Origin of the sequence: Rhodococcus sp. M8, assembly GCF_015654185.1 — a bacterium.
GTDB lineage: Bacteria > Actinomycetota > Actinomycetes > Mycobacteriales > Mycobacteriaceae > Rhodococcus > Rhodococcus aetherivorans.
The window spans coordinates 806,307-921,649 of sequence record NZ_CP064065.1 but is presented as its reverse complement, the minus strand read 5'-3'; the positions used below and the strand labels follow the sequence as shown (position 1 = coordinate 921,649).

The window sequence follows — 115,343 nt, the reverse complement described above, 5'->3', positions numbered from 1 at the left end:
TCATCGGTCACGACGATCTCTCCTGCCCGGGGCGGTCGGAACGGTCGGCGCCGGGATCCTCGACGCAGGCGGCGCCGAGGGACGGTCGTTCGCCGCCGCATTCGGGTGGTACGGCTTCGTGCGGGCCGGTGCGTGACCGCCCGGGTGAACTCTCGAAGCTTGTGCCGGAAGGAAAGCTGGACTCGACCACCGCGCAGCGGGAGTGCCCTGTACCGACGCGGTGCGTATCGACATCGGAAACGATGCCCATGGACCCAGTCTATGCTCGCGCTCGCCCGCAGGTGCGCATCGGCGTCGACGTACTGCGGAGCGGTTACCAGCCCGCCGATCCGGGGATTCCCTTGAACGGGCCGACGACCGAGCTGGTGATCCAGCCGCCGTAGAACCCGCCGGGTTGCGGGACGACCTCCTCGCCGTCGACGGTGCACCGGTCGACCTGGGCGGCCATCACCGCGACGGCCCCGGCGATCGCGCGGAAGGCGGGGGTGGGATCACGGTAGGTCCATGCCGCTTTCGGCGCGACCCGCGGGTCGGTCACCAGGTCGTAGTAGCCCGCCCGGCCCTTCCACTCGCACCACGACGAGCCCGGCGTCTCCCGAAGCACCCCTTCGGCGAAGGCGTCGGCGGGAAGGTAGTAGGTCGGCGGATGGCTGGTCTCCAGTACCCGCCAGGCGCGCGTGCTCGACGCGATGGTCCGGCCGCCCAGTTCCACGGTGATCGAGCCGGTGAAGGTCTCCACGCGGGGCGGGCGCGGGTAGTCCCACACCGACTCCTGCCCGGCGGTAGGTTCGACGGGTCTCGGACGGGTTGTCACGGCGACCTCCTCGTGGTCACCTCCCCAGGGTACGGGCACGACCGCGGGGTCGGGGCTGTCGGGACCGAGGGTGCCGGGTAACCGAGTTGCGGCCCCTGCGTCCGTGGGCGACGAGTCAGGACCGCAGCAATGCACGGCTCGTCGGTTCCGAGTCGTCGAGGCCGTCCACTACGCTACCGGCCGATCCCTCCTCGGCCGTGCCGGTGCCCTCCACTCCCGACGGTGTCGGTGGAGCGCTCAGAAAAGGCGCCGCATGATCTTCAGCGCAGCTTGGGTGTAGGGCGGGTAGTTCATCGCCGGATCCTGGCGGAACGGCTTGACGAGCACCGCCTTGCGGTGACTGAGCGCCTCGAAACCGTAGCGCCCGTGGTACGCCCCCATTCCGCTGGCGCCCACGCCACCGAACGGCAGTTGTGGGGCGAGGACGTGCATGCCGACGTGGTTGACCACCACGCCACCCGCGCTGATTCGCTGCGTGATCTTCTTCTGGGTGTTCAGTGATTTGGAGAACACGTACGCTGCAAGGGGTTTGGGGCGGGCACCGATGAAGTCGAGGGCTGCGTCGACCGAGTCGACGGTGAGGATCGGCAGGATGGGCCCGAAGATCTCGTCCGTCATGACCGGGTCGTCGGGTGCCGGATCGACGATCGCGGTCGGTTCGACGGTGAGAGTGTCACGATCGCACCTGCCGCCGGTGACGATGCGTCCGGTTGTGGACTCCAGATGCGCCTCGAGCCGATCGAAGTGACGGTGGTTGACCACCCGCATCCCCGGCTGCGGTTCCTCGCTGCGGAACAGGGCGATCGTGTTGACGATCTTGTCGACGAGCCCGTCGCGGACGGACCGCTCGACCAGTACGTAGTCGGGCGCGATGCAGCTCTGTCCGGAGTTGAGGAGTTTGATCCAGGCGATGCGCCGCGCGGTGACCTCGAGATCGGCGTCCTCGGCGACGATGACCGGAGACTTGCCACCGAGTTCGAGGATCACCGGCGTGAGCTGCGGGGCGGCGGCGGCCATGATCTTGCGGCCCACCTCGGTGCCGCCGGTGTACAGGGCGAGATCGAATCCCTGCGCGAGCAGGCTCTGGGTGAGCTCGGCATCGCCTTCGGTGACCACGACGGCCTCCGGGTCGAGGTACTGCGGAATCAGCCGGGCGAGCAGCGCGGACGTGGCGGGGGCCAGCTCCGACGGTTTGATCACGGCACAGTTTCCGGCGGCCACTGCCGCGACGAGCGGACCGAGCGTCAGATACACCGGGTAGTTCCACGGTGCGATGATCAGGACCACTCCCATCGGCTCGTACTGCACCCAGCCGAGTGCGGGAAACTGGTTGATCGACAAGGACTTCGGTCGAGGAAGCATCCATCACCGGACCCGCTTGCGGGCGTAGGCGGCTTCGGCCCGAGTGGAAGCGACGTCGCCGAGCCAGGCTTCGACCGCGTTTCGGCCCAGGTCCTCCTGCAGGGCGGCCGCAATCTCGGCTTCGCGCTCGTCGGCGAGTTTCTCGATGCCGCGGAGCTGGCGGATGCGCTATCCGGCATCGCGCGTGCGTCCGGTCGCGTAGGCCTTCCGCAGTCGGGTCAGGAGTTCGGTCGATGTGTCGGTGGATGTGACGGTCATGTGGTCCTCCAGGCGGAAGTCGAGGGTGGATGTGCGGTCGGCCTGTCGCGGCGGAACGGCGAATGGGCGGACGGCGGCACGGGGGCCGGGGCGGGGTCGTCGACGACAGAGCCTCGGGCGCGGGTCGTGGGGATGCGCCGGCGCAAGCGGCACCCGGACGGTGGCCCGAGCCCGCGGCGGCGGGTGGCACCGAATCGGGCGGTGCCGCGCCGACGCGGTGCCCCGACATCCGGAGCGATGCCCATCGCCACAGTCTAGGACCCGCTGGTGCCTGCGGATACGTGTCGGCCGATTACGTGTTCAGTGCACGGCAGGAGCCCGACGGGCAACTCGATCGGAAGGCCTCGGAGGTCGCCGAGCGCTCCGGACGGTATGCGTCCGAGGCGTGCCCACAGTCGTCTCGCACGACGCACCGGTCACGATCGCACGAGCAGATCGCTGTGTCCGGGTGGGGGCGGCGGATACCATCGAGTTCTCGGCGCTGGCACGACGGCTCTCGGATTGGAGCTCGATTATGGCCGATGACGCGAAGCTCCTCGACTATCTGAAACGGGTGACCGCAGAGCTCTATCAGGCCCGGGAGAAGCTCCGCGAGGTCGAGGGGGTGAGTCGCGAACCGATCGCCGTCGTCGGGATGGGGTGCCGGTTCCCCGGCGGCGTCCGCTCCCCTCAGGATCTGTGGCGCCTGGTGGAATCCGGTTCGGAGACCGTCTCCGGGTTCCCCACGGACCGGGGTTGGGAAGCGGCGGATCTCTACGATCCGACGGGCCGGCAGGCCGGCAGGACGTACACGGTGCAAGGTAGCTTTCTCGACGATGCAGCGGGTTTCGACCCGGAGGTCTTCGGAATCTCACCTCGCGAAGCACTGGCGATGGACCCGCAGCAGCGACTCCTGCTCGAGACGAGCTGGGAGACCTTCGAGCACGCCGGCATCGATCCGCGGTCCGTGCACGGCAGGCAGATCGGCGTCTTCACCGGTCTGTCCGGAATCGACTACTCGGCACGGGCGGGCGGCGCCCCGCCCGAGGAACTCGCGGGCTACTTCATCACCGGCACCGCGATGAGTGTCGCCTCCGGCCGTGTCGCATACAGCTTCGGACTGAACGGACCCGCGATCACCGTCGACACGGCATGCTCGTCGTCCCTGGTGTCCGTCCACCTCGCCATGCAGGCACTGCGCAACGGCGAGTGCGAACTCGCCCTGGCCGGCGGGGCGACCGTCATGTCGACGCCCGCGGTGTTCGTCGAGTTCAGCCGGCAGCGTGGACTGGCCCACGACGGGCGCTGTAAGGCGTTCTCCGCCGCGGCCGACGGTACGGCGTGGGGCGAAGGCGCCGCGATCCTCGCGCTGGAACGCCTGTCCGACGCCGAGCGCAACGACCGCCGGATCCTCGCCGTCGTCCGCGGCAGCGCGGTGAACCAGGACGGCGCCAGCAACGGCCTGACCGCCCCGAGCAAGCAGGCCCAGGAACGGGTGATCCGGCAGGCCCTGACCGACGCCGGACTCGGCCCGGCCGACGTCGACGCGGTCGAAGCCCACGGCACCGGCACCACGCTGGGCGATCCCATCGAGGCGTCCGCCCTGCTGGCCGGCTATGGCCGCGATCGGCCCCCCGACCGGCCGTTGTGGCTCGGCTCGGTGAAGTCGAACCTCGGGCACACCCAGGCAGCCGCCGGAGTGGCCGGAGTGATCAAGATGATCATGGCGATGCGGCACGGTGTGCTGCCGAGAACGCTGCACATCGACCGCCCCACCCCCCACGTCGAATGGTCCGCCGGATCGGTGTCCCTGCTCACCGAGAACCGGGAATGGCCGGCGACCGACCGGCCCCGCCGGGCGGCGGTCTCCTCGTTCGGCATCAGCGGCACGAACGCCCACGTCGTGCTGGAGCGGCCGACCCCACCGCCGGACGCTGCGCCCACCGACGGGATCGACGGATCGGACGACGTCGTGGCCTGGTTCGTGTCGGGCCACACCGAACCGGCGCTGCGCGCGCAGGCCCACAGGCTGCGGGACTACGTCGCCGACCACCCCGAGCTGACACCCGCCCAGGTGGCCGGCCCGCTGCTGACCTCCCGCGCGACCTTCGACCACCGTGCCGCCGTGCTCGGTACCGACCGGACGGCCCTGCTGTCCGGTCTCGACGCGCTCGGCCGAGGCGCCCCCGACCCCGGTGTGATCACCGGCGTGGCGGTCGAGGCGGGCGACCGGCCGGTGTTCGTCTTTCCCGGGCAGGGCGCGCAGTGGGTGGGCATGGCCACCGAACTGCTGGAGTCCTCCCCGGTGTTCGCCGACAGCCTGCGCGAGTGCGCCGACGCCCTGGCCCCGCACACCGGGTTCGCGCTGCTCGACGTGCTCCGCGACCGCGATCCGGCGGCCCTGGACCGGGCCGACGTCGTGCAACCCGCGCTGTTCGCGGTGATGGTCGGTCTTGCGCGGCTGTGGCACGCACACGGCGTCGAACCGGCGGCCGTGGTCGGGCACTCGCAGGGCGAGATCGCCGCCGCCCACGTCGCCGGCGCGCTGACCCTGCCCGACGCGGCGCTCGTCGTCGCGGCCCGCAGCCGGGTGATCACGGAATCGGCCCGGCGCGGCGGTGGCATGGCGTCGGTGGGTCTGCCGGCGGACGCGGTGCGGCAGCAGATCGAACCCTGGGCCGGGACCGTCGAGGTGGCGGCGATCAACGGTCCGGCCGCCACGGTCGTGTCCGGCCCCGGCGACGCCCTCGAGGTACTGGTCGCGCGGTGGCAGGCCGACGGTGTCCAGGCCCGGCGCATCACCGTCGACTACGCCTCCCACTGCGCGGACGTCTCGGTGCTGCGCAGGCCCATTCTCGACGCTCTCGCCCCGATCACCCCGCAGCGTTCGCGGATCCCGTTCTACTCGACGGTGAGCGGGGACATGATGGACGGCACCGCACTCGACGCCGACTACTGGTACCGGAACCTGCGCCGGCCGGTGCGCTTCGAGGACGCGACGAGATCTCTGGCCCGCGACGGGTATCGGCTGTTCGTCGAGTCGGGGAGCCATCCGGTCCTGACCGTGCCGCTGCAGGAGACCCTGGACGCGGCCGGCATCGCGGGTCGCGCCCTCGGCACCCTCCGGCGCGACCGGGCAGGCCTGCGCCAGTTCACCACCGCCCTCGCCGAGGCACACGTGTCCGGGGCGCACATCGAGTGGGACCGGGTCGGGTGGGCTCGCCGCGCCGGTCACCGGCCGTGGGTGGACCTGCCCACGTATGCCTTCCAGCATCGCCGCTACTGGCTCGACGGGGGCGCGCCGCAACGTGATGCCGCCGCAGCCGGCATGGATGCCGGGGACCACCCGATGCTCGCCGCCTCGGTCGAACTCGGCGACGGTCGCGGCGCGGTGTTCACGGGCGTGCTGTCGCCGCACCGACTGCCGTGGCTGAACGAGCACGCCGTGGACGGCACCGTGGTGCTGCCCGGCACGGCGTTCGTCGAACTCGCCTTGCACGCCGGGCATCGCGCCGGCTGCAGCCGCCTCGCGGAACTCACCCTCGAGACGCCCGCGACGGTTCCCACCGGTGGGGAGCTCGCGGTGCAGGTCGCCGTCCTCACCGCCGACGACGCCGGGCACCGCACGGTGTCGGTGCACTCCCGCCCGGCGGACGCCCCGGCGCGGACACCGTGGACCCGGCACGCCGTCGGCACACTCACGGGCGCGGTGCACACCGCGCAGGTTCCGATCCGGCAGTGGCCCCCGGCCGATGCGACGCCGATCGACGTGAGCGGTCTGTACGACGCGCTCGACGAGACCGGATACGGGTACGGGACGGTCTTCCGGGGCCTGCGCGCGGCGTGGCGCCGCGGTGACGACCTGTACGGAGAGGTGCGCCTGGCGGGAGAGGACCCCGCCGCGGCGGTCGCCGGGTACGGGATCCATCCGGCGGTGTTCGACGCGGCGCTGCACCTGATCGCGCTCGCCGCCGCCGCGGCCGGCGCCCGCGACCTGCGACTGCCGTTCGCATGGGACGACGTGCAACTGCACGCCGTGGGTGCCACCGCCCTGCGCGTACACATCGCCCCGACCGGACCCGAACGGTACCGGGTGGCCGCGTACGACACCGCCGGCAAGCCCGTGCTGACCGCGCGCTCGCTGGCGCTGCGGCCGTTCGCAGGTCCGCGGGCGCCGGCCACCGCGACCGGCACCGGCCTCTACCGCGTGGAATGGATCCCGGTCGAGGCCGGCGCGGCCCCGACGGCGGATCTCGCCACGCTCGGGGAGGCACTCACCGGCGGCGATCCCGCCGGCCGCACCCTGCTGCTGGCCGGGGAACCGGACGGCGAATCCGACGTGCCGACGCGCGCGCACGCCGCCGCGGAGGCGGCGTTGCGGGCGGTACAGGCCTGGCTCGCCGACGAGCGCCTCGCCGAGACCCGACTGCTGGTGACGACGCGCCGCGCCGTGGCGGTCACCGACGACGAACCGATCGACGTCGGCGCCGCGCCCGTGTGGGGGCTGATCGGTGCGGTGCAGAACGAACACCCGGACCGGATCACCCTGGTGGACCTGGACCGGCCGCCCGGTGACCTGCCCGATCCCACCGTGCTGTCCGCGGCCCTGGCCTGCGACGAACCACAACTGGCGGTCCGCGCCGGGACACTCCTCGCGCCCGTGCTCGCGGCGGTGCCGACCGCCACCGACGCAGCCGCGGATCCGGTGCCGTTCGGCCCCGACGGCACCGTCGTCGTCACCGGCGGCACCGGAACCATCGGCCGGCTCGTCGCCCGTCACCTCGTGCGGCGGTACGGGGTGCGCCGGCTCGTGCTGACCGGCCGACACGCGGTCCGCGCCGAGCGGGCGACGGACCTGCGCGCCGAGTTCGCCGAGGCGGGCGCCGAGATCCGCGCCGTGACCTGCGACGTGGCCGATCGAGCCGCGGTGGCGGCCCTGCTCGCCGCCGTCCCCGACCTGTCGGGTGTCGTCCACGCCGCCGGGGTGCTCGACGACGCCACCGCCGCCACCTTGACTCCGGACCAGTTGCACGCCGTCCTGCGCCCCAAGGTGGACGGTGCGTGGCATCTGCACGAGCTCACCCGCGATCGCGGTCTCGCGGCGTTCGTGCTGTTCTCCTCCGCGGCGGGTGTTCTCGGCGGCGCCGGCCAGGCGAACTACGCGGCGGCCAACGTCTTCCTCGACGCGCTCGCGCAGCACCGCCGCGCCGAGGGACTGCCGGGACTGTCCCTGGCCTGGGGACTGTGGGACCGCCCCAGCGGGATGACCTCCCATCTGAATGCGGCCGATCTGGATCGGCTCCAGCGCACCGGCATAGACACCCTCACCCCGGAAGCGGGGCTGGCCCTGTTCGATGCGGCGCTCGCCGCGAACCGTCCGTTGACGGTGCCGATACGGCTCTCGGCACCCGCCCGCCGCTCCGACGGCGAGGCCCTCCCCCCGATCCTGCGCCGAGTGCTCGGCACGTCCCGTCGGCGCGCCGCGGCCGCCCCGTCGGCCCCCGGCCTCGCCGACGAACTGCGGGCGCTCGACCCCGCCGGGCGGCACGCCCGGGTCCTCGAAATCGTCACCACGCACGTCGCGGCGGTACTCGGCCACGACGGGAAGGAGGCCATCGATCCGGAACGGGCCTTCAAGCAACTCGGCTTCGACTCGCTCACCGCGGTGCAGCTACGCAACCAGTTGACGACGGCCACCGGGGTGCGGCTGGCCGCGACGGTGGTGTTCGACCACCCCACCGCGGACGCGCTCGCCCGCGAGATCGCGGCACGGCTGCTCGGCCCCGAGGACACCCCGCAACCGACCCGCACGGCGCGCCGGCGCCACGACGACGACCCGATCGCGATCGTGGGGATGGCCTGCCGATACCCCGGCCAGGTCTCCTGCCCGGACGAGCTGTGGCGCCTCGTCCGCGACGGCCGCGACGCGGTGGGCGCGTACCCCGACAACCGCGGCTGGAACCTCGACGAGGTGTACCACCCGGATCCCGAGCGCAGCGGCACGACCTACATGCGGGCCGGCGGATTCCTCTACGACGCCGACCGGTTCGACGCCGCGTTCTTCGGGATCAGCCCCCGCGAGGCCGTCGCGATGGATCCGCAGCACCGACTGCTGCTCGAAAGCGCCTGGGAAGCACTGGAATACGCGGGAATCCCGCCGAACTCGCCCGGGCTCACCGACACCGGCGTGTACGTCGGAATGATGGGCGGCGACTACGGATTCCACCTCATGACCCGGCGGAGCACCGACGCCGAAGGCTATCTCATGACGGGCACCAGCAACAGCGTGGCCTCCGGGCGGATCGCCTACTCGCTCGGCTTCACCGGTCCCGCGGTCACCGTCGACACGGCGTGTTCGTCGTCCTTGGTGGCGCTGCACCTGGCGGCGCGGGCCCTGCGCGACGGCGAATGCACCCTCGCGCTGGCCGGTGGGGCGACGGTGATGGCGACCCCCGGCGTGCTGATCGAATTCAGCCGCCAGCGCGGACTCGCCCCGGACGGGCGGTGCAAACCGTTCTCCGATCGAGCGGACGGCACCGGGCTCAGCGAGGGCGCGGGCATGGTCGTGCTCGAGCGGCTGAGCGACGCCCAGCGCCACGGTCACCGGGTGCTGGCACTGATCCGCGGCTCCGCGGTCAATCAGGACGGCGCTTCGAATGGCCTGACCGCCCCGAACGGTCCGTCGCAGGAACGGGTGATCCGGCAGGCGCTGGCCGACGCTGCCCTCGACCCCGCCGACATCGACGCGGTGGAGGCCCACGGCACCGGCACGACACTCGGCGACCCGATCGAAGCCCAGGCGTTGCTGGCCACCTACGGTCAGCAACGCGACGGCCGGCCGCTGTGGCTGGGGTCGGTCAAGTCGAACATCGGCCACTCCCAGGCGGCGGCCGGGGTGGCCGGCGTGATCAAGATGGTGATGGCGATGCGACACGGTGTGCTGCCGCCGAGCCTGCACAGCGACGCCCCGACCCGGCACGTCGACTGGACCTCCGGCGAGGTCGCGCTGCTCGCCGACGCGGTGGCATGGCCGCAGACCGGGCGCCCCCGCCGCGCCGGCGTCTCCTCGTTCGGCATCAGCGGCACCAACGCCCACATGATCCTCGAGCAGCCGCCCGACGTCGCCGCACCGGCGGCCCCGCCGCGGTCGGCGTCGCCCCTGGTGTGGGTGCTCTCCGCCAAGACCGACGAGGCGCTGCGCGCGCAGGCCGCCCGGCTGACGGACGTCCTCGACAGGGACGCCCTCGACACGGGGGCCCCGCCGGATCCGGCCGATCTCGCCTACTCGCTGGCCACCACCCGGTCCGGCTTCACGCACCGCGCCGCCGTGACCGGCGAGACGCTCGCCGACCTACGCGACGGCCTGGCCCGCCTCGCCGAGGGACGCGCAGGCGGCAACGCCGTCGCCGGGACGAGCGCCCGCGGGAGGACGGCATTCATGTTCACCGGCCAGGGCGCGCAGCGGATCGGAATGGGCCGCGGCCTCTACGACACCTACCCGGTGTTCGCCCGGGCCCTGGACGAGACCTGCGCCGCCCTCGACGAGCACGTCGACACCCCGATACGGCAGGTGATCTGGGGCGACGCGGACGAAGCCGCCGCGAGACTCGACCGCACCGAGTACACCCAGCCGGCCCTGTTCGCCGTCGAGGTCGCCCTCTACCGACTACTGCGGGAATGGGGCCTCACCCCCGACTACCTGATCGGACATTCGATCGGAGAACTCACCGCGGCCCACGTCGCGGGCGTGTTCAGCCTGCCCGACGCCGCCGCCCTGGTGGCCGCGCGCGGACGGCTGATGCAGGCCACCGCCCCCGGGGCGATGATCGCCGTCCGGGCCCGCCCGGAGGACGTCCGGTCGCGGATCGACGGCCGAGTCGACCTTGCCGCGGTGAACGGCGCCGAATCCGTGGTGCTCGCGGGAGCTGCAGCCGACGTGCACGCCGTCGCTGCCGAACTGTCCACCGCGGGAATCGCGGTCACCACGCTGCAGGTCGAACGCGCGTTCCATTCGGCGCTGATGGACCCCGTCCTCGACGAGTTCACCACCGTCGTGTCGCGGCCGGCGGCGCAGCCGCCGACGATCCCCGTCGTCTCCACTCTCACCGGGCGCGTCGCCACGGCCGAGGAACTGACGTCGCCGCAGTACTGGCGCCGGCACATCCGCCGAGCCGTGCGCTTCCACGACGGCATGCGCACCCTCGCCGAACTCGGCGTCTCCCGCTGCGTCGAGATCGGACCCGGCGCGGCCCTGGCCGCTCACGCCGCCGAGGTCGTCCCGCACCCGATCGCCACGTTGCCCGGGCGCGGGGACGACGCACGGGGCTTCGTCGAGGCGGTCGCCGCTGCGTCCGTGCAGGGCCTGGCGATCGACTGGGATCGGGTACTGCCCGGCCGCCGCCGGGTGGACCTGCCCACGTACGCCTTCCGGCGTCGCTCCTTCTGGCCGTCGGCGCCCGCACGCACCAGCGGTGATCCGACGGAGTTGGGGTTGAGCCCGGCGGACCATCCGCTGCTCGGCGCGGCCGTGACCCTCGACGACGACACCACCGTGTTCACCGGAGCGCTGTCCCGGCACCGGGATTCGTCGCTCGCGGCGCCGCAGCCCGGCGATCCGCCGACCGACGCTCCGCAGACCCTGGTACCGGCCGTCCTGGTCGAGCTGACCCTGCACGCCGCCCACCACGTCGGGTGCGACCGCATCGCCGCTCTCACGCTGCACCACGCGCTGGGCCTGCCGGCCGAGGGGTCGCTGCCGATCCGGGTGCTCGTGTCACCGGCCGGTGAGGACGGCGCGCGCACCGTTACCGTCTCGTCGAACATGGGACCGGCCGACGGCCCCTGGGTGCGGAACGCGTCGGCGACCGTCGACGACGTGCTCGCCGCGCAGCCGGACCGGCTCCCGGGCGACATCATGACCGAGGTGCGCCTCGACGACGGCGTCGACCCGAGCGGCTTCGGGATCCATCCGCAACTGCTGCAGGCGGCGCTCGACCCCGTCTTCGGGCCGGACGACTGGCCGCTGACCTGGTCGGGAACCCGGCTGCACCGCACCGGTGCGCAGGCGGTGTCGGTGCGGTGCGCGACGGGCGAGGACGGGCGGTACCGCGTCGACGCCACCGATGCCGACGGCGCGCCGGTGCTGACCGTCGAGGCGCTGCACGTGGTGCCCCGGACGGGCGACGGGGCCGGCGCGGGCCCGTCCGGCGCGCGGCGACTGCACCGCCTGGCATGGACCCGAATCGACGACCTCCCGTCCGAGCCGCCGCCCGGCCCGATGGTGGTACTCGGCGCCGCGGATCTGGAATCGACCTTGTCGCGCTGTCCCGACGCGGCGGCGCTGCGCACCGCGAGGGCAGCCACGCCCGACGACGGGCGGCCCTGGACGGTGCTGGTGGGGTGCGGCACCGACGGCGACCCGGGCCCGGAGGCGACCCACCACCTGTGCGCCCGGACGCTGCGACTGCTGCAGGACTGGCTCGACGACGCCGAGTTCGCCGACAGTGTGCTGGTGGTCGTCACCCGCAACGCGACGGCCACCGGCGAGGAGGGCGAAGGGGTCGACATCGACCTCGCGGCCGCCGCCGTGTGGGGTCTGGTGGGCTCCGCGCAGAACGAGAACCCCGGGCGGTTCGTGCTGCTCGACCTCGACCGGGAGACGGACGTCGACACGGCGATCACGTCGGCCCTGGCCAGCAGGGAACCGCAGGTCGCGGTCCGGGGCCGGGCCGTGCTCGTGCCCCGCCTGCGGCGCATACCGGCCGTGCAGCGATCCGGTCCGCTGTTCGACCCCCGCGGCACCGTGCTCGTCACCGGCGGCACCGGCACCGTGGGAGGATCGGTGGCGCGCCATCTCGTCAGCACGCACGGGGCGCGGCATCTGGTGCTGACCAGCCGACGCGGACCCGACGCCGACGGAAGCGACCGGCTACGCCGCGAACTGCGCGATGCGGGCGCCGAGGTGCGCATCGTCGCCTGCGACACCGCCGACGCGGCGGCACTGGCCGGTCTGCTGGCCCGGATCCCCGCCGAGCACCCCCTGACCGCGGTGATCCACGCGGCCGGAGTCCTCGACGACGCCACCCTCACCTCGCTCACCCCCGACCGGCTCGACGCGGTGCTGCGGCCGAAAGTCGACGCGGCCTGGCACCTGCACCGGCTGACCGCCGGGGTCCACGCCTTCGTGCTGTTCTCGTCGCTCGCCGGTGTGCTCGGCGCGCCCGGGCAGGGGAACTACGCGGCGGCGAACCGGTTCCTCGACGCCCTCGCCCAGCATCGGCGAGCCCACGGCCGGCCCGCGGTCTCGATCGCGTGGGGCATGTGGGCACCGCCGAGCGCCATGACCGGCAGGCTCGGCGCGGTGGATCTCGCCCGGGCCCGCCGTAGCGGCCTGGTTCCGATGAGCGAGGCCGACGGCCTGGACCTGTTCGACAGCGCCCTGGCGTCCGACCTCTCCGCCGTGGTGGGGGCTCGGTTCGAGCACCCCGGTGCGGCCGCGACGTCCGTTCCCGCTCCGCTGCGGGGACTGGTGCGGCAAGCGCGGCCGCGCGCGGCCGGCTCGGGGTCGGCGTTGTCCGGACCGAACGGATCAGGGCCGTTGGAGTGGGCGCAGCGGCTCACGGACCGGTCGGTGCCCGAACAGCGGCACCTCGTGCTGGAGCTGGTGCGAGCCGGAGCTGCCGCAGTCCTCGGCCACGACGCGTCGGACTCGGTCGATCCCGACCAGGCGTTCAAGGAACTCGGCTTCGACTCGCTCGCGGCGGTGGCCTTGCGCAACCATCTCGGTGCCGCGACCGGTCTGCGGTTACCGCCGACGGTGGTGTTCGATCACCCAAGTCCCCGGGCCGTCGCCGAGTTCCTGCGCGCGGAGCTGGTCCCGGACCCGGTGTCGGTGGCCGTCGCCGGGATCGACCGCCTGCAGGCGGTCGTCGCCGACCTCGGCGCCGACGACGAGGCACGCGCGGCGGTCGCGCAGCGGCTCGAAGCCCTGCTCGCCGACCTCGCGGGAGCCGAGCGGGGCCGCGCCGACACGGTGGACAGGATTCACGCCGCGACCGGTGACGAGATCCTCGACATCATCGACCGGGGTCTGTGAGCCGACGAGCAATCTCCCGGTGACCGCCGGGAAGCGGTCTGCGCAGTGGACACCGGCCCCGGCCATCGAGCTGCCGCCGTCGCAGCTGCGCGAACGCGCCGCGTGAGAACGGCGGCCTCCCGCAGCCACCCGGTCACCAGCCGCGCTCGCGCCACTCCGCGAGGTGCGGGCGCTCGGCGCCGAGGGTGGTGTCCTTGCCGTGGCCGGGGTAGATCACCGTGTCGTCACCGAAGCGGCCGAAGAGCTTGGTGTCGACGTCGTCGTACAGCGAGGTGAACTTCTCGGCGTCCGCGGTCTTGCCCAGGCCGCCGGGGAAGAGGGAGTCACCGGTGAAGATGTGGTGCCGTCCGGTGCCGGCCTCGGTGAGGACCAGCGCGATCGAGCCGGGGGTGTGCCCGGACAGGTGGATCACCTCGAGACCGAGCTCGCCGACGGCGACGGTGTCGCCTTCCATGAGCAACCGATCGGGCGTGACCGGGAGCTGCTCGGCGTCGAGCGGGTGCGCCGCCGTGGGAACCCCGGTCGACGCCGCGACCGCCTCGAGGCCCTGCCAGTGGTCCCAGTGCTGGTGGGTCGTGACGATCAGCTCGAGTTTCGGGGCGTGCTCGGCGAGGAACCGGGTCAGCAACTCCGGCTCGTTCGCTGCATCGAGGAACACAGATCTGCCGGTGGCGGAATCCGTGACCAGGTACGTGTTGTTGTCCATGGGTCCGACGGACATCTTGACGATGGTCGCGCCGGGCACGGTGCGGCGCTGCGCGGGACCGCCGGGGGTGACCTCGCCGGTGTAGTCGTCGTCGATGACCAAGGGCTGCTGCGACATGTGAGGCACGTTACCGCCGAGGCCCGTCGCCCGCGTGCGCGGCGGTCGGGAACCGGAACGTGTCGGTGGGCGCGCCTACCATGGTCCAGGGCCGAGTTGCGCGACGTGACGTCGGTGAATCGAGATGCGACCGGATCCGACCGTCCAGGGGATCCGACGAGGAGGGACGTGGCGTGGCGGATCGCCTGATCGTGCGTGGCGCGCGGGAGCACAACCTGCGGGGGATCGACCTGGACCTGCCGCGTGACAGCCTGATCGTCTTCACCGGCCTGTCCGGGTCGGGCAAGTCGAGCCTGGCGTTCGACACGATCTTCGCCGAGGGGCAGCGCCGTTACGTCGAGTCGCTGTCCGCCTACGCGCGCCAGTTCCTCGGCCAGATGGACAAACCCGACGTCGACTTCATCGAGGGCCTGTCGCCGGCGGTGTCCATCGACCAGAAGTCCACCAACCGGAACCCGCGCTCGACGGTGGGCACCATCACCGAGGTCTACGACTATCTGCGCCTGCTCTACGCCCGCGCAGGCACGGCGCACTGCCCGCAGTGCGGGGAGCAGATCGCCCGGCAGACGCCGCAGCAGATCGTCGACCAGGTCCTCGACATGGAGCAGGGCACCCGGTTCCAGGTGCTCGCCCCGGTCGTGCGCACCCGCAAGGGGGAATTCGTCGACCTGTTCGAGCAGCTGACCGTGCAGGGGTACGCCCGCGTGCGGGTCGACGGAGTGGTCTATCCCCTCACCGATCCGCCGAAGCTGAAGAAGCAGGAGAAACACGACATCGAGGTGGTCGTCGACCGCCTCGCGGTCAAGGCGAGCGCCAAGCAGCGGCTCACCGATTCGATCGAGACCGCGCTGCGCCTGGCGGAGGGCATCGTCGTCCTCGACTTCGTGGACCGGGACGAGAACGCCGCCGACCGCGAGCGTCGCTTCTCCGAGACGCTCGCCTGCCCGAACGGGCACCCCCTGTCCATCGACGAACTCGAACCCCGGTCCTTCTCGTTCAACTCCCCGTACGGCGCCTGCCCCGAATGCACCGGCCTCGGCATCCGCAAGGAGGTCGACCCGGAGCTCGTCGTGCCGGACCCGGAACTCAGCCTCGAGGACGGTGCGATCGCGCCCTGGTCGATGGGGCAGACCTCCGAGTACTTCACCCGGCTGCTGTCCGGGCTCGCCGACATCATGGGCTTCGAGATGTCCACCCCGTGGAACAAGCTGCCGGCCAAGGCCCGCAAGGCCATCCTCGAGGGCAGCCCGGAACAGGTCCACGTCCGCTACAAGAACCGGTACGGCCGGACACGGTCGTATTACGCCGAGTTCGAGGGCGTGATGCCGTTCCTGCACCGCCGGCTCGAACAGACCGAGTCCGAGCAGATGAAGGAACGCTACGACGGGTACATGCGGGAGATCCCGTGCCCCACGTGCGAGGGCGCGCGGCTGCGTCCGGAGATCCTCGCGGTGACGATCGCCGCGGGCGAGCACGGGCACAAGTCCATCGCCGAGGTCTCCGACCTGTCCATCGCCGAGTGCGCCGAGTTCCTGAACGCCCTGACCCTCGGGGCGCGGGAGGAGGCCATCGCAGGGCAGGTGCTCAAGGAGATCCAGGCGCGTCTCGGGTTCCTGCTCGACGTGGGACTCGAATACCTCACCCTGTCCCGCGCGGCCGGCACCCTGTCCGGCGGGGAGGCACAGCGCATCCGCCTCGCCACCCAGATCGGCTCGGGCCTGGTCGGTGTCCTGTACGTCCTGGACGAGCCGTCCATCGGCCTGCACCAGCGCGACAACCGCCGGCTCATCGAAACCCTCACGCGGCTGCGTGATCTCGGCAACACCCTGATCGTCGTCGAGCACGACGAGGACACCATCCGCGCGTCGGACTGGGTCGTCGACATCGGGCCGTACGCCGGCGAGCACGGCGGTCGCGTCGTGCACACCGGCCCCTACAAGGAACTGCTCGAGTGCACCGAGTCGCTCACCGGCGCGTACCTGTCCGGACGTCAGCGGATCGAGGTGCCGGAGCAGCGCCGGCCGGTGGACCGCAAGCGTCAGGTCACCGTCGTCGGCGCCCGCGAGAACAACCTGCGCGGCATCGACGTGGCCTTCCCGCTCGGCGTGCTCACCTCCATCACCGGTGTCTCCGGATCCGGCAAGTCGACCCTGGTCAACGACATTCTCGCGACGGTCATGGCCAACAAGCTCAACGGCGCGCGGCAGGTGCCCGGCCGGCACACCCGCGTCAACGGGCTCGACCAGCTCGACAAGCTCGTGCAGGTGGACCAGTCGCCGATCGGCCGTACCCCGCGGTCGAATCCGGCCACCTACACGGGCGTGTTCGACAAGATCCGCACCCTGTTCGCCGCGACCACCGAGGCGAAGGTGCGCGGCTATCAGCCGGGCCGGTTCTCGTTCAACGTCAAGGGCGGCCGATGCGAGGCCTGCTCGGGTGACGGCACGCTCAAGATCGAGATGAACTTCCTGCCCGACGTGTACGTGCCGTGCGAGGTGTGCCACGGGGCCCGCTACAACCGCGAGACCCTCGAGGTGCACTACAAGGGCAAGACCATCGCCGAGGTGCTGGACATGCCCATCGAGGAGGCCGCCGAGTTCTTCGAGCCGGTCACCTCGATCCACCGCTACCTGCGCACCCTTGTCGACGTCGGCCTCGGATACGTGCGCCTGGGCCAGCCAGCCCCGACCCTCTCGGGGGGCGAGGCGCAGCGCGTCAAGCTCGCCGCGGAGCTGCAGAAGCGGTCGACGGGCCGCACCGTGTACGTGCTGGACGAGCCGACCACCGGTCTGCACTTCGAGGACATCCGCAAGCTGCTCGGCGTGATCAACGGGCTCGTCGACAAGGGCAACACGGTGATCGTGATCGAACACAACCTCGACGTGATCAAGACGGCGGACTGGATCATCGACATGGGCCCCGAAGGGGGCTCCGGCGGCGGCACCGTCGTCGCGCAGGGCACGCCCGAGGACGTCGCGGCGGTCGAGGGCAGCTACACCGGCACGTTCCTGCGCGAGGCGCTCGCCGAGTCCGTCGCCCAGGAGCCCGCGCCCGCCCGCAAGCCGGCGCGCAAGCGCGCGCCGCGGAAGGTGGCGGCCGCGAGCTGACCTCGGCGCCGACGCGCCGCGGACCGCGAGGGGGATGGGGTGGCACGGACGTTCTCCGGTGGTCGTGTCCGCGGGATCGTCGCCGCGCTCGTGACGGCGATGCTGCTCACGGCCGGGGTTGCGGCGGCCCGGCCCGCAGGCAGCGAGGCGGACCCGCCGGGCACCGTCGTCCGGGTCGATCCGTTGCCGCGGCAGTGGTGGCTGCCGGATGCGTCCGCCGCGTCGGTGCTCACCTACCGCACCACCGGACCGCGCGGGGTGCCGGCCCTGAGCACCGGCGCGGTCTTCGTGCCGTCGGGCGCCGCGCCCACCGGCGGCTGGCCGGTGGTGTCGTGGGGACACGGCGCGGTCGGAATCGCGGACCGGTGCGCCCCCACCGTCGACGGCCGCATCGACAACGGATACCTGGCGCACTGGCTCGCCCAGGGATACGCGGTCGTCGCCACCGACTACCCCGGTCTCGGCACCCCCGGCCTCCACGCCTACCTCGACGGGCCGTCGGAGGCCCACGCCCTGATCGACATGGTGCGCGCCGCGCGGGCAGTGGAACCGTCCCTCGGGTCGCGCTGGGTCGCACTCGGCCAGTCGCAGGGCGGTCAAGCCGCGATGGTCGCGGCCTCCCTCGCGACCCGGTACGCACCCGAGCTCGACTACCGCGGCGCCGTCGCGCTGGGCGTGCCGTCGAACATCGAGCACCTCGTGCCGTTCGGTGACCCGCGCCTTCCGCCGCTGCCGCTGACCGGCACCACCGTGTTCATCGCCTACCTGCTGGCCGGGATGCGCGCGACCCGCCCCGACGTCGACGTCGACCGCTTCCTCAGCCCGCGGGGCCGCGAGGTCCTCGCCCGGCTCGAGGACCTGTGCTACCAGGAGGCGGCGGCCGAGGTCGGGGATCTGTCGATCGGCGACCTGCTGGCGCGACGCACCGACGATCCGGCCCTGGTCCGGGCCGCCCGCGACATGCTCGAGATCCCCACCCGCGGCTACGACCGTCCACTGTTCCTCGGCCAGGGCCTGACGGACACCGTCACCCCGGCGCCGTTCACGTTCAAGCTCGTCGCCGACCTGACCGCGGCCGGGGAGCGGTTCGTGTTCCGGTCGTATCCCGTCGGCCACCTGGAGACGATGCGGGCGTCCCTGGACGACGTCACAGCGTTCGTTGAGGACCTGTTCGCCGCGGGCCGGTAGCGAGCGACCGCGTCAGCGGCGCCCCGCCGTATCGATCGTCGCCGTATCGATCGCCGCCGCGAGATCGGCGGGACGGGACCACATCGGCCAGTGACCGGTCGGCAGGTCGACGTACTCCACGTCGGTCAACCGGCCGAGCTCGGACGCCACCGGATGCCCCGACTGCGCCATCCGCGGGATCGCCCCGGACGGGAAGCTGCTGCACACGACGGTGGTCGGCACCCTCAGGCGGGCGTCGTCGTGCAGGGCGAGCGGAGTCCGCGCCGGACCGGCCGGATGCGGCACCGCCCGCTCCCGGAACCGCTGCAGCGCAGCGTCGTCGAGCCCGTGCAGGCTGTTGCCGTCGGCTTCGAGCTCCGCCCACGGCGGTAGCGGGATCTCCGCCACGGCGGCATCGAGATCCGGTCGCAGTGCAGCGGCATCCGGCAGCGGACCGGAGTCGACGTACACCAGGCGGGCCACGTCCGTCGGGACCCGGTCCGACGCCGCGTACGCGACCGGGCCGGCGCCGCTGTGCGCGACGACGATCGCACCGCCCGCCACCGCATCCACGACGGCACCGACGTGGTCGTCGAGGGTGATGCCGGAGCGGTCGGTCCGGACGGACCCGAGCCCGGGCAGAGTCAGGGCGTCGACCCTGTGCCCCCGCGCCCGCAGGTCCTCGGCGACGGCCTCCCATGCCCATGCGCCGAGCCAGAATCCGGGAACGAGGATCACGTGTGCGCCCACGACACCCATCCTCGGGGATGCAGGCGACGGTGCGGGTCACCGACACGGTCGTTGCCGGAACGACATTGTTCAACCGGGCGCAAACCTCGCGAAACTCCGCGCCCCTACGGTGGGCGCATGACCGGTGCGCACGGCGACCTCGCGGCCCTCGCCGCCGCGCTCGACGAGCTGCGGGACGGGCTCGTCGCCGCCGCGGACGCCGACGAGCGCTGGGCCCAGGCCCACCCCGCTCACCGGCCCGGCGCGGAGAACCTGGCGCACTACGTCGCCCTGCGGCGCCGGGACATCCGCGACCTGCAGTCCGACCTCGCCGCGTGGGGGCTCTCGTCCCTGGGGCGCGCCGAGGCCCACGTGCTGGCCTCCGTCGACGCGGTGCGCCGGGCCGTGGGCAGCCTCGCCGACCTGCCCGAGATCGATGCCCGGCCCTGTCCGGTCGATTTCGTCACCGGCGAGCGCCTGCTCGAACGCCACGCCACCGCACTGCTCGGTCCCGTCCACGGCGGCCGCCGGACCCGCATCATGGTGACGCTGCCGAGCGAGGCGGCCACCGACGCCGAACTCGTCGACCGGATCGTCGGCGCCGGCGCCGAACTCGTCCGGATCAACTGCGCGCACGACGGCCCGGACGCGTGGGCCGCCATGATCGACCACGTGCGCCGCGCCGAACGGGCCCACGGCCGGCACGTCGCCGTCACCATGGACCTCGCCGGCCCGAAGCTGCGCACGGGCCCCGTCGCGCCCGGTCCCGCGGTCGTGCACGCCAAACCCGAACGGGACGCGCTCGGCCGCACCGTCGCACCCGTCCAGGTGCGGCTCACCCGCCCGGGCTCTGCGGCCGCCGCGGGCGAGGTCGTCGTCCCCGTCACCGACGAGTTGTGGCTGGCCCGGCGCCGACCCGGCGACCGCATCGCCTTCCGCGACACCCGCGGCTCCAAGCGCATGCTGGTCGTCACCGGCACCGCCGCCGGTGACGTGCGCACCGAGCTGACCGACACCGCCTACCTCGTGCCCGGCACCCGGCTGACCGCGCACGGCGACGCCACCGCCGTCGCGGCCCTCCCGCCGCGCGAACGGCGGCTCACCCTGCACGTCGGCGACGAGCTGATCCTGGATCCGGACCTCACGCCCGCCGACCCCGACGCCCGCCCGCCCCGCATCGGCTGCACCCTGCCCCGGGTGTTCGAGGACACCCGGATCGGGCACCGGATCTTCTTCGACGACGGCCGGATCGGGGGGATCGTCGAGGAGGCCGCTCCGGGGCGGCTGCGGATCCGCATCACCGACGCGGATCTGCGCGGCTCCCGGCTGGGGACGGCCAAGGGCATCAACCTGCCCGACACCGAGCTGCGGCTGCCGGCGCTCACCGACGAGGACCTGGACCGGTTGCCGTTCGTGGTCGCGCACGCGGACGCGGTCAGCCTGTCCTTCGTGCGCAGTGCCGCCGACGTCGCGCGCCTGCAGGACCGGCTCGCCGAACTCGGCGGCGCGCGGCTCGGGGTGATCCTCAAGGTGGAGACGGTGGCGGGGTTCGAGAACCTGCCGTCCATCCTGTTCGCGGCCCTGCACTCGCCGCGGGTCGGCGTGATGATCGCGCGCGGCGACCTCGCCGTCGAGGCCGGTTACGGCCGGCTGGCCGAGGTGCAGGAGGAGATCCTGTGGGTGTGCGAGGCGGCGCACGTCCCGGTGATCTGGGCGACGCAGGTCCTCGACACCCTCGCCCGGACCGGCCGGCCGTCGCGCGCGGAGATCACCGACGCCGCGGCGTCGGGCCGGGCCGAGTGCGTGATGCTCAACAAGGGCCCGTACGTCGACCACGCGGTGCGCTTCCTCGACGACGTGCTGGGCCGGATGGCCGACCACCAACGCAAGAAGGACTCGCTGCTGCGGCGCCTGCGGGCCTGGGAGGAGCCGGGCGTGCCGCTGCGCTGAGACCGGGGTGGCCGAGGCCGGGTCAGAAGACCGGGCCGGTGTACTTCTCGCCCGGGCCCTTGCCCGGCTCGTCCGGGTAGGCCGACGCCTCCCGGAAGGCCCGCTGCAGCGCCTGCAGCCCCTCGCGCAGCGGCCCGGCGTGCGGGCCGAGGTACTCCACGGACGCGGTGACCAGCCCGGCGAGGGCGGTGATCACCCGGCGCGCCTCGTCCAGGTCGCGGTGGGTGCCGGCCTCGGGATCCTCGTCGGCCAGGCCGAGCTTCTCGGCGGCGGAACTCATGAGCATCACGGCGGCGCGGCTGATCACCTCGACGGCCGGGATCTCGCCCAGGTGCCGGACGTCACCGGCCACGGTCGGATCGGGGGTGTCGGTCATGGGTCCACGATCCCACCCGCGCCTCGCTGCCGCTGGGGCGGGTCGGGCCGCGGCCGGCGATTCGATCGACGGCCCGAAGTTTGCTAGGCTGTGAGTCACGACCGTCCGCGTGCTCTGCGCGTGGGCAGCAAAGTGGAGTCCGACTCCCACCTCTGCGCGGCACATGACCTGGTCATGACCTTCGCTCAGTGGTCCGGTCCGCCGCCCACCGGGGTATCCGGGGAGCGTGCGCCCCGAGTGATCGGGGGACGAGAGCGCACGGCCTTCGCGTCGTGGGGTCCGTCGGGCCGGTCGGTATTCGGACCCCGCCCGGTGCGCAAGCACCGTCGGCGGGGTTTTTCGTCGGAAGTCGGCCCCATGTGCTGCGGCGCGGTCACCCGGACCGCACCGCTCTACCTAGGAGGCCCCATCAGCGCTGAGACCCGCATCAACGAACGCATCCGAGTTCCCGAGGTCCGACTCGTCGGACCGGGTGGGGAACAGGTCGGAATCGTGCGTGTTGAAGATGCACTCCGCCTGGCATTCGAAGCCGATCTCGATCTGGTCGAGGTGGCCCCTGACGCCCGTCCGCCGGTCTGCAAGATCATGGACTACGGCAAGTTCAAGTACGAGGCTGCCCAGAAGGCGCGCGAGTCGCGCAAGAACCAGCAGCTGACCGTGATCAAGGAGCAGAAGCTCCGGCCGAAGATCGACGACCACGACTACGAGACCAAGAAGCGCAACGTGGTGCGCTTCCTCGAGGCGGGGTCGAAGGTCAAGGTAACGATCATGTTCCGCGGCCGCGAGCAGTCCCGCCCCGAGCTCGGGTTCCGGCTGCTGCAGCGCCTCGGCGCCGACGTCGCCGATCTCGGCTTCATCGAGACCGCCCCCAAGCAGGACGGTCGGAACATGACCATGGTCCTGGCCCCGCACAAGGGCGCCAAGACCCGCGCCAAGGCGCAGGAGACCGCCCAGGCCTCCGTCGCCAGGCCGGCTCCTGCCGCGGACAAGCCCGCGGCAGGCGACGGCACCGCGTAGCTCCGCCGGTCGACCGGGCTCACCGCCCGGCCGGCCGCTGCGCGCAAGCCGGACGAACACGAGTAAATCCCCGACGAACTGAGGACTCCATGCCCAAGTCGAAGACCCACAGCGGCACCGCGAAGCGATTCAAGGTGTCCGGCAGCGGAAAGATCCTGCGCCAGAAGGCCGGCCGCCGCCACCTGCTCGAGCACAAGTCCTCCCGGGTGACGCGTCGCCTCGACGGCAAGGCCGCCGTCTCCGACGTCGACGCCCCGCGCGTCAAGCGCATGCTCGGCATCTGAGCTTCTTTCCCCGACCGACCCCCGGGGGCGATCGACTGCCCCCCGAGATTGACAGGACATATCAGTGGCACGCGTGAAGAGGGCCGTCAACGCCCAGAAGAAGCGCCGTTCGATCCTCGAGGCTTCCAAGGGCTACCGCGGGCAGCGCTCGCGTCTGTACCGCAAGGCCAAGGAACAGCAGCTCCACTCGCTGACCTACGCCTACCGCGACCGTCGCGCGCGCAAGGGTGACTTCCGCAAGCTGTGGATCAGCCGCATCAACGCCGCTGCCCGCGCCAACGACATCACCTACAACCGCTTCATCCAGGGCCTGAAGGCCGCGGGTGTCGAGGTGGACCGCAAGATCCTCGCCGAGCTCGCCGTCTCCGACGCCGAGGCGTTCGCCGGCCTGGTCGCCGTGGCCAAGGCCGCGTTGCCCGCCGACGTCAACGCGCCGGCCGACGCCGCCTGAGCGCAGCGCGAACGCCGAGACGACGCTGAACGACCGACCAGCACAGGAACGACCCGTGGACCCGCTCACCGAGCGCACCCCACGGGTCGTTTCTGCTGTCAAACTCCTGCGCACCTCCGACCGCCGCAAGGCCGGCCGTTTCCTCGCCGAGGGCGAGAACTCCGTCGGCGAGGCCCTCACGACCGCCGTCGTGCACGAGGTGTTCGTCACCGAGGCCGCCGCCGCCCGCTACCCCGATCTGCTCGACGCCGCCCGGCGCCGACACGTGCGGGTCTCCACCGTCACCGAGCGCGCGGCCGCCCGGCTATCGGACACCGTCACCCCGCCCGGCATCGTCGCCGTGTGCGATCTGCTCGACGTGCCGCTCGCCCGGGCCCTGACCCCGCCGCCGCGGCTGCTCGCCGTGCCCGTCGAGATCGCCGAGCCCGGCAACGCCGGCACCGTCATCCGCGTGGCCGACGCGGTCGGCGCCGACGCGGTGGTCCTCGCCGGCGACAGCGTCGACCCGCATAACGGCAAGTGCGTCCGCGCCTCCGCGGGCAGCGTGTTCCACCTCCCGCTCGCCCGTGAACGCGACACCGGCACCGTCCTCGACGCGCTCGCCGCCGCCGGACTCCAGGTGCTCGCCACCGCCGCCGACGGCGAGGTCGATCTCGACGAGGCCGACGAGCTGCTCGCCGCCCCCACGGCGTGGCTGTTCGGCAACGAGGCCCACGGCCTCGACCCGGCGGTCGCGGCGCGGGCCGACCACCGGGTGCGCATCCCCATCCGCGGCCGCGCCGAATCGTTGAACCTTGCCACCGCCGCGTCGATCTGCCTGTACGCAAGCGCCCGCGTGCAGCATCGCGCCGACAGGGCCGTGCCCTAGCGCGGCCCGGCCATCGCCTAGGATTTGGGTGCTGCGCTGGCGCGATCCGTTCGACGCCGAACGTGGCACCACACCCACCGTTCGCCCGAAGAAGGAGTTGCACCGGTCGTGGCCAAGAATGAGGGCGGCACCCCGCCGGCAGTCGATCCGAGCGCCCTGAGCGAGGAGTCGCTCGCCGCGTCCACGCAGGCCGCGCTGGCCGCGTTCGCCGCCGCCCCCGACCTCGACGCGCTCGCGCAGGCCAAGATCGACCACCTCGGCGACAAGGCCCCCGTCTCCCTCGCCAAGCGCGCCCTGGGCGGCCTGCCCGGCAACCAGCGCGCCGACGCCGGCAAGCGGGTCAACGCGGCCCGCGGCGCGGTCACCGCGGCTTTCGATGAACGCCGCACCGAGCTCCTCGCCGAGCGCGACGCCGCGGTCCTCGTCGCCGAGGCCATCGACGTCACCCTGCCCGCCAACCGCCGGCCCGCCGGCGCGCGGCACCCGATCACGATCATCTCCGACCAGATCGCCGACGTGTTCGTCGGCATGGGCTGGGAGGTGGCCGAGGGCCCCGAGGTCGAAACCGAGCACTTCAACTTCGACGCGCTGAACTTCCTGCCGGACCACCCCGCCCGCACGATGCAGGACACCTTCCACATCGCGCCGGAGGGCTCACGGCAGGTGCTGCGCACCCACACCTCGCCGGTGCAGGTGCGCACCATGCTGCACCGCGACATCCCGATCTACGTGGTGTGCCCCGGCCGCACCTTCCGCACCGACGAGCTCGACGCCACCCACACCCCGGTGTTCTCGCAGATCGAAGGCCTGGCCGTGGACAAGGGTCTGACCATGGCCCACCTGCGCGGCACCCTGGACGCGTTCGCCCGTGCCCTGTTCGGACCCGAGACCCGAACCCGGATGCGCCCGAACTACTTCCCGTTCACCGAGCCGTCCGCCGAGGTGGACGTGTGGTTCCCGAACAAGAAGGGCGGTGCCGGCTGGGTCGAATGGGGCGGCTGCGGCATGGTCAACCCCAACGTGCTGCGCGCGAGCGGCATCGACCCCGACGAGTACACCGGCTTCGCGTTCGGGATGGGCCTCGAGCGCACCCTGCAGTTCCGCAACGGCATCTCCGACATGCGCGACATCGTCGAGGGCGACGTCCGATTCACCATGCCCTTCGGCGTGCAGGGCTGACGCCGCCCGACCCGAGACCCGACCACCGAACCGACCGAAAGAGCTGAGCACAAGTGCGAGTAGCGCAGTCCTGGCTGACCGAGATCCTGCAGCGGGCCACCCCCGAGTGGAACGTCACCGCCGAGGAACTCGATGCGGGATTCGTCCGGGTCGGACTCGAGGTGGAGGAGGTCGACACCCTCGCGCGTCTCGACGGCCCCCTCGTCGTCGGCCGCGTCCTCGAGATCACCGAGCTCACGGAGTTCAAGAAGCCCATCCGCTTCTGCCAGGTCGAGGTGGGCGAAGACGCCCCGCGCGGCATCGTGTGCGGCGCCCGCAACTTCACCGAGGGCGACCTCGTGGTCGTCGCGCTGCCCGGCGCGGTGCTGCCCGGCGGCTTCGCCATCGCCTCCCGCAAGACCTACGGCAGGGTCTCCGACGGGATGATCTGCTCCGTCGCCGAGCTCGGCATCGGCAAGGACCACTCCGGCATCCTCGTCCTAGAGGAGGGCACCGCCGAACCGGGTACCGACGCCAACGACCTGCTCGGCCTCGGCGACACCGTCATCGAGCTGAACATCACCCCCGACCGCGGCTACTGCTTCTCGCTGCGGGGCCTGACCCGCGAACTCGCGTGCGGCTTCGACCTCGAGTTCGCCGACCCCGCGCACGTCGTGCCCAATCCGGCCGACGGCGGCCAGGCCTACCCGATCCGGCTCGAGCCGGAGACCGACGCCACCCGCTTCGCCGCCCGCAAGGTCACCGGCATCGACCCCAAGGCCGTGTCCCCGTGGTGGCTGCAGCGGCGGCTGCTGCTGTCCGGCATCCGCCCGATCTCCCCGGCCGTCGACGTGACCAACTATGTGCTGCTCGAACTCGGCCAGCCGCTGCACGCCTTCGACGCCGCCACCCTCCAGGGTGAGCTCGTCGTGCGGCGCGCGAGGGCGGGGGAGAAGCTGACCACCCTCGACGGCATCGAACGCGACCTCGACCCCGAGGACGTCGTCATCACCGACGACTCCGGGGTGATCTCCCTGGCCGGGATCATGGGCGGCGTCGCCACCGAGGTGAGCGGCACCACCACCGACGTCCTCCTCGAGGCCGCCACCTGGGATCCGCTGGCCGTGTTCCGGAGCGCGCGGCGCCACAAGCTGGTCAGCGAGGCGGGCAAGCGGTTCGAGCGCAACGTCGACCCCGAAGTGGCGCTGCCGGCGCTGGACCGGGCCGCGTCGCTGCTCGTGGAGATCGCCGGTGGCCGCGTCGAGCCGGTCCTGACCGACATCTCGGTCCCCGTCGAGCCGGTCTCGATCCGCATGGACATCGACCTGCCCGACCGCATGGCCGGGGTCGCCTACCCGACCGGCACCGCCGCCCGCCGGCTCACCCAGATCGGATGTGGCGTCGAGGTCGGCGTCGGCCCGGACGGGCACGGCCAGCTGGTGGTCACGCCGCCCACGTGGCGACCCGACCTGCGCCAGCCGGCCGACCTGGTGGAGGAGGTGCTGCGGCTCGAGGGACTCGAGCAGATCCCGTCCGTGCTCCCCGCCGCCCCCGCCGGCCGCGGACTGACCCCGAGCCAGAAGCGCCGCCGCGCCGTGGGCCGCGCCCTGGCCGCCGACGGCCACGTCGAGGTCCTCGCCCCCGTCTTCCTGCCGGCGCACGTGTTCGACACGTGGGGTCTCGACGCCGACGACCCGCGCCGCACCACCACCAAGGTTCTCAACCCGCTCGAGGCCGACCGCCCCGAGCTGGCGACGACGCTGCTGCCCGGCCTGCTCGAGGTGCTCGCCCGCAACGTCTCCCGTGGCCAGCGCGACCTGTCGCTCTATGCGATCGCGCAGGTCGTCCTGCCCGGACCCGGCACCCGGCCCGTGCCGCCGCTGCCGGTGGACCGGCGTCCCACCGACGAGCAGATCGCGCTGCTCGAAGGATCGCTGCCCGCGCAGCCCGTCCATGTCGGGGCGGTGCTGTGCGGCCTGCGGGAGCCCGCCGGGCCGTGGGGCCCGGGCCGGCCCGCGGACGCGACCGACGCGTTCGCCGCGGCGGAGACCGTCGCGGCCGCCGCCGGTGTGCGGCTGCAGCGCCGCGCGGCGCAGTACCTGCCCTGGCATCCGGGCCGCTGCGCCGAGCTGCTCGTCGACGGTGTCGTCGTCGGCCATGCCGGCGAGCTGCACCCGGCGGTGCTCGAGCGCGGCGGCCTGCCCGCCCGCACGTGCGCGTTCGAACTGGACCTCGACGCGCTGCCGATCATGGAGTCGCTGCCGGCGCCCAAGGTCTCCCCGTTCCCCGCCGTCCTGCAGGACGTCGCCGTCGTCGTGGCCAAGGAGGTCCCGGCCGCCGACGTCGAGGAAGCGCTGCGCGCGGGTGGCGGCGAGCTGCTCGAGGACATTCGCCTGTTCGACGTGTTCGAGGGGGCGCAGGTCGGGGAGGGCCGCAAGTCGCTCGCCTTCGCGCTGCGGTTCCGGGCGGCAGACCGCACGCTCACGGAGGACGAGGCCAGCGCCGCCCGCGCCGCCGCCGTCGCGTCGGCGTCCGCCGCCGTCGGTGCCGAACTGCGGCACTGACCCGGGCCTGCGGACGTAGCCTGGGAGCATGACCACGGATCCGTCGTCCCCCGACCCCGACGCTCCGGACACGCCCGTGCCCGACGTCACCCCGGCCGAGCCCGGTTCTCCGTCGGTCCCGGACGTGACACCGGCGGAACCGGGCTCGCCTTCGGTGCCGGACGTCCCGCCGTCCCCGGTCGGGCCGGACGTGACACCTGCCGAGGGGGCGGCCGCCGGTTACACCTCGGCCGGAGTGCCCACGTTCGACTCGGTGCGTGAGAAGATCGAACGCCGCGCAGGCACGGCGATCGGTGCGGAGGAACTTGCCCGCGAGAGCGCGGCGGGGCGCACGCTCGAGGAACAGTTCGACGAGCGCCGACGGGCCGCCGCCGACAAGCTGACCGAGATCCGCCGTTCGCTGGCCGAGGGGTGAGCCGGTCCGGTCCGACCCACCCGTATGAATGAAGTTGCATGATGATGCATAATCAATCGTATGGGTAACTCACCGGAATTCACGGCGACCGCACAGTCACCGATTCGGGTCGCCGTCGCGGGGGCCAGCGGGTACGCGGGCGGCGAAATCCTGCGCCTGCTTCTCGGTCATCCCGCCTATCAGGACGGCCGGCTCGTCGTCGGCGCGCTCACCGCCGGCGGCAACGCCGGCGCGACGCTCCGCGAGTTCCATCCCCACCTGCTTCCGCTGGCCGACCGCATCCTCGGCGCCACCGATCTCGACACCCTGGCCGGCCACGACGTCGTGTTCCTCGGCCTGCCCCACGGCCACTCCGCCGTCATCGCCGAGCAACTGCCCGACACCACCGTCGTCATCGACTGCGGCGCCGACTTCCGTCTGTCCGAGTCGGCCGACTGGGAACGCTGGTACGGCGGCGACCACGCAGGAACCTGGCCCTACGGCATGCCCGAGCTGCCCGGCAAGCGTGAGCACCTGATCGGCGCCACCCGCATCGCGGTCCCTGGGTGCTATCCCACGTCGGCCACCCTCGCCCTGGCCCCCGCCGTCGCGGCCGGCATCGTCGAGCCGAGGGTCCAGGTCGTCGCCGTGTCCGGCACCTCCGGCGCCGGCAAGTCCCCCAGGGTCGACCTCCTCGGCTCCGAGGTGATGGGCTCGGTGCGGGCCTACGGCGTCGGCGGAGCGCACCGGCACACGCCGGAGATCAAGCAGAACCTCGCCGCCCTGACCGATGCCGCCGTGACCGTCTCCTTCACCCCCGTGCTGGCGCCGATGCCCCGCGGCATCCTCGCGACCTGCACAGCCCCCACCACGGCCACCGCCGACGAGGCCCGGGCCGTGTACGAGAAGGCCTACGCCGACGAGCCGTTCGTCCAGGTGCTGCCCGAAGGGGTGCTGCCCACCACCGGTGCGGTGCTCGGCTCCAACGCCGTGCAGCTCGCCGTCACCGTCGACCCCGACGCCGGCGTCCTCGTCGCCATCGCCGCGCTCGACAACCTGACCAAAGGCACCGCCGGCGCGGCGGTGCAGTCCATGAACCTGGCACTCGGCCTGCCCGAGACCGCCGGCCTGTCCACCGTGGGAGTCGCCCCGTGAGCATCGACAGACACTCCACCGACGAGCACGTCTACGCCGACGCCGTCGACATCGCCGGCGGACGCCTGATCCGCACCCAGGGCGTCACGTCGCCCGCCGGGTTCCGCGCCGCGGGCATCCCCGCCGGCATCAAGGCCTCCGGCAACCCGGACCTCGCGCTGGTCTTCAACGAGGGTCCGGAGCTGACCGCCGCCGGCGTGTTCACCACCAACAAGATCAAGGCCGCACCCGTGCTGTGGTCGCAGCAGGTCCTCACCTCCGGCGCCCTGCGCGCGGTGATCCTGAACAGCGGCGGCGCCAACGCCTGCACCGGCCCCGGCGGGTTCCAGGACACCCACGCCACCGCGGAGAAGGTCGCCGAAACCCTCAGCAACTGGGGCACCGAGACCGGTGCGGGCGAGATCGCCGTGTGCTCTACCGGGCTCATCGGCGACCGGCTGCCCATGGGCAAGGTCCTCGCCGGGGTGGAGGAGATCGTCCACGAACTCGCCGGCGGCATCTCCGGCGGCACCGACGCCGCCTACGCCATCATGACCACCGACACGGTGCCCAAGCAGGCGGCCCTGCACCACGCCGACAAGTGGAACGTCGGCGGCATGGCCAAGGGCGCCGGCATGCTCGCCCCCGCTCTGGCCACCATGCTGTGCGTCGTCACCACCGACGCCGTCGCCACCGCCGAGCAGCTCGACCGCGCCCTGCGCGCCGCCACCCGGCTGACATTCGACCGCCTCGACGTCGACGGGTCCACCTCCACCAACGACACCGTGCTGCTGCTCGCGTCCGGTGCCAGCGGCATCGCCCCCACCCAGGAACAGCTCGACGCCGCCGTCCTCGCGGTGTGCGACGACCTCGCCGGGCAGATGATGGCCGACGCCGAGGGCGTCACCAAGCGGGTCACCGTCACCGTCCGCGGCGCCGCAAGCGAACAGGACGCCCTCGTCGGCGCGCGCACCGTCGCGCGCGACAACCTCGTCAAGACCGCCCTGTTCGGTTCCGACCCCAACTGGGGTCGCGTCCTCGCCGCGATCGGCATCGCCCCGATCGACCTCGACCCGAACCGCATCTCCGTCACGTTCAACGGCTCCCCGGTGTGCATCGACGGTGTCGGCGCCCCCGGCGCCCGCGAGGTCGACCTCTCCGGCCCCGACATCGCCCTCGACATCGACCTCGGCGTCGGCGACGCCGAGGTGACCATCCGCACCACCGACCTCTCCCACGGCTACGTCGAAGAGAACTCGGCCTACTCGTCATGACCGGAACCGATATGGCCACCGATCCCATCGCGCAGCTCACCGCCCACCAGAAGGCGTACGTCCTCGCCGAGGCCCTGCCGTGGCTGCAGAAGTTCCGCGGCAAGATCGTCGTGGTCAAGTACGGCGGCAACGCCATGATCGACGACGACCTCAAGCGCGCCTTCGCCGCCGACATGGCGTTCCTGCGCACCGTCGGCGTCCATCCCGTCGTCGTCCACGGCGGCGGACCGCAGATCAACGCCATGCTGAAGCGACTGGGCATGGCAGGTGAGTTCCGCGGTGGTTTCCGCGTCACCACCCCCGAGGTGATGGACGTCGTCCGCATGGTGCTGTTCGGCCAGGTCGGCCGCGAACTCGTCGGCCTGATCAACGCCCACGGCCCGTACGCCGTCGGCATCTCCGGCGAGGACGCCCACCTCTTCACAGCCACCCGCCGCACGGTCGTCGTCGACGGCGAGGACACCGACATCGGTCTCGTCGGCGACGTCACTACCGTGGACCCCGCCGCCGTCCACGACCTCATCGCGGCCGGCCGCATCCCCGTCGTCTCCACCATTGCCCCCGATGCCGACGGCGTGGTCCACAACATCAACGCCGACACCGCCGCCGCCGCCCTCGCCGAGGCCCTCGGCGCGGAGAAGCTCGTGGTCCTCACCGACGTCGAGGGCCTCTACACCGATTGGCCCGACCGCAGTTCCCTCGCCACCAGCATCGAAGCCGACGCCCTGGCCGATCTGCTGCCGTCCCTCGACGCCGGCATGGTCCCGAAGATGGAGGCCTGCCTGCGGGCCGTCCGCGGCGGCGTGCCCACCGCCCACGTCATCGACGGACGCCAGCCGCACTCGGTGCTGCTCGAACTCCTCACCGAGGAAGGCATCGGCACGATGGTCACTCCCACCCACCCCCGGACGACCGCACCCACCCAGGAAGGCACCTCATGACCGGCACCTCCGAACTCCAGCAGCGCTGGGCCGGGTCGCTGATGAACAACTACGGCGTCCCCAAGGTCGCCCTCGTCGCCGGCGACGGTGCCGTCGTCACCGACGCCGACGGCAAGCAGTACCTCGACCTGCTCGGCGGCATCGCCGTCAACGCCCTCGGTCACCGCCATCCCGCCATCCGCGAGGCCGTCACCGCGCAACTCGACACGCTCGGCCACGTGTCCAATCTCTACGCCAGCGGACCCGTCGTCGAACTCGCCGAGCGTCTCCTCGCGCACTTCGGGCACCCCGGCCGGGCGTTCTTCTGCAACTCCGGCACCGAAGCCAACGAGGCTGCGTTCAAGCTCGCCCGGCTCACCGGACGCCCCAAGATCATCGCCGCCGAGAAGGCCTTCCACGGCCGCACCATGGGCGCCCTGGCACTCACGGGCCAGCCCGACAAGCGCGCCCCGTTCGAACCCATGCCCCCCGGCGTCGAATTCGTCCCCTACGGCGACGCGGACGCCCTCGACGCCGCCGTCGACGAGAACACCGCCGCCGTGTTCCTCGAACCGATCATGGGGGAGTCCGGCGTCGTCGTGCCCCCCGAGGGCTACCTGGCCCACGCCCGCCGCATCACCGCCGAACGCGGGGCGCTGCTCGTCCTCGACGAGGTGCAGACCGGCATCGCCCGCACCGGCACGTTCTTCGCCCACCAGGCCGTCGGCATCGTGCCCGACGTGATGACCCTCGCCAAGGGGCTCGGCGGTGGCCTGCCCATCGGCGCCGTCGTCGCCACCGGACCGGCCGCCGACTTCTTCCAGCCCGGCAAGCACGGCACCACCTTCGGCGGCAACCCGGTGTGCGCCGCCGCCGCGCTCGCCGTCCTGCGCACCATCGACGAACAGCACCTGCTCGCCCACGTCGACGCCGTCGGCAAATCCATCGCCACCGGCATCGAAGCGCTCGGGCACCCCCTCGTCGACCACGTCCGAGGCGCCGGCCTGCTGCTCGGCATCGTCCTCACCGACACCAAGGCACCCGCCGTCGAAGCGGCCGCCCGGGACGCCGGCTATCTCGTCAACGCCGCCGCCCCCGACGTCATCCGCCTCGCGCCGCCGCTGATCCTCACCCAGGAACAGGCCGACGGGTTCGTCGCGACGCTGCCCTGCGTGCTCGACGCCGCCCAGCAGGAAGGAAACTAGACCCATGGTGAAGCACTTCCTCAAGGACGACGACCTCACGCCCGCGCAGCAGAGCGAGGTCCTCGACCTCGCCGCGGCCCTGAAGAAGGCCCCGTTCTCGGCCCGTCCCCTCGAGGGCCCGCGCGGCGTCGGAGTCATCTTCGAGAAGAACTCGACCCGCACCCGCTTCTCCTTCGAGATGGGTATCGCCCAGCTCGGCGGCCACGCCGTCGTCGTCGACGGCCGCACCACCCAGCTCGGACGCGAGGAAACCCTGCAGGACACCGGCCGCGTCCTGTCCCGCTACGTCGACGCCGTCGTCTGGCGCACCTTCGGCCAGGACCGGCTCCAGGCGATGGCCGAAGGCGCCACCGTGCCCCTCGTCAACGCCCTCTCCGACGAGTACCACCCCTGCCAGGTCCTCGCGGACCTGCTCACCCTCCGCGAGCACAAGGGTGAGCTGCACGGGCTGAAGCTGACCTACCTCGGCGACGGTGCCAACAACATGGCGCACTCGCTGCTGCTCGGCGGTGTCACCGCCGGCATCGACGTCACGATCGCCGCCCCCGCCGGTTTCGTCCCGAACCCCGCCGTCGTGGACGCGGCCCGCGCCCGCGCCGCCGAAACCGGCGCGCGGATCACCCTCACCGAGGACCCGCGCGCCGCCGTCGCCGGCGCCGACGCCCTCGTCACCGACACCTGGACCTCCATGGGCCAGGAGAACGACGGACTCGACCGCGTCGGTCCCTTCCGCCCGTACCAGGTCAACGCCGAGCTGCTCGCGCTCGCCGACCCGAACGCCGTCGTGCTGCACTGCCTGCCCGCCCACCGCGGCGACGAGGTCACCGACGAGGTCCTGGACGGACCGCAGTCGGTGGTGTGGGACGAGGCCGAGAACCGCCTCCACGCACAGAAGGCGCTGCTCGTGTGGCTGCTCGAGCAGCGCGAACGGTAACCGTGAGCAGCGTGGCCGAACCGTCGAGCGGCGCCGGACCGGCCGGCGCCGCCGCGGCCCCGACCCGCGCGGCCCGGCAGGCCCGGATCACCGCGCTCGTCGCCACCCACGCGATCCGCAGCCAGCCGGAACTCGCCGCGCTGCTGGCCGCCGAAGGCATCGAGGTGTCCAACGCCACCCTCTCCCGCGACCTCGAGGAGCTCGGAGCGGTCAAGCTCCGCGGGGCCGACGGCGGGCCCGGCGTGTACGTCGTCCCCGAGGACGGGAGCCCCGTCCGCGGCGTGTCCGGAGGCACCGACCGGCTCTCCCGCCTCCTCGGCGAACTGCTGGTCTCCACCGACTCGAGCGGCAACATCGCCGTGCTCCGCACCCCACCCGGAGCAGCGCACTATCTGGCCAGCGCACTCGATCGGGCATCATTACCCGAAGTGGTCGGCACCATCGCCGGCGACGACACCATCGCGGTGATCGCGCGCGAGCCCCTCACCGGAGCCGACCTCGCCGCGAAGATCGAATCCCTGGCCTGATCCGATCGCGCACCGAGCACCGATAGACGCAAGTTCAATCAAGAAGGAGCACAAACACAATGGCCGATCGCGTCGTACTCGCCTACTCGGGCGGGCTGGACACCTCCGTCGCCATCAGCTGGATCGGCAAGGAGACCGGCAAGGAGGTCGTCGCCGTCGCCATCGATCTCGGCCAAGGCGGCGAGGACATGGAGGTCGTGCGCCAGCGCGCCCTCGACTGCGGCGCGGTCGAATCCGTCGTCGTCGACGCCAAGGACGAGTTCGCGGAGGAGTACTGCCTGCCGACCGTCCAGGCCAACGCCCTCTACATGGACCGCTACCCGCTGGTCTCCGCGATCAGCCGCCCCCTGATCGTCAAGCACATCGTCAAGGCTGCCCGCGATCACGGCGGCACGGTCGTCTCGCACGGTTGCACCGGCAAGGGCAACGACCAGGTCCGCTTCGAGGTCGGCTTCGGCGCCCTCGCCCCCGACCTCGAGGTCATCGCCCCCGTCCGCGACTACGCCTGGACCCGCGAGAAGGCCATCGCCTTCGCCGGCGAGCACAACCTGCCGATCAACGTCACCAAGAAGTCCCCGTTCTCGATCGACCAGAACGTGTGGGGCCGTGCCGTCGAGACCGGCTTCCTCGAGGACCTGTGGAACGCCCCCACCAAGGACGTCTACGACTACACCGAGGACCCCAGCCTCAACTGGCAGGCCCCCGACGAGCTGATCATCACCTTCGAGAAGGGCGTGCCCACCGCGATCGACGGCCGGCCGGTCACCGTGCTCGAGGCCATCCAGGAACTGAACCGCCGCGCCGGCGCCCAAGGCGTCGGCCGCCTCGACATGGTCGAGGACCGCCTCGTCGGCATCAAGAGCCGCGAGATCTACGAGGCCCCCGGCGCTCTCACCCTCATCCACGCCCACCAGGAGCTCGAGCACGTCACCCTCGAACGCGAGCTCGGCCGGTACAAGCGCCGCGTGGAGGAGCGCTGGAGCGAGCTGGTCTACGACGGTCTCTGGTACTCGCCGCTGAAGTACGCGCTCGACGCGTTCGTCCAGAACACCCAGGAGCACGTCTCCGGCGACATCCGGCTCGTCCTGCACGGCGGCCACATCGCCGTCAACGGCCGCCGCAGCGCCGAATCGCTGTACGACTTCAACCTCGCTACCTACGACGAGGGCGACAGCTTCGACCAGTCCAACGCCAAGGGCTTCGTCCAGATCCACGGCCTGTCCTCCAAGGTCGCCGCCAAGCGGGACCTGGGCCTGTAGTCATGACCGCCCACGACGCCGAAGGCATCCGGAGTCACGATGCCGAAGGCATCCAGAGTCACGATGCCGAAGGCATCCAGAGTCACGGCACCAACGAGGGCGCCCTGTGGGGCGGCCGGTTCGCATCCGGACCGGCCGCCGCCATGGCGGCACTGAGCAAGTCCACCCACTTCGACTGGGCGCTCGCCCCCTACGACGTCCGGGCCTCCAAGGCGCACGCGCGCGTGCTGCACAAGGCCGGCCTGCTCAGCGAGGCCGACCTCGCCACCATGCTCGACGGCCTCGACCGGCTCGGCGCCGACGTCGCCTCCGGCGCGTTCGCCCCGGCCGAGTCCGACGAGGACGTCCACGGCGCCCTCGAACGTGGGCTCATCGAGCGGGTCGGTCCCGACGTCGGCGGCCGGCTGCGAGCCGGCCGCTCCCGCAACGATCAGGTCGCCACCCTGTTCCGGATGTGGCTGCGCGACGCGGCGCGACGTATCGCCGACGGTGTCCTCGCCGTCGTCGACGCCCTCGCCGACCAGGCCGCCGCGCATCCCGCCGCGGTGATGCCGGGCAAGACCCACCTGCAGGCAGCACAGCCGGTACTGCTCGCGCACCACCTGCTCGCGCACGCCCACCCGCTGCTGCGCGACGTGCAGCGGCTGCGGGACTTCGACGCGCGTGCGGCGGTGTCCCCGTACGGCTCGGGAGCGCTCGCCGGCTCCTCCCTCGGCCTCGACCCCGACGCGATCGCGGCAGAACTGAACTTCGACTCCGCCGCCGAGAACTCGATCGACGCCACCTCCGCGCGCGACTTCGCCGCCGAGGCCGCGTTCGTGTTCGCCATGATCGCGGTCGACCTCTCCCGCATGGCGGAGGAGGTCATCCTCTGGAGCACCCCGGAGTTCGGCTACATCACCCTCGCCGACGAGTGGTCCACCGGATCGTCGATCATGCCGCAGAAGAAGAACCCGGACGTCTCGGAACTGACCCGGGGCAAGGCAGGTCGCCTCATCGGCAACCTCACGGGCCTGCTCGCCACCCTCAAGGCCCAACCGCTGGCGTACAACCGGGACCTGCAGGAGGACAAGGAGCCGGTGTTCGACTCGGTCCTGCAGCTCGAGCTGCTGCTGCCGGCGATCACCGGTCTCGTGTCCACCCTGACCTTCCACACCGATCGTATGGCCCAGTTGGCACCCGCCGGATTCACCCTCGCCACCGACATCGCCGAGTGGATGGTGCGCCAGGGTGTCCCGTTCCGCGTCGCACACGAGGCGGCCGGGGCGTGCGTGCGCGCGGCGGAGGCGCGCGGCGTCGGCCTCGAGGAACTCACCGACGACGAGCTGACGGCGGTCGACCCCGCGCTGACGCCGCAGGTCCGCGAGGTGCTCACCGTGGAGGGCTCCATCGCTTCCCGCAACGCCCGCGGCGGCACCGCGGGCGCCCGGGTAGGTGAACAGCTCGACGGAGTTCGTGCCGCCGCTCGCGCGCTGCGGGACTGGGTGCGCAGCTGACCGGCCCGCTCGGTGAACAGGGCCATCGCCTCGACGTAATGTGGCAGGCTGTCATTCCTGACAGGGTGGACACACGCAGAACTCGGCGGATGGGAAGAGGTTCGTGGCACTGGGCGGTGGATCGGTGATGGGGCCCCTGCGGCGCGTGGTGGCGACCGCGCAGAACGGCCTCGAGGTGGTCCGTCACGGCGGTCTGGAAACGGGGGCGACACCGTCGCCGTTCCAGATCGTCGAGCGGACCGGCATGTACAGGCTGCGGCACTACTACCCGGAATCCGACGCCGCCGAGAATGCTGCTCCGGTGGTGCTGGTCCCCCCGATGATGATGTCGGCGGACGTCTACGACGTCACCCGCGATACCGGAGCCGTCGGCATCCTGCACTCGATGGGTCTCGACCCCTGGGTGGTCGACTTCGGCTCCCCGGACCGGGAAGAAGGCGGGTGGGACCGCACCCTCACCGACCACATCATCGCCCTCGACGAGATCATCGATCACGTGCACGAATACACCGGCCGGGACATCCACCTGGCCGGGTACTCGCAGGGCGGCATGTTCTGCTATCAGGCCGCGGCCTACCGCCGCAGTCGGCACGTCGCCAGCCTGATCACCTTCGGCAGCCCCGTGGACACCCTGGCCGCCCTGCCGTTCGGGATTCCCGAGGGCGTCGCCGTCCGGGCCGCCGACTTCCTCGCCGACCACGTCTTCAACCGGCTCGCCATCACCGGGTGGATGGCCAAGACCGGCTTCCAGTTCCTCGACCCCGTCAAGACCGTGCGTTCGCGCATCGAGTTCCTCATGCAGCTGCACGACCGGGAAGCCCTCCTGCCGCGCGAACCTCAGCGCCGCTTCCTCGACACGGAGGGGTGGGTGGCCTGGTCCGGTCCTGCAGTGGCCGAGTTGCTTCGCCAGTTCATCGTGCACAACCGCATGGTCAGCGGCGGCTTCGTCATCAACGACCGGGCCGTGAGCCTGGCCGAGATCACTTGCCCCATCCTCGCGTTCGTCGGCGAGGTGGACGACATCGGGCAGCCCCTCGCGGTGCGCGGCATACGCAAGGCCGCCCCCCGGGCTCAGGTGTTCGAATACTCCTTGCGCGCAGGCCATTTCGGGCTCGTCGTGGGCGGCACCGCGGCGCGGCAGACCTGGCCCGCCGTCGGCGAATGGGTGCAGTGGCGGGAAGGGCACGGCGACCGGCCGGTCGGCGTCGGCCGGATGGCGATCCCCGAGCTCCACGCAGAAGGAGAGACCGGGGTGTCCGTCGCGGCCCGCCTCACCCACACCGTCGCCACCATCGCCGAGGTCGGTGTGGAGGTCGGCAAGGGCATCGCCGACCTGGCCTCCGAAACGGTGCGCGGGGCCCGGGAGCTGTCGGGGGAGGCGGCCCGGGCCCTTCCGCGCCTGGCCCGGCTCGGACAGATTCAGCCACGAACCCGCATCTCGCTCGCCGGCGTCCTGACGGAGCAGTGCCGCAAGGGGCCGCACCGCGAGTGCTTCATCTACGAGGACCGCGTCTACACCTTCGCCGACGTCAATCGGCGGATCGACAACGTGGTGCGCGGGCTGGTGCACTCCGGTGTCCGCCCCGCCGCCCACATCGGTGTCCTCATGGACACCCGTCCCAGTGCGATGGCCGCGGTCACGGCCGTCTCCCGCATCGGCGCGGTGTCGGTCCTGCTCCCGCCCGGCCCCGACCTCGACGAGGCCATCCGGTTGGGCGCCGTCCAGAAGATCATCACCGATCCCGAGAACCTCCAGCAGGCGATCGCCACCGGCATCCCGGCCCTGGTCCTCGGTGGTGGCAGCATCCGCGAACTGGACATCCCGGCCGGCGCCGACGTCGTCGATCTCGAACACCTCGACATCACCACGGTCGAACTCCCCGGCTGGTATGCGCCCGACCCCGGCGTCGCGCGCGAACTCGCCTTCCTCCTGTTCACCGGGAGCGGCGACACCCTGGAGATGCGTCAGATCTCCAACCACCGATGGGCGCTCTCGGCCTTCGGCACCGCCACCGCCGCCGCACTGGGGCGTGGTGACACGGTGTATTGCCTTGCCCCGCTTCATCATTCGTCCGGCCTCCTGGTCAGCTTCGGTGGCGCGCTCGCCGGCGGCTGCCGCATAGCCCTGTCCCACGGCCTGGACCCCGCCCGCTTCAGCGAGGAAGTGCACCGCTACGGCGTCACCGTCGTCACCTACACCTGGGCGATGATGCGGGACGTCCTCGACAGCCCGGCACTGCACATCGACGAGATCCACCCCGTCCGCCTCTTCATCGGCTCGGGCATGACGCCCGGCCTGTGGCGGCGGACCCTCGAACGCTTCGCTCCTGCCCAGGTGCTCGAGTTCTATGCCTCCACCGACGGCGAGATCGTCCTGGCCAACGTCTCGGGTGCCAAGATCGGATGCAAGGGACGGCCGCTGCCCGGCAGCGCCGAGGCACGCCTGGCGGCGTGGGGCCCGACCACCGGGCGGCTGGTGGAGGACGCGCGGGGCTTCGTCCGCGAGAGCGCCGACGGCGAGGTCGGCCTCCTGCTCGGCCGGCCCAGCGCGTCGACGGAAGCGCTGCCCGGCGTCATGCGGGGAGTGTTCGAACTCGGCGACGTGTGGGTGCCCACCGAGAACCTCTTCCGACGAGACCAGGACGGTGACTACTGGCTGCTCGACAGCAAGCACAGTGTCATCCGCACCCCGCACGGACCGGTGTACGGCCAGCCGGTGGTGGATGCCCTCGGCGGTATCCCGCGGGTCGATCTCTGCGTCGTATACGGCGTGCGCACCGGAGACACCGAAGTCGCCGTGGCCGCGTGCACCCTGCGCGAGAACCGCGCGCCGAGCGCCGCCGAGATCACGGCGGCACTCGACGCGGTTCCCGCTCCGGAACGGCCCGACCTGGTCCATGTCGTGCCGCACATCGCACTCGGGCCCACGTATCGGCCGATGTCCGGTGACCTGCCGGCGCGGGGCCTGCCGAAGCCGACCGTGCGGTCGTGGTTCGCCGACCCGGCGACCGGAACCTACAAGCGGTTCACCAAAGCGGTCGCGGCGAGATTCACCGGCGTCGGCACAGGTCCGGCACCGGGCGCACGGTAGCCTGGGGCCGTCCGAGTCCCGCACCACCGTCGAGAGGACCACCGTGGCTGTCGATCCCACGCTGCTGAGCATCCTGGCCTGCCCGCAGGACAAGGGGCCGCTGCTCCTCGTGGACGATTCGGTTCTCTACAACCCGCGGTTGCGCCGCGCGTATCCGATCGAGAACGGCATCCCCGTCCTCCTCGTCGACGAGGCCCGAGCGGTGACCGAGGCCGAACACGAGGACTTCGTCGCGCGCGGCGTGGCTGGCTGGACCGAGGACCGGGTGGCGGACTGAGCGTGGCGTTCGAGCGGCTCACCGGGGTCGACCCGCTGACTGCGGCGCACACGATCCTCGGCGCCACGCTGTGCGCGGGCGAGGTGGTCCTGCGGATCACGGAGGTCGAGGCCTACGGCGGGCCCAAGGAGGGTCCCTGGCCCGATCCGGCGGCGCACTCCTACCGGGGACGTACGCCGCGGAATGCGGTGATGTTCGGCCCTGCCGGCCATCTCTACATCTACCGCAGCTATGGGCTGCACCACTGCGCGAACATCTCCGTGGGGCCCGACGGAGTGGCCGCGGCGGTACTGCTGCGAGGTGCCGAAGTAGTCGCGGGGGAGGAGATCGTCCGTTCCCGGCGAACGGCCGGGACTCCCGCACCGAACCTTGCCCGCGGACCCGGCAACCTCGCGGCCGCCTTGGGATTGACGCTGGCGGACAACGGGATCGATGTGCTCGACGATGGCGCAACCGCGAAACTCACTCTGGGTGACGTCGACCGGGTCGCGTCGGGCCCACGCGTGGGCATCAGTGTCGCGGCCGAACGACCGTGGCGGCTGTGGATCCCCGGCGCCGTGGGGGTGTCGGCGTACCGGCGCAGCCCGCGCGCGCCGGCCGCTCCCCGTCGGATGGGATGATCGAGCGGTGACTGAGCACATCCTCGACGAACTGACCTGGCGTGGACTGATCGCCCAATCGACCGACCTCGACACACTCCGCCGCGATCTCGCCGCGGGCCCGGTCACGCTCTATGCCGGATTCGATCCCACCGGGCCGAGTCTGCATGCCGGTCACCTCGTGCCGTTGCTGGCCCTGAAGCGTTTCCAGCGAGCGGGCCACCGGCCCATCGTGCTGGCGGGCGGCGCTACCGGCATGATCGGAGATCCGCGGGAGGTAGGGGAGCGGACCATGAACTCGGCGGACACGGTCGCCGAATGGGCCGAACGCATCCGCGGTCAGCTCGAGCGGTTCGTGGACTTCGACGATTCGCCGACCAGCGCGATCGTCGTGAACAACGCCGACTGGACCTCCTCGCTCAGCGTCGTCGACTTCCTCCGCGATATCGGCAAGCACTTCTCCGTCAACGTCATGCTCGCTCGCGACACGGTGAAGCGCCGGCTCGAGGGCGACGGCATCTCGTACACCGAGTTCAGCTACATGCTGCTGCAGGCCAACGACTACGTGCAGTTGCGTCGCGAGCACGGGTGCACGCTGCAGGTGGGGGGGTCGGACCAGTGGGGCAACATCATCGCGGGCGTCGAGCTCAACCGACGGACCGACGGTGCCGCCGTGCACGCGCTCACCGTCCCGCTCGTCACCTCGGCCGACGGCAAGAAGTTCGGGAAATCCACCGGCGGCGGAAGCCTCTGGCTCGACCCGGAGATGACCACGCCGTACGCCTGGTACCAGTACTTCGTCAACGCCGCCGACGCCGACGTCGTGAAGTACCTGCGGTGGTTCACGTTCCTGGATCAGGACGAACTCGCCGAACTCGAGACGGCGACGGCCGAGCGGCCGCAGGCGCGCGAGGCGCAGCGCCGCCTTGCGGCCGAAATGACGACCCTCGTTCACGGCGAGGCCAACACCCGGGCGGTCGAACTTGCGAGCCGGGCGCTGTTCGGTCGTGGAGAGTTGGCGGACCTGGACGAAGCGACCCTCTCGGCCGCGCTGGCAGAGGCCTCCGTCGCGGAAGTGCACGACGGGCAGCCCGGCACGATCGTGGACCTGCTCGTCGCGACCGGCCTGTGCGAGAGCAAGGGCGCTGCCCGACGCACGATCAAGGAGGGGGGTGCCTCCGTGAACAACCAACGGATCTCATCCGAGGAGTGGACCCCGTCGAGCGCGGATCTGCTGCACGACCGCTGGCTTGTCCTGCGGCGAGGCAAGCGCAACTTTGCCGGCGTGCGAGTCGAACGCGGCTGAGCGCACTGCCGCCACCGCCGACGGGCCGCTGACCTGCGGATTTGACGGCCCGTTAGCGGTGGCGTAACTTTGTCGTCGTTCGAGCGACACGGACGCCGACCCGGACCGAGAGGTACGGAAAGCGGTTGCGCCCTGATCGGTCGAGCAGCCAACACGAAGATCGCAGACATTGTTTGCGTCCGCGAGTTCAGAGTGTTAGGCTAGAACGGTTGCCCCGGAGCAAGGCGCGAAGGCGCGGAGCGATGGTGTGTGCGTGTTCTTTGAGAACTCAACAGTGTGCCGATGAATGTCAGTGCCAAATATTTTGTTTGGTGCGACCGCCTCTCTTTTCGGGGGGTGGTTGTTGCTGGCTGCCGCATTCTTCCGTCTGTGGTGGTCAGTGTTTTTTGCTGGTTTGAGTTTTTTGCTGGTGATTTGGCTCGATGTCTATGACTGATCGGCCCTTCGGGGTTTGATTGTGAGTCTTCAACGGAGAGTTTGATCCTGGCTCAGGACGAACGCTGGCGGCGTGCTTAACACATGCAAGTCGAACGATGAAGCCCAGCTTGCTGGGTGGATTAGTGGCGAACGGGTGAGTAACACGTGGGTGATCTGCCCTGCACTTCGGGATAAGCCTGGGAAACTGGGTCTAATACCGGATAGGACCGGCGGCCGCATGGCTGTCGGTGGAAAGGTTTTCCGGTGCAGGATGGGCCCGCGGCCTATCAGCTTGTTGGTGGGGTAACGGCCCACCAAGGCGACGACGGGTAGCCGGCCTGAGAGGGCGACCGGCCACACTGGGACTGAGACACGGCCCAGACTCCTACGGGAGGCAGCAGTGGGGAATATTGCACAATGGGCGCAAGCCTGATGCAGCGACGCCGCGTGAGGGATGACGGCCTTCGGGTTGTAAACCTCTTTCAGTACCGACGAAGCGCGAGTGACGGTAGGTACAGAAGAAGCACCGGCCAACTACGTGCCAGCAGCCGCGGTAATACGTAGGGTGCGAGCGTTGTCCGGAATTACTGGGCGTAAAGAGCTCGTAGGCGGTTTGTCGCGTCGTCTGTGAAAACCCGCAGCTCAACTGCGGGCTTGCAGGCGATACGGGCAGACTTGAGTACTGCAGGGAGACTGGAATTCCTGGTGTAGCGGTGAAATGCGCAGATATCAGGAGGAACACCGGTGGCGAAGGCGGGTCTCTGGGCAGTAACTGACGCTGAGGAGCGAAAGCGTGGGTAGCGAACAGGATTAGATACCCTGGTAGTCCACGCCGTAAACGGTGGGCGCTAGGTGTGGGTTTCCTTCCACGGGATCCGTGCCGTAGCTAACGCATTAAGCGCCCCGCCTGGGGAGTACGGCCGCAAGGCTAAAACTCAAAGGAATTGACGGGGGCCCGCACAAGCGGCGGAGCATGTGGATTAATTCGATGCAACGCGAAGAACCTTACCTGGGTTTGACATACACCGGACCGCCCCAGAGATGGGGTTTCCCTTGTGGTCGGTGTACAGGTGGTGCATGGCTGTCGTCAGCTCGTGTCGTGAGATGTTGGGTTAAGTCCCGCAACGAGCGCAACCCTTGTCCTGTGTTGCCAGCAATTCGGTTGGGGACTCGCAGGAGACTGCCGGGGTCAACTCGGAGGAAGGTGGGGACGACGTCAAGTCATCATGCCCCTTATGTCCAGGGCTTCACACATGCTACAATGGCCGGTACAGAGGGCTGCGATACCGCGAGGTGGAGCGAATCCCTTAAAGCCGGTCTCAGTTCGGATCGGGGTCTGCAACTCGACCCCGTGAAGTCGGAGTCGCTAGTAATCGCAGATCAGCAACGCTGCGGTGAATACGTTCCCGGGCCTTGTACACACCGCCCGTCACGTCATGAAAGTCGGTAACACCCGAAGCCGGTGGCCTAACCCCTCGTGGGAGGGAGCCGTCGAAGGTGGGATCGGCGATTGGGACGAAGTCGTAACAAGGTAGCCGTACCGGAAGGTGCGGCTGGATCACCTCCTTTCTAAGGAGCAACTCCTTGCTCGGACCAGCACACAGGTGCCGGGGGAGCGAGGCAGAGCCATTTCGGATTCACACGTAATCCGGTGGTGCTCATGGGTGGAACGCTGACAGCTACTTCTCGTCCGGGTCCCGTTTCTGTGCGGGATCCGAGGAGTTATATCGGTGCACTGTTGGGTCCTGAGAGAACACGCGAGTGTTTTGTCAGCGACGATGATCGGGAACGAAGGGGTTGTTTCTTCTTCCGGTACCGGTTGTTGTGTGTTGTTTGAGAACTGCACAGTGGACGCGAGCATCTTTGTTGTAAGTGTTTATGAGCGTACGGTGGATGCCTTGGCACCAGGAGCCGATGAAGGACGTGGGAGGCTGCGATATGCCTCGGGGAGCTGTCAACCGAGCTGTGATCCGAGGATTTCCGAATGGGGAAACCCAGCACGAGTGATGTCGTGTTACCCGCGCCTGAATATATAGGGCGTGTGGAGGGAACGTGGGGAAGTGAAACATCTCAGTACCCACAGGAAGAGAAAACAACATGTGATTCCGTGAGTAGTGGCGAGCGAAAACGGAAGAGGCTAAACCGCGGGTGTGTGAGAGCTGGCAGGCGTTGCACTCGTGGGGTCGTGGGGCCCTTCTTCCCATCACTGTCATGGTGGGCGAGAGTAAGAAACCGGTGTGTTAGTCGAAATGGTCTGGAACGGCCTGTCGTAGAGGGTGAGAATCCCGTAGACGAAAACATGCCGGCTCTCGTGGAGGGTACCCGAGTAGCAGCGGGCCCGTGAAATCTGCTGTGAATCCGTCGGGACCACCCGATAAGCCTGAATACTCCCTGGTGACCGATAGCGGACTAGTACCGTGAGGGAAAGGTGAAAAGTACCCCGGGAGGGGAGTGAAATAGTACCTGAAACCGTGCGCTTACAATCCGTCGGAGCCTTCGAGCAGTTTGGTCTGCTGGGGGTGACGGCGTGCCTTTTGAAGAATGAGCCTGCGAGTTAGTGGCATGTCGCGAGGTTAACCCGTGTGGGGTAGTCGTAGCGAAAGCGAGTCCGAACAGGGCGTTTGTAGTGGCATGTTCTAGACCCGAAGCGGAGTGATCTACCCATGGCCAGGGTGAAGCGACGGTAAGACGTCGTGGAGGCCCGAACCCACTTAGGTTGAAAACTGAGGGGATGAGCTGTGGGTAGGGGTGAAAGGCCAATCAAACTCCGTGATAGCTGGTTCTCCCCGAAATGCATTTAGGTGCAGCGTCGCGTGTTTCTCACCGGAGGTAGAGCTACTGGATGGTCTAGGGGGCCCACAAGCTTACCGAAATCAGCCAAACTCCGAATGCCGGTGAGTGAGAGCGCGGCAGTGAGACTGCGGGGGATAAGCTTCGTAGTCGAGAGGGAAACAGCCCAGATCGCCGGCTAAGGCCCCTAAGCGTGTACTAAGTGGAAAAGGATGTGGGATCGCTGAGACAACCAGGAGGTTGGCTTAGAAGCAGCCACCCTTGAAAGAGTGCGTAATAGCTCACTGGTCAAGTGGTTCTGCGCCGACAATGTAGCGGGGCTCAAGTACACCGCCGAAGCCGCGGCACTCGCACAACACCCCGGAGGGTCCACGGATCGTCCGGCAGTGGTGTGGGTGGGTAGGGGAGCGTCGTGCAGCCGGGGAAGCGCCGGAGTGATCCAGGTGTGGAGGCTGCGCGAGTGAGAATGCAGGCATGAGTAGCGAAAGACGAGTGAGAAACTCGTCCGCCGAATGACCAAGGGTTCCTGGGCCAGGTTAATCCGCCCAGGGTGAGTCGGGACCTAAGGCGAGGCCGACAGGCGTAGTCGATGGACAACGGGTTGATATTCCCGTACCCGTGTGAACGCGCCCCTGGTGAATCATCGGTACTAACCGTCCAAAGGGTGATCGAGTTCCTTCGGGAGCCGAGAGCCTGCTGCACGGGACCTTCGGTGGTAGTAGCCAAGCGATGGGGTGACGCAGGAAGGTAGTGGGGCCGGTCAGTGGTTGTACCGGTGTAAGCCCGTAGGGCGTGACACAGGCAAATCCGTGTCGCACACAGCCTGAGAGGTGATGCGTAGCCGAATGAGGCGAATTCCATGATCCTATGCTGCCGAGAAAAGCCTCTAGCGAGCTTTCACACGGCCCGTACCCCAAACCGACACAGGTGGTCAGGTAGAGAATACCGAGGCGATCGAGAGAACTGTGGTTAAGGAACTCGGCAAAATGCCCCCGTAACTTCGGGAGAAGGGGACCAGTCCCGGTGACCGGACTTGCTCCGTGAGCCGGGGGTGGTCGCAGAGACCAGAGAGAAGCGACTGTTTACTAAAAACACAGGTCCGTGCGAAGTCGTAAGACGAGGTATACGGACTGACGCCTGCCCGGTGCTGGAAGGTTAAGAGGACCGGTCAGCGGAGTTCACTCCGCGAAGCTGAGAATTTAAGCCCCAGTAAACGGCGGTGGTAACTATAACCATCCTAAGGTAGCGAAATTCCTTGTCGGGTAAGTTCCGACCTGCACGAATGGCGTAACGACTTCTCTGCTGTCTCAACCACAGACTCGGCGAAATTGCACTACGAGTAAAGATGCTCGTTACGCGCGGCAGGACGAAAAGACCCCGGGACCTTCACTACAGCTTGGTATTGGTGTTCGGTTCGGTTTGTGTAGGATAGGTGGGAGACTGGGAAGCCCGCACGCCAGTGTGGGTGGAGTCGTTGTTGAAATACCACTCTGATCGTATTGGACCTCTAACCTCGGACCCTGATCGGGTTCAGGGACAGTGCCTGGTGGGTAGTTTAACTGGGGCGGTTGCCTCCCAAAATGTAACGGAGGCGCCCAAAGGTTCCCTCAGCCTGGTTGGCAATCAGGTGTCGAGTGCAAGTGCACAAGGGAGCTTGACTGTGAGACCGACAGGTCGAGCAGGGACGAAAGTCGGGACTAGTGATCCGGCACCGGCATGTGGAAGCGGTGTCGCTCAACGGATAAAAGGTACCCCGGGGATAACAGGCTGATCTTCCCCAAGAGTCCATATCGACGGGATGGTTTGGCACCTCGATGTCGGCTCGTCGCATCCTGGGGCTGGAGTAGGTCCCAAGGGTTGGGCTGTTCGCCCATTAAAGCGGCACGCGAGCTGGGTTTAGAACGTCGTGAGACAGTTCGGTCTCTATCCGCCGCGCGCGTTAGAAACTTGAGGAAGGCTGTCCCTAGTACGAGAGGACCGGGACGGACGAACCTCTGGTGTGCCAGTTGTCCCGCCAGGGGCACGGCTGGTTGGCTACGTTCGGAAGGGATAACCGCTGAAAGCATCTAAGCGGGAAGCCTGTTCCAAGATGAGGTTTCTCACCCCCTCGAGGGGGTAAGGCCCCCGGCAGACCACCGGGTTGATAGGCCGGAACTGGAAGTGCGGTAACGCATGCAGGTGACCGGTACTAATAGGCCGAGGACTTACCACAAAGAAGCTACGCGTCCACTGTGCGGTATCTGAAACAACACACTCGATTCACCATGTTCTTCGGGGAATCGAGTGGGCGCAGCCCCCGTGAAAGAGGGCAGCGTTCACTCCATTCACTCCGAAGGAGTGTGGACAGTTTCACAGAGTTACGGCGGCCATAGCGGAGGGGAAACGCCCGGTCCCATTCCGAACCCGGAAGCTAAGCCCTCCAGCGCCGATGGTACTGCACCCGACAGGGTGTGGGAGAGTAGGACACCGCCGAACACCCGTTTACGAGAGGGGACCCACCAGTTGGGTCCCCTCTCGTGGTTTTTCTGGTTTTTCATGAAAGGATTTTTCTGTGTCCGACAACGATGGTGAGCGTCGATCCTTCCGGAGTGGAGGGTCCACTCCCAGGTCGGGACGCGGAGACAGCGGCGAGCGCCGCCAGGGTGGCGACCGGGGCCCGGCCCGCGGCGAGGATCGCCGGCAGGGAGTCGCCGGCCGACCGGATCGTCGCGGCGAGGACCGCACTTTCCGCGGGGAACGGCGAAGCGAGCCGGCGAAGGGCTCCGCGGACGACTCCCGCGGGAGTAGCCGCTCGGAGCGACCCCACAGCGATCGCCCGTCGGGGGACCGGCGAGATCGGCCCTACGGTGAGCGGCGCGACGACCGTTCCCGCGACGACCGTTCCCGCAGCGAGCGCCCGCATCGAGGCACAAACGACGACCGTCGGGACGATCGGCGCACCGGTGACCGGCGCGACGATCGGGGCCGTGACGATCGGCGCACGGGCACGTCCCGTGCCGGCCACGGACCCGAACGGCGAGACGGGGGCGCTCCGCGTCGCCGTGGCGGCGAGGGTGGATTCGGCCCGAGCCGTGGCCGCGAGGGTGCTCCGGCTCCGCGTCGCGAAGCCCGGCCGGACGAGCCGGACCTGCCCGAGGACGTCGAAGCGTCGGACCTCGATCCGACGATCCGCCGGGACCTGCTGAGTCTCGACAAGTCGAACGCCAACGCAGTGGCCCGGCACCTGGTCATGGCCGGCCGCCTGATCGACGACGATCCCCGTCTGGCGCTGGCGCACGCTCGCGCTGCGCGGCAGCGCGCCGGCCGTATCGCCGTGGTTCGTGAGGCAGCGGGCATCACGGCCTACCACGCCGGCGAATGGGCGGAGGCGCTGTCCGAGTTGCGGGCCGCCCGACGAATGGCCGGGGGACCGGGATTGCTGGCGGTCATGGCGGACTGCGAGCGCGGTCTCGGCCGGCCGGAGCGCGCGATCGAGCTGGGCCGCAGCGACGAGGCTCGGGCGCTGACCGGCGACGAGGCCACCGAGCTGCGCATCGTCGTGGCGGGCGCCCGGATGGATCTGGGACAGTTCGACCAGGCGGTGGTCACCCTGCAGACCCCGGACCTGGATGCCTCGCGCACCGGCCCGTCCGCCGCGCGCCTGTTCTATGCGTACGCGGATGCACTCGTGGCCGCGGGACGTACCGAGGACGGATTGAAGTGGTTCCTCAACGCCGCCGCGGCGGATCTCGAGGGGGACACCGACGCCGAGGAACGCGTCGCCGAGCTCACCGGAGAGGATCAGTGACCGGTACATCCGGCGGCGCGTCGTTGCGGGCGCTCTACGACGTACTCCTGCTCGATCTGGACGGCACCGTCTACCGCGGCGCCGAGGCGGTGCCCGGGGCCCGCGAGGCATTGTCGGAGGGTGCCGAGCGGCTGTTCTATGTCACCAACAACGCGAGCCGTCGCCCGGCGGAGGTCGCCAAACACCTGCGCGAACTCGGTTTCGCGGCCGACGAGTCGAACGTGGTCACCAGTTCCCAGTCCGCGGCCCGGCTGTTGGCCGAGCGGGTCCCGGTCGGCGCCCCGGTGCTGGTTGTGGGTACCGAGGCCCTCGTCGACGAGGTCGCCGCGGTCGGTCTGACTCCGGTGCGTTCCGCGGACGCCGAGCCTGTGGCGGTCGTGCAGGGACACTCCCCGGAGACCGGGTGGGCGATCCTCGCCGAGGCGACGCTCGCACTGCGCTCCGGCGCCCTGTGGGTGGCGACGAACGTCGATTCGACGTTGCCCACCGAGCGGGGCCTGGTGCTCGGGAACGGTTCCATGGTCGCGGCCCTGAGGTCGGCGACGGGCTGTGAGCCGCTGGTGGCGGGCAAACCGGCCGCGCCGCTGCTCGAGGACGCCGTCGTGCGCAGCGGCGCCTCGCGTCCGCTCGTGGTCGGCGACCGGCTCGACACCGACATCGCCGGTGCGAACGCCGTGGGCGCCGATTCGTTGCTGGTGCTGACCGGCGTCAGCACGGTCGCGGACCTGCTCCGGGCGCCGCAGGATCAGCGCCCCACCTATGTGGCAGACTCGCTCGCCGGTCTCGACGCCGAGGCGGCCGCGCTGCGGGTGGGACCGCGCGAGCCGGGAGCGGTGTCGTTCGACGGACGGGATGTGCACCTGGCTTCGGAGTTCGCGGCGGACCCGATGGCCGCGCTGCGGGCCGTGCTCGACGTCGCCTGGGCCAACCCCGGTTTCGGTCGGGTCGTGGCGGCGGACGACCTGCTGGCACGGTGGGGAATATCCCGCTGAGCCGGGTCTGCGTGGTGTGCCGGTTCGTCACCGGCATGCACTAGCGTGGTCGACGATGAGCACGTCGATTCCACGCCCAGGCGACCACCTTCCACGCCCCCATCCGGGCGTGGATCCCGCGTCGATCCATATCGAGGTCGAGGGTCTGCTCACGCGCGCCCGCGACGTCACCGCCGACGGTGAGCCCGATCCGTCCGAGATCATCCCGCGGCAGGCGCAGCTGCTCGAACAGGCGCACGACCTGCTGGTCCAGGCGCTCGCGACCGTGGACAAGATCTGACGTGGCCCGGCGAGCGCGAGTCGACGCGGAGCTGGTGCGCCGGGGCCTCGCCCGGTCCCGCGAGCACGCCGGTGAACTGATCACGGCTGGGCGGGTCCTCGTCAACGGCACCGTCGCGACGAAACCCGCGACCCAGGTCGATCCGGGGGCGCCCCTGCTGGTCACGGAGGTCGCCGAGGAGGTGGCGTGGGCCTCGCGAGGGGCCCACAAGCTGCTCGGCGCCCTCGAGACGTTCACCCCCCAGGGATTGCGGGTCACCGGACGGCGGTGCCTCGACGCCGGGGCTTCCACCGGCGGCTTCACGGACGTCCTGTTGCACGAGGGCGCCCGCGAGGTCGTCGCCGTCGACGTGGGCTACGGCCAGTTGGTGTGGCGGCTGCAGTCCGACGAGCGCGTCCACGTGATCGATCGAACAAACGTGCGTAACATCGGTGCGGACGCGATCGGAGGGCCGGTCGAGTTGGTGGTGGCGGATCTGTCGTTCATCTCGCTGAAGCTGGTGCTCCCGGCGTTCGTGCGGTGCGTGACTCCGGGCGCGGATCTGCTGCCGATGGTCAAACCGCAGTTCGAGGTCGGGAAGGAGCGGGTCGGCAGTGGCGGCGTCGTCCGGGATGCGGCTCTGCGCACCGAGGCGGTCCTCGGTGTCGCCCGGGAGGCCCAGGCTCTGGGGCTGCGTACGCTCGGGGCGGTGGCCAGTCCGCTGCCCGGCCCGTCCGGCAACGTCGAGTACTTCCTGTGGCTGCGCGCCGGGGAACCCGGCCCGGTCGAACTGGGCGCGGACGTGGTCGAACTCGTCGAACGAGCCGTGCAGGAAGGACCCCAGTGACCGCAGATAGTGCAGCGACCGGCCCGGAGCGGGCGACCCGCGAGGTCCTGCTCGTGTCCCACTCGGGGCGGGTCGAGATCGCCGCGACCGCGCAGCGCATGGCGAAGATCTTCGGCGAGGCCGGCATCGGGCTGCGGGTGCTCGACGACGAGGTCGCCAGCACCGGTCTGGGTCCGCTCGCCGGCCCGGACGGACGGGTCCGCATCGTCGAACCCGGACCGGACGCCGCCCGGGGCTGCGAGATGGTGATCGTGCTCGGCGGGGACGGCAGCTTCCTGCGCGCCGCCGAACTGGCCCAGCGCGCCGGGGTGCCCGTGCTCGGAATCAACCTGGGCCGCATCGGTTTCCTCGCCGAGGCCGAGGCCGAACATCTCGAGGAGGCACTGGCGCAGGTGGTGCGCCGCGAGTACCGGGTCGAGGAGCGGATGACGCTGGACGTCGCGATCCGGGTCGACGACGTGATCGTCGACCGGGGGTGGGCGCTGAACGAGGCCAGCCTCGAGAACAAGTCCCGTCTGGGCGTGCTCGAGGTGGTGCTCGAGGTCGACGGCCGGCCGGTGTCGGCGTTCGGGTGCGACGGCGTGCTGATCGCCACCCCGACGGGATCGACCGCGTACGCGTTCTCCGCCGGCGGCCCGATCGTGTGGCCGGAACTCGAGGCGTTGCTGGTGATCCCCAGCAACGCGCACGCCCTGTTCGCCCGGCCCATGGTGACCAGCCCGGAGTCGTTGATCGCCGTGGAGACCCTCGCCGGCAGCCACGACGGGCTGGTGTTCTGCGACGGCCGCCGCACCCTGGACCTGCCCGCCGGAGGCCGACTCGAGGTGGTGCGCGGCAAGCACCCGGTGCGGTGGGTGCGGCTGGACTCGGCGCCGTTCGCCGACCGCATGGTGCGCAAGTTCGATCTTCCGGTGAAGGGCTGGCGGGGAAGGAGACTGTGAGGTGCTTGCCGAGATCCGGATCGACAATCTGGGGGTCATCTCCGAGGCCGGCGCCCAGTTCCACGGCGGGCTGACCGTCCTGACCGGCGAAACCGGAGCCGGCAAGACCATGGTCGTGACCAGCCTGCACCTGCTGTCGGGGGCGCGCGCCGACCCCACCCGCGTCCGTGTCGGCGCCTCCCGCGCCGTCGTGGAGGGTCGCTTCTGCATCGATGCCGACGCCGGGTCGAGCGCGGCGGGCGGCGTGCCCAGCCACGTCGAGCGGGAAGTGGCACGCCTGCTCGAGACGACCGGCGCCCAGCGCGACGACGACGGCAGCATCATCGCGGTCCGCACCGTCGGCAGCGACGGCCGCTCCCGCGCCCACCTCGGCGGGCGCAGCGTCCCGGTGGGGGTGCTGTCGGAGTTCACCGATCCGCTGCTGACCGTGCACGGCCAGAACGACCAGTTGCGGCTGCTGCGGCCCGACCAGCAGCGCGCCGCCCTCGACCGGTTCGCCGGCAAGGCGATCGCGCCGCTGCTGGCGGCGTACCAGGAGCACCGCCAGCGGTGGCTGACCGCGCGGGCCGAGCTGAGCGAACGCACCGAGCGGTCCCGGGAGCTCGCGCAGGAGGCGGACCGCCTGCGGTTCGCGCTCGACGAGATCGACGCCGTCGACCCCCAGCCGAGGGAGGACACCCGGATCGTGGCCGAGGTGCGCCGGCTCGGCGACCTCGATTCGTTGCGGGACTCCGCGCAGGGCGCGCAGGCCGCGCTCACCGGCGGGGACGGCGACGACGTGGCCGCGGCGGCTCTGGATCTGCTGGGGGAGTCGCGGGCGCGGCTCGAGGCGGCCGAGGACCCGGCCCTGCGCGAGCTCGGTCCCCGGCTCGACGAGGCCATCGCGGTGGTCACCGACGTCGCCGGCGAGCTGTCCGGATACCTGTCGGACCTGCCGTCGGACCCGGGGGCCCTCGAGACGCTGCTGAACCGCCAGGCGGAGCTGAAATCGCTCACCCGCAAGTACGCCGCGGACATCGACGGTGTGCTCGAGTGGGCTCGCGAGGCCCGCGACCGGCTGTCGAGGATCGACGTGTCCGCCGATGCGGTCGCCGACCTCGCCGCGCGCGCCGATCGCGAGGCGGCCGCCGCCGCCGAGGCCGCGACCGCCCTCTCCGCCGCCCGCAGGAAGGCCGCCGACAAGCTCGCGAAGGCGGTCAGCAAGGAGTTGTCCGGCCTGGCGATGGGCCGGGCGAGTCTGGACGTGCAGGTGCGGGACCGGGAGGCGGGGCCGCAGGACACCGCACCGCTGAAGGTCGGCGGGCGGGTGCTGCACGCCGGCACCTCGGGCGTCGACGACGTCGAGTTCCGGCTCGCCGCGCACAGCGGGGCCCGGTCCCTGCCCATCGCGCGCAGCGCCTCCGGCGGTGAGCTCTCCCGCGTCATGCTCGCGCTCGAGGTGGTGCTGGCCGGGTCCGAACGCGGCGCCACGATGGTGTTCGACGAGGTCGACGCGGGGGTGGGCGGTCGGGCTGCGGTCGAGATCGGCCGGCGCCTGGCCCGCCTGTCGCGCACCCATCAGGTCATCGTGGTCACCCACCTGCCGCAGGTCGCCGCGTTCGCCGACACCCACCTCGTCGTCGACAAAGTCGACGATGCCGGGGGCGTCGTCAGCAGCGGGGTGCGCGCGCTCACCGATACCGAGCGGGTCGCGGAGCTCGCCCGCATGCTCGCCGGCCTCGGCGACACCGAGACGGGCCGGGCCCACGCCGAGGAACTGCTCGCCACCGCGCACGCCGAACGACGAGGCTGATCCCGCCCGGCGCGCCTCCGTTGCCCGGCCCCGGCCCGGGTTCATCATCGATGCCATGAAGATGCCGGCGCTGCTGTCACGCAATAACGAAACGTTGCCCGGAGTGAGCGGCATTGCCCGGGTCGACAAGAACCAGGCCAGGCTCCTGCGCCGGGTCGGTCCCGGCGACATCGTCGTTCTCGACGCCGTCGACATGGACCGCGTCACCGCCGACGCGCTCGTCGAGGCCGGGGTCACCGCCGTGGTCAACGCCTCGACGTCGATCACCGGCCGCTACCCGAACCTCGGCCCGGAGGTGCTCGTCGCCAACGGCATCGCCCTGATCGACAACACCGGTCCCGAGGTGTTCAAGAAGGTCAAGGACGGCGCCAAGGTCCGCCTGCACGAGGGCGGTGTCTACTCCGGGGAACGGTTGCTGATCCAGGGCGAGGAGCAGACCGAAACCGAGATCTCCGACCGCATGATCGAGGCGAAGACCGGCCTGGTCGACCACCTCGAGGCGTTCTCGGGCAACACCATCGAGTTCATCCGTTCGGAGAGCCCGCTGCTCATCGACGGGGTCGGAGTGCCCGACGTCGACGTGGACCTGCGCGACCGGCACGTGGTGGTGGTCGCGGACGGGCCGGACCACGAGCAGGACCTGAAGAACCTCAAGCCGTTCATCAAGGAGTACTCGCCGATCCTCGTGGGCGTCGGCACCGGCGCCGACACCCTCGTCCGGGCCGGATACCGGCCGGATCTGATCGTCGGCGACCCGGACGAGATCGGCACCGAGACCCTCAAGTCCGGCGCCGAGGTGGTGCTGCCCGCCGATCACGACGGCCACGCCCCCGGTCTCGAACGCATCCAGGACCTGGGCATCGGCGCGATGACGTTCCCCGCCACCGGCGCCCCCGCCGACCTGGCGCTGCTGCTGGCCGACCATCACGGCGCCGCCCTCATCGTCACCGTCGGCAGCACCGTCTCGCTCGACGAGTTCTTCGACCAGGGCCGCCGTGACAGCAACCCGTCGGCGTTCATGACCCGGCTCAAGGTGGGGCCGAAACTGGTCGACGCCAAGGCCGTCGCCACCCTCTACCGCAGCCGCGTCTCCGGCGGGGTGATCGCCCTGCTGGTGTTCGCTGCGCTGATCGCCGTGATCGTCGCGTTGATCGTGTCCAACCTCGGCGGCGACGTCGTGGACTGGGCCGTGCAGAGCTGGGACAGTCTCGTGGTGTGGGTGCAGGGGCTGACCGCGTGATCTCGTTGCGTCACCACGCAATCTCGATCGCAGCGGTCTTCCTCGCCCTCGCCGTGGGCATCGTCCTCGGCTCCGGGCTGCTGTCGGACAGCGTCGTCGCCGGGCTCCGCGACGACCGGTCCGAACTGCGGGGCCGGCTGCAGGACGCCGAGGACCGCACCAACGTGCTCACCGAGCAGCTCAACGCGGCCGACGGTTTCGACGCCGCGGTGTCCGGGCGTGTGGTGCGCGACGCGCTCGCCGGCCGCACGGTGCTCATGATCGCCACTCCCGACACCGACCCGGCGGACCTGGACGCGGTGATCCGCACGGTCGAGGCGGCGGGCGCCGCCGTGACCGGCCGGATCTCGCTGACCGAGCCCTTCGTCGACGCCGCCGGCGCCGACCAGCTGCGCACCACCGTCACCAACGTCGTCCCCGCCGGGGTGCAGTTGCAGACCGGCGCCGTGGATCAGGGCAGCCTGGCCGGGGACCTGCTCGGAGCCGTGCTGCTCGTCGAGCCGGCGAGCGGGCAGCCGCGCAGCACCCCCCAGGAACGTGACCTCGCGCTCTCCACGCTGCGGGGCGGCGGCTTCGTCGCGTACGACGACGGGACCGTCGAACCCGCCCAGACCGCCATCGTCGTCACCGGCGACGGGGGAGCCGGCGCCGAGGGCGGCGGCAACCGCGGTGCGCTGCTGGCCCGCTTCGCCGCCGCATTCGACTCCCGCGGTGCCGGCACGGTCCTGGCCGGGCGGCCCGGCGCCGCCGTCGGCAACGGGGCCGTCGCGGTGGTGCGGGCCGACGCGGCGCTGTCGGCCGGTCTGTCCACCGTCGACACCGTCGACCGCGAATCCGGCCGCATCACCACGGTGCTGGCGCTGCAGGAACAGCTCGCCGGGGTGTCGGGCCGGTACGGAACCGGCCCCAACGCCGGCGCCGTCACCGTCGGAACCGCCGCCCGCTGACGGGCGCGGCGCGGCGAACGGTGTGATCCCCGTCCGATCCGGGCGAGTCGTGCACGCGGGACCCACGACAGGTGTTACCGTGAAGTTCCGTGGGTCGTGCAGGCCCCAGCAGTTCCGTCATCAGTCCGAAGTCCTGCACCAGACGTCACGGGAGCTTCTTTGCCACAGTCACGCCACTCGCGTACCGCCACCAAGCACATCTTCGTCAGCGGGGGCGTCGCCTCCTCACTGGGCAAGGGGCTGACGGCATCGAGCCTGGGCGCTCTTCTCACCGCGCGCGGCATGCGCGTGACCATGCAGAAGCTCGACCCCTACCTGAACGTCGACCCCGGCACCATGAACCCCTTCCAGCACGGCGAGGTCTTCGTCACCGAGGACGGCGCCGAAACCGACCTGGACGTGGGCCACTACGAACGCTTCCTCGACCGCGATCTCAACGCCGCCGCCAACGTCACCACCGGCCAGATCTACTCCACGGTCATCGCCAAGGAGCGGCGCGGCGAATACCTCGGCGACACCGTCCAGGTGATCCCGCACATCACCGATGAGATCAAGAACCGGATCATGGCGATGGCCGGCCCCGACAAGGACGGCAACGTTCCCGACGTGATCATCACCGAGATCGGTGGCACCGTCGGCGACATCGAGTCCCAGCCGTTCCTCGAGGCGGCCCGTCAGGTCCGTCACGACGTCGGCCGCGGCAACGTCTTCTTCCTGCACGTCTCCCTCGTGCCCTATCTGGCCCCGTCGGGTGAGCTGAAAACCAAGCCCACCCAGCACTCGGTGGCGGCGCTGCGCAACATCGGCATCCAGCCCGACGCGCTGGTGCTGCGCTGCGATCGGGAGGTCCCCGCCGCCCTCAAGGCGAAGATCGCGCTGATGTGCGACGTGGACGTCGACGGCTGCATCTCCTGCCCCGACGCCCCGTCGATCTACGACATCCCCAAGGTCCTGCACCGCGAAGGACTCGACGCCTACGTCGTCCGCCAGCTCGGCCTGCCGTTCCGCGACGTGGACTGGACCGTGTGGGGCGACCTGCTCGACCGGGTGCACCAGCCGCGTGAGACCGTGCGGGTCGCGCTCGTCGGCAAGTACGTCGACCTGCCCGACGCCTACCTGTCGGTCACCGAGGCGTTGCGCGCCGGTGGTTTCGCGCACCGCGCCAAGGTCGACATCCGCTGGGTGCCCTCCGACGACTGCGAGACCGAGGCCGGCGCCCAGGCCGCGCTCGGCGACGTGGACGCGGTCCTGATCCCCGGAGGCTTCGGCATCCGCGGCATCGAGGGCAAACTCGGCGCGATCCGCTACGCCCGCACCCGCAAGATCCCGCTGCTCGGCCTGTGCCTGGGCCTGCAGTGCGTGGTCATCGAGGCGGCCCGCTCGGTGGGCATCACCGACGCGAACTCCGCCGAGTTCGATCCCGACACCACCCATCCGGTGATCTCCACGATGGCCGATCAGGAGCAGGCCGTCGCCGGCGAGGCCGATCTCGGCGGCACGATGCGGCTCGGCGCCTACCCGGCCGTACTCGCCAAGGGCTCGGTCGTCGCCCGCGCCTACGGCGGCGAGCAGGTCTCCGAGCGGCACCGCCACCGCTACGAGGTCAACAACGCCTACCGCGACCGGATCGCCAAGTCGGGCCTGAGGTTCTCGGGCACTTCCCCGGACGGGCATCTCGTCGAGTTCGTCGAGTACCCCGCCGACCTGCACCCGTTCTTCGTGGCCACCCAGGCGCATCCCGAGCTCAAGAGCCGCCCCACCCGCCCGCACCCGCTGTTCTCCGCGTTCATCGCAGCCGCGCTGCGGTACAAGGCCGCCGAGCGCCTGCCCGTGGACGTGCACGGCGACGACGCGGACGAGGTCGAGGTGGGCGGCGGCGACGCGGTGGTCCCCGCGTCCGAGAACGCCACCGCCGGCGGCAAGTAGCCGACCGTGACGCAGCGACACGAGTTCCGGACGCTGTCCACGCGCCGGATCTACACCGGCGCGATCGTGTCGCTGCGTGTGGACCGGGTCGCCATGCCCGACGGGCACGAGGCCGAGCGGGAGGTGGTCGAGCACCACGGCGCCGTCGCGATCGCCGCGGTCGACGAGCAGGACCGGCTGATCCTGATCCATCAGTACCGCCACCCGCTCGGCCACCGCCTCTGGGAGCTGCCCGCCGGGTTGCTCGACGCGCCCGGCGAGGACCCGCTCGACGCGGCCCGCCGGGAACTCGCCGAGGAGACCGGCCTGGCCGCCGCCCGCTGGGACCTGCTCGTCGACCTCGCCCTCTCGCCGGGATTCACCGACGAGGCCGTGCGCGTGTACGCGGCCCGGGGCCTGTCCGAGGCCGACCGGCCCGACCCCGAACACGAGGAGGCGGACCTCGAGATCCGCCGCGTCCCCGTCGACGAGGCCGTCGCCATGGTGCTCGGCGGCCGGATCGTCAACGCCACCGCCGTGTCGGGGATCCTCGCCCTCGCCGCCACCCGCCGCGACGCGGGCGCCCTGCGCCCCGCCGAGGCCGAGTGGCCCGACCGGCCCCGCGCCCTGCTGCGCACCAAGCGCGACGGGAACTGACGCGGTGCTCGCCCGCCAGCTCGACGCCTACCTCGACCACCTCACCGTCGAGCGCGGCGCCGCGCCCAACACCCTGGCGTCCTACCGGCGCGACCTCACCCGCTACCTCGACCACCTCACCGACCGCGGCATCGACGACCTCGCCGACGTCCGCGAAGAGCACGTCGGCGACTTCGTCACCGCGCTGCGCCGAGGCGACCCCGACCGCGGCAGGCCCGCCCTCGCGGCCAGCTCCGCCGCCCGCGCCCTCGTCGCCGTGCGCGGACTGCACCGCTTCGCCACCACCGAAGGCCGCACCCCCGTCGACGTCGCCCGCGCCGTCAAACCCCCCGCCGCGGGCCGGCGCCTGCCCAAGGCCCTGTCCGTCGCCGACGTGCTGGCCATCCTCGGCTCCGCGGGCACCAGCGCCGACGGGCCGCGCGACCTGCGCGACCGGGCGCTGCTCGAACTGCTGTACTCCACCGGGGCACGCATCTCCGAGGCCGTCGGCCTCGACGTCGACGACCTCGACACCACCAACCGGTCGGTGCTCCTGCGCGGCAAGGGCGGCAAGCAACGCGTCGTGCCGGTCGGCCGGCCCGCCCTGGCCGCCGTCGACGCCTATCTCGTGCGGGGCCGGCCCGCGCTGGCCACCGGCCGCACCCCCGCACTGTTCCTCAACGCCCGCGGCGGCCGCCTGTCCCGGCAGAGCGCCTGGCAGGTGCTGCAGACCGCCGCCACCCGCGCCGGGGTCACCGCCGCCGTCTCCCCGCACACCCTGCGCCACTCCTTCGCCACCCACCTCCTCGACGGCGGCGCCGACGTGCGCGTGGTGCAGGAACTGCTCGGCCATGCCTCGGTGACCACCACACAGATCTACACGCAGGTCACAGCCGGTGCACTGCGCGAGGTGTGGGCCGGGGCCCACCCCCGCGCCCGATAGCGCCCGCGACGGCAGGGCGTGTCCACGGCGCCATCGCACCACCCGAAGCGGTAGCGTTGATCCGACAGCCGAGCGAGCAGGACAGGGGGAGCAGGGGATAGTGGGGACACCACAACCGCCCGCAGCGGACACAGCGCCGGCAGCACAGCACGCCCTGCTCCACGGCCGCCCCGGCGCCGACGCGGCACACGCCGGCCCGGAGCACACCCACACCGCGGAACCCGAGGCCGAGCTCGGCCCCACCGGCCGGCCCCGCCGGCACGTCCCGGAGCCGCAGCCGCTGCCCAGCCATGGGCCCGCGAAGATCATCGCGATGTGCAACCAGAAGGGCGGGGTCGGCAAGACCACCTCGACCATCAACCTCGGTGCCTCGCTCGCCGAATACGGCCGCCGCGTCCTGCTCGTCGACCTCGACCCGCAGGGCGCCCTGTCCGCCGGTCTCGGTGTCGCCCACCACGACCTCGACCTGACCGTGCACAACCTCCTCGTCGAACGCGGCGTCTCCGTCGACGACGTACTGCTGCACACCCGCGTCGAAGGCCTGGACCTGCTGCCCAGCAACATCGACCTGTCCGCCGCCGAGATCCAGCTCGTCTCCGAGGTCGGCCGCGAACAAGCCCTCGGCCGCGCCCTGTACCCCGTCCTCGACCGCTACGACTACATCCTCGTCGACTGCCAGCCGTCCCTCGGCCTGCTCACCGTCAACGCCCTTGCCTGCGCCGACGCGGTGATCATCCCGATGGAATGCGAGTACTTCAGCCTCCGCGGACTGGCCCTGCTCAACGACACCGTCGACAAGGTGCGCGACCGGCTCAACCCCAAGCTCAGCCTCGCCGGGATCCTCGTGACCATGTTCGACTCGCGCACCCTGCACGCCCGCGAGGTGATGTCCCGGGTCGTCGAGGTCTTCGGCGACCTCGTCTACGACAGCGTCATCGCCCGCACCGTCCGGTTCCCCGAGACCAGCGTCGCCGGAGAACCCATCACCACCTGGGCGCCGAAGTCCGCCGGCGCCGAGTCCTACCGGGCCCTGGCCCGCGAAGTGATCCACCGCTCCGGCCGATAGCCCGTGACCGTCGACACCCCCGGCCCGGCCGCGCCCGACCCGGCCCGCCCCGCCCCGCCCCCCGCGGGCTTCCAGGTACGGCTGCGCAACTTCGAGGGCCCCTTCGACCTGCTGCTCACCCTGATCTCCCAGCACCGCCTCGACGTCACCGAGGTCGCCCTGCACGAGGTCACCGACGAGTTCATCGCCTACACCCGCGCCCTCGGCCCCGAGATGGGACTCGACCAGACCACCGAGTTCCTCGTCGTCGCCGCGACCCTGCTCGACCTCAAGGCCGCCCGCCTCCTGCCCTCCGGCGACGTCGACGACCCCGAGGACCTCGCCCTGCTCGAGGCCCGCGACCTGCTCTTCGCCCGCCTGCTGCAATACCGCGCCTTCAAACAGATCGCCGACCTGTTCGCCGAGTTCGAAGCCGCCGCCCTGCGCCGCTACCCACGCGCGGTCTCGCTCGAACCGCAGTACGAGAACCTGGTGCCCGAGGTCGTCCTCGGCGTCGACGCGGCCCGGTTCGCCGAGATCGCCGCCGCCGCCTTCCGGCCCAAGCCGCCACCCCGCGTCGGCCTCGACCACCTCCACACCCCCCGGGTCTCCGTCCCCGAGCAGGCCGCCCGCCTGCTCACCCTGCTGCGCGCCCACGGCGCCGGCACCTGGGCCACCTTCGGCCAACTCGTCGCCGAATGCGACAACAGCCTGCAGATCGTCGCCCGGTTCCTCGCGCTGCTCGAGCTCTACCGCGAACGAGCCGTCACCTTCGACCAACCCGAGCCGCTCGGGCCGCTCCAGGTGGCCTGGACCGGCGAGAACGACGACGCCGTCACCACATTCGAGGAGGACTACGGGTGAGCAGCGACACGCCGGACCCCGACCCACGCGGACTCGACGCCGAACTGCTCGAGATGACCGACGACGAACTCGCCGCCGCCCTCGAGGCGCTGCTCCTCGTCGTCGACACCCCCGCCCCCAACGCCCAGCTCGCCGACGCGATCGGCGTCACCGCCACCCGCGTCGAGACCACCCTGCACCGCATGGCGGCCGACCTCGACGCGCGCGGCTCGGGCATCGACCTGCGCTACGCCGGCGACGGCTGGCGCTTCTACACCCGCCGTGACTACGCCCCGTACGTCGAACGGCTCCTGCAGGGCGGCGCCCGCACAAAGCTCACCCGTGCCGCCCTCGAAACCCTCGCCGTCGTCGCCTATCGCCAGCCCGTCACCCGCGCCCGCGTCAGCGCCGTCCGTGGCGTCAACGTCGACGGCGTCATGCGCACCCTTCTGGCCCGCGACCTGATCGCCGAGGACGGCACCGACCCCGAGACCGGCGGCACCCGCTACGTCACCACCGAACTGTTCCTCGAACGCCTCGGCCTGGCCTCCCTGCAGGACCTGCCGCCCCTCGCGCCGCTGCTCCCGGACGTCGATGTGATCGACGACATCAGCGAAAGTCTCGAGGCCGACCCACGATTTGCGAGAATGGGAAGGAACCCGCGCACCGAGTCCACCTCGCCCGCGCCGTTCGATCCCGATTGAGACAGGAAAAAAGTGCACAAGCCCGCTCGCCGTGATGGCACACCGGACCGCAGAAAGACCACCTCCCGCGCGGGGAACCCCCCGCGCGAACGACGGGGCGAACCCGCCGCCCGCGCGGCCACGCCCAAGAAGGCACACCGCAAGGGCGACACCCCGCTCAACAAGCGCGGCCGTCCCGCCGCCCCCAAGCCCCAGGCCCAGCGCCCGGCGGCCCTCCCCAAGATCAGCAACGCCAAACCCGCCCGGCACCAGCACGCCGCCGAGCGCCCCCAACTGCCCGCCGGCGAAGGCATGCGCCTGCAGAAGGTCCTCGCCCAGGCCGGAGTGGCGTCCCGCCGCGCCGCCGAGGAACTCATCGCCGCCGGCCGCGTCGAGGTCGACGGCTCCATCGTCACCGAACAGGGCCTGCGCGTGGACCCCGAGAACGCCGTCGTCCGCGTCGACGGCGTGCGCGTCGTCGTCAACAAGGACCTCGTCCACCTCGTGCTCAACAAGCCGCGCGGCTGGCAGTCCACCATGTCCGACGACCTCGGCCGCCCCTGCGTCGGCGACATCGTCTCCGAACGCGTCGCCGCCGGACAACGCCTCTTCCACGTCGGCCGGCTCGACGCCGACACCGAAGGGCTGCTGCTGCTCACCAACGACGGCGAGCTCGCGCACCGGCTCATGCACCCCTCCTACGAGGTGACCAAGACCTACCTCGCCACCGTCAAGGGCGTCCTCCCGCGCGGTATCGGCAAGCAGCTGCGCGCCGGCGTCGAACTCGACGACGGCCCCGCCAAGGTCGATTCCTTCGCGCTCCTGCAGGTAAACGAGGGCCAGTCCCTCGTCCGCCTCGAACTGCACGAGGGCCGCAAGCACATCGTGCGCCGCCTGCTCGACGCCGTCGGCCACCCCGTGATCCGCCTGGTCCGCACCGACATCGGACCCGTCGCGCTCGGCGACCAGCGACCTGGCACCCTGCGGGTGCTCGGCCGCAAGGAAGTCGGCGGCCTCTACCAGGCGGTGGGCCTGTGAGCTCCCTGATCGTCGCCATGGACGGCCCGTCGGGCACTGGCAAGTCCACCGTCTCCAAGCGGCTCGCCCGCCGTCTCGGCGCCGCCTATCTCGATACCGGCGCCATGTACCGGGTCGCGACCCTGCACGCCCTGCGAGCGGGGGCGGACCTGACCGATCCCGCCGCCATCGCCGCCGCCACCGCGTCCCTGCCCTGGTCGATCGGCACCGACCCGGAAGTCGAGGACATCCGGCTCGCCGGGGAGGACGTCCGCGAGATCATCCGCGGCGGCGAGGTCACCGGCGCCGTCTCCGCCGTTTCCGCCGTCCCCGCGGTGCGTCGGGCCCTCGTCGCAGCGCAGCAGCGCATCGGCCGCGACGCCGGGCACATCGTCGTCGAGGGGCGCGACATCGGCACCGTCGTGTTCCCCGACGCGGATGTGAAGATCTACCTCACCGCCTCCGCCGAGGCCAGGGCACAGCGGCGCAACCGGCAGAACATCACCGAAGGCCGCGGCGACGACTACGAGGCGGTGCTCGCCGCGGTGCAGCGCCGCGACCACCTCGACTCCACCCGCGCGGTCTCCCCGCTGCGCGCGGCGGACGACGCGGTCGTCGTCGACACGAGCGACATGGACATCGACGAAGTGATCGCCGCGCTCGCCGCCGTGGTCGCCGAGCAGACGGGAGCGACCCTGTGAGCGAGGATGTGACGGAATTCGCCGGCGACGGCACCTGGTCGGAGGAAGCTGACTGGGACCTCGAGCTCGTCGGGGACGACGAACTCGAGGAGTTCGTGCCCGTGCCGACCGTCGCCGTGGTCGGACGACCCAACGTCGGCAAGTCGACCCTGGTCAACCGCATCATCGGCCGCCGCGAAGCGGTCGTCGAGGACGTGCCGGGCGTGACCCGCGACCGCGTCTCGTACGAGGCCAACTGGAACGGCCGCCGATTCATGGTGCAGGACACCGGCGGCTGGGAGCCCGACGCGAAGGGCCTGCAACAGTCCGTCGCGCGGCAGGCGGAGATTGCGATGCGCACAGCCGACGCGATCCTGATCGTCGTCGACGCGACCGTCGGCGCCACCGCCGTCGACGAGGCGGTCGCCAGGGTCCTGCGCCGCTCCAAGACGCCGGTGCTGCTCGTCGCGAACAAGGTCGACGACGACCGCGTCGAGTCCGAAGCGGCCGCCCTGTGGTCGCTGGGCCTGGGGCAGCCGTACTCGGTGTCGGCCACCCACGGTCGCGGCACCGGGGACCTGCTCGACGAGCTGCTCTCGGTGCTGCCGCAGACCCCGCGCGAAGGCACCGGCGGGGGAGGCCCGCGTCGTGTCGCGCTGGTCGGCAAGCCCAACGTCGGCAAGTCCAGCCTGCTCAACAAGCTGGCCGGCGACGAAAGGTCGGTGGTGCACAACGTCGCCGGCACGACGGTCGACCCGGTGGACTCCCTCGTCGAGCTCGGCGGAAAGACCTGGCGGTTCGTCGACACCGCCGGCCTGCGCAAGCGCGTCAACACCGCCTCCGGGGCCGAGTTCTACGCCTCGCTGCGCACCCGCGGCGCCATCGAGGCCGCGGAGGTGGCGGTGCTGCTGATCGACGCCTCCGAGCCCATCACCGAGCAGGACCAACGGGTGATCTCGATGGTCGCCGACGCGGGCCGCGCCCTCGTCATCGCCTTCAACAAGTGGGACCTCGTCGACGAGGATCGCCGCTACGAGCTGAGCCGGGAGATCGAACGCGATCTGCTGCGCGTGCCGTGGGCGGCGCGCGTCAACATCTCCGCCAAGACCGGCCGAGCCGTGCAGAAGCTCGTGCCGGCCATGGAGACCGCCCTCGAGTCCTGGGACAAGCGCATCTCCACCGGCCGGCTCAACACCTGGCTCAAGGAGGTCGTCGCCGCGACTCCGCCGCCGATGCGCGGCGGCCGTCTGCCGCGGGTGCTGTTCGCCACCCAGGCCGGCACCCGGCCGCCGACGTTCGTGCTGTTCACCACCGGCTTCCTCGAGGCCGGCTACCGCCGATTCCTCGAGCGGCGGCTGCGCGAGGAGTTCGGCTTCGAGGGCAGCCCGGTGCGGATCTCCGTGCGCGTGCGCGAGAAACGGGACCGCCGCGGCAAGTAGCACCCGAAACGGTCCTGACCAGGCGATTGGTGAATCGGTCCGTCCCTGTTGTAATCTCAACGAGCGCTCGACGAGAGCGCGGACGGGCTGTGGCGCAGCTTGGTAGCGCACTTGACTGGGGGTCAAGTGGTCGCAGGTTCAAATCCTGTCAGCCCGACCCACGACGAGGCGGTCCCGAATTCACCGGGACCGCCTCGTTCGCGTGCGGGCCACCCTCCGCGGCCCGGTTCCGGGACTGCCGTGCCGCTCCGGCCCACCCCGGAACCAGCCGCCCAGGGTGCGGCAGCGGCAGCTCCGCGAAAGGCCTACGGTCAGGGTCCAAAGACCGCAGTCAACACCTCGAGCCGCGAGTACTGTCGCGAACAGGAGCCGCGGCCACACCGAGGCGCGACGGGCATCTCCAGTCCGAGGAGACAACATGACCGAAACCCGGATCGGCACCGAATCCCAGGCCACCAACAGCACCGGCGACGCCGCCACGGCGGAGGCGACTCCCGCCGTCGACACCGGCCCGGTCCGGCACGAGCAGATCGACGCGGTCGTCGACACGGCGACCACCGCGGCGGCCGAGTTCCGCACCCTCGACCAGCAACAGGTCGACGCGATCGTCGAAGCCATGGCGCAGGCCGGCATCCGGGCGGCCGCGGAACTGGCATCGGTGGCGATCGAGGAGACCGGATTCGGCGTCTTCGAGGACAAGGTCGTCAAGAACTACGTGGCCACCGAGTTCCTCTACGACTACCTCAAGGACAAGAAGTCCGTGGGCGTGATCGAGGAGGACGTCGAGCGCAGCATCGTCCGCGTCGCCGAACCCATCGGCGTGGTCCTGGCGATCACCCCGGTCACCAACCCCACCTCCACGGTGCTGTACAAGGCGATCGTCGCGGCAAAGACCCGCAACGCCGTCATCTTCCGGCCCTCGCCCTTCGCCGTGCGGTCGTGCGAACGCACGGTCGAGATCCTGCGCGCGGCAGCCGAAGCGGCCGGTATGCCCCCCGGCGCGCTGCAGGTCATTCCCGACGCCGCCCACGAGGTCACCCACTACCTGTTCAAGCATCCTCGGGTCGATTTCATCTGGGTCACCGGCGGGCAGAAGATCGTCTCCCTCGCCAACGCGGCCGGCAAACCCGCGCTCGGCGTGGGACCCGGCAACGCCCCCATCTATCTGCACCGCACGGCCGACATCAAGGGCGCCGTCGTCGACATCCTCATCTCGAAGACCTTCGATGCCTCCGTGATCTGCCCCGCCGAACAGACCTGCATCATCGACGACGAGATCTACGACGCCACCGTCGCCGAGTTCGAGCGGATGGGGGCGCACGTACTCACGGACGAGCAGGCCGCCGCGGTGGCCGAATTCGCCTTCGGCTGCGGCGACAAGGTCAACCTCGCCGCTCTCGGCCAGCAGGCTCCCGAACTGGCCGCCCGCGCGGGCTTCACCGTGGATCCAGCGGTCAAGGTGCTCCTGGCGCCGTTGCCCTCCGACCTCGACCAGCTCGCCGCGCACCCTCTGGTGCAGGAGAAGCTGATGCCCGTCCTCGGTCTCGTGCGCGCCCGCGACGTCCAGCACGGCATCGACGCCGCCGTGCTCGTCACCGAACACGGCGGCCTCGGCCACACCTCCGCCATCTACGCCACCGATCCGGCGGTCATCGACGCCTACGGTCTGGCCGTGCGCACCGGACGGATCCTCGTCAACGCCCCCACCGCGGTCGGCGCGCTCGGCGGGATCTACAACAACCTCACCCCCACCTTCTCCCTGGGTTGCGGCACTTGGGGCGGATCGAGCACCACCGAGAACGTCAACTACCAGCAGCTGCTCAACATCAAGACCGTCGCGCACCGGCGCACCCCGCCGCAGTGGTTCCGCGTGCCCTCCAACACCTACTTCAATGCCGGTGCCCTCGAGAACCTCCGCGAGGTCCCGTGTACGAGCGTTGTGGTCGTCACCGACGCGTTGAGCGAACAGCGGGGAGTCGTCGACGAGCTCCGCGCCCACCTGCGCGCGGAGCACATCAAGGTGTTCAGCGAGGTCGAGCCGGAACCGGACGAGGCCACCATCCGCCGCGGCGTTGCGCTGCTCGAGGGGTACCCGCCGGACCTGCTCATCGCCATCGGCGGTGGGTCGGTGATCGACGCGGCGAAAGCGATCCGGTTGTTCTACGAACACCCGGAGAAGGATCTCGCGGAGCTGACGCTGCCGTTCCTCGACCCCCGCAAGCGCATGGCGGAGTACCCGCAGGATCCACACAAGCTGCGGCTGGTGGCAATCCCCACGACCGCCGGCACCGGATCGGAGGTCTCACCCGCGGCCGTCCTCACCGTCGCCGGCCGCAAGGAGACCCTCGTCGACTACTCGCTGGTTCCGGATATGGCGGTGGTGGACCCGATGCTCACCCTCTCGATGCCGCGCACCCTGACCGTGGACACCGGCATCGACGCGCTGACCCACGCGCTGGAAGCGGTAGCCTCCATCTTCGCCTCGCCCTACACCGATGCGTTCTGTGTCCAGGCCGCGCGCCTGATCTTCGAGGCGCTGCCGCGGGTGTACGACGACCCGAACGATCTGTCCGCCCGCACCGACATGTCCAATGCCGCCACTCTTGCCGGACTCGCCTTCTCGAACGCCTTCGTCGGCACGAACCACGCCCTTGCGCACTCCGTCGGCGCCAGGTTCGGCATCGCCCACGGCCGGGTGAACGGCGTGTTCCTGCCCCACACCCTGCGCTACAACGCCAGCCTGCCGACCAAGTTCATGCCGGCCCCGGGCTACTCCGCGTACGTCGCGCCCGAGAAGTACGCTCAGCTCGGGCGGATCGTCTTCGGGGGGCACGAACCCGAGGAGAGCCGCCGCCGGCTCTTCCAGGGTGTCGAGGACCTGCTCCGCCGCATGGGGGTGCCGCGCACCCTGAAGGAGATCGGCATCGCGGAGGACGAGTTCCTCGCCGCCCTGCCGGAGCTGGCGATGACCGCGTTCCAGGACCTGAGCAACCGCACCAACCCGCGGATGCCGCTGATCAGCGAGATCACCACCCTGCTCCGGCTCGGCTACTACGGGGACGGCGAGCATGCCCACTGACAGCGCCACCAAGACCGTCCAGGTCGAGGCGCCCTTGGGCACCGTGCTCGCGACCATCCGTGACCTCGAGAGCCAGACCGAGTGGATCCCCGAGATCCTCGAGGCCGAGGTGCTCGAGGTCGACGAGGAGACTGGATTGCCGCGCACCGCCCGGTTCAAGGCGTCGGCCACCGTCGGTACCGACAGCTACACCCTGACCTACCGGCACCGCGACGACGGCATGAGCTGGTCGATGCTCCAAGGACGCCTGCAGACCGGGCAGGAAGGGCGCTACCAACTCGACGCGGTCGGTCCGGCCAGCACCTCCGTCACGTACGAGCTGACCATCCACCACAACCTGCCGCTGCCCGGTTTCCTGCGGAATCGGGTGATCAAGGGCCTGGTCGACAGTACGCTCACCGGTCTGAAGAAGCGCCTGGAGAGCTGAACGCGGGCGGCGCGGGGCCCACCCGGTCCACACCCGCCACGGTCTGGACCACTACGTGGGCGCCCTGCCCGAGCACCGCGGCAGCGGCCGGCTGCTGCGCCGTGACCCGGACGGTTCGGTCCCTGCCGGACTCGACCGGCTCCACTTCCCGAATGGCATCACTCTCACGGAGGACGAATCCACTGTCCTGTTCGCCGAAACCGGCGGTTACTGCCTGACCGGACTGCCGGTCCGTGCCCCCACGCCCCGCGGCCGCTGATGACGAACCTTCCGGGAATGCCGGACAACGTCTCCCGGGCGCGCGGCGGCCGGCTGTGGGTGGCGATGGTTGCGCCCCGCAATGGTGTCCTCGACCGGCTCGGAGGCAGCTGACCCGTGGTACGCCGGGCGTTGTGGCGGCTGCCGGTGGCGCGACTGGCTCGTCCCGCTCGCACGACCTGGGTGCTGGGGTGGGGGGACGGCCGCCTGCTGCACGACTTCGGGTGCCGGGATGTGCCCTTCGGCGAGGTGACGGGCGTCGTCGAGCATGCCGGGCGGTTGTACCTGGGAAGCCCCTGAGCGACTCGGCGATCCTGTGCGTGGACGTGGACCGGGCGCGATGAGCGAGCCACGACGGCGCGGTTCTCCCGCCCGTTCCGAGCGGTGCCCCCTCGGGCACGAGAGGGGAGGGGCGTGGGCCCCCGCTGACACCGCCGCATCCGAATTCGAAGCAAACGGAACACAATAATTTCAAGAAGAAGACCGCTCGGCGCACCCAAGTCCGGCTTACATAATCCGACCAGTACGGAACAAAAGTATTTTCCGAAATTCATCACGACTCCACGCTCCCCACCGAAACCCCCCAAGAGGCACCGCGCACAGTCAGGCGCCGAACGCGCGGGAGATGGCCGCAGCGACGTCGCGGTGGCCCCGGATCGGCAGGGCCAGCCCACGGCCGGCATGAGCGAGATCGCGGGCGGTGAGCAGATCGTGTTCGCCGGAGATGTCGGCGAGCACGTCGAGCCGGGGGAGCCGGGAGGCGGCGGTCCGCGGATCGGGCCCGGCATTGTGCACACAATCGGACAGCAACAGCACCCGTCCCTCGTCGGCGGGTACGTCCCGGAGCTGACGCGCCGCCACCTCGAGCGCGAAGCCGACGTTCGTCAGACCCTTGCTCGGGATCCGGAGCAGCAGGTCCACGAGCCGAGCCGGGGAGACCGGCTCACCGAGAGCGCTGAGCACGGCGGCTTCGGACCAGAACGCCACCACCGCCAGATCGTCGTGGCCGAGCTCGCCGGCCACGGCACCCACCGCGGCCGCGGCGGTGCGGATGCGTTCGCCGCGCATCGACCCGGAGATGTCGACGACCAGCACCACCTTCCGGTGGTCGCGGATCCGGTCCCGCATCACCAGATCGGTCGACCGCGCGAGCGGGTCCTCCGCGAGCACTTCGACGGTGCGGTCGAGATCGAGTTCCTCGGCGCCGTCCTGATACGGCAGGGTTCGCAGTCTGCCGACGCCCCGCCGAGGCAGGCGACGGTGCCGCGGGCGCGGCACGGACAGGCGCGCAGCGATCTCGCGGGCCCGGCGTCGGACCTCGGCGTCGCCGGCAGGGCCCGACGCATCGAGTTCGCCCAGTGTCAGCACCTCGGCCGGCTCGTCGGTCATCCCGGGACCCGCACCGGGACCCGTTCCGGGGCTGCGCCCCTGACGATGCGGACCGCCGACCATCGCCAAACCCTGGCCGCTGCCTCGGTTCTCGTACAGCGTCGGGGCCGTCGACAGCTGCTTCGGCTTGCGCCGGAACGGCTTTCCCCGACCGGTGGAGTGACGCTGGGCGCGCCGGTGCACGGGGCCGTCCGCGGGGACGGCTCTTCAACCGGGGGCCGCGGAGCTGGGGCGAAGGAGGAAGTGGTCCTGCCAGATCTCCCGCAACACCGCCTCGGGTGTGGTCTCGGCGACCTCGTCCACCGCGATCCGCCCGGACAAAGCGACCAGCAGGGCGTCGAGCACGGCGCCGGTGTAGTCCGGCGGCAGATCGCGCGGCGGGTCGGCCGAGTCCGGCAGCTCGCCGCGCACGTCCCGCATGTCGATCAGCTGCATCGCGACCAGCGTCAGGTCGATCGCGCCGCGGACGCTGGACCCGCCGCGCAGGTCAGGGTGCCCGCGCGTGGCGCGGGTGAGGGCTACCGCGTCGGCGACGAGCCGCGCCGACCCGCACCCGGTGCGCCGGACGACGATCTCACGTTCGGCCTGCGTGTCCTGATAGTCCACCGCCAGCCGGCAGAACCGGTCGTGCACGCTCATCGACAACCGGACGGTGCCGATGTTGTCGAACGGGTTCATCGAGGCCACCACGCGGAACGCCGGATCGGCCTCGACCGTGCCCACCCGCGGCACCGTGATCCGCCGCTCCGCCATCGCGGTCAGCAGGCTGTTCAGTGTGTCCTCGGGCGAGCGGTTGAACTCTTCGAGGTAGAGCACCCCGCCGGCCCGCATCGCCGCCACCAGCGGGCCGGGCACGAAGTTGTCCTCGTGGTAGCCCTCCGACAGCACCCGTGCCGGATCGTGATAGCCGACCAGGCGTGCCGGCGTGAGATCGGCGTTCCCCTCGACGAACATCAGCGGACTGCCGAGCTCGGCGGTGATGGCGCCGAGCAGGGTGGACTTGCTGGTGCCCGGTGGCCCCTCGAGCAGCACGTCGCGCCCCGCGCCGATGGCAGCGAGCAGGAGGTCGGTTTCCCGGGCCCGGCCCACCACCCGGTCCGCGACTCCCCGGCGGACCTCGGCCATCGGTCGGGTGGTGCGCTGCATGCTCACGTCCTCGTGTACCCCTGGGATCCGTTCGTTTCCTCGGACAACTATGCACCGGGTGGACCCACGGGGCGGACCGATTCGGCGATCCATGCGCAGAATCGCAGTCCCCACCCCCTAATGTCGACGCAATGACCGTCCCGAACCCCTTGGACCCGACCGAGATCGGGTCGGCGCTCGCCGCGTTCGAACCCCGCTCCCTGCCGCTGGAAGGCCGGCGCCACGCGGCGGTGGTCGTCGCCGTACTCGACGACGGGCACGGCAACCCTGTCGTGCCGCTCACCCGCCGCCCGACCCGTCTGCGAGCGCACCCCGGCCAGTTCGCCCTGCCGGGCGGACGTCTCGACGACGGGGAGACACCCGAGGTGGCCGCGCTGCGCGAGCTGCACGAGGAACTCGGCCTGCGCACCGACCCCGGCGGCATTCTCGGCCGCCTCGACGACTACATCACCCGCTCGGGTTACGTCATCTCCCCGTACGTCGTCTGGGCGGATGCCGCGATCGACGATCTCGTGCCCAACCCCGACGAGGTGGCCGCACTCTATGCCGTCACCGCATCCGAGCTCGACAGCGAACCCCGGTTCGTTGCCATACCGGAATCGGACAAGCCGGTGATCCAGTGGCCGTTCCGGGGGCATCTCGTCCACGCCCCCACCGCGGCGGTGGTGTACCAGTTCCGGGAAGTCGTGCTCCACCGTCGCAGCACCCGCATCGACGACCTGGAACAGCCCGTGTTCGCGTGGAGGTGACGAGTCGGCCGGCCGGCGGCGACGAGGCGTGTGCAAGGCTGTCGGAACCGACCCCACCCGAACGACAGGACGGACGATGAACGACGCGACGACGGCCGGTGCGCCGGCTCGATCCGACCGCATCGTCACCGTCCCCAACGTGTTGAGCGTCGTCCGCCTGGTCGGCATCCCGATCTTCCTCTATCTGGTCCTCGTCCGGCACGCCGACGGATGGGCGCTTGCGGTCCTCATGCTCAGCGGAATCACCGACTGGGCCGACGGCAAGCTCGCGCGGCTGCTCGACCAGGCCTCGCGGCTCGGCGCGGTGCTGGATCCGCTCGTCGACCGCCTCTACGTCGTCACCACCCTCCTCGCCCTGGTGGCCCGCGGCATAGTGCCGTGGTGGATCGCCGTGGTTCTGATCGGCCGGGAGCTGGTCCTCGCTCCGACCCTGGCCGTCTACCGTCGCCGTGGCCTGCCGCCCCCGGAGGTGCTGTACCTGGGTAAGGGCGCCACCTTCCTGCTGATGTTCGCGTTGCCGCTCCTGCTGGCCGCGGAAGCGCTTCCCGCCGCGGCCGGCGTCCTCGCGCCCGCGGGGTGGGCCGCCCTCCTCTGGGGTACTGCCCTCTACGTGTGGACGGGCGTGCTCTACCTGTCGCAGGCGGTGCGGACGGCCCGTGCGGTACCCACCCCGGGAGGGCCTGCCACCGAATGAGCCGCAACTGGGAGCAGATCCGCCGCAACCCCGTGCCGTCGCTGCTCAAGGCGCTTCTCGAGGACCACCTCGACCCCGGCTACGCGGCCGCGGCGCACGACCGCGCCGCCGGCCACGCCCGGCCCACCCGGGTCGGCATCGGGCTCTGGCTGGTCCTCGGTGGCCTGCTCGCCGGACTCGTCCTCGGAGTGGCCTACGCCCAGAACATCGAGCGGGAATCCGGTACCGACCAGGCACGCAACGAGATCCTCGCCACCGTCCGCACCGCCGAGGACCGCAACGACGTACTCGCGGCCACCCGCGACGACGTGGCCACCCAGGTGGAACAGCGCCGCATCGAGGTGCTCGCCGACGACGAACAGGGTGCGGCGGTGCTCGACCGGCTCGCCCGAGCCGAGGAGGCCGCCGCCGCGGCTCCCGTGCGCGGCCCCGGCATCACAGTCACCCTCGCCGATCCGACCTCGCGTCCCGACCTGACGGACTCCGCGGAGAAGGACCGCGCCCGCAGCACCTCGGTGATCCTCGACCGCGACCTGCAGTCGGTCGTCAACGCCCTCTGGGCCGGCGGGGCCGAGGCCGTCGCGATCAACGGGGTACGGGTCGGTCCCGGTGTCACCGTCCGGCAGGCCGGGGGAGCGATGCTCGTGGACAACCAGCCGGTCTTCTCGCCCTACACGGTCGCCGCCGTCGGGTCACCGGCCGAACTGCAGACCGGCTTCGTCGTCAGCGACGCCTACCTGCGTATGTCGGGGGTGCAACAGCTGTACGGGGTAGGTTTCACCATCACGGAGGCGACGGACCTCGCGTTGCCGGGCGCCTCGGTACGCGACGTCGCATCGGCACGGGAAACGGGAGAGCGGTGAAGACTGTGGCGACCAAGCGCGGATACGCCCTCTATGCGGTGCTGGCCCTCGGCGTGGGCATCGCCGTGGGTGTGATCTTCAGCCCCCAGGTTCCCGACGTGGTCCAGCCCTACCTGCCCATCGCGGTGGTCGCCGCGCTCGACGCGGTCTTCGGGGGACTACGCGCCTATCTGGACGAGATCTTCGACGCCAAGGTGTTCGTCGTCTCCTTCACCTTCAACGTGCTCGTCGCCGCACTGATCGTCTGGCTCGGCGACCAGCTCGGGGTGGGCACCCAGCTCTCCACCGCGGTCGTCGTGGTCCTCGGTATCCGGATCTTCGGCAATGCATCCGCGCTGCGACGCAGACTGTTCGGGGCGTAGCCGGATGCATGAGGGCAAGCACGAATGGCACGAACCGGCCGAGAGCGGCGCGGCGCGCCGCTCGCGGATCGTCTTCTCCGCCCTGGCGGCGCTGCTCATGGTGGTGCTGGGCGTGGGAATCGCCACGCAGGTCAGGAACACCGGTTCGGGCGACGCGCTCGACTCCGCTCGGCCGGCCGACCTGCTGGTGGTGCTCGACAACCTCAACCGCCGCGAAGCGGAGCTTCGGCAGGAGATCACCGCACTGGAACAGACGCTGGCCAGCCTGGAACGGAACGGCTCCGAAGCCGCACTCGCGGAGGCGCAGCAGCGCCTCTCGGCCCTGGAGATCCAGGTGGGTACCGCCCCGGCGGCCGGTCCGGGAGTGATCTTGACCATTGCCGACCCTCGGCGCGGCGTGGGACCGGAAGTCCTCCTCGACACGATCCAGGAGCTGCGCGCCGCGGGGGCGGAGGCCGTCCAGGTCGCCGGAACCGGCGGCCCCGCCGTCCGTATCGGCCTGGACTCCTGGGTGGGCGGCACCGCCGGTGCGCTGGTCGTCGACGATCGATCGATCGCAGCGCCCTACGCCGTCGCCGCGATCGGGGACGCGCCCACGCTGGCGGCGGCTCTGAACATCCCCGGCGGCGTGGTCGACACGGTGGCGCGCGCGGGCGGGTCGGTACAGATCGAACAGTCGCCGCAGGTCGAGGTACCCGCCTTGCGGGAGATCGAGCCGCGACAATACTCTCAGCCCGGTAATTGAACCCGGCGTTCCACGCGAATGTCGCTGCCCGAAAGGACCTGTCGTGAGTGAGTTCCGAACACCCGCCGATCTGCGTTACACGGCGGAGCACGAGTGGGTTCGCCGAACCGGTGACGCGACTGCGCGCGTCGGCATCACGGACTACGCCCAGTCACAGCTCGGCGACGTCGTCTTCGTGCAATTGCCGGAGACGGGAGCGGAGATCACCGCGGGCGACTCGTTCGGCGAGGTGGAGTCGACCAAGAGCGTTTCCGACGTGTTCGCGCCGCTCACGGCGAAAGTCGTTGGGGTGAACCCGGATCTGGATGCCAATCCCGAGCTCGTCAACAGCGATCCGTACGAGGCCGGCTGGTTGGTGGACCTCGAGGTCGGCAGCAAGGACGAGCTCGACGCCGCTCTGGCGAGCACGCTCGACGCGGACGGGTACCGCGCGATCACGCAGAACTGACGCCGCGTCCGGCCGGGACCGCGTCTGCCTGCACGAAGGACGTTGCGCAGGGTACGGTCAACGGTAGGCGTGTGCCGGGTCGGGGCGCGGGTCCGTACCGGAAGTGATCGTGGCTGAACGAAACTGCGGCCCAGGGGGAGCGATCCCGAAGGGTCGAACGGATAAGGAGATACGGTGAGCGAGAACGGCAACGCGGGCTACGAGGAAACCCCTGCGGAAACCACTTCGGTGTTTCGTGCCGACTTCCTGAACGAACTCGATACCACCGGCGCGGGCACGGGGACGACCGAGGCCCCCGTCTCGGGGGTCGAGGGGCTTCCCACAGGATCGGCGCTGCTCGTCGTCAAGCGCGGCCCGAACGCCGGGTCGCGTTTCCTGCTCGATCAGCCGACGACGTCGGCCGGGCGTCACCCGGACAGCGACATCTTCCTCGACGACGTGACGGTGAGCCGCCGGCACGCCGAGTTCCGTCAGGACGAGGGCGAGTTCCAGGTCGTCGATGTGGGAAGCCTGAACGGCACCTACGTCAACCGCGAGCCGGTGGACTCGGCGGTTCTCGCGAACGGCGACGAGGTGCAGATCGGAAAGTTCCGGCTGGTGTTCCTCACCGGCCCGCGGGGTTCGCAGGGCACGGGTAGCTGATGACCGCTGCCCGCCAGCCGTCACCGGGGGGAATGTCGATCGGGTCCGTGCTCGATCGGCTCCGTCCCGAGTTTCCGGACGTGACGATCTCGAAGATCCGCTTCCTCGAATCCGAGGGACTGATCAGTCCGGAACGCACCCCGTCGGGTTATCGACGTTTCTCGATCGCGGACTGCGAGCGCCTGCGGTACGTGCTGACCGCGCAGCGGGACCAGTACCTGCCGCTGAAGGTGATCAAGGAACAGCTCGAGGCGATCGACCGTGGTGTCGCGACGGTGGGCTCGGTGGAGAGCCGCCCGAAGCGGCCCCGGCCCCTGGCGGTGGCGCCGGGCGAGGTGTCGCCGGAGGATCTGCGCACGGACCGGGAGGTGCGGGTCGGCCGGGAGGACCTGTGCCGGCAGGCGGGCATCGAATCGTCCTTCCTCACGGAGCTGATCCGCGCCGGGCTCATCGTGCCCGGCGCGGCCGGCTTCTTCGACGAGGATGCGGTGCTGCTGGCTCGCACCGCCAAGGCCATGTCCGAGTTCGGCCTCGAGGTCCGGCACCTGCGTGCCTTCAAGCTCGCGGCCGACCGGGAGGCGGGCCTGGTGGCGCAGATCGCCGGTCCGGTCGCGAAGGGCCGGGACGTCGGGGCGCGCGCCCGGGCCGAGGAAATGGTGCGGGAATTGGCGGCGTTGTCGTTGACGATGCACACGTGCCTCGTCAAGGCGGCCGTTCGGGGCGCTCTCGATCGGTGAGTGTGGCAGCGGTGGCAACGACTCTGACGACGGCGGCTCGTTGGCACTAGAATTCAGGGGGATATCGGCGGACGGTTCGCCACCGACGCACAGCAGGGATGGGAGGCGGCTCGATGAGCGAGATGCGAGTAGTGGGGATTCGGGTCGAGCAACCGCAGAATCAGCCTGTCCTTCTGCTGCGCGAGGTCGACGGTGATCGGTATCTGCCGATCTGGATCGGCCAGATGGAGGCCACGGCGATAGCGCTGGAACAGCAGGGTGTCGAGCCGGTCCGGCCTCTGACGCACGACTTGATCAAGAATCTGGTCGATGCGTTCGGCCGCACCCTCCAGGAGGTCCGGATCGTGGATCTCAAAGAGGGGACGTTCTACGCCGATCTCGTCTTCGACGGTGGTCTGCGCGTGTCGTCCCGTCCTTCCGATGCGGTCGCTGTAGCCTTGCGCATCGGCGCGCCGGTCTTCGTGGAGGAGCCGGTGCTGGTGGAAGCGGGCCTCGTCATGCCGGATGAGCGGGAGGACGAGGTCGAGAAGTTCAAGGAGTTTCTCGAATCCGTGTCCCCCGACGACTTCAAGGCGACGGACGGCTGATCGTCGACCATCGCCGAGGTTCTGTCGCGACTCCCGGTCACGGTGGCCGGGGCGCGCTCTGCGACGAGTGGTACAGGACCGGAAGATCGTTGTCCGGTCGGCGTGTTGCTGCCCAACTTTTCGCACGGGGCGTACGCTGAGTGAATCGCTACGGATCGACTCGGTGGGTCAAGCGGGCGCTCGACGATCGGATGGGGTGGGGGATCCGCCCGTCGTTCGTTCCGGGGCACGCCTGTGCACGCGAGAGGGAGTCACAACAGTGGGAGATCGGCCGCAGGGACAGCAGCTCAGCTTCGACGCCGTCGACCGCGAGGCCCCGTCACGGGCATCTCTCGACGTCGACGAGATGCAGCCGGGTCTGTTCCCGGACGATTCGGTGCCTGACGAGCTCGTCGGCTACCGCGTGCCGATCGCCTGCCAGATCGCCGGCATCACCTACCGTCAGCTCGACTACTGGGCGCGGACGAATCTGGTCGTTCCGTCCATCCGGGGCGCGGCGGGTTCGGGCAGTCAACGGCTCTACTCGTTCAAGGACATCCTGGTCCTGAAGATCGTCAAGCGTCTGCTGGACACGGGCATCTCCCTGCAGAACATCAGGGTAGCGGTCGACCACCTCCGGGAACGCGGAGTGCGGGACCTGGCGAAGATCACCTTGTTCTCCGACGGCACCACCGTGTACGAGTGCACCTCACCGGAAGAGGTGGTCGATTTACTGCAGGGCGGACAGGGCGTGTTCGGGATCGCGGTGAGCGGCGCGATGCGGGAGTTGACGGGCAGCATCGCCGACTTCCCGGCCGAGCGGGCGGACGGCGGCGACATCGAGCAGCGTCCCGAGGACGAACTGGCCTCCCGCCGTCGCGAACGTGTCAATCGGCGGATCGGCTAGACGCTCGTCACACGAAACACCTGCGGCCTCGGTGCTGCCCGGGTGTCCCCGTGCCCTAGAATCGGTGATACGTCGCCGCCGTGCGGGAGAGTTCCGGACCTGTTCCGGACGCCGAAGGAGCAGCACCTCCCCGTCAATCTCTCAGGCATCGAGGACCGTGCGGGCACCGACGTCTCTGGAAAGCGGTGGGAGCACCCACCCGCCCACGGGGAAAGGGCCGGCTCGCTCCGGTACCGAATCTCTCAGGCGCTCGCCCCGGCGAGCTCGCGACAGAGGGGGAGGACACGCACCGTGCGACCCCCTGCGCGGATGCGGACCTCCGACCTCAGGGAGTCGCGATGACCGACGCCGCTACGTACACCTTCGCCGACCGCCACGTCGGCCCCGACGCGGCGGGACTGCGCCGCATTCTCGACGTCATCGGCGTCGAATCCCTCGACGAGCTGGCCGTCAAGGCGGTGCCCGCCGGCATCCTCGACGCCCGGGCCGACGGAGTCGCGGACGGACTCGAGTCGCTCGACGCGCCGATGTCGGAACACGAGGTACTGACGGCGCTGCAGGAACTCGCGGGCCGGAACACCGTCGCGACATCGATGATCGGCCAGGGGTACTACGGCACGCTGACCCCGCCGGTACTGCTGCGCAACATCATCGAGAATCCCGCCTGGTACACCGCATACACCCCGTACCAGCCGGAGATCAGCCAGGGGCGCCTCGAAGCGCTCCTCAACTTTCAGACCATGGTCTCGGACCTGACCGGTATGGAGGTCGCCAACTCGTCGATGCTGGACGAGGCGACCGCCGCCGCGGAGGCGATGACGCTGCTCAAGCGCGCCAACCGCAAGTCCAGGAGTGCGCGGGTCGTCGTGGACGCCGACCTGTTCGCCCAGACCGCCGCGGTCCTGGCGACCCGGGCAGAACCGTTGGGGATCGAGATCGTCACCGCGAACCTCGTCGACGACGGCCTGCCCGAGGGAGAGTTCTTCGGCGTCGTCCTGCAGATCCCGGGTGCCTCCGGCCGGGTGTTCGACGCGGGCCCCCTCGTCGAGGCGGCGCACGAGCGTGGGGCGCTCGTCGCGGTGGGCGCGGACCTGCTGGCACTCACTCTGCTCACCCCGCCCGGGGAACAGGGCGCGGACGCGTGCTTCGGCACCACCCAGCGCTTCGGCGTGCCGATGGGGTTCGGCGGGCCGCACGCCGGCTATCTCGCCGTGCACGCCGCCCATGCCCGCAACCTTCCGGGCCGGCTTGTCGGTGTGTCGGTCGACGCGGACGGCGCACCGGCCTATCGGCTGGCGTTGCAGACGCGTGAGCAGCACATCCGGCGCGAGAAGGCGACCAGCAACATCTGCACCGCACAGGTTCTCCTCGCGGTGCTCGCTGCCATGTACGCGTCGTACCACGGGGCCGAGGGCCTGGCCGGGATCGCGACCCGCGTGGCCGGCCAGGCCGCCCGTCTCGCGGCGTCGCTGAAGGCGGCCGGTATCGACGTGGTGCACGACAGCTTCTTCGACACCGTGCTGACCCGCGTTCCCGGCCGCGCCGACGCGGTCGTCGCGGCGGCGCTCGAGGCCGGCATCAACGTTCGTCGCGTCGACGGGGACCACGTGGGGATCTCGTGCGACGAAGCGACCCGGGACGCCGACGTGGCCGCGGTCCTGGCCGCGTTCGGGGCGGAGGACACCTCGGCCGCAGCCACACCCGCCGTGCCGCGGCAGCTCGCGCGCACGAGCGCGTACCTGCAGCACGAGGCGTTCACCCGGTACCGCACCGAGACCGCGATGATGCGGTACCTGCGCCGCCTGTCGGACATGGACCTTGCGCTCGACCGCACCATGATCCCGCTGGGTTCGTGCACGATGAAGCTCAATGCCGCCACCGAGATGGAGGCGATCACCTGGCCCGAGTTCTCGGCGCTGCATCCTTTCGCCCCTGCAGAGCAGACCGCGGGCATCCGCCGGCTCATCGGCGACCTGGAAGGGTGGCTGGCCGCGGTGACCGGGTACGACGCGGTGAGCCTGCAGCCGAACGCGGGTAGCCAGGGCGAGTACGCCGGGCTGCTCGCCATCCGCCACTACCACCTGAGCCGGGGTGACGAGCATCGGGACACCTGCCTGATCCCGTCGAGTGCACACGGCACCAACGCCGCCTCCGCGGTCATGGCCGGCATGCGCGTCGAGGTCGTGGCGTGCCGGTCCAACGGTGACGTCGACCTCGACGATCTGCGTGCGAAAATTTCCGACCACGCCGAACGTCTCGCCGCGATCATGATCACGTACCCGTCGACCCACGGGGTCTACGAACACGAGATCGCCGACATCTGCGGTGCCGTGCACGACGCCGGCGGGCAGGTGTACATCGACGGCGCCAACCTGAACGCCCTCGTCGGTCTGGCGCGTCCCGGCAAGTTCGGAGGCGACGTGAGTCATCTGAACCTGCACAAGACCTTCTGCATCCCGCACGGTGGTGGCGGCCCCGGCGTGGGGCCGATCGGCGTGCGCGCGCACCTGGTGCCGTTCCTGCCCGGCCACCCGGCCGAACCGGGTCTCGGGGGCGGTGGGCCGGTGTCGGCGGCGCCGTTCGGATCGGCCTCCATCCTCCCGATCACGTGGGCGTACATCAAGCTGATGGGGGCCCAAGGCCTGCGGCGGGCGTCGCTGACGGCGATCGCGTCGGCGAACTACATCGCGCGCCGGCTCGACGAGTACTTTCCCGTCCTGTACACGGGCGAGAACGGCATGGTGGCGCACGAGTGCATCCTCGATCTGCGCCCCCTGACGAAGGATACGGGGGTCACGGTCGACGACGTGGCCAAGCGCCTGGCGGACTACGGCTTCCACGCGCCGACCATGAGCTTCCCCGTCGCGGGCACCCTGATGGTCGAACCCACCGAGAGCGAGGATCTCTCCGAACTCGACGCGTTCATCGACGCGATGATCGCCATCCGCGGCGAGATCGATCGCGTCGGGGCAGGGGAGTGGCCGGTGGACGACAACCCACTGCGCGGCGCACCGCACACCGCCCAGTGCCTGGTCGGGGAGTGGACCCACCCCTACAGCCGTGAGATCGCGGTGTATCCGCTGGGGCAGAGCCGCGCGAAGGTGTGGCCCGCGGTGCGCCGCATCGACGGGGCGTACGGGGATCGGAACCTCGTGTGCTCGTGCCCGCCGTTGGAGGCTTACAGCAGTTGAGCGAATTTTCGGGGGCTGGGTGTCGGTAGCCCAGCCCCCGAAAGACTACGGACAGTATTCCGAGCCTAACGGAACTCTATAAATAACCGAACAACATCCCACGTCACCTCAACCGCGAAACAACCGCACAAAAACAGCCCAGACGAAGAGGTCAGCCCGGGAAGGTCTTCAGTTCCAGGATTGCCACTTCCGGAGGGGTAGCAATCCGTACCGGCGGACCCCAGGCGCCGGTACCGCGGGAGGTGTACACGAGAGTGTCGCCGAACCGGTCGAGTCCCGTCACCGTCGGCTGTTGCAGAGGCACGACGTATCCGAGCGGCCACATCTGTCCGCCGTGCGTGTGGCCGGACAATTGCAGGTCGACGCCGTGGTCGCGGGCCTCGAACACCTGCCGGGGCTGATGGGCGGCCAAGAGGACGAAGCGCTCGGGATCGCGGCCCTGCAACGCTGCGGTGAGATCCGCTTCGTTCGGGGCCGGTGCCGAGTAATCGTGAATGCCCGCGAGATCGATGACATCGCCGCCGCGCTCCAGGGCGACTCGTTCGTTGCGGAGGGTGCGTACGCCGAGGGTTTCCCAGAAATCGAGCCAGGACAGCGCGTCGTCGGCGTAGTACTCGTGGTTGCCGCTGACTCCGTAGACCCCGAGGGGGGCCCGCAGGTCGGCGAGGGGAGCGAGATCCTGCCCGACGAACGCGATCGTGCCGTCGGTGAGGTCCCCGCCGAGAACGATCAGGTCCGGCTGCTGCGCGTTGACGAGGTCCACCGCGCGACGGGTGAATTGGCGGCCGCGGGACGGGCCGACGTGCAGGTCGGTGACGAGGGCGACCCGCATCCCGTCGAATCCGGCCGGAAGCCGGCGCAACGGGATCCGGGTGTGCACGACCCGGGGCCGAGCGGCCTCGACCGTGCCGTAGCCGACCGCGGCGACCGCGGCGACGGTCAGCGTGCCCGTCGCGATCTGCAGGGCGCGCCGCCTGGAGGGATCCGGGGGGTGGGCGTCGCCGCGCCGGAAACGGCGTACCGCTCGCGCCGCGAGGCACACGATCCCTATCAGGAGCGTGCCGAGGACCAGGTACAGCACGACGCCGAGCCAGGTCCAGCCGAGGAATCCGAACAGGCGGGCCCAGCGCGGGTCGAGCGACGTGCCGCTCTGCGCGCCGATCAGAGCGACGACGAGGAGGACGCCGAGCGCGGTGTTCGCAGCGATTGCCGAGCGGCCGCGCAGGCCGGGGGCTCGGACGAGACGGCGGTGGAGCCAGAAGGTGACGAGGGCGAGGAACGTCCCCGCGACGAGAAGGCGGATCACGGTGTCAGGACATCAGCTTTCGGATGGCGGCGGCGAGATCGGGTCCGTCGGTCGTGGCGACGGGGACGAGCGCACCGCCGGTGCGGTCGGCGAGTGTTTGCAGGGTGTTGCGGTTCGTGTCGTCGCCGAGCGCCACGACGTCGATCCGGACGGGTCGATCGGGGTCGCCGGCGGCGGCGACGAGGTCGAGGATGCGTTGGCGGGAGGTGTCGTCGTCGTTGGCACTGTCCGTGATCAGGAGGACGGAGTTGGGCCTGCCGGGGGTGTGGTTGCGGACGGCGTCGACGTAGGCGGCGGCCAGGGACCGGTAGACGGCGGAACCGTCGGTGGTGTCGGCACCGGTCAGGGCGGCGGTCAGCGCGGTGCGCTGGTCCGCGGTGAGGGTGCCGCGCGCGACCGTGGCGCGGTACGGAGTGGTGCCGTCGAGGTCGCGGGCGAAGACCCACACGGCGAGTGTCGAGGCATCCGGCGAGCGGGAGACGTGCTGGTCCAGGGCGGTGGCGATGTGGGCGAGACGGGTGTCGTCACCCTCGACGGTTCCCATGGACGTGGACGTGTCGAGGAGGATCGTGGTGGCGCGGGGTGCGACGGGTGCGCGCCGGTGGTCGAGGAGGATGTCGGCCACGGCTGGGGCGGCGCGGTTCAGGGTCTGTTCGATGCGGGGGAAGGGAACCGCGTCGGTGCGGGGGACGGGCTGGCCGTCGACTCGGAAGCCGGCGTCGGCGAGGACGCGGGCCGCGTCGGGTTCGCGGAGGTGGCCGGCGAGTTCGGCGGCGGCGCGGGAGAGGGTCTCGTCGACCCACGGGGCGTCGACCACGGCGGCGGGGAAGTCGGCGGTGGGGGTGGGGCCGGCGGGAACGAATTCGACGAGGCCGGCGGCGCCACCGGAGGCGACCGCCGTGTGCAGTTGTTGCTCGGTGATCGGTACGGCGTGCACCGCCCCGTCGGCGCCGGGCCCGTCGGCGAGGGTGGTCAGGGCTGCGGCGGTGGTCGGTCCGGCGCCGTCTCCGAGGGCGTCGGCGCCGAGCGCGAGCGCACCGACGGCGGAGGTGGCTGCGGGGGAGGCGGCCTGTTCGGCGGTCAGGGGACCGGTTCCGGCGTCGGTGGCTGCGGCAGCGACGGCCTCGAGGGCGGGAGTGGTGGCGTCGGCGTCGGTGCCGGTGGGCAGGGCCAGGCGGAGGCCGGCCCAGCCGTCGAGGCCCAGGCCGGCGAGGGTGCTGCCATCGGACTGGAGGGAGGGCAGCTGGCGCCATCCGGTGCCGGCGGTGCTGAGGGCGCGCTCGAGCTCGGCCGGGACGGCCAGCACGACCGGGGAGGTGGCGAGGGAGCGGGTCTGGCCGTCGAGGGCCTGTGCCGCGCGCGCGGTGGCGTCGCTGCTGAAAGGGACCCAGAGTGCGGGTGGGGGGCCGAGGGTGGGGTCCCAGCGGGGATCGGCGGTGAGGGCGGTCGTGGCCGGGGTGGTGGCGACGGGGGTGACGCGCACGTCGATGCAGTGGTCGCGGACGACGGGGCGGGTGTCGGTGACCCACCGGGCGGCGAGGGTGGTCAGTGTGGGGGCGACGGCGGGATCGGCGGCGACGTCGAGGAGCGCGTCGCCTTCGACGCAGGTCTGCGCGGCTTCGGTGGCCTGCGCGTCGATGCGTTCGCGCAGGCGGAACCAGCCGACGGTGGCGAGGACGAGTGCGAGTGCTACGGCGACGGCGATGATCGGGCCCTTGCTGACGCCTCTGGCGCGGCCCGTGCCGCGATGTCGACCCACGTGTTTCCTGCCTGTCGTCGTGCCTGCCCCGCCGTTCCCGGAGTCTAGTGATCGGCCGGTGAGACGCCACGGCCCCCGATCCGGTGGATCGGGGGCCGTGGGCCGTGGCTCAGGCTCGGCAGCCGTCGGCGGCCTTGAACTCGAGGCGGCGGCGGTGCAGGATCGGCTCGGTGTAGCCGCTGGGCTGCGTGGTGCCTTCGAGGATCAGTTCCTTGGCGGCCTGGAAGGCGATGCTGCCGTCGAAGTCGGGGGCCATCGGCAGGTAGGTGGAGTCGCCCGCGTTCTGCCGGTCGACGACGGGGGCCATGCGCTGCAGGGCGGCGACGACGTCGTCGGCGGTGACGATGCCGTGGTGGATCCAGTTGGCGAGCAGCTGGCTGGAGATGCGCAGGGTGGCGCGGTCCTCCATGAGGGCGACGTCGTGGATGTCGGGCACCTTGGAGCAGCCGACGCCCTGGGAGATCCAGCGCACGACGTAGCCGAGGATCGACTGGCAGTTGTTGTCGAGCTCCTCGCGCTTCTGCTCGTCGGTCCAGTCGGTGCTGGGGGCGAGGGGGATGGTGAGGATGTCGTCGACGGTGGCGCGGCGCTTGCCCTTCAGTTCGTCCTGCACGGCGAACACGTCGACCTGGTGGTAGTGGGTGGCGTGCAGGGTGGCGCCGGTGGGCGAGGGGACCCAGGCGGTGTTGGCGCCGGCCTTGGGCTGGCAGATCTTCTGTTCGAGCATGTCGGCCATGAGGTCGGTCATGGCCCACATGCCCTTGCCGATCTGGGCTTTGCCCTGCAGGCCGGTGGCCAGGCCGGTGTCGACGTTCCAGTCCTCGTAGGCGAGGATCCACTTCTGCTTCTTCATCTCGGCCTTGCGCACCATGGCGCCGGCCTCCATGGAGGTGTGGATCTCGTCGCCGGTGCGGTCGAGGAATCCGGTGTTGATGAACACCACGCGCTCGCTGGCCTCCTTGATGCAGGCCTTCAGGTTGACGGTGGTGCGGCGTTCCTCGTCCATGATGCCGACCTTGAGGGTGTTGGCCGGCAGGCCCAGCACCTCTTCGACCCGGCCGAAGAGTTCGGTGGTGAAGGCGACTTCCTCGGGGCCGTGCTGCTTGGGCTTGACGATGTAGATCGAGCCGGTGCGGCTGTTGGCGAGCGGCCCGGTGTCCTCGCCGACGGACAGGCCGTGCACGGCGGCGAGGCTGGTGATCAGCGCGTCGAGGATGCCCTCGGGGACCTCGTTGCCCTCGGAGTCGAGCACGGCGGGGTTGGTCATGAGGTGGCCGACGTTGCGGACGAACAGCAGGGACCGGCCGTGCAGGGTGAGGTCGGAGCCGTCGGGGGCGACGTAGACGCGGTCGGCGTTGAGGGCGCGGGTGAAGGACTTGCCGCCCTTAGAGATCTCCTCGGCGAGGTCGCCGCGGTTGAGGCCGAGCCAGTTGCGGTAGCCGATGACCTTGTCGTCGGCGTCGACGGCGGCGACGGAGTCCTCGAAGTCCATGATGGTGGTGATGGCCGATTCGAGGACGACGTCCTTGACACCGGCGGCATCGGTCTTGCCGATCGGGGATTCGGGGTCGATCTGGATCTCCACGTGCAGACCGTGGTTGCGCAGCAGCACGGACGTCGGGGCGTCCTTCTCGCCGAGGTAGCCGACGAACTTCTCGGGCTGGGCGAGTGTGGTGACGGTGCCGTCGCCGAGTTCGACCTTCAGCTCCTTCCCGTCGACGAAGTACCGGGTGGAGTCGGCGTGCGATCCGGTGGCGAGGGCGGCGGCGGTGTCGAGAAAGTTGCGGGCCCAGGCGATGACCTTGTCGCCGCGGACCTTGTTGTAGCCGGTGCCCTTCTCGGCGCCGCCTTCTTCGGAGATGGCGTCGGTGCCGTAGAGGGCGTCGTACAGCGAGCCCCAGCGGGCGTTGGAGGCGTTGAGGGCGAAGCGGGCGTTGAGGACGGGCACCACGAGCTGCGGCCCGGCGGTGGTGGCGATCTCGGCGTCGACACCGCCGGTGGTGACCTGGAAGTCGGCGGGTTCGGGGACGAGGTAGCCGATGTCCTGGAGGAACGCCTTGTAGGCAGCGGCGTCGTGCGGCTGGCCCTTGCGGTCGCGGTGCCAGGTGTCGATCTGCGCCTGGAGGTCGTCGCGCACGGCGAGCAGGGCGCGGTTGCGGGGGGCGAGGTCGTGGATCACCTTGTCGGCGCCGGCCCAGAACTCGGCCGCGTCCACCCCGGTGCCGGGGATCGCCTCGTCGACGACGAAGTCGTAGAGCACCTTGGCGACCTGGAGTCCACCGACTTGCACGCGTTCAGTCATTACCTGCCTCACTCTTTCCGGGACCTGTGCGCTCGCGTCGGCGGTGCCGACGGGCAGCACGACGAACAGCACTCACGTTACCCGCCGGTAGTTTCGGGCAGGTCGGTTCGACCCGCCGCCGGGGCGGTACATCGATTCAGCAGCTCCTCTCCAGGGCCGCGGCGCGATGGTGAGCGCCGACCGCTCGCGGGCGTACTGTGCGCGCCCGGAAGCGGTCTCGATCGTGATCGGCGAGTAGCCGTAATCGCTCAGATCATACGGGGTGGCCCGCGAACCCGGCCCGCCCGGGCGGGCCGGGCGGCCGGGCGCTCACGCGGCCCGCCGGGCGTCGTCGAGCAGTCCGGTGAGGTTGGCGAGGGCGGGGCGGACGTGGGTGGCGAATCGCCTCGTCGCTTCCCGGACGAGGGGCCGGTCGGCGCGGTGCCGGAGCCCCCGGGACGTGTTCAGGCGGGAACGCTCGAGCCAGTCCGCCATGTCCGGTTCCTTCGACCACGCGTACTCGGCGCTCGTCTCGACGAGCGTTCCGCGGATCCAGTCGAGGGGGACGTCCGGTAGCCGGTTCGGTGGGCAGAGCCGGTTCTTCTCGGCCAGGTCCCGGCCGGTGGCCTCCACGAACCCGACGAGGGCGGCGTTGAACGGGATGAGCCCGGTGCGGATCGGTTGCAGCGTGATACGGCCCTCCTCGAAGATCGGGACGGCCGGGGCCGGGTTCAGGCCCGGGGCGGCACAGTGCACGTGCAGGTGGTCGGGCCCGGTACCGATCGTTCCGTGGTCGAGCACGATCTCGTCGCGTGCGATGCGCCGGACGTGCCCGAGGCGGACGACGTCGTCGATGCGCCGGAGCTGGGCGAGCTCGGCGGTGCTCGCCGTCGGCCCCTTGTACATGGTGGGGGTGACTCGCTCGTCGACGCGCAGCAGCTGTTCGCTCGCCTCGAGCCGGGCGAACAGGTCGTCCGTGCTCGTCGCCAGTGCTGCGGCTTCCATCTGCCGGGCGAGTCCGTCGATCAGGTTGCCGACCAGTTCGCCGCCCTGCGCGAACCAGCGGTTGCGCAGCCAGGCCTCGCGCGGTTTGATCCAGCGGACGGCGTCCGATGGCACCCCCATCTGCAGCAGCCACAGGCACGCGTCGATCGCCGTCTTGCCGGCGCCGATGACGACGTACCGCTCGGCAGGCTCGGCGACCCGCGCGAGCGCGTTCACCGGGACACAGCGGACGGCGGGGGCGACGTCGAACGGCGGGGCGAACGTCGCCGGGACCGCCGGCTCGAGGTAGGTGGCGTCGACGAGCGCCTTCCGGACCGTCACCTCGTACCGGTCGGCGTCGACCCGGGAGACGAAGCGGTGGCCGCCGACGTACTCGCTCATCGGGAAGTACCGCACGGATCCCGATGCCAGGAGACGCCGGCGCATGACCCGGTCGTAGTACGCGCAGATCTCGGGGGCGCCCGCCTGCTCGTACATGCCCCGGTTCGGGCCGACGTCGTCGATGGTGTCCGTACCGAGCGGCAGTGAGTTGACGCCGTAGTACGCGGACGGCTGGTGCAGCCGCACGAACGGGTAGGCCTCCTGCCAGTGTCCGCCGGGTGCGTGCCGCCGGTCCACCATGACGACGTCCGCGTCGGAGTCGGTGATCAATGCGTCCGCGAACGCCATGCCGGCCGCGCCGCAGCCGATCACCAGATAGTCCGTTTCCAGCCTGTGGGTGGGCATGTCCCGTTCCTCTCCGCGCAGGTGCGGTTCCGGGCTACCGGTCGGGTGCGGCGGGCCGGATGTTCTGGTTGATGTGGAAGACGTTGTCCGGGTCGTAGCGCCGCTTGATCCGGGTGAGCCGGTCGTAGTTCCCGCGGTAGGCGGCTTCGACCCGGTCCTGTCCCTCGCTCATCAGGAAGTTGACGTAGGCGCCGCCGGCGGAGGTCGGGTGCAGTTCCTCCCAGTAGTCGCGGGCCCACCGCGTGATGAGGTCGGCGTTGGCCGGGTCGGGGTCGACGCCGACGATGACCCCCGCCCATCCGCCGCCCCGGTACGCGAAGGGGGTCGCGTCCTCGGGGACACGGCTGGTGGCGCCGTCGATGGGATAGAGGTGCATGGTGGAGTGACCGGTCGGCAGCTGCTGCCCGTACCGGCAGTGCACGTCGATCGCGGCGTCGGTGATCTCGTCGAAGAAGTCCGCCCGCCAGTACCACTGCAGGCCGGGCGGGTAGAGGGCGTCGAATGCGCTCTGCAGCACGGTGAACGGCATGTCGTGCAGGCCGACCAGCAGCGGCGAGCCGTAGGTCCGGATGGGCTCGAGCACCTCGTCGGCCTTGCCGTGCGGTCCGGTGTAGCACCAGACGATGCCGCAGCACCTGCGGCCCCAGAGGTCCTCGGGGAACGGGGCGGCGGGTGGGACGGTGAGCAGCGCGATCCAGCCGCTGAGTTCCTCCGGGAGCGCCGGCAGCAGTTCCCGGTACCAGCGCATGACGTCGGCGGTGTCGGCGAGGTCGTAGAGCACCGGGCCGCCGACGATCATGCCGGCTTCGCCGATGTCGTGGCAGCGGAAGGTGAAGGAGGTGACGACGCCGAAGTTCCCGCCGCCGCCGCGCAGCGCCCAGAACAGGTCGCTGTGCGAGTTCTCGTCGGCCGTCACGAGCGTGCCGTCGGCGAGCACCACGTCGGCGGAGAGAAGGTTGTCGACGGTCAGCCCAAAGCGCCGGGAGAGATAGCCGATGCCGCCACCGAGGGTCAGCCCGCCCACACCCGTGGACGAGAGGAAGCCGGACGGGGTGGCCATGCCGAAGGCGACCGTGGCGTGGTCGACGTCGCCCCAGGTGCATCCGCCGTCGACGCGGACGGTGTGGTGTGCCGGATCGACCGTGGTACTGCGCATCAGGGACAGGTCGACGACGAGCGCGTCGTCCCACACGCCGAGGCCGCCGGCGTTGTGCCCGCCGCCGCGCACGGCCAGGGTGAGGGCGTGGGCGCGGCCGAAGCGGACGCAGGAAACGACGTCGGCGGCGTCCCGGCAGCGTGCGATCGCCGCGGGGTGTTTGTCGATCATGCCGTTGTAGACGGCACGCGCCGTGTCGTAGCGGGTGTCGCCGGGGGTGATTAGGTCGCCGCGCAGGGCCGCGGCCAGGTCGTCGTACGGCACGGCGCCGGCCGACCGGGTCGAGATGGTGGTCACGGGAGTCCCTTTCGGGTCGGTCGCTCGCCGGTGCGGGCGTTGTACCGTCGACCCTAGGAAGGGGGCGTTCGCGCAGCGTTCGAGTGCGCGCAGCCGGTCACGGGGCCGGGGGAACGCCCGGGAGCGGCAGGTGAACGCCGTGTTCGGCGAGGTCCCGCGCGCAGCGCCGGAGCAGGGCGGCACTGCCGTGGGCGGCCGCGGTCCGGGCGGCGGCGCGCAGCCGCGCGATCGCGGCGTCGTGGTCGTCGTGCGCCGCGCGCATCCGCATCACCTCGGGCAGCCACCACAGGTCGTCGCGGGCCTGTCCGGCGACGAGGGCGGCATCGAGCGCGGCGCGGGCGGCGCCGGGATCTCCTTCCCGCACCGACAGGTCGGCGAGCAGCGAGAGCCAGTACGGCATCCGGGCGAACGAACCGGCCGCTCGGAGTGTGTCGATGCCGCGCCGCGCCTGCGTGAGGCCGGCCTCGCCGCCGCGGGACCAACCGCCGAGAATCAGCGCCCACTCGCTGTAGTAGGCGAATCCGTACCGGACGCACAGGTCGGTCAGTTCCGCGACGGCGACGTCGAGGGCGGCGGGGTCTGCCCGCAGGTGGTGGGTGATGCCGCTGTAGGCCAGGGCGACGGCCAGGCTGTACGGATGATCGATCGTCCGGGCCAGCCGGACGGCCTCGTTGCAGCAGGTCAGTGCGGCGTCGTTGTGGCCGAGCAGCCAGTGGGCGTGTGCCGCCCAGGCGCTGCCGTGCACGTCGGGCCGGGTGCCGACGGTCAACGAGGGAGCGCCCCGGGTCAGTGCGGCCGCGCGGTCGAAGTGGTGGAGCGCCTCCTCGGGGCGGCCGAGCTCGACCGCCGAACCGGCGAATGCGAAGTGGGCCGATCCGCTCAGCGGGGAGCCGGGGTCGACGAGGGTCAGGGCGCGGGTCGCCACCTCGTGGGCGCCGGCAATGTTTCCCTGCACGAACCGCGACGACCAGAGCCCGACGAGGCCGGCCAGGAGGGAGTCCTTGCGGCCGAGGGATGCGGCCAGCCGGATCGAGCGCTCGAGGGTCTGTTGCAGTTCGGGGGAGGAGTAGCCGTATCTGGCGTTGAGCGGCGCCGCCATCGCTTCGCGGACGGCGAGTTCCTGTACGGCCGCGCTGCGCCCCTCGAATTGGGTGCGGGCGATGACGAGCGCCTTCTTGTGCAGTCGGATCGCCTCGGTGTGGGCGAAGGTGCTCGAGGCGACATCGGCCGCGCGACGGTAGTAGGCCACTGCCCGGTCCGGTCGTCCCCCGCGGGCGTACTGCTCGGCGAGTTGCGCCGAGACGCTGTCGCTGTCGTCGGCGTGCAGCAATTCGAGGCTCTGCGCGAGACGGCGGTGCAGCAGCCAGCGCTGGGGCGGGCTGATCCGGGCGTAGGCGGCGTCGCGGAGCAGGTCGTGGGAGAAGTCGTAGCCGTCGCGGAACTGTCGCAGGATTCTGCGTTGCCACAGCTCGTCGACGGCGCGCACCACGGCGTCGGCGTCGAGGTCGCTGGCCTCGGTGAGCAGGTCGAGGGTGAAGTTGCGGCCTACCGCCGCGGCGAGTCGGGCGACGTCCCGTGCGGCGGGGCTCACCTGCCCGATCCGGTCGTGCAGCACGTCGGCCAGGCTGCCGGCGGGGGCGAGGTCCGGTCCGCTGTGCATCGCTTCGATGATGTAGAGCGGGAAGCCTCCGGTGGTCGCGTGCAGCAGTTCGGCGTCCTGCAGGTCGAGCGGGCACCCGCCGAGCGCCTCGGCCAGGCGGGCGGTGCCGGAGACCCCCAGGGGCTGCAGTGGCAGCTCGGTGAGCAGACCGGCGGTCCGCATCCGGACGGCCCATTGCTCGAGGTCCCGGCTCTCGTCGGTGTCGTCGGTGCGGGCTGTCGCGGCCACCATCAGGGGCGCGTCGGGGGTCAGGGACAGGCAGAACGTCAGGAACGTCAGCGTCTCCGGGTCGCACCACTGGATGCTGTCGAGGGTCAGCAGGACCGGGCGGCCGACGCCGATCAGGGCCCGCGCCAGGCCTTCGAAGAACCGGAGGCGCTGCCAGGCGTCGACCATCGCCCGGAGGCCGGCGCCGGGTTCCGGGCGGGTGGTGCCGGACGGTACGAGCCTGTCGACCTCGGCGCGCCAGAGCGGGTCGAGCGCGGCGAGCGTGGGCTGGACCGCGGGGGTGCGGAGCCAGTCCGCGACCGGGGCGAGGGCGAGCCGTCCGGACGTTCCGAAGCACTGGGTGCTCGCCACCACTGCGGGTTGTGCGCGGGCCGTGTCGGCGATCTCGGCGACCAGGCGGGTCTTGCCGACGCCGGCGCCGCCGGTGACGAGGACGAGGGTGGGGCGGCCAGCGGCCGCCGTGCGCCACGCCTCATGCAGCCGACGGAGTTCGCGTGAGCGTCCGACGAGTGCCGGGGGGGCGAGTCCGGGCCGCCGGGCCGCCGGCTCGGCGGTCGGGCGGGCGGCCGCGGTGGGGGCCGCGTGGGCGAGCAGGCGGTCGGCGAGTGTGCGCGTCGCCGGGTCCGGTGCCACCCCGAGTTCACGTTCGAGGAGGGCGGCGCAGCGGTGATAGGTGCTCACCGCGGCGGCGCGGTCGCCGTGCTCGGCCTGCAGGTGCATCAGGGTGCGGTATCCGCCCTCTTCCAGGGGCCGCAGGTGGATCCGGCGGCGGGCGGCGTCGATCGCCCCGGGGAGGTCGCCGGTGCGGACCCGGAGCCGGCACAGCAGATCGCACAGGTCGACGCAGTGCCGTTCGAGATCCGAACGGGCCTCGAGGATCCAGTCGTCGTACATGCCGGGCAGCAGGGAGCCGCGGTATTCGGCGAGCGCCGTGGTGGCGTGCCGCAGCGCCGCCTCGTCGTCGCCGCTCGTCGCGGCCGCCAGGGCGGCGTGGTACTCGACGGTGAAGGTCCGTAGGTCCACCCGGCTGGTCTCGGTGTCGCGCCAGCACAGATCCCGGGAGGTCACCTCGACGGCCGGGTCGTCGTCGAGGGCGCGGCGCAGGTGGTGCAGTTCGCGGCGCAGGTTGGTCAGGGCCTGGGCGGTCGTCGAGTCGGGCCAGAACAGGGGGGCGATGAGCTGGCGGGGCTGTGGAACTCCGGCGTGGAGGGCGAGGTAGGCGACCAGGGTCGTGCCGCGGGGGGACCGCGTCACGACGGCGCCGGTCGTGTCGTCGGTGATCGACTGCTCACCCAGGACGGAGACGTACAGCATCGGGTCGTGGCCTCTCCAGACTTCAGCGTAGACCCGGCGGGGAGGGATATCGATCGTCGCGGGTGCCGAGTCGCGTGCCGGGGACGTCCCGGGGAGAGGGCAGGCGGCGGTGTCCGCTCAGCAGCGGCCGGCGTGCTCCCGGTCGGCGTCGAGCAGCCGGTGGCACCGGTCGAGCAGCGCCGCGCGCAGCGCGGTGGACCGCTCGGCCAGGACCGTCTGCTCGCGGACGTACTCCGCTCGTCCGCGGGGTGTTTCGATCGGTACCGGGGGGTAGCCGTACTCGCTCAGGTCGTACGGGCTGGCCCGCATGTCGAGTTCCCGGGCGGCGTAGGCCAGCTCGAAGCAGTCGACGGTCAGGTCCGTGTCGAGCAGCGGGGTGAGCTTGTAACAGTATTTGTACAGGTCCATGGCGGCGTGCAGGCAGCCTGGTTGTTCCCGCCGTACCTGGTCGTCGCGGGTGAGCGGTTCGATGTTGAGGGGGCCGGCGTCCGGGGTGAAGAACCGGTACGCGTCGTAATGCGTGCAGCGCAGCTGCAACGACTCGACGACGGCGTCGGTGCCGGTGTGGCCGAGGCGCAGGGGTACGGCGCTGTGGCGGACGTCTTCGGGCCGAGTGCGGTAGAGCATCGCCCATTCGTGGAGACCGAAGCAGCCGAAGTGCGCGGGCCGGGATGCGGTGGCCTCGAGCAGGCCGGCGACGTATCGGACGGTCTCGCGCCGCCGGGCCAGGTGGGTGGGGTCGACCGTGACCCCGGTGCCGGTGGTCCGGTAGCCCCGCAGGGTGGCGTACTCCGCCGACGCGGAGCCGGTGAGGGTGGATCCGAAGCCGGGGTGCCAGCGCATGAGCTGGGACGGCGTGAAGCTGTAGTAGGTGAACAGGAAGTCGATCACCGGGTGGGTGGCGCCGCGCGCTCGCCGGTCGAGGTAGGGGCCGAGCAGCGCCGTCAGCCGGTGGCGGTGCCGCTCCCGGCGCGGCAGCCACTGCTCGGGTGCCAGGACCGCACTCATGGTTCCCGCCCGTAACGACTGCATCGGTGCTGCAATGATTCCATCGCGGTGCTGTGCCGGCGGGGGCGCCGCCGGCCGGCGGGCGCCGGGGTGGTCGGGGCGGGGTTCACGTCCGGGGTCCCGGTCCCGGGTCGGCGATCCGGTGGGTGGTGTCGCGCACGGTGCCGACGAATTGTTCGACGAGGTCCTCGAGCGCGACGATGCCGATGACCCTGCCGTGCTCGTCGACGACTCCGCCGAGGTGGGAACTGGTGCGCCGCAGCAGCGACAGGGCGTCGTCGAGGGGGGCGTCGACCGGCACCGGCGGCAACGGCCGGATCTCCGCGGTCGCGATGATCGTGTCCGGTCCCGCGGACTCGTCGCGGACGAGGTCGAGCACGTCCTTCAGGTGCAGATAGCCGGCCAGTTCCCCGGCCGGGGTCTCCGCCGGGTACCGGGAGTAGCCGGTCTCGATGACGGCCCGCTCGACGGCCCCGAGGGTGGTGCCGGCCGGGCCGAGCGGAACGGTGCGGACCCCGGACAGGGGGATCGTCACGTCGGCGACGGTTCGTCCGCTCGTCGCGAGTGCCTTGGTCAGGCGCCGGTGTTCCTCCTCGTCCAGCAGCCCCTCGGAGCGGGACTCACCGATCATCTCGGACAGTTCGATCTCGGTGACGGTGACATCGAGTTCGTCCTTCGGTTCCACCCGCAGCAACCGCAGGCTGACGTTGGCGCACAGGTTGTAGAAGGCGATCAGCGGCCGGGCCACCTTCATGAACAGCAGGTGTGCCGGCACGAGCAGCATCGCCGACCGCTCCGGTCCGGCGATGGCGATGTTCTTCGGGACCATCTCGCCGAGCAGGATGTGCAGCACCACCACGATCGCGAGGGCGAGCGCGAAGCCGATCGGGTGCAGCAGGGAGTCCGGGACGCCGAGCGCATGCATGGGTTGTTCGATCAGGTGGGCGATCGCCGGTTCGCCGACGCGGCCGAGCAGGATCGAGCAGATGGTGATGCCGAGCTGGGACCCGGCGAGCATCAGCGACAGGTGCTCGCCCGCGTCGATGACGGTCCGTGCCCTCTTCTTGCCCTGCCCGACGAGGGTTTCGAGCCGGTCGCGGCGGGCGGTGATGAGGGCGAACTCGGCGCCGACGAAGAAGGCGTTGCCGGCGAGCAGCAGGACGGTGAGCAGCACCGCGAGCCAGTCGTTCATCGCCGGTCCCCCCTCTCGTCGTCCGGTGCGTGGTCGTCCTCGCCGGCGGGCTCGTCGACGGGGACGAGCAGGACCCGGTCGATGCGGTGCCCGTCCATCTCGAGGACGTGGGCACGCCACCGGTGATGGGCGTCGCCGGGCCGGTGCGGCAGCAGCACCTCGTCGCCGGATGCGGGGATCTCCCCGAGCTCGGTGAGGATCAGGCCGCCGAGGGTCTCGTACTCGCCGTCCGGGGCGAGGTATCCCGTCAGGTGGGCCACCTCGTCGATGCGGAGCAGCCCGGAGCAGGACCAGCCCTGCTCGACGCGCTGCGCCTCGGGCTCGGGTTCGTCGTGCTCGTCGCGGACGTCGCCGACGATCTCCTCGATCAGGTCCTCCATGGTGACGATGCCGGCGGTACCGCCGTACTCGTCGACGACGAGCGCGACCTGCATGCCGTCGGAGCGGACCCGTTCCATGACCGCGTCACCGTCGAGGGTGGACGGCACGACGGGCACCTGCCGGGCGAGGGTGCGCAGCTGGGTGTGGGCGCGGCGCCGGCCGGGCACGGTGAACGCGTGCTTGACGTGCACGACGCCGACGGTGGCGTCGAGATCGCCGTCGACGACGGGGAAGCGGGAGTAGCCGGTGCGTGACGAGGCGTCGATGAGGTCGAGGACGGTGTCGTGGACGTCGAGTGACTCGATGGTCACGCGGGGGGTCATGAGGTCCTCGGCGGTGCGTTCCCCGAAGCGCAGCGAGCGCCCGACCAGCAGCGCCGTGTTCTCGTCGAGGGCGCCGCGTTCCGCCGAGGCCCGGACCAGGGAACCGAGTTCCTCCGGGGAGCGCGCCGAGCGCAGTTCCTCGGCCGGTTCGATGCCCAATCGCCGCACGATCCGGTTGGCGGCGCCGTTGAGCCCGACGATGGCCCACTTGAAGACCAGCGAGAAGCCGGCCTGCAGGCCCGCGGTGGCGCGGGCGGTGGCCAGGGGCCGCGCGATGGCGAGGTTCTTCGGCACGAGCTCACCGAAGATCATCGAGAACGACGTGGCGATGATCAGCGCCAGGGCCAGGGAGATGCCGGAGGCCACGCCGGCGCCGAGCCCGGCCGCGCGCAGCAGCGGGTCGAGAAACCGGGCGAGGACCGGTTCGGCGAGGTAGCCGGTGATCAGGGTGGTGATGGTGATGCCGAGCTGGGCGCCGGAGAGCTGGAAGGACAGGGTGCGGTGGGCGTGCTGCACCTGTCGCGCGCGCAGGTCGCCGTCGCGGGCGTGGGCGTCGACGGTGCTGCGTTCGAGGGCGGTCAGGGAGAATTCGGCCGCCACGAACACGGCGGTGCCCGCGGTGAGGGCGATGAAGCCGACCAGGCTGAGAATGGACAGGAAGACGGACATCAGCACCGTCCCGGTGCCGACCGGGAGCTCCGCTCCGGTGCCGAATGGAAGCTGCGCTCCGGTGTCGAGTAGGTCCCGCCGGGTTTGTCACCCGGCTCGCTAGGGGAGCCCTCCGAACCGGCGGAGTCGGACTCCGCGTCGGCCGCGGTGGCCAGGGGTCCTGTCGAAGTGGTGGTGGGTGCCGCGGGCACCGGGTTCCTCTCGTCGGGCCCGATCATCGAAAAGGGGCGGGCGTTTCACGGTGAGGCCTCATTCTACGGGCCGTGTCCGGCTCCGCAGCGGCGGCGCGGTCACCAACCGGTGGGCAGGGGCCGTCCCTCGGCGAAGCCGGCCGCCGACTGCACCCCGAGCACGGCCCGCTCGTGCAGGTCCTCGAGGGTGCGGGCGCCGGCGTAGGTGCAGGTGCTGCGCACCCCGGAGCAGATGTGGTCGATCAGGTCCTCCACGCCCGGCCGTTGCGGGTCGATGCGGATCCGGGAGGTGGAGATGCCCTCCTCGAACAGGGCCTTGCGGGCGCGGTCGAAGGCGGAGTCGTCGACGGTGCGGGCGGCCACCGCGCGCTTGGAGGCCATGCCGAAGCTCTCCTTGTAGGGGTGTCCGGTCTCGTCGTAGCGCAGCTCGCCGGGGGATTCGTAGGTGCCGGCGAACCAGGACCCGATCATGACGTTGGCGGCGCCGGCGGCGACGGCGAGCGCGACGTCGCGGGGGTGGCGCACGCCGCCGTCGGCCCACACGTGCGCGCCGAGGTCGCGGGCGGTGTGGGCGCATTCGGCGACGGCGGAGAACTGGGGGCGCCCGACGCCGGTCATCATGCGGGTGGTGCACATGGCGCCGGGGCCGACGCCGACCTTGACGATGTCCGCGCCGGCGTCGAGCAGTTCGCGGGTGCCGGCGGCGGAGACGACGTTGCCGGCGACGAGGGGGACGGGCAGATCGAGCGCCTTGATCCGCTTCAGGGCGTCGAGCATCTTCTCCTGGTGCCCGTGCGCGGTGTCGAGGACGAGCAGGTCGACGCCGGCGTCGACCAGTCCGGCGGCCTTGGCGGCGACGTCGCCGTTGACGCCGACGGCGGCACCGATGCGCAGGGCGCCGTCGGCGTCGACGGCCGGGCTGTAGATGCCGGCGCGGACGGCGCCGGTGCGGGTCAGGACCCCGGCGAGGGTGCCGTCGTCGTGGGTGAGGACAACCAACGGGTCGTGCTTGGCCTCGAGCAGCGCGAACGCCTCCCGCGGGGACGAGCCGACGGGGGCGGTGGCGAAGTCGCGGATGGCGACCGACCGCAGCCGCGCGAACCGGTCCACCTCGCGGCAGGACGCCTCGGTGACGACGCCGACGGGGCGGCGGTTCTCGTCGACCACCACGACGGCGCGGTGGGCGCGTTTGGGCAGCAGGGCGAGGGCGTCGGAGACGGAGTCCTCGGGGCCGAGGGTGACGGGGGTGTCGGCGACGAGGTGGCGGCTCTTGACGAACGCTACGGTCTCGGCGGCGGTGCCAGCCGGCAGGTCCTGGGGGAGCACGACGAGCCCGCCGCGGCGGGCGACGGTCTCGGCCATGCGGCGGCCGGACACGGCGGTCATGTTGGCGACCACGATGGGGATGGTGGTGCCGGAGCCGTCGACCGTGGACAGGTCCACGTCGAACCGGGATGCGACGGCGGATCGGTCCGGGACGAGGAACACGTCGTCGTACGTCAGGTCGTACGGGGGCTGGTGACCGTCGAGGAAGCGCACCCGGCGAATGTTACGCGCCGGCGCCGGCGCCGGCGGGTGCGGTGAGCCGGGCCTGGCTGCGTGAGAGCGCCACCGTGGCGATCAGCATCACGCCGACCGAGGCGACGACGAGGGCGAGTCCCGGGCCGTCCACCCGGAGCCGTTCGTCGAGGACGGTCATGCCGAGGAAGACGGCGGCGAGGGGCTCGCCGATGGTGACGGCCGGCAGGGATGCGGCGAGCGGGCCGGCTTGGAAGGCGCGTTGCTGCAGGTAGACGCCGAGGAGGCCGGCGGTGACCAGGGCCCAGGTCTGCCAGGCGCCGGCCACGGGCCGCAGGCCGTGCTCGAACAGGTCGGTGACGTACTTGGTGAACGCCACCGCCACCCCGTAGAGCAGGCCGCTGGCCGCGCCGAGGGCCAGCGCCCGGGTGCCGCGGTCGCGGCCGAACAGCCCGATCGCGGTGGCGGCGAGCACGACGGCGCACACCACGCCGAGCGGGAGCACCCACTCGTGCCCCGGGGCGTCGATCTCCCCGGCGGTGGGGTCGCCGACGACGAGGAACACGACGAGAGCCGCGCACAGCGCCGCCGCGGTCAGCCAGGTGGGACGGGTGATGCGAGACCCGGAGAACGCCGCGGACAGGGGGAGGGCGAACAGCAGCGACGACACCAGCAGCGGCTGGACCACCAGGACCGGCCCGAGGGCGAGCGCGGCGACCTGCAGCAGGTAGCCGCCGCCGTCACCGAGTACCCCGGCCCACCAGCGGGGGCTGCGGATCAGGGCGGCGACGAGGGACTCGCCGGCGGGGACGGCTTCGGCGGAGCGCTGCTGGGCGACGCTGGCCGCCGCGAACAGGATCGCGGCGGCCAGCGCGCACACGACGGACGCCGTGACGGTGCCGCTCATGGGCACAAACTATGCCCTACGGCGGCGTCGGTGCGGGCGCGGTCAGGCGCGGATCTCGCTGCGGTCGCCGCTCCAGAGGGTGTGGAACTTGCCGTCGGCGTCGATGCGCTCGTAGGTGTGGGCGCCGAAGAAGTCGCGCTGGCCCTGGGTGAGGGCCGCGGGCAGACGTTCGGCGCGCAGCCCGTCGTAGTACGACAGCGACGAGGCGAACGCGGGGACGGGGATGCCGAGCATGGTGGCGGTGGCCACGACGCGGCGCCAGCTGTCGATGCCGGCTTCGATGGCCTCGCGGAAGTAGGGGGCGAGGATCAGGCTGGGCAGCTGCGGGTCGGCGTCGTAGGCCTCCTTGATGCGGTTGAGGAACTGGGCGCGGATGATGCAGCCGCCGCGCCAGATGGTGGCCAGGGCGGCGCGGTCGACGTTCCAGCCGTATTCGGCGCTGCCGGCGGCGATCTGGTCGAAGCCCTGGGCGTAGGCGACGATCTTCGACGCGTACAGGGCGCGGCGGATGTCCTCGGTGAACTGTGTGGCGTCGGCGGGCTTGTCGCCGAGGGCGCCGGAGGCCAGGCCGCGGGCCGCCGCGCGCTGGGTGCGGGAGCCGGACAGGGCGCGGGCGAAGACGGCTTCGGCGATGCCGGTGACCGGGACGCCGAGGTCGAGGGCGGACTTGACGGTCCAGCGGCCGGTGCCCTTCTGCTCGGCGGCGTCGACGATGACGTCGACGAGGGGCTTGCCGGTGGTGGCGTCGGTCTGGCGCAGGACGTCGGCGGTGATCTCGATCAGGTAGGACTCGAGGGTGCCGGTGTTCCACTCGGAGAACACGTCGGCGATCGTCGTGGCGTCGTAGCCGAGGGCGTCGCGCAGCAGGTTGTAGGCCTCGCCGATGAGCTGCATGTCGGCGTACTCGATGCCGTTGTGCACCATCTTCACGAAATGGCCGGAGCCGTCGGGGCCGATGTGGGTGCAGCACGGGGTGCCGTCTACGTGGGCGGAGATCGACTCGAGGAGGGGGCCGAGGGCCTCGTAGGACTCCGTGGGGCCACCGGGCATGATCGACGGCCCGTTGAGGGCGCCTTCCTCGCCGCCGGAGATGCCGGCGCCGACGAAGTGCAGGCCGCGTTCGCGCAGTGCCGCTTCGCGGCGGATGGTGTCGGTGTAGAGGGCGTTGCCGCCGTCGATGATGATGTCGCCGGGTTCCATCGCGTTCGCGAGTTCCTCGATGACCGCGTCGGTGGCCTCGCCGGCCTTGACCATGATGAGCACCCGGCGCGGCTTCTGCAGGGCGGCGACGAACTCTTCGATGGTTTCGGTGCGCACGAAGTCGCCGTCGTCGCCGTGGGCTTCGAGCAGGGCGTCGGTCTTGGCGACACTGCGGTTGTGCAGCGCGACGGTGTGGCCGTGGCGGGCGAAGTTACGGGCGATGTTCGATCCCATGACGGCCAGGCCGGTCACGCCGATCTGGGCGCGGGGATTCTCGGTGCGTTCGACGGTCATGGGTACAGCTTCCCCCGAACCCGGACGGGATCGAAATCGGGGGCGTGCTACGGGTGGGGCCGGCGCCGGTTCACCAGGCGCGCAGCAGGCGGCCGAGTTCGGTCAGCCACGGCACGGCGACCGCGATGGTGGGCACGACGAGGATCGCGACGGCGGCGGCGTACGCGATGACGGCGGTGCGCAGGTCCGGTCCGGGTTCGGCGAGGCGTTTGACCCGCAGCAGCGTGGAGGGGCCACCGACGGCGAGGGCGCCCTGGGGGGTGCGGGCGCCGGCGCAGGCCACCAGGGCCCGGGCCAGCGGGGTGGGTCCGGTGACGCGCACGGCGGAGTCGTCGGCGAGCATCTCGACGAGCAGCTGCACCGAGCCGAGCGCCGACTTGGACCGCACCCAGCGGGGGAACGCCTCGTAGACGGCGGTGAACGCCTCGAGCACGAGGTCGTGCCGGGCCCGCAGGTGCGAGTGCTCGTGGCCGAGGACGGCGCGGATCTCGTCGTCGCCGAGGTGGTCGAGGGTGCCTTCGCTCAGCACGACCCGGTGCCGCAGGCCCGGCAGGCAGTAGGCGACGGGTTCGGCGGTGTCGAGGACGCGCACGTAGGACAGCTGGCGTACCGACGCGCCGCTGTCGCGCCGGTCGAGCAGGTCGACGAGCATGCGGTGCCGGGCCCGGCGGCGGCGGGTTCGGACGCCGACCCGCAGAATCGAATACATCAGCCGTGCACCGATCAGCAGGGTGAGGGCGAAGACCACCACGTAGGTCAGCCACAGGGGCAGGCCCAGCGCGTCGATCTCCTGCAGCGGGGCGGTGGTGGGGCGGCCGTCCTCGCCGGGGACGAGCAGCAGCGACGCGATGGCCAGGCCGGAACTGAACGCGGACAGCACGGCCGCGAGGGCCACTGCCTGCCACAGCACCAGGGCGGCGCGGGGGTTGCGGTACGGCCAGGTGGCACGACTGAGCAGGGCCGGTATCGGTCCTGCCAGCAGCAGCGCAAGGATGCCGAAGACCAGCGCAGTGGTCGCGTTCATGGCACCGAGTGTGCCAGTCAGCTCGCCCGACCGGTACCCGGGTCGGCGACGGCGGGACGGGCGTGCCCTTCCTCCTCGGCCTCGAGGGCGGCGAGGGCCTCGCGCAGCGCGGCGGCCTCGTCGGGATTGACACGCCCGATGAAGTGGACGAGGGCGGCGACCCGGCCGGCGGACTCGTCGGCCTGATCCAGGGCGTCGACCATGAGGCTGGCGACGAGTTCTTCGCGGCCGTGCACCGGCACGTAGCGGTGGGCGCGGTCGTCGCGCTGCTGGATGACGAGGTTCTTCTTCGCGAGGCGCTGGAGAACGGTCATGACGGTGGTGTACGCGAGGGAGCGCCGGGCGGCGAGGGCCTCGTGGACCTGCCGGACGGTCTGGGGTTCGGTGGAGGACCACAGGTGGTCCATCACTGCGCGTTCGAGTTCTCCGAGTGCTGCCATGACACGAGTTTACCGGGTCTCCGACGTCCGTGTCGTACTACCCGAAGTAGTACGTGTTCTCGTGGCTGCCGGGCCGCCCGCGGTGCCGACGACGTGGCGGGTGCCGATCGGCACGATCAGCGGCCGGTCCGAGACCGGATCGTCGATCACCGCGGCGTCGAGCGCGAAGACCTCGCGCAGCAACTCCTCGGTGATCACCTCCGCCGGCGCCCCCGACCGCACGATCCGCCCGTCCTTCATCACCACGAGATGGTCGCTGTAGCGGATCGCGAGATTCAGATCGTGCAACACCATCACCACGGTGCGCCCCAGCTCCGAGTGCAGGCGGTCGACGAGGTCGAGCACCTCCACCGAATGCGCCAGATCCAGATAGGTGGTCGGCTCGTCGAGCAGCAGGATGTCGGTGCCCTGCGCCAGCGCCATCGAGATCCACGCCCGCTGCCGCTGCCCGCCCGAGAGCTGATCGACCGGGCGGTCGGCCAGATCCGCGATGCCGGTGCGTTCCAGCGCGACGGCGACCTCGCCCTCGTCGTCGGCGGACCACTGGCGCAGCCACGACTGGTGCGGATGCCGTCCGCGTGCGACGAGGTCGGCGACGGTCAGGCCCTCCGGCGCGACGGGGGCCTGCGGCAGCAGCCCCAGCACCCGCGCGACGTCGCGGGTGCGCATCGAGGAGATCGCGTGCCCGTCGAGGAGCACGGTGCCGCGACGCGGGCGCAGCAGCCGGCCCAGGGCCCGCAGCAGGGTGGACTTGCCGCAACCGTTGGGACCGATCACCGTGGTGATCACGCCGGTGGGCACGGTCAGATCCAGGTCGTCGACGACGAGCCGGTCGCCGTAGCCCAGGGCCAGGTGCTCGGCGACGAGCCGCGGCGACGCGGCCGCCGCCGGTTGGGCTGCGGGCGCGCCGATGTCGCGGGAGATGCCGGTCATACGGAGACCTTTCGGTTGGAGCGCACGAGCAGGTACAGCAGGAACGGGCCGCCGAGCGCGGAGGTGACCAGCCCGACGGGCAGGGCCACCGGCAGCACCGTCCGGGCGAGGATGTCGGCCGCGACGACGAGCGCCGCCCCGGTCAGGGCCGAGGCGATCAGCGGCGGGCCGGGGGAGCGGACCAGCCGCAACGCGACCTGAGGGGCGGCCAATGCGACGAACCCGATGGGGCCGGCCGCCGCGGTGGCGATCCCGGCCAGCGCGCACGCGGAGAGCAGCAGCACCGCCCGCTGGGTCTGCAGCCGCACCCCGAGCGAGCGGGCGGTGTCGTCCCCGAGCCGCAGCGCGCCCATCGTGAACGCGCCGGTGACGAGCCAGCCGCCGAGCACGGCGAGCGCGAGCGCCGTGGGCACCACCTGGGACCACCCGGCGCCGTTGAGCGACCCGGTGAGCCACACCTGGGCCTGCGAGACGTCGTTGATGTCGGCCGAGACGAGCATCCAGTTGGTCAGCGCGACGAACAGGGCGTTGGCGCCGATGCCGATCAGCACCAGCCGGAAGCCCTCGACGCCGCCGCGCCAGGCCAGCACGTACACCGCCGCGGCGGTGAGCAGGCCCCCCAGCAGCGCCGCGAGCGGCAGGCCGAGCGCGCCGAGCGCCCCGCCGAGCACTCCGGACCCGGTGGCGACGATCAGGGCGACGGCGGCCGCGCTCGCCCCGGCCGTGATGCCCAGAATGTCGGGGCTGGCCAGGGGATTGCGCGAGACCGTCTGGGTCAGCGCCCCGGAGACGGCCAGGGCCGCGCCGACGAGCACCGCCGCCAGGCCGCGGGGCAGCCGCAACTCGTGCACGATGAACCGGTCGAGCTGTTCCCCGCCGCCGGCCAGGACGGCGAGCACCTGCGGCACCGACAACGGATAGTCGCCCCGGCCGAGGCCCACGCACAGCAGCAGGAACGTCGCCACCACCAGCGCCAGGCACACGACCACCATGCGCGGGCGCCACACGAGCGAGACCGGGCCGAGCCGCAGGGCCGGACGGGACGGGACCGTCGGCCGGTCCGGTGCGGGGTGCGTCGTCGCGGGCGCGGTCACAGCGCCACCAGCCGGCGCCGGCGGACCAGGGCGATGAAGAACGGCGCCCCCATCAGCGCGAGCACGATGCCGACCTGCAGTTCGCCGGGCCGCACGACGATCCGGCCGATCACGTCGGCGAGGACGAGCAGCGCGCCGCCGAGCAGGCCCGAATAGGGGACCAGCCAGCGATAGTCGGGTCCGGTGACGGCCCGCGCCACGTGCGGGACCACGAGCCCGATGAACGCGATCGGCCCGCACGCCGCCGTGGCCGCGCCGGTGAGCAGGGTGATGGCGACGATGCCGACGGTGCGGGCCGCGACGACGTTCGTGCCGAGGGAGCGGGCCACGTCCTCGCCGAGTCCGAGGACGTTGAGGCCGGGCGTGTTGGCCACCGCGATGACGAGCCCGGCCGCGAGGAACGGCAGCACCTGCCACAGCACCTCGAGGTCGCGTCCGGCGACGGAGCCGACGATCCAGAACCGGTATCCGTCGAGGGTGGTCTGGTCGAGCAGCACCACCGCATGCGTCATGGCCTGCAGGAAGAAAGCGACGGCGGCGCCGGCCAGGGCCAGGCTCAGCGGCCCGGCGCGGCCACCGCCGAGGGAGGACAGCCCGAAGACCACGAGGCTGGCGGCGAGGGACCCGGCGAAGGCGAACCACAGGTACTGGGCGGGGGTGGACATGCCCAGCAGGTAGATCGAGAGCACCACCAGGAACGCGGCGCCCGCGTTGAGGCCGAGCAGTCCCGCGTCGGCCAGCGGATTGCGGGTGTGGCCCTGGATGAGGGCGCCGGCGACGCCGAGTGCGATGCCGACCACGAGTCCGAGGACCGTGCGCGGGATCCGCAGGGTGTGCACGATGACGTCGGTGTCGGAGCCGTCGTCGACGGTCAGCGCGTGGACGACCTCGGCGATGGTCATCGGTCGCGCGCCGACGGCGATCCCGGCGAGCAGCACCACCCCCAGGACGCCGCCGATGGCGAGCAGGCCGAGGAGCCGGCGACGGCGGAGCGCCGCGAGGCTCGTGTCGGCGGCGCGGGGGGTGAAGCCCGCGGCGGCGGCGACGCGGTCGGTGACGACCTCGGTGCCGCGCCGCAGCAGGCTGCGCCGCGTGCCGGCCGGGCCGCCGTCCGCGGCGTCGCGCGTGATCAGGCCGGTCCACTGCTTGCCGAGGCTGCACCCGGTGCTGCCCTCGCGGTGCCCGCGGTTCCACCATTGCAGGCCGACGGTGGCGGCCAGTGCGGTGCCGCCGAAGACGACCCGGTCGGTCTGCCCGCCGCCGTTGGCGTCGGCGAGTGCCTGCACGAGCAGCAGGCCGATGCCGGCGGGAACGGCGAGCAGGGCCAGGTCGAGGGCCTCGGCAACGAGGCGTCGGGCCAGGGAGGGAGGTACAGCGGCGGAGGCCGGTGTGTCCGGGGGGCGGAGGGTGGTCACAGGGGCGGGCTCCTCGGGGGACGCGAACTCGGCCGAACGGAGGTTAGGTTACCGAACCCTATCTTCCGGGTTGCATCCGCCGGCCCGTAATGTAATGGTTAGGCTTACCTAACCACAGCAGCTCGCCGATCAGGAGGTGTGGATGACAACCCTGCTGCCACCCCGATCCACCGCAGCGCAGGTCCGCGCGTTCGTGGACACGGACGCCCGCCTGCGCCTGCTGACGCCGCACGCCCCGCGCGTCTACGCCGTCGCCCGCATCGACGACGAGCCGCGCCGCCGCTGGTGGCGGCTCGCCGACGCCGAGCGGGACCGGCGGATCGCGCTGCTCCACGCCCGCGCGCTCGAGGACGTCGCCGACCCGCGGATCGCCGCCGACCAGGTGGCCGGCGCCCTCGTCCACGTCGTCGCGGGCCGGGTGCTCGCCCCCTACCTGCTCGAGGCACGCTGCTGGGACCCCGGACTCGACAACCTGTGGATCCACCAGGACAGCGACGGAGGCATCGACTGGGCCGCGGTCGCCGACGACACCCTGCGCGTGTTGCCCGACGACCCCGCGGCCGCCGACGACACGGTCGTCGTGCTGCCGTGTGAGGAGGCGCTCGCGCGGTGGACCGCCCACCGGGCCGGCACCGCGCTGCATGCCGCGCACGCCTCGCTGGCACTGTGCGCCCCCACCGACGCGCTGCGGTTCTGGTCCCTCCTGGGCCGCGCCGTCGTGGCGGGTGCGGCCCAGATTCCCCTGCTGGCCGGCACCTCCCGCTCCGTCGCGGCGCGTCGCGGCCAGCTTCTGCTGGATGCGTTCCTGACGCTGGGCCTGCCGGTCCGAGGGCTTGCCAAATTAGGCAAGCCTTCCCTATAGTCGAGAGTGTTGCGACCGCCGGACCGCGCCGGAGTCCTGAGGGCTGCAGAGACTCCCGGTCCTTCCCGCGGCGGGCCTCGCGTCCACGACGCGAGGCCCGCCGGCTCGTCCCGGCACTGCGTGCCACCGGCGATGTCCTAGCATCCCTTCCAGACCCGGCGACCGCCGCCGGGCCCGCGCCAGGGAGCTGGCACGACCCGGACGGAGTGACACATGACCGATCTGCCCACGCAGGAGCACCTGACCGACCCCGCGGCCGTCACCGAACAGCACAACAACGGCTTCGGCTCCGTCCTCGGCCTCGAGTTCACCGAACTCGGCCCGGACCGGGTCCGCGCGCACTGGACCGTCACCCCGACCCAGCACCAGCCGTTCGGCATCGTCCACGGCGGCGTCTACTGCGCGGTCGTCGAGTCCGTCGCCAGCTTTGCCGGCAGCATCTGGCTCGGCGACCGCGGCAAGGTGGTGGGGGTCAACAACAACACCGACTTCATCCGCGCCACCCGCGAGGGTGTGCTCACCGCCACCGCCACCCCCATCCAGCGCGGGCGCAGCCAGCAGCTGTGGCAGGTCGCCATCACCGACGAACAGGACCGCACCGTCGCCCACGGGCAGGTGCGCCTCGCCAACATCCTCGATCCCGACGCCCTGGGGGGCTGACCACAGCGGTGGGGGCCACCGGAACCAGCCTCAGCCCGCGGCGCGGCGGCGGCCGCGTCTCAGCCCGCGGCGCGGCGGCGGCCGCGTCTCAGCCCGCGGCGCGGCGGCTGCCGCGTTCGGCCTCCTCGGTGTGCCGCTGCAGCCGATCGATCGCGTTGCGGGCGAACACCTGCTGCTCCGTCGAGGCCATCTCGTTGCGGCCCCGGGTCAGGAACGTCGTGGCCCACGACAGCAGGGTCGACAGCTTGTTCGAGAACCCCACCAGGTACAGCAGGTGGATCCCCAGCCAGGCCACCCAGCCGACGAACCCGCTGATCTCGAGCTTGCCGACCTTCGCGACCGCGCTGAACCGGCTGATCGTGGCCATCGAACCCTTGTCGAAGTACTTGAACGGCTTGCGTTCGGCCGGACTGTGACCGGACAGGCCCGCCACGATCTGCCGCGCCGCGTACTTACCGCCCTGCATCGCCACCTGCGCCAGGCCGGGCAGCTTGTCCAACGACATCATGTCGCCGATGACGAACACGTTCGGGTGACCGGGCAGCGACAGGTCCGGATTCACCTGGACCCGGCCCGCCCGGTCGACCTCGGCGCCGGACTGCTCGGCGAGCTGCCGGCCCAGCGGGCTCGCCGACACGCCCGCCGACCACACCTTGCACTGCGATTCGATCCGGCGCTCGGTGCCGTCCTTCTCCCTGATCGTCAGGCCCGTCGCGTCCACGTCGGTGACCATCGCGTTGAGCTGGATCTCCACGCCGAGCTTCTCGAGGGTCTGACGGGCCTTGGCGCTGAGCTTGCCCCCGTACACCGGCAGCACGTCCGGTGCCCCGTCGAGCAACACCACCCGCGCCGACGACGGATCGATGGTGCGGAACGCGCCCCGGAGCGTGTGATGGGACAGCTCCGCGATCTGCCCGGCGAGTTCCACCCCCGTGGGGCCCGCCCCGACCACCACGAACGTGAGCAGCCGCCGCTGCTCGGCCGGGTCCTCGGACAGTTCCGCCTGCTCGAACGCCCCGAGGATCCGGCCGCGCAGCTCGAGCGCGTCGTCGATCGTCTTCATGCCGGGCGCGAACTCGGCGAACTGGTCGTTGCCGAAATACGACTGCCCGGCACCGGCGGCGACGATCAGGCTGTCGAACGGCGTCACCGTCTCGTGCTCGAGGAACCGGGACGCGACGGTCTGCTGCGTCAGATCGATCGACTCGACGTCGCCGAGCAGCACCTGCGCGTTCTTCTGCTTGCGCAGCACCAGGCGGGTCGGGGGCGCGATGTCGCCCACCGACAGGATGCCCGTCGCCACCTGGTACAGCAGCGGCTGGAAGAGGTGGTGCGTGGTCCGAGCGACGACGGTGACGTCCACGTCGGCACGTGCGAGGGCCTTGGTGGCGAACAGGCCCCCGAATCCGGATCCGATCACCACGACATGGTGACGACGTGGCTCAACCGACTGGATGCTCATTCCGTGCTCCTCGATGTCTCGGGTCGACCGGGCAACCGGTGGCGGGACGAGCGACGGGGCTCCCGCGCCGCCCCCAGTCTGTCAGCAATACCCGCTCACCACAGGCTTACGCGTCCCGCCACCGGCCGGCCCCCGCGCGCCGGGCCTCACTCGCGCCGGTCGAGCAGCCCGTAGACCGGATTGTGCCGCGCGGCGTGCCGGACCGCGTCGTCCGTCGCCGACGTATAGATCTGCACGGTCTGCAGCGACCGGTGTCCGAGCAACTGCTGCAGTTCCACCATCGTCGCGCCGCCGTCGGCCAGACTGGTGGCGAAGGTGTGCCGCAGCGCGTGCGCGAGGGCGCCCCGCTTGCGCTCACCCTCGATGCCCGCCATCCGGTACATCCGCCGCACCCGGTACTGCAGCGTGCCGCGGGTGATGCGCTGGCCGTCGGCGCCGACGAACAACGGATCGGACGGGGGATAGCGCTCCCACACCGCCGGCGTCTCGTCGTCGCCGCGCCGGGACCGCTGGGACGGGGGGAACCGCGTGTAGCGCTCCTCGAGGTACCCGGAGACGATCGCCGTCCAGCTCTCCTCGAGCGGAATCCGCCGTTCCACCGATCCCTTGCCCATCACCCGCAGCACGGGCGCCTCGGTGCCGCCGAGAACGCTGCCGAGATCGAGGCGGATCAGCTCCTCCGAGCGGATGCCGGTCAGCAACAGGGTCGCGATGAGCGCCAGATCGCGCTGAGGCCACTCCCGGCCCGAGGCGGCGGGGCGCTGCGCCTCGACGGTGAGGGTGTCGACGAGTTGACCGATCGCCTTGGGCGTGAACGACTTCGGGGTGTGCTGCGGCCGCTTCGGCTGGGCGATCGACGCCATCGGGTTGCCCTCCGACACCCCCTCGGAGACGAGGAAGTTGCAGAAGCTGTTCCACACCGACCAGGCCCGCCGCACCGACGCCGGTTGCCGCTCCCGCGCGAACGCGGCGAACGCCGAGCGCATCGCCCGGATCGTGATGTCCTGCACGCACAGGTCCTCCGGGGCGACCGAGAGCTTGACGCCGAGTTCCTCGCACACCGCCTGCAGATCCAGTCGGTACGCCTTGACGGTGTGCGCCGACCGCTTCGCCGTCTGCAACGTCTCGAGATACGCGGCGACCCAGTCCAGCAACCCCGGATCCACCCGGCTCGTCATGCCCCTCCTCACGTACCGGTCGTACACCTGTGCGATACCAGTGTGACATCCGGGACCGACGGGAACGGTGTGACAACAGGAAAGGGGAGTGGGGACCCGAGGCGGGGCGCGGGTGCCGGACTCCTATCGGGGCACGGACCTGCCGAGCCGGTGCGGTCCCGGCCCCTGCGCGCCCAGCACGTCGCCGGGGTTGGCCAGCGGACACGAGGCCAGGCTCAGGCAGCCGCAACCGATGCAGTCGGTGAAACTGTCCCGCAGGGCTGTGAGCGCCTCGATCCGCTCGGTGAGCCGGTCGTGCCACTGCCGCGATAGCCGGGCCCAGTCCGCGGCGGTCGGCACCCGGCTGTCCGGCAACGAATCGAGCGCCTCCCGGATCTCGTCGAGGGAGACTCCGACGCCCTGGGCGACCCGGATGAACGCCAGGCGACGCAGCGTGTCGCGCCGGTAGGTGCGCCGGTTCCCGGAGGTGCGCCTGCTGTCGATCAGGCCGCGGGCCTCGTAGTAGTGCAGCGCGGACACCGCCACCCCGGAGCGGGCGGACAGCTCGCCCGGGGTCAACCACACGCTCGGCCGCATCGACGTCCCTCCCGTACCCCGGGCCGGCCCGGCGGAACCGACCATACCTGTCGAACCCGAATCTACGTCGACGCGGAAAGGGATGCCGTGCGGGGAGAGGTCCGGGACGGGACGGAGTGGGCGAGACGTATCGCCGCCCGGGGACGAGCGCGAGGGTTGCCTTCCCGGCGCTCGCCCGCACGCGGGCCGGTTCGTCGCGCCCGGGGCGCAAGGGACGAGGGCGGCGAGCGCGGGATTGCCCACACGGCGGCGTTCCGCCGGCATCCGGGGAGCGTACCCGCCGCGACCTCTGCCGCACATGATGGATAACGGTGATTATCCATCATAATCGTTATTATAGATGGCGAGGAGTGTGGCGCCGACCCCGACGAGAGGATCGACGCGGTGCGCCGTGGGGCCGGGCATGCCGGCCGGTCGCCGGCGGCGCGGGGCATTCCCGGCCGTCGGGGTGCTCGGGCATCGGGGAGGAGGTCTCGTCCATGCCGAACGTCGGGCGCCGCAGGGGCGTCGGGACGGGTCCGTGCGGTATATCTTCACGGCAGGTCGGACCGTCTGCGAGATGTCGTGATCCCGTATGTGGCGATCGGCCGTCGCGCCGAAGAACGTCGCAGTAGCGCACCGGCCGTTCCGTGGGGCGGCCCGCCGTTCCCGGCGTTGCCGAGGTGGCGGGCGTCGCTGCCGGAGCGGATCCAATCCGCCGTCTGCTCGATCACCTCCGCCGTCGCGACGCGGGGCGTCGACCACCTCGGCACTGCATTCGATCCCGGTTGGGGAGTTCTCCGATCCGTTAGTTGACATAATGTGGATTATCGGCAATACGAGTACCGGACTCGACCAGCCTTTTCGCCGACGCGGGATCCGGTCGGGTGTCGAGGATGTCGCGAGCCTGCCCGTCGTGACGACGTTCATCTGCTCGGCTTTCGGCGTCGCGGCGCAACGTCGGGCACTTTGTATCGCGGGCTCGCTGCCGAACCGCGCCGCCCAGAGCCCGGACATGCCTGCCGCCGAGCGGCCGGATGCCACCCCGAGGTCAGCAATCGACCACGTGCTCCGGCGTGGCGTGCCCTCGCCCCCGCCGCGGCCTCCTCGCGAAGTAATTCGTCACAGTGACGATTGCTGGGGTGAATCCCGGTCAGCGTCCCTCAGCGGTCGTCGGGTCGGCAACGCCGCAGCTGGCCGGACAGGTAGCGCTTGGCGCGGCGATGTCCACCCGCGCTGTCGAATTCGAGGTTCAACTCGTTCAGCAGCGTTGCCAGCAGACTCGCCTGAGGGGTCCATCCGTGTCGGTGTCGGCACTGTGCGAGCCAGTCGATCGGGCCCATGTGTCCGCGATCCGCGTTGCACCGCGGGCACGCGGCAGCCTCGTTGGCGGCGATGCTGGGACCGCCTTTGACTCGCGGCACGAGGTGTTCGGTGGTCGGTGGTACCAGGGGCCCGAACCGTCTGCCGCACCACAGGCATCGGCCGCCCTGACGGTCGACAGCGAGCACGAGTCTGGCGGCACGGTCCACTCGTCGATGGTAACCAGCGGCGCTGCCGACACCGCCGGCCTCGAACCGCCTCCCCTCCCCCTCGCGCCGCACAAAATTCATCGACCCTAATACGTCACTGTGACAAAAATCGGACTGGGAGGGGTCGACCGGCGGCGCTCGAAGGGACGATCGACTCTCGCTGCCCTGGTGTCGATCCCGTTAGGCTTTCCGGACATTCGCCGAAGGAGGACTTTCGTGAGCGGCCATGAAGTGAAGATGATCGTGCTGTCGACCGACGATCTCGACGAGTCGATCAAGTTCTACAGCGAGACCCTGGGCATGGCGTTGAAGTTCCGCGACGGCGCTCATTTCGCGGCCCTCGACGGTGGCGGGGTCACCCTCGCACTCGCGACCGCAATCGACCATCCGATCCACGGCCAGGTGGTCGTCGGCATCAAGACCGCCGACGTGGACGCCGCCGCGAAGGCCATCGAAGAAGCCGGCGGCGGCATCGTGAAGGGCCCGTACGACGACGCGCACGAGCGCCGCGCCGTGGTGTACGACAACAAGGGCAACGGGTTGGTCTTCTACAGCCCGCTCGGGCGGTGATCGGTCGCAGACCCCACGTCCCCGCCGCGTGCCGACCTGTTCTGGGTCGACGCCGCCGGATCGGATATATGACCGGAGGGGCCGGCGGCAGCTCGTCAGGGCCGCGCGCAGTGCTCATCGAGGGCGAGATCGCCGGGACGTGGCGGCCGCGCAAGCGCGGTCGCCTTCTGACGTTATGGACCGGGAGGTCGATCCGGTCCGCCCCGATGTGCCGGGCGGTGGCCTCAGCCCCGCGGGCCCGCGCCGGTGATCGCGGTGTCCGCCAGCCGCGCCGACAGGACCCGCACGATCGCCTCGACCGCGTGCGGGGCCACCATCTCGTGGTGGTCGCAGTCGATCCGGTACTGGTGGATCTCCCCCGACACCACGTTGTGCCAGGCCGCGACCGCCGGCGCCGGCGCCGCGGACCGGGTGGCGGTGAAGAACAGCACGTCCCCGTCGAAGGTGGCGGGCGTGTGCCGGCGGGCGGCCCGCAACGCGGCGGCCGAGCCGCGGTGGATCCGCTCGAGGTGCGCGGCGGTCAGGCCGGTGCCGCCGCCGAGCGCGGCGTCGAGGAGCGCCGACGCCTGGTCGTAGGTCGGGTCCTGCTCGGCATCGACCGGCACGCCGAGGTCGCGGAGCATGTCGCGGACCCCGACCGACCCGGCGCCCCGGACGCTGAGGTGGCTGTCGAGCAGGGCCAGGGTGTCCACGCGCTCCCCCGCCCGGCGCAGGTCCACGGCGACCGCGTGGGCGACGACGCCGCCGAGCGACCAGCCGAGCAGGTGGTAGGGGCCGTGGGGCTGGATGCGCCGGATCTCCTCGACGTACCGCTGGGCCAGCGCGGTGATGGACTCCGGGGCGGGGCCGCCGCTGAGAGTGGGCAGCTGCAGCCCGTAGACCGGCCGGTCGCCGCCGATGCGTTGTGCGAGCGGCGCGTACGCCCACGACAGGCCGGCGGCCGGGTGGAGGCAGAACAGCGGTGCGCCGGTGCCTTCACGTAGCGGCACGAGCACCTGCAGGGCCTCGTCGATGCCGGTGCGTTCCTGCGGGCCGCCGAGGTGGGCGGCGAGGCCGGCGGGGGTCGGATGGACGAAGATCAATTGCAGCGGGACCGGACGGCCGAGACGTTCGCCGAGCGCCGGCAGCATCCGGGTGGCGAGCAGCGAGGTGCCGCCGAGGTCGAAGAAGTTGTCGTCGACCGAGACCCGGTCGAGGCCGAGATGCTCGACGAACACCCCCACCACGGTGCGCTCGAGGTCCGTGGCCGGGGCGCGGTAGGCGCCGCCGAGCGCCGAGAAGTCCGGCTCCGGCAGGGCGCGCCGGTCCAGTTTGCCGGCGGGCGTGAGCGGGATCCCGTCGAGCACGATCACGGCCGTGGGCACCATGTGCGCCGGAAGGTGTTGCGACACATGCTCTCTGATGCCGGCGGGGCCGGGGGCGGCGCCGGGGGCGGGCAGCACGTAGGAGACGAGGACGGTCTCCCCCGACGGGGCGGTGTGGCCGATGGTGTGGGCGAACGCCACGTCCCGGTGTCCGGTGAGCGCAGCGTCGATCTCGGCGAGTTCGATGCGGAAGCCGCGGACCTTGACCTGGAAGTCGGAGCGGCCGACGTACTCGAGGTCGTGCTCCTTGGTCCAGCGCACGACGTCGCCGGTGCGGTACATCCGCTCCCCCGGCACCCCGAACGGGTCGGCGACGAAGCGCGCGGCGGTCAGGTCGGGTCGGGCGTGGTAGCCGCGCGCGAGGCCCGGCCCGGCGACATACAGTTCGCCGGCGACGCCGACGGGCACGGGGCGCAGCCGGGTGTCGAGGACGACGGCGTGGAAGGCGCGGGTCGGCCGGCCGATGGTGACGGGTTCGCCCGGGGCCAGGGGGTCGCTGACGGAGGTCATGATGGTCGCCTCGGTGGGGCCGTAGGCGTCGACCATGCGGCGGCCGGGGGCCCAGCGGGCGACGAGTTCGGGTGGGCACGCCTCGCCGGCGACGAGGAGCACCTCCAGGCTGTCGACGGCGTCCGGGTCGAGGGAGGCCAGCGCGGTGGGCGTGATGAACGCGTGGGTGACCTGTTCGGTGTGCAGGACGTCGGCGAGTTCGTCGCCGCCGTACACGGTCGGGGGCACGATCACGAGGGTGGCGCCGGCCGAGAGGGCCATCATCTGTTCGAACACCGAGGCGTCGAAGCTCGGTGAGGCCAGGTGTGAGACGCGGCTGCCGGGCCGGACGTCGAGGTGGAGGTGTTCCTCGACGGCGAGGTCGGACAGGCCGCGGTGGGTGAGCACGACGCCCTTGGGTCGGCCGGTCGAACCGGAGGTGTAGATCAGGTAGGCGGGATGGTCGGGTTCGAGGGGCGCGGTGCGGTCGGTGTCGGTCGGGGGTTCGGGCGGGTACGGCGCGAGT

Annotated in this window: 87 protein-coding genes, 1 tRNA gene, 3 rRNA genes, 1 pseudogene and 1 riboswitch (2 of these 93 cut by a window edge); of the genes and pseudogenes, 62 read left to right on the top strand and 30 right to left on the bottom strand. The window is 71.1% G+C overall.

Translation table 11 applies throughout. The features are described 5' to 3' along the window. From ISO16_RS04095 to ISO16_RS04085, 3 genes and pseudogenes are all read right to left on the bottom strand, one after another. Window positions 1-11 carry the beginning of a universal stress protein gene (locus tag ISO16_RS04095; protein WP_080688533.1) on the bottom strand. 445 nt of this gene lie to the left of the window's left edge, so 11 of the gene's 456 nt are visible here — the first part of the coding sequence; its start codon is at window positions 9-11; its stop codon lies off the left edge, out of view. A gap of 302 nt (window positions 12-313) precedes the next feature. Next, complete coding sequence (locus ISO16_RS04090; RefSeq protein ID WP_072635344.1) at window positions 314-814, bottom strand: DUF427 domain-containing protein; 501 nt, start codon at window positions 812-814, stop codon at window positions 314-316. A gap of 237 nt (window positions 815-1,051) precedes the next feature. Continuing rightward, a pseudogene (locus ISO16_RS04085) lies at window positions 1,052-2,341 on the bottom strand (aldehyde dehydrogenase family protein). 607 nt (window positions 2,342-2,948) lie between these two features. Between ISO16_RS04085 and ISO16_RS04080 the strand changes: the two are divergent. Then, entirely contained in the window at window positions 2,949-13,508 is a 10,560-nt protein-coding gene (locus ISO16_RS04080) for a type I polyketide synthase (RefSeq protein WP_072635343.1), read from the top strand. A gap of 133 nt (window positions 13,509-13,641) precedes the next feature. Here ISO16_RS04080 and ISO16_RS04075 read toward each other — a convergent pair whose 3' ends face one another. Next, on the bottom strand, window positions 13,642-14,331 hold the full coding sequence (locus tag ISO16_RS04075; RefSeq protein WP_072635342.1) for an MBL fold metallo-hydrolase: 690 nt from the start codon (window positions 14,329-14,331) through the stop codon (window positions 13,642-13,644). A 173-nt stretch (window positions 14,332-14,504) separates the two neighbouring features. Here ISO16_RS04075 and uvrA point away from each other — a divergent pair, with 173 nt between their 5' ends. Together uvrA and ISO16_RS04065 are read left to right on the top strand one after the other, a co-directional pair. Next, window positions 14,505-17,438 carry an excinuclease ABC subunit UvrA gene (gene uvrA / locus ISO16_RS04070; RefSeq protein WP_006936517.1) on the top strand — a complete coding sequence of 978 codons (2,934 nt, stop codon included), beginning with the start codon at window positions 14,505-14,507 and terminating at the stop codon, window positions 17,436-17,438. Between the two features lie 39 nt (window positions 17,439-17,477). Further along, window positions 17,478-18,626 carry a lipase family protein gene (locus ISO16_RS04065; protein WP_442800808.1) on the top strand — a complete coding sequence of 383 codons (1,149 nt, stop codon included), beginning with the start codon at window positions 17,478-17,480 and terminating at the stop codon, window positions 18,624-18,626. A gap of 12 nt (window positions 18,627-18,638) precedes the next feature. On the opposite strand, the gene ISO16_RS04060 is transcribed toward ISO16_RS04065, so the two are convergent. Further along, on the bottom strand, window positions 18,639-19,355 hold the full coding sequence (locus ISO16_RS04060; protein ID WP_006936513.1) for an alpha/beta fold hydrolase: 717 nt from the start codon (window positions 19,353-19,355) through the stop codon (window positions 18,639-18,641). A gap of 117 nt (window positions 19,356-19,472) precedes the next feature. Between ISO16_RS04060 and ISO16_RS04055 the strand changes: the two genes are divergently transcribed. Continuing rightward, window positions 19,473-21,284, top strand: coding sequence for a pyruvate kinase (locus ISO16_RS04055; RefSeq protein ID WP_072635341.1), 1,812 nt, complete (start codon window positions 19,473-19,475; stop codon window positions 21,282-21,284). 22 nt (window positions 21,285-21,306) lie between these two features. Here ISO16_RS04055 and ISO16_RS04050 read toward each other — a convergent pair whose 3' ends face one another. Next, on the bottom strand, window positions 21,307-21,660 hold the full coding sequence (locus ISO16_RS04050) for a DUF1844 domain-containing protein (protein ID WP_006936509.1): 354 nt from the start codon (window positions 21,658-21,660) through the stop codon (window positions 21,307-21,309). 357 nt (window positions 21,661-22,017) lie between these two features. Here ISO16_RS04050 and infC point away from each other — a divergent pair, with 357 nt between their 5' ends. From infC to ISO16_RS03830, 44 genes are all read left to right on the top strand, one after another. Next, complete coding sequence (gene infC, locus ISO16_RS04045) at window positions 22,018-22,677, top strand: translation initiation factor IF-3 (RefSeq protein ID WP_029543898.1); 660 nt, start codon at window positions 22,018-22,020, stop codon at window positions 22,675-22,677. An 89-nt stretch (window positions 22,678-22,766) separates the two neighbouring features. Beyond that, a complete protein-coding gene (gene rpmI, locus ISO16_RS04040) occupies window positions 22,767-22,961 on the top strand; it encodes a 50S ribosomal protein L35 (RefSeq protein WP_006936506.1) in 195 nt (64 codons plus the stop codon). A 64-nt stretch (window positions 22,962-23,025) separates the two neighbouring features. Beyond that, window positions 23,026-23,412: a 50S ribosomal protein L20 gene (gene rplT, locus ISO16_RS04035; RefSeq protein ID WP_003937964.1), complete on the top strand. Its 387-nt coding sequence runs from the start codon at window positions 23,026-23,028 to the stop codon at window positions 23,410-23,412. A gap of 55 nt (window positions 23,413-23,467) precedes the next feature. After that, window positions 23,468-24,280 carry a TrmH family RNA methyltransferase gene (locus ISO16_RS04030; RefSeq protein WP_072635340.1) on the top strand — a complete coding sequence of 271 codons (813 nt, stop codon included), beginning with the start codon at window positions 23,468-23,470 and terminating at the stop codon, window positions 24,278-24,280. 108 nt (window positions 24,281-24,388) lie between these two features. Continuing rightward, the gene (pheS, locus tag ISO16_RS04025) at window positions 24,389-25,459 is read left to right on the top strand and encodes a phenylalanine--tRNA ligase subunit alpha (RefSeq protein ID WP_006936501.1); all 1,071 of its coding nucleotides are present in this window, start codon (window positions 24,389-24,391) and stop codon (window positions 25,457-25,459) included. 53 nt (window positions 25,460-25,512) lie between these two features. Further along, on the top strand, window positions 25,513-28,002 hold the full coding sequence (gene pheT / locus ISO16_RS04020) for a phenylalanine--tRNA ligase subunit beta (RefSeq protein WP_072635339.1): 2,490 nt from the start codon (window positions 25,513-25,515) through the stop codon (window positions 28,000-28,002). 28 nt (window positions 28,003-28,030) lie between these two features. After that, entirely contained in the window at window positions 28,031-28,417 is a 387-nt protein-coding gene (locus ISO16_RS04015) for a PspA/IM30 family protein (protein ID WP_072635338.1), read from the top strand. Between the two features lie 60 nt (window positions 28,418-28,477). After that, on the top strand, window positions 28,478-29,551 hold the full coding sequence (gene argC / locus ISO16_RS04010; RefSeq protein ID WP_043799637.1) for an N-acetyl-gamma-glutamyl-phosphate reductase: 1,074 nt from the start codon (window positions 28,478-28,480) through the stop codon (window positions 29,549-29,551). Further along, complete coding sequence (gene argJ, locus ISO16_RS04005) at window positions 29,548-30,804, top strand: bifunctional glutamate N-acetyltransferase/amino-acid acetyltransferase ArgJ (RefSeq protein WP_006936493.1); 1,257 nt, start codon at window positions 29,548-29,550, stop codon at window positions 30,802-30,804. Before argC ends, argJ begins: the two co-directional genes overlap by 4 nt. Continuing rightward, window positions 30,801-31,745, top strand: a complete 945-nt coding sequence (gene argB / locus ISO16_RS04000; protein WP_072635337.1) for an acetylglutamate kinase — start codon at window positions 30,801-30,803, stop codon at window positions 31,743-31,745. Before argJ ends, argB begins: the two co-directional genes overlap by 4 nt. Further along, window positions 31,742-32,929, top strand: coding sequence for an acetylornithine transaminase (locus tag ISO16_RS03995; RefSeq protein WP_006936489.1), 1,188 nt, complete (start codon window positions 31,742-31,744; stop codon window positions 32,927-32,929). The genes argB and ISO16_RS03995 overlap by 4 nt, the downstream gene beginning before the upstream one ends. A gap of 4 nt (window positions 32,930-32,933) precedes the next feature. Next, entirely contained in the window at window positions 32,934-33,863 is a 930-nt protein-coding gene (argF, locus tag ISO16_RS03990) for an ornithine carbamoyltransferase (protein ID WP_006936487.1), read from the top strand. An 11-nt stretch (window positions 33,864-33,874) separates the two neighbouring features. Next, window positions 33,875-34,390 (top strand): arginine repressor, encoded by a 516-nt coding sequence (locus ISO16_RS03985; RefSeq protein WP_006936485.1) that lies wholly within the window; start codon window positions 33,875-33,877, stop codon window positions 34,388-34,390. A 59-nt stretch (window positions 34,391-34,449) separates the two neighbouring features. Continuing rightward, window positions 34,450-35,649, top strand: coding sequence for an argininosuccinate synthase (locus tag ISO16_RS03980; protein ID WP_006936483.1), 1,200 nt, complete (start codon window positions 34,450-34,452; stop codon window positions 35,647-35,649). Between the two features lie 74 nt (window positions 35,650-35,723). Further along, window positions 35,724-37,145, top strand: coding sequence for an argininosuccinate lyase (gene argH, locus ISO16_RS03975; protein WP_043799656.1), 1,422 nt, complete (start codon window positions 35,724-35,726; stop codon window positions 37,143-37,145). A gap of 127 nt (window positions 37,146-37,272) precedes the next feature. Next, entirely contained in the window at window positions 37,273-40,236 is a 2,964-nt protein-coding gene (locus tag ISO16_RS03970) for an AMP-binding protein (RefSeq protein WP_072635336.1), read from the top strand. Window positions 40,237-40,279: 43 nt separating this feature from the next. Beyond that, entirely contained in the window at window positions 40,280-40,513 is a 234-nt protein-coding gene (locus tag ISO16_RS03965; RefSeq protein WP_006936479.1) for a Trm112 family protein, read from the top strand. Between the two features lie 2 nt (window positions 40,514-40,515). Beyond that, window positions 40,516-41,133: a DNA-3-methyladenine glycosylase gene (locus ISO16_RS03960; protein WP_072635335.1), complete on the top strand. Its 618-nt coding sequence runs from the start codon at window positions 40,516-40,518 to the stop codon at window positions 41,131-41,133. A gap of 7 nt (window positions 41,134-41,140) precedes the next feature. After that, entirely contained in the window at window positions 41,141-42,418 is a 1,278-nt protein-coding gene (tyrS, locus tag ISO16_RS03955) for a tyrosine--tRNA ligase (protein WP_072635334.1), read from the top strand. A 465-nt stretch (window positions 42,419-42,883) separates the two neighbouring features. Further along, window positions 42,884-44,404 (top strand): 16S ribosomal RNA (locus ISO16_RS03950). A gap of 297 nt (window positions 44,405-44,701) precedes the next feature. Further along, window positions 44,702-47,837, top strand: a 23S ribosomal RNA gene (locus ISO16_RS03945). Window positions 47,838-47,983: 146 nt separating this feature from the next. After that, a 5S ribosomal RNA gene (rrf, locus tag ISO16_RS03940) occupies window positions 47,984-48,100 on the top strand. The 16S, 23S and 5S rRNA genes sit together here, the layout of an rRNA operon. Window positions 48,101-48,176: 76 nt before the next feature. Next, window positions 48,177-49,412 carry a tetratricopeptide repeat protein gene (locus ISO16_RS03935; RefSeq protein ID WP_072635316.1) on the top strand — a complete coding sequence of 412 codons (1,236 nt, stop codon included), beginning with the start codon at window positions 48,177-48,179 and terminating at the stop codon, window positions 49,410-49,412. Next, window positions 49,409-50,404, top strand: coding sequence for an HAD-IIA family hydrolase (locus ISO16_RS03930; RefSeq protein WP_072635315.1), 996 nt, complete (start codon window positions 49,409-49,411; stop codon window positions 50,402-50,404). Before ISO16_RS03935 ends, ISO16_RS03930 begins: the two co-directional genes overlap by 4 nt. A gap of 55 nt (window positions 50,405-50,459) precedes the next feature. Next, window positions 50,460-50,684 carry a hypothetical protein gene (locus ISO16_RS03925; RefSeq protein ID WP_029543879.1) on the top strand — a complete coding sequence of 75 codons (225 nt, stop codon included), beginning with the start codon at window positions 50,460-50,462 and terminating at the stop codon, window positions 50,682-50,684. Between the two features lies 1 nt (window position 50,685). Next, window positions 50,686-51,510: a TlyA family RNA methyltransferase gene (locus tag ISO16_RS03920; protein WP_072635314.1), complete on the top strand. Its 825-nt coding sequence runs from the start codon at window positions 50,686-50,688 to the stop codon at window positions 51,508-51,510. Beyond that, a complete protein-coding gene (locus ISO16_RS03915) occupies window positions 51,507-52,451 on the top strand; it encodes an NAD kinase (RefSeq protein WP_006936725.1) in 945 nt (314 codons plus the stop codon). The genes ISO16_RS03920 and ISO16_RS03915 overlap by 4 nt, the downstream gene beginning before the upstream one ends. 1 nt (window position 52,452) lies before the next feature. Next, the gene (recN, locus tag ISO16_RS03910) at window positions 52,453-54,243 is read left to right on the top strand and encodes a DNA repair protein RecN (RefSeq protein WP_072635313.1); all 1,791 of its coding nucleotides are present in this window, start codon (window positions 52,453-52,455) and stop codon (window positions 54,241-54,243) included. A 55-nt stretch (window positions 54,244-54,298) separates the two neighbouring features. Further along, window positions 54,299-55,483: a putative cytokinetic ring protein SteA gene (gene steA / locus ISO16_RS03905; RefSeq protein WP_050035290.1), complete on the top strand. Its 1,185-nt coding sequence runs from the start codon at window positions 54,299-54,301 to the stop codon at window positions 55,481-55,483. Next, entirely contained in the window at window positions 55,480-56,430 is a 951-nt protein-coding gene (locus ISO16_RS03900; RefSeq protein ID WP_072635333.1) for a copper transporter, read from the top strand. Before steA ends, ISO16_RS03900 begins: the two co-directional genes overlap by 4 nt. A 159-nt stretch (window positions 56,431-56,589) precedes the next feature. Next, window positions 56,590-58,356, top strand: coding sequence for a CTP synthase (locus tag ISO16_RS03895; protein WP_072635312.1), 1,767 nt, complete (start codon window positions 56,590-56,592; stop codon window positions 58,354-58,356). Window positions 58,357-58,362: 6 nt separating this feature from the next. After that, complete coding sequence (locus ISO16_RS03890; protein WP_006936732.1) at window positions 58,363-58,992, top strand: NUDIX domain-containing protein; 630 nt, start codon at window positions 58,363-58,365, stop codon at window positions 58,990-58,992. A 4-nt stretch (window positions 58,993-58,996) separates the two neighbouring features. Continuing rightward, complete coding sequence (xerD, locus tag ISO16_RS03885) at window positions 58,997-59,914, top strand: site-specific tyrosine recombinase XerD (RefSeq protein ID WP_006936739.1); 918 nt, start codon at window positions 58,997-58,999, stop codon at window positions 59,912-59,914. A gap of 100 nt (window positions 59,915-60,014) precedes the next feature. Then, window positions 60,015-60,980: a ParA family protein gene (locus ISO16_RS03880; protein WP_006936740.1), complete on the top strand. Its 966-nt coding sequence runs from the start codon at window positions 60,015-60,017 to the stop codon at window positions 60,978-60,980. A gap of 3 nt (window positions 60,981-60,983) precedes the next feature. Further along, window positions 60,984-61,823: a segregation and condensation protein A gene (locus tag ISO16_RS03875; protein WP_029543868.1), complete on the top strand. Its 840-nt coding sequence runs from the start codon at window positions 60,984-60,986 to the stop codon at window positions 61,821-61,823. Then, a complete protein-coding gene (gene scpB, locus ISO16_RS03870; protein ID WP_006936742.1) occupies window positions 61,820-62,506 on the top strand; it encodes an SMC-Scp complex subunit ScpB in 687 nt (228 codons plus the stop codon). Before ISO16_RS03875 ends, scpB begins: the two co-directional genes overlap by 4 nt. 12 nt (window positions 62,507-62,518) lie before the next feature. Beyond that, a complete protein-coding gene (locus tag ISO16_RS03865; RefSeq protein WP_006936744.1) occupies window positions 62,519-63,523 on the top strand; it encodes a pseudouridine synthase in 1,005 nt (334 codons plus the stop codon). A 17-nt stretch (window positions 63,524-63,540) separates the two neighbouring features. Further along, window positions 63,541-64,203, top strand: coding sequence for a (d)CMP kinase (cmk, locus tag ISO16_RS03860; protein WP_072635332.1), 663 nt, complete (start codon window positions 63,541-63,543; stop codon window positions 64,201-64,203). Beyond that, complete coding sequence (gene der, locus ISO16_RS03855; protein WP_006936753.1) at window positions 64,200-65,621, top strand: ribosome biogenesis GTPase Der; 1,422 nt, start codon at window positions 64,200-64,202, stop codon at window positions 65,619-65,621. The genes cmk and der overlap by 4 nt, the downstream gene beginning before the upstream one ends. A gap of 83 nt (window positions 65,622-65,704) precedes the next feature. Continuing rightward, window positions 65,705-65,778 (top strand) — tRNA-Pro (locus ISO16_RS03850). Window positions 65,779-66,039: 261 nt separating this feature from the next. After that, window positions 66,040-68,700 (top strand): bifunctional acetaldehyde-CoA/alcohol dehydrogenase, encoded by a 2,661-nt coding sequence (gene adhE / locus ISO16_RS03845; protein WP_006936755.1) that lies wholly within the window; start codon window positions 66,040-66,042, stop codon window positions 68,698-68,700. Then, on the top strand, window positions 68,690-69,127 hold the full coding sequence (locus ISO16_RS03840) for an SRPBCC family protein (protein WP_006936756.1): 438 nt from the start codon (window positions 68,690-68,692) through the stop codon (window positions 69,125-69,127). The genes adhE and ISO16_RS03840 overlap by 11 nt, the downstream gene beginning before the upstream one ends. Before the next feature lie 43 nt (window positions 69,128-69,170). After that, entirely contained in the window at window positions 69,171-69,386 is a 216-nt protein-coding gene (locus tag ISO16_RS03835; protein WP_083662518.1) for an SMP-30/gluconolactonase/LRE family protein, read from the top strand. A 146-nt stretch (window positions 69,387-69,532) separates the two neighbouring features. Next, window positions 69,533-69,685, top strand: coding sequence for a hypothetical protein (locus ISO16_RS03830; RefSeq protein WP_170914081.1), 153 nt, complete (start codon window positions 69,533-69,535; stop codon window positions 69,683-69,685). Window positions 69,686-69,988: 303 nt separating this feature from the next. Here ISO16_RS03830 and ISO16_RS03825 read toward each other — a convergent pair whose 3' ends face one another. Then, the gene (locus tag ISO16_RS03825; RefSeq protein ID WP_072635310.1) at window positions 69,989-70,957 is read right to left on the bottom strand and encodes a vWA domain-containing protein; all 969 of its coding nucleotides are present in this window, start codon (window positions 70,955-70,957) and stop codon (window positions 69,989-69,991) included. Between the two features lie 24 nt (window positions 70,958-70,981). Next, window positions 70,982-71,920, bottom strand: coding sequence for an AAA family ATPase (locus ISO16_RS03820; protein WP_006936760.1), 939 nt, complete (start codon window positions 71,918-71,920; stop codon window positions 70,982-70,984). 131 nt (window positions 71,921-72,051) lie between these two features. Between ISO16_RS03820 and ISO16_RS03815 the strand changes: the two genes are divergently transcribed. The 11 genes from ISO16_RS03815 (at window position 72,052) to gcvP (ending at window position 81,824) form a co-directional block, all read left to right on the top strand. Next, window positions 72,052-72,669, top strand: a complete 618-nt coding sequence (locus ISO16_RS03815; RefSeq protein WP_006936763.1) for an NUDIX hydrolase — start codon at window positions 72,052-72,054, stop codon at window positions 72,667-72,669. A gap of 76 nt (window positions 72,670-72,745) precedes the next feature. Next, a complete protein-coding gene (locus tag ISO16_RS03810; protein WP_006936765.1) occupies window positions 72,746-73,363 on the top strand; it encodes a CDP-alcohol phosphatidyltransferase family protein in 618 nt (205 codons plus the stop codon). Next, entirely contained in the window at window positions 73,360-74,226 is an 867-nt protein-coding gene (locus ISO16_RS03805) for a DUF881 domain-containing protein (RefSeq protein ID WP_065922544.1), read from the top strand. The genes ISO16_RS03810 and ISO16_RS03805 overlap by 4 nt, the downstream gene beginning before the upstream one ends. Window positions 74,227-74,231: 5 nt before the next feature. Further along, on the top strand, window positions 74,232-74,588 hold the full coding sequence (locus tag ISO16_RS03800) for a small basic family protein (RefSeq protein WP_029543853.1): 357 nt from the start codon (window positions 74,232-74,234) through the stop codon (window positions 74,586-74,588). 4 nt (window positions 74,589-74,592) lie between these two features. Beyond that, window positions 74,593-75,333 (top strand): DUF881 domain-containing protein, encoded by a 741-nt coding sequence (locus ISO16_RS03795; protein ID WP_072635309.1) that lies wholly within the window; start codon window positions 74,593-74,595, stop codon window positions 75,331-75,333. Between the two features lie 43 nt (window positions 75,334-75,376). Further along, the gene (gcvH, locus tag ISO16_RS03790; RefSeq protein ID WP_006936771.1) at window positions 75,377-75,781 is read left to right on the top strand and encodes a glycine cleavage system protein GcvH; all 405 of its coding nucleotides are present in this window, start codon (window positions 75,377-75,379) and stop codon (window positions 75,779-75,781) included. A 174-nt stretch (window positions 75,782-75,955) separates the two neighbouring features. Next, window positions 75,956-76,423, top strand: a complete 468-nt coding sequence (gene garA, locus ISO16_RS03785) for a glycogen accumulation regulator GarA (protein ID WP_006936772.1) — start codon at window positions 75,956-75,958, stop codon at window positions 76,421-76,423. Next, window positions 76,423-77,160: a transcriptional regulator FtsR gene (gene ftsR / locus ISO16_RS03780; protein WP_029543847.1), complete on the top strand. Its 738-nt coding sequence runs from the start codon at window positions 76,423-76,425 to the stop codon at window positions 77,158-77,160. The genes garA and ftsR overlap by 1 nt, the downstream gene beginning before the upstream one ends. Window positions 77,161-77,273: 113 nt before the next feature. Continuing rightward, entirely contained in the window at window positions 77,274-77,747 is a 474-nt protein-coding gene (locus tag ISO16_RS03775; protein WP_029543844.1) for a bifunctional nuclease family protein, read from the top strand. A gap of 259 nt (window positions 77,748-78,006) precedes the next feature. Next, window positions 78,007-78,633 carry a MerR family transcriptional regulator gene (locus ISO16_RS03770; protein WP_072635308.1) on the top strand — a complete coding sequence of 209 codons (627 nt, stop codon included), beginning with the start codon at window positions 78,007-78,009 and terminating at the stop codon, window positions 78,631-78,633. 73 nt (window positions 78,634-78,706) lie between these two features. Beyond that, window positions 78,707-78,801: riboswitch (glycine riboswitch) on the top strand. Window positions 78,802-78,971: 170 nt separating this feature from the next. Next, a complete protein-coding gene (gene gcvP / locus ISO16_RS03765) occupies window positions 78,972-81,824 on the top strand; it encodes an aminomethyl-transferring glycine dehydrogenase (protein ID WP_072635307.1) in 2,853 nt (950 codons plus the stop codon). A gap of 151 nt (window positions 81,825-81,975) precedes the next feature. On the opposite strand, the gene ISO16_RS03760 is transcribed toward gcvP, so the two are convergent. From ISO16_RS03760 to ISO16_RS03680, 17 genes are all read right to left on the bottom strand, one after another. Continuing rightward, complete coding sequence (locus tag ISO16_RS03760; RefSeq protein ID WP_072635306.1) at window positions 81,976-83,130, bottom strand: metallophosphoesterase; 1,155 nt, start codon at window positions 83,128-83,130, stop codon at window positions 81,976-81,978. 4 nt (window positions 83,131-83,134) lie between these two features. Next, complete coding sequence (locus tag ISO16_RS28885; protein WP_083662517.1) at window positions 83,135-84,889, bottom strand: VWA domain-containing protein; 1,755 nt, start codon at window positions 84,887-84,889, stop codon at window positions 83,135-83,137. A 109-nt stretch (window positions 84,890-84,998) separates the two neighbouring features. Further along, complete coding sequence (locus ISO16_RS03750; RefSeq protein ID WP_072635330.1) at window positions 84,999-87,191, bottom strand: malate synthase G; 2,193 nt, start codon at window positions 87,189-87,191, stop codon at window positions 84,999-85,001. 309 nt (window positions 87,192-87,500) lie between these two features. Further along, window positions 87,501-88,901, bottom strand: a complete 1,401-nt coding sequence (locus ISO16_RS03745; RefSeq protein ID WP_072635305.1) for an NAD(P)-binding protein — start codon at window positions 88,899-88,901, stop codon at window positions 87,501-87,503. A gap of 34 nt (window positions 88,902-88,935) precedes the next feature. After that, entirely contained in the window at window positions 88,936-90,354 is a 1,419-nt protein-coding gene (locus tag ISO16_RS03740) for an FAD-binding oxidoreductase (protein WP_006936787.1), read from the bottom strand. A gap of 97 nt (window positions 90,355-90,451) precedes the next feature. Further along, complete coding sequence (locus tag ISO16_RS03735) at window positions 90,452-93,556, bottom strand: ATP-binding protein (RefSeq protein ID WP_072635304.1); 3,105 nt, start codon at window positions 93,554-93,556, stop codon at window positions 90,452-90,454. A gap of 117 nt (window positions 93,557-93,673) precedes the next feature. Then, window positions 93,674-94,564 carry a 3-methyladenine DNA glycosylase gene (locus tag ISO16_RS03730; protein WP_072635303.1) on the bottom strand — a complete coding sequence of 297 codons (891 nt, stop codon included), beginning with the start codon at window positions 94,562-94,564 and terminating at the stop codon, window positions 93,674-93,676. A gap of 106 nt (window positions 94,565-94,670) precedes the next feature. Then, entirely contained in the window at window positions 94,671-95,756 is a 1,086-nt protein-coding gene (locus ISO16_RS03725; protein WP_029543826.1) for a hemolysin family protein, read from the bottom strand. Further along, complete coding sequence (locus ISO16_RS03720; RefSeq protein WP_072635302.1) at window positions 95,753-97,129, bottom strand: hemolysin family protein; 1,377 nt, start codon at window positions 97,127-97,129, stop codon at window positions 95,753-95,755. The genes ISO16_RS03725 and ISO16_RS03720 overlap by 4 nt, the downstream gene beginning before the upstream one ends. A gap of 290 nt (window positions 97,130-97,419) precedes the next feature. Further along, window positions 97,420-98,859 (bottom strand): GuaB1 family IMP dehydrogenase-related protein, encoded by a 1,440-nt coding sequence (locus tag ISO16_RS03715; protein ID WP_006936796.1) that lies wholly within the window; start codon window positions 98,857-98,859, stop codon window positions 97,420-97,422. A 10-nt stretch (window positions 98,860-98,869) separates the two neighbouring features. Further along, window positions 98,870-99,745, bottom strand: a complete 876-nt coding sequence (locus ISO16_RS03710) for a DMT family transporter (RefSeq protein ID WP_072635301.1) — start codon at window positions 99,743-99,745, stop codon at window positions 98,870-98,872. A 42-nt stretch (window positions 99,746-99,787) separates the two neighbouring features. Further along, window positions 99,788-101,239: an NADP-dependent phosphogluconate dehydrogenase gene (gndA, locus tag ISO16_RS03705; RefSeq protein ID WP_029543818.1), complete on the bottom strand. Its 1,452-nt coding sequence runs from the start codon at window positions 101,237-101,239 to the stop codon at window positions 99,788-99,790. 70 nt (window positions 101,240-101,309) lie between these two features. Further along, on the bottom strand, window positions 101,310-102,263 hold the full coding sequence (locus tag ISO16_RS03700; RefSeq protein ID WP_072635300.1) for a M56 family metallopeptidase: 954 nt from the start codon (window positions 102,261-102,263) through the stop codon (window positions 101,310-101,312). Between the two features lie 17 nt (window positions 102,264-102,280). Continuing rightward, complete coding sequence (locus ISO16_RS03695; protein WP_006936801.1) at window positions 102,281-102,703, bottom strand: BlaI/MecI/CopY family transcriptional regulator; 423 nt, start codon at window positions 102,701-102,703, stop codon at window positions 102,281-102,283. A 9-nt stretch (window positions 102,704-102,712) separates the two neighbouring features. Then, window positions 102,713-103,636 carry an ABC transporter ATP-binding protein gene (locus tag ISO16_RS03690; protein WP_072635299.1) on the bottom strand — a complete coding sequence of 308 codons (924 nt, stop codon included), beginning with the start codon at window positions 103,634-103,636 and terminating at the stop codon, window positions 102,713-102,715. Then, a complete protein-coding gene (locus tag ISO16_RS03685; protein ID WP_072635298.1) occupies window positions 103,633-104,730 on the bottom strand; it encodes a FecCD family ABC transporter permease in 1,098 nt (365 codons plus the stop codon). The genes ISO16_RS03690 and ISO16_RS03685 overlap by 4 nt, the downstream gene beginning before the upstream one ends. Then, window positions 104,727-106,145, bottom strand: coding sequence for a FecCD family ABC transporter permease (locus ISO16_RS03680; protein WP_072635297.1), 1,419 nt, complete (start codon window positions 106,143-106,145; stop codon window positions 104,727-104,729). Before ISO16_RS03680 ends, ISO16_RS03685 begins: the two co-directional genes overlap by 4 nt. Window positions 106,146-106,287: 142 nt before the next feature. On the opposite strand from ISO16_RS03680, the gene ISO16_RS03675 reads away from it, so the two are divergent. Further along, on the top strand, window positions 106,288-107,007 hold the full coding sequence (locus ISO16_RS03675; protein WP_006936805.1) for a hypothetical protein: 720 nt from the start codon (window positions 106,288-106,290) through the stop codon (window positions 107,005-107,007). A 213-nt stretch (window positions 107,008-107,220) separates the two neighbouring features. After that, window positions 107,221-107,667, top strand: coding sequence for a PaaI family thioesterase (locus ISO16_RS03670; protein ID WP_006936807.1), 447 nt, complete (start codon window positions 107,221-107,223; stop codon window positions 107,665-107,667). A gap of 88 nt (window positions 107,668-107,755) precedes the next feature. On the opposite strand, the gene ISO16_RS03665 is transcribed toward ISO16_RS03670, so the two are convergent. From ISO16_RS03665 to ISO16_RS28980, 4 genes are all read right to left on the bottom strand, one after another. Then, window positions 107,756-109,129, bottom strand: coding sequence for an NAD(P)/FAD-dependent oxidoreductase (locus tag ISO16_RS03665; protein ID WP_072635296.1), 1,374 nt, complete (start codon window positions 109,127-109,129; stop codon window positions 107,756-107,758). Between the two features lie 146 nt (window positions 109,130-109,275). Next, on the bottom strand, window positions 109,276-110,307 hold the full coding sequence (locus ISO16_RS03660) for a tyrosine-type recombinase/integrase (protein ID WP_072635295.1): 1,032 nt from the start codon (window positions 110,305-110,307) through the stop codon (window positions 109,276-109,278). Between the two features lie 123 nt (window positions 110,308-110,430). Further along, window positions 110,431-110,883 (bottom strand): redox-sensitive transcriptional activator SoxR, encoded by a 453-nt coding sequence (gene soxR, locus ISO16_RS03655; RefSeq protein ID WP_006936821.1) that lies wholly within the window; start codon window positions 110,881-110,883, stop codon window positions 110,431-110,433. Between the two features lie 1,142 nt (window positions 110,884-112,025). Continuing rightward, window positions 112,026-112,394 carry an HNH endonuclease gene (locus ISO16_RS28980; RefSeq protein ID WP_072635294.1) on the bottom strand — a complete coding sequence of 123 codons (369 nt, stop codon included), beginning with the start codon at window positions 112,392-112,394 and terminating at the stop codon, window positions 112,026-112,028. Window positions 112,395-112,610: 216 nt separating this feature from the next. Between ISO16_RS28980 and ISO16_RS03645 the strand changes: the two genes are divergently transcribed. After that, the gene (locus ISO16_RS03645) at window positions 112,611-112,964 is read left to right on the top strand and encodes a VOC family protein (protein ID WP_006936832.1); all 354 of its coding nucleotides are present in this window, start codon (window positions 112,611-112,613) and stop codon (window positions 112,962-112,964) included. 224 nt (window positions 112,965-113,188) lie between these two features. Here the strand turns inward: ISO16_RS03645 and ISO16_RS03640 are convergent, their stop codons facing one another. Continuing rightward, a protein-coding gene (locus tag ISO16_RS03640) for a non-ribosomal peptide synthetase (protein WP_230304472.1) crosses the window boundary here: on the bottom strand, window positions 113,189-115,343 show its final stretch. It continues 19,916 nt past the right edge of the window; the window shows 2,155 of its 22,071 coding nt (coding positions 19,917-22,071); its start codon lies beyond the right edge, outside the window; its stop codon occupies window positions 113,189-113,191.

What these genes read in the sequence shown, in the direction of transcription:
- ISO16_RS04080 (WP_072635343.1), top strand. Translation starts at nt 2,949, where the DNA reads ATGGCCGATGACGCGAAGCTCCTCGACTATCTGAAACGGGTGACCGCA.
- ISO16_RS04075 (WP_072635342.1), bottom strand. Translation starts at nt 14,331, where the DNA reads ATGTCGCAGCAGCCCTTGGTCATCGACGACGACTACACCGGCGAGGTC.
- ISO16_RS04055 (WP_072635341.1), top strand. Translation starts at nt 19,473, where the DNA reads ATGACCGGTGCGCACGGCGACCTCGCGGCCCTCGCCGCCGCGCTCGAC.
- ISO16_RS04050 (WP_006936509.1), bottom strand. Translation starts at nt 21,660, where the DNA reads ATGACCGACACCCCCGATCCGACCGTGGCCGGTGACGTCCGGCACCTG.
- infC (WP_029543898.1), top strand. Translation starts at nt 22,018, where the DNA reads ATGTGCTGCGGCGCGGTCACCCGGACCGCACCGCTCTACCTAGGAGGC.
- rpmI (WP_006936506.1), top strand. Translation starts at nt 22,767, where the DNA reads ATGCCCAAGTCGAAGACCCACAGCGGCACCGCGAAGCGATTCAAGGTG.
- ISO16_RS04015 (WP_072635338.1), top strand. Translation starts at nt 28,031, where the DNA reads ATGACCACGGATCCGTCGTCCCCCGACCCCGACGCTCCGGACACGCCC.
- argC (WP_043799637.1), top strand. Translation starts at nt 28,478, where the DNA reads ATGGGTAACTCACCGGAATTCACGGCGACCGCACAGTCACCGATTCGG.
- argB (WP_072635337.1), top strand. Translation starts at nt 30,801, where the DNA reads ATGACCGGAACCGATATGGCCACCGATCCCATCGCGCAGCTCACCGCC.
- ISO16_RS03995 (WP_006936489.1), top strand. Translation starts at nt 31,742, where the DNA reads ATGACCGGCACCTCCGAACTCCAGCAGCGCTGGGCCGGGTCGCTGATG.
- argF (WP_006936487.1), top strand. Translation starts at nt 32,934, where the DNA reads ATGGTGAAGCACTTCCTCAAGGACGACGACCTCACGCCCGCGCAGCAG.
- ISO16_RS03980 (WP_006936483.1), top strand. Translation starts at nt 34,450, where the DNA reads ATGGCCGATCGCGTCGTACTCGCCTACTCGGGCGGGCTGGACACCTCC.
- ISO16_RS03970 (WP_072635336.1), top strand. Translation starts at nt 37,273, where the DNA reads ATGGGGCCCCTGCGGCGCGTGGTGGCGACCGCGCAGAACGGCCTCGAG.
- ISO16_RS03925 (WP_029543879.1), top strand. Translation starts at nt 50,460, where the DNA reads ATGAGCACGTCGATTCCACGCCCAGGCGACCACCTTCCACGCCCCCAT.
- steA (WP_050035290.1), top strand. Translation starts at nt 54,299, where the DNA reads ATGAAGATGCCGGCGCTGCTGTCACGCAATAACGAAACGTTGCCCGGA.
- cmk (WP_072635332.1), top strand. Translation starts at nt 63,541, where the DNA reads ATGGACGGCCCGTCGGGCACTGGCAAGTCCACCGTCTCCAAGCGGCTC.
- adhE (WP_006936755.1), top strand. Translation starts at nt 66,040, where the DNA reads ATGACCGAAACCCGGATCGGCACCGAATCCCAGGCCACCAACAGCACC.
- ISO16_RS03840 (WP_006936756.1), top strand. Translation starts at nt 68,690, where the DNA reads ATGCCCACTGACAGCGCCACCAAGACCGTCCAGGTCGAGGCGCCCTTG.
- ISO16_RS03820 (WP_006936760.1), bottom strand. Translation starts at nt 71,920, where the DNA reads ATGCAGCGCACCACCCGACCGATGGCCGAGGTCCGCCGGGGAGTCGCG.
- ISO16_RS03815 (WP_006936763.1), top strand. Translation starts at nt 72,052, where the DNA reads ATGACCGTCCCGAACCCCTTGGACCCGACCGAGATCGGGTCGGCGCTC.
- ISO16_RS03810 (WP_006936765.1), top strand. Translation starts at nt 72,746, where the DNA reads ATGAACGACGCGACGACGGCCGGTGCGCCGGCTCGATCCGACCGCATC.
- ISO16_RS03805 (WP_065922544.1), top strand. Translation starts at nt 73,360, where the DNA reads ATGAGCCGCAACTGGGAGCAGATCCGCCGCAACCCCGTGCCGTCGCTG.
- ISO16_RS03795 (WP_072635309.1), top strand. Translation starts at nt 74,593, where the DNA reads ATGCATGAGGGCAAGCACGAATGGCACGAACCGGCCGAGAGCGGCGCG.
- ftsR (WP_029543847.1), top strand. Translation starts at nt 76,423, where the DNA reads ATGACCGCTGCCCGCCAGCCGTCACCGGGGGGAATGTCGATCGGGTCC.
- ISO16_RS03775 (WP_029543844.1), top strand. Translation starts at nt 77,274, where the DNA reads ATGAGCGAGATGCGAGTAGTGGGGATTCGGGTCGAGCAACCGCAGAAT.
- gcvP (WP_072635307.1), top strand. Translation starts at nt 78,972, where the DNA reads ATGACCGACGCCGCTACGTACACCTTCGCCGACCGCCACGTCGGCCCC.
- ISO16_RS03750 (WP_072635330.1), bottom strand. Translation starts at nt 87,191, where the DNA reads ATGACTGAACGCGTGCAAGTCGGTGGACTCCAGGTCGCCAAGGTGCTC.
- ISO16_RS03745 (WP_072635305.1), bottom strand. Translation starts at nt 88,901, where the DNA reads ATGCCCACCCACAGGCTGGAAACGGACTATCTGGTGATCGGCTGCGGC.
- ISO16_RS03735 (WP_072635304.1), bottom strand. Translation starts at nt 93,556, where the DNA reads ATGCTGTACGTCTCCGTCCTGGGTGAGCAGTCGATCACCGACGACACG.
- ISO16_RS03730 (WP_072635303.1), bottom strand. Translation starts at nt 94,564, where the DNA reads ATGAGTGCGGTCCTGGCACCCGAGCAGTGGCTGCCGCGCCGGGAGCGG.
- ISO16_RS03725 (WP_029543826.1), bottom strand. Translation starts at nt 95,756, where the DNA reads ATGAACGACTGGCTCGCGGTGCTGCTCACCGTCCTGCTGCTCGCCGGC.
- ISO16_RS03720 (WP_072635302.1), bottom strand. Translation starts at nt 97,129, where the DNA reads ATGTCCGTCTTCCTGTCCATTCTCAGCCTGGTCGGCTTCATCGCCCTC.
- ISO16_RS03710 (WP_072635301.1), bottom strand. Translation starts at nt 99,745, where the DNA reads ATGAGCGGCACCGTCACGGCGTCCGTCGTGTGCGCGCTGGCCGCCGCG.
- gndA (WP_029543818.1), bottom strand. Translation starts at nt 101,239, where the DNA reads ATGACCGTCGAACGCACCGAGAATCCCCGCGCCCAGATCGGCGTGACC.
- ISO16_RS03700 (WP_072635300.1), bottom strand. Translation starts at nt 102,263, where the DNA reads ATGAACGCGACCACTGCGCTGGTCTTCGGCATCCTTGCGCTGCTGCTG.
- ISO16_RS03695 (WP_006936801.1), bottom strand. Translation starts at nt 102,703, where the DNA reads ATGGCAGCACTCGGAGAACTCGAACGCGCAGTGATGGACCACCTGTGG.
- ISO16_RS03690 (WP_072635299.1), bottom strand. Translation starts at nt 103,636, where the DNA reads ATGACCGGCATCTCCCGCGACATCGGCGCGCCCGCAGCCCAACCGGCG.
- ISO16_RS03675 (WP_006936805.1), top strand. Translation starts at nt 106,288, where the DNA reads ATGACAACCCTGCTGCCACCCCGATCCACCGCAGCGCAGGTCCGCGCG.
- ISO16_RS03670 (WP_006936807.1), top strand. Translation starts at nt 107,221, where the DNA reads ATGACCGATCTGCCCACGCAGGAGCACCTGACCGACCCCGCGGCCGTC.
- ISO16_RS03665 (WP_072635296.1), bottom strand. Translation starts at nt 109,129, where the DNA reads ATGAGCATCCAGTCGGTTGAGCCACGTCGTCACCATGTCGTGGTGATC.
- ISO16_RS03660 (WP_072635295.1), bottom strand. Translation starts at nt 110,307, where the DNA reads ATGACGAGCCGGGTGGATCCGGGGTTGCTGGACTGGGTCGCCGCGTAT.
- soxR (WP_006936821.1), bottom strand. Translation starts at nt 110,883, where the DNA reads ATGCGGCCGAGCGTGTGGTTGACCCCGGGCGAGCTGTCCGCCCGCTCC.